Below are 115343 nucleotides of genomic sequence, written 5' to 3' on the forward strand. Positions count from 1 at the left end.
GGCCGGGATGGAGGAGCGCGGAGGGGCTGGAGCGGGGAGTGAGGGGTGGGGGCATTCGTCGGTTGGGTTGGTGGTCGCCGTTCCTCGGGGTTTGGAGTGGCGAGGTGGGGGTGCGCCGTGCGGGCGGGGGGAGTCGTCAGTCGGCGCGGTGGCCGCCGCGGGCAATCCGCGGTCACCCTCCGGCGTCGATCGAGCACTCCTCCCGTTCCGGCAGCCCGTCCGGCGTTTGAGGACGAGGCCCCTCAGGGCCGAAGCGGGGTCTGGGGCGGCAGCCCGGGCGGGGCGTTTACCCTGGGGGCAGGACGGCAGGGGGCCCGCGGGCGATCACCCGGCCAAGGCGCGGCACGCAACCCGTTTTGACCCGGCCAAGGCGCCGCAGGTATCCTGCATGTTCGTTGTGTATTGGCTTGCTCATTCTCACGGGACGGGCCCTTACACCGGTCCACCGGGCCGATGACCAGCGACCCCACGTACGCGGTATGCGTCGCCGCCGTGCGGTCCAGGCTGTCGTGATCGTTTCGGTGACCTGTTCAGGACCATTCACTCGAAGCGAAGGCTACGAACCGTGCGTACGTACAGCCCCAAGCCCGGCGATGTGACGCGCCAGTGGCACGTCATTGACGCTCAGGACGTCGTCCTGGGCCGTCTCGCCAGCACCGCCGCCTCCATCCTGCGGGGCAAGCACAAGCCGATCTACGCGCCCCACGTCGACACCGGTGACTTCGTCATCATCATCAACGCCGACAAGGTGCACCTGTCCGGCAACAAGCGGACCCAGAAGATGGCGTACCGCCACTCCGGTTACCCGGGTGGTCTGCGCTCCGTCCGTTACGACGAGCTCCTCGACAAGAACCCCGAGAAGGCCATCGAGAAGGCCGTCAAGGGCATGCTCCCCAAGAACACTCTGGGCCGTCAGATGCTCTCGAAGCTGAAGGTCTACAAGGGTGACCAGCACCCGCACGGCGCGCAGCAGCCGCAGCCGTACGAGATCACCCAGGTCGCGCAGTAAGTCCGGCCACCCCCTAAGACTGAAGAGAATCTGAGGAGAATCGTGGCCGAGACCACTGCCGAGCAGCCGCTCGAAGAGCTTGACATCGACAGCTACACCACCGAGTCCGAGGTTCCGGTGGAGGGTGAGTACACCTCCGAGTCCCTCGCCTCGCGCTTCGGTGAGCCCCAGCCCGCCGCCGGCCTGGGTCGTCGTAAGAACGCCATCGCGCGCGTTCGCATTGTGCCGGGCACCGGCAAGTGGAAGATCAACGGGCGTACGCTCGAGGACTACTTCCCCAACAAGGTGCACCAGCAGGAGGTCAACGAGCCGTTCAAGGTTCTTGAGCTCGAAGGTCGCTACGACGTCGTCGCCCGCATCGCCGGTGGCGGTGTCTCCGGTCAGGCCGGTGCGCTCCGTCTCGGTGTCGCCCGTGCGCTGAACGAGGCCGACGTCGACAACAACCGCGGCCCGCTGAAGAAGGCCGGCTTCCTCAAGCGCGACGACCGTGCGGTCGAGCGCAAGAAGGCCGGTCTGAAGAAGGCCCGCAAGGCCCCGCAGTACAGCAAGCGCTAAGCGCAAGCTGCCTCTGCTCGTACTCCGGTACTCCGAACGCCCCGGCGGCACGCACAGTGCCGCCGGGGCGTTCGTTTTATCCACGGGCTCGGGCGTATAACGGCACAAGACGTTCAAAGGCTTGTGTGATCCGATGCCCAGGCATGGAATGCCTGGAGGCGGGAGCCCCCGGCGACACAGCGACACAGTGAGCGCCGGCTCCGCTTTCGGAACTGATGTTTCCTCAGGAGGACAAGTGGGACGACTCTTCGGCACGGACGGCGTGCGCGGCGTCGCCAACGCGGATCTGACGGCCGAGATGGCGCTCGGTCTGTCCGTGGCGGCGGCGCACGTACTGGCCGAGGCGGGCACCTTCGAGGGCCACCGGCCGACGGCGGTGGTCGGGCGGGACCCGCGTGCGTCCGGGGAGTTCCTGGAGGCCGCCGTGGTGGCCGGTCTGGCGAGTGCGGGTGTCGATGTGCTGCGGGTCGGTGTGCTGCCGACGCCCGCCGTCGCCTTTCTCACCGGCTCGCTCGGCGCCGACCTCGGCGTCATGCTCTCCGCCAGCCACAACGCCATGCCCGACAACGGCATCAAGTTCTTCGCCCGCGGTGGCCACAAGCTCGCCGATGAGCTGGAGGACCGTATCGAGGCCGTCTACGACGAGCATCGGCACGGTGAGCCGTGGGAGCGGCCGACCGGTGCGGCCGTCGGGCGTGTGCGGTCGTACGACCAGGGGTTCGACGAATACGTCGGCCACCTCCTCGGCGTACTGCCCAACCGGCTGGACGGGCTGAAGATCGTCCTCGACGAGGCGCACGGCGCCGCGGCGGGCGTCTCGCCCGAGGCCTTCTCGCGGGCCGGGGCCGAGGTCGTCACGATCGGGGCCGAGCCGGACGGGCTCAACATCAACGACGGTTGCGGGTCCACCCATCTGGAGAAGCTGAAGGCCGCCGTCGTCGAGCAGGGTGCCGATCTCGGTATCGCGCACGACGGCGACGCCGACCGTTGCCTCGCCGTGGACCACAGCGGTGCGGAGGTGGACGGGGACCAGATCCTGGCCGTGCTCGCGCTGGCCATGCGTGAGCGGTCCGCGCTGCGGGCCGAGACCGTGGTCGCGACCGTGATGTCCAACCTGGGCTTCAAGCTGGCCATGGAGCGCGAGGGCATCGCGCTGGTGCAGACCGCGGTCGGTGACCGGTATGTGCTGGAGGAGATGAAGGAGCACGGGTACGCCCTGGGCGGCGAGCAGTCCGGGCACGTCATCATCCTCGACCACGCCACGACCGGTGACGGCACACTGACCGGGCTGCTGCTGGCGGCGCGGGTCGCCGAGACCGGCCGTACGCTCAAGGACCTCGCCTCGGTCATGGAGCGGCTGCCGCAGGTGCTGATCAATGTGCCGGACGTCGACAAGTCACGGGTGAAGACGTCGGCGGAGCTGGCGGCGGCGGTCACCGAGGCCGAGCGGGAACTCGGGTCCACGGGGCGGGTGTTGCTGCGGCCGTCGGGGACCGAGCCGTTGGTGCGGGTGATGGTCGAGGCCGCTGACATCGACCAGGCCCGGTCCGTTGCCGGGCGGCTGGCGGATGCCGTGAAGTCGGCGCTGGGTTAGGCCACTGGAGTACGTCACTCGAACGTACGTAACAAAGAGTGCATGCCCGATAACTGATTGTTTCACTTTCGTCGAGGGGGGCTCTGTCCGGCGCCCTGCCTCGACGAAAGAGAGAAGCACTGCATGAAGATCGTGAGCAGCACCCTGAAGCGCGCGGTTGGTCCGGCCCTCGCCGCTGGTCTCGTCGTCACCGCGGCCGCGAGCCCGGCCGCGGCGCAGACCCCCGGTTCCACGGCATTCCGTCTGTTCGGCAGCGTCTACCTCAGCGCGCGTGGCGGTGTGGCGAACCAGGTGACGGCCACCGTCACCACCGCCGGACGTCTGATCCTCACGGACACCACGGGCATCGCCGCGGGATCGGGTTGCAGTCCGACGTCCTCCCCCACCACCGTCGACTGCGGCGTCGTCACCACCAGCACTCGGCTGTCGGTCGGGCTGGGTGACGGGAACGACACTTACAACGGGGGGAGCATCGGGCTCCGTACCCTCGTCGATGCCGGCCCGGGTTTCGACTCCGTGACGACCGGCGGCGGCAACGACACGATCGGCGTGAGCGACGGCGTGCTCGCGGAACCCGTTAACTGCGGCGGAGGCACCGACGTCGTGTTCCGCGACGTCGGTGACAACATCAACGCGAACTGCGAGGTGCGGTACTAGAGACCGCTCACCTTCGCCGTACGCTCGCGCTGCCTGGCCCACAGCCACTTCTGGGCCAGCAGCGTGAGTGTGCCGGCGAGGATGATGCCGAGGAGGTTGAGCAGCAGTTGGCCCGTCGAGAGCCAGGTCTGCTTGGCGTCGTCGTAGATCAGGGCCACGGCCGCGTTGGCGGCCGCCGGGACGGTCGTGACCGAGATGGCGACTCCGACCAGGGCGCCGGACTTGGCGGACGTCAGGGAGAGAGTGCCGGCGGCGCCGGCGAGGACCGCCACGACGAAGGAGAACCAGTCGGGGGCATAGATGAAGCCGGTATTGGGCCGGTCGGCCTCCAGCTTGGCCTCGGTGAACAGGCCGACGGCGTCCATGAAGTAGCTGAAGCCCACCGTTGCCGCCATCGCCACGGCGAAGCCGACCAGGAGGGCGATCAGTGACCGCAGTGCCAGGCGTGGCGCCCGCTGTACAACGGCCGTGCAGATCCCTGCCAGCGGACCGAACTCCGGGCCGACCGCCATCGCACCCACGATCAGGATCGCGTTGTCGAGCACCACACCGCAGGCCGCGATCATGGTGGCGAGCGTGATGAAGGCGAGATAGGTGATGGAGAGGGTGGACTCCTCGTGCGTCGCGTCGGTCAGATGCTCCCAGAGCACCGCGTCCGCAGCCTCGCCGGGAGCATCCGCCTCGGCCTGATCGGCACGTTTGGACAGTGACAGATCGATGTTCTCGACGGCGATCGAGCCGTGCGTGTCGAGGCCCAATTCCTGCAGCTTGCTGAGGAGTTCGTCACCCGCCTCGCGCGCCACGTCGCAGAGCACGACGTCCCCGGCCGGATTGCGGGCGGCGCCCGGCAGCACGACCAGGTGCGTGGTGCCGACCGTCTTCTCGATCAGGCGGACCACGTCGTCCGTCTTGTGGGTTGGCGTGATCAGGCGCAGATGCAGCATGACGGCTTTCTAACAGACGCGCGTTACGGGCCTACAGCTTGCGCAGGCTCAGCCGCTGCACCTTGTGGTCGGGGCCCTTGCGTACGACGAGGGTGGCTCGGCCGCGGGTGGGGGCGATGTTCTCGACCAGGTTGGGCTTGTTGATGGTGCGCCACATCGTGCGGGCGTAGTCGAGGGCCTCCTCCTCGGAGACCTGGGTGTACTTGCGGAAGTAGGAGGAGGGGTTCTGGAAGGCGGTCTCGCGCAGCCGCTTGAAGCGGTTGAGGTACCAGTGCTCGATGTCCTCGGTGCGGGCGTCGACGTACACGCTGAAGTCGAAGTAGTCGGCGAGGCCGACCCGGGTGCGGCCGTCCTTGCCCGGGAGGGCGGGCTGGAGGACGTTCAGGCCCTCGACGATCAGGATGTCGGGGCGGCGGACCGTGAGCTTCTTGTCCGGGACGATGTCGTAGATCAGGTGGGAGTAGACCGGGGCCGTGACCTCGTCCTTGCCGGCCTTGATGTCGGCGACGAAGCGGGTGAGCGCGCGGCGGTCGAACGACTCGGGGAAGCCCTTGCGTGACATCAGGCCCCGGGCCTCCAGCTCCTTGGTGGGCAGGAGGAACCCGTCCGTGGTGACCAGCTCGACGCGTGGGTGCTCGGGCCAGCGGGAGAGCAGGGCCTGCAGGAGACGGGCGACCGTGGACTTGCCCACGGCGACCGAGCCGGCGACCCCTATGACGAACGGGGTGCCGGACTGGGAGCCCTGTTCGCCGAGGAAGGTGTTCAGCGCGCCTCTGAGGCCGTCCGTGGCGCCGACGTAGAGGTTGAGGAGCCGGGAGAGCGGGAGGTAGATGTCGCGGACCTCGTCGAGGTCGATGACGTCACCGAGGCCGCGCAGCTTCTCGACCTCCTCCGCGGTGAGCGGCAGCGGGGTCTTGTCGCGCAGCGCGCTCCACTCGGCGCGGGTGAGGTCGACGTAGGGAGTCGCCTCCGGGCGTTGCCGGTGGGCGCTCCGGGGCATCGAGGAGACCGGAGAGATCACAGTCCATTGTTACGGGAGTACGAACAGGCGGCGGCGTGGGATCGGTCACGCGCCGACGTTTCCGGGAGAAATCCGGGCAAGGCGGGGAATGTCAGTGGCGTGCGTCACAGTTGTGGGGAGGGTGGGCTCAAGCCGGGGTCCACCAACCCCGAGGGGGTCACCCATGACGTATGCGATCGAGGCGGAAGGCCTGGTCAAGCGGTTCAAGGAGACCGAGGCACTGGCAGGGGTCGACCTGGGGGCCCGTAGGGGCTCGGTGCTCGGGCTGCTGGGGCCCAACGGCGCGGGGAAGACGACCGCGGTGCGGATCTTCGCGACGCTGCTCAGGCCGGACGGCGGCCGGGCCCATGTGGCGGGGCGCGATGTGGTCAGGGAGGCCGGGGTCGTACGCGCCATGGTCGGTTTGACCGGGCAGTACGCGGCGGTGGACGAGAACCTGACCGGCACGGAGAACCTGCTGCTCATCGGGCGCCTGCTGGGGCTGCCGCGCCGGGATGCCAAGGCGCGCGCGGCCGAGCTGCTGGAGCGGTTTCAGCTGACGTTCGCGGCCGGGCGGGCCGTGAAGACCTTCTCCGGGGGTATGCGCAGGCGTCTGGACCTCGCGGCCAGCCTGGTGGGCCGGCCCAGCATCCTCTTCCTCGACGAGCCGACGACCGGCCTCGATCCGCACAGCCGCGGTGAACTGTGGGACCTGCTGCGGGGCCTGGTCGCGGACGGGGCGACGGCCCTGCTGACCACGCAGTATCTGAACGAGGCCGATGTGCTCGCCGACGACATCGTGGTGATCGACAAGGGCCGGGTGATCGCCGAGGGTACGCCCGACCAGTTGAAGTCACAGGTCGGCGGGCAGGTGCTGGAGCTGCGGCCGGTGCTGGGGCAGGACCTCGCGCGGGCGCATCTGCTGGTGGCGGGGGCCGCCGGGGCGGAGGCCCGGATCGAGGGCGAGATGATCACCGCGCCGGTGAAGGATCCCGAGCTGATGCCGTCCGTCGTGCGGGCGCTGGACCGTGAGGGGATCGCGGTGGGGGAGCTGGCGCTGCGCCGCTCCTCGCTGGACGAGGTCTTCCTGGCCCTGACCGGCCATCGTGCCGAGCCGGGCTCGCCCGAGGGGAACGGTGGCGCGGCTGTCCGGGAGGAGAGCGATCTGGAGGAGGCGGTGAGCCGGTCATGACCGCCACGACGACGACCGTCACGGCCCCGATCACCAAGTCGGGTCGCGTACGGCCGCTCGACGGGCTGCGGCAGACGTTCACGATGGCGTGGCGGAGCCTGGTAGCCGTCAAGCACAACCCGCTCGAGCTGGTGGACTACAGCATCACGCCCATCATGTTCGTGTTCCTCTTCACGTACGTGCTGGGCGGGCAGATGGCCGGGTCACCGGAGGCGTATCTGAAGTACGCGCTGCCCGGGATCATCGTCCAGAACACCCTGTTCATGACCATGTACACGGCCATGGCGCTCAACACCGACCTCACCAAGGGCGTCTTCGACCGGCTGCGCAGCCTGCCGATAGCCCGCTCCGCCCCGCTCATCGGCCGCATCACCGCGGACCTGGCCAAGCATGTGTGGGCTCTGCTGCTGATGATCGGCCTCGGCCTGCTGCTCGGCTTCCGGGTCACCGGCGGCCTCGACGGTTTCCTGCTCGGAACACTGCTCGTGGTCGTGTTCGCGGCGGCCGTGTCGTGGAGCGCGGTGCTGATCGGGATGCTCGCCGGGGACGCGGAGAAGGTGCAGGCCTTCGCGTTCACGATCATCTTCCCGATCACCTTCACCAGCAGTGCGTTCGTGATGGTGGACACGATGCCGGGGTGGTTGCAGGCGTGGAGTGACGTGAATCCGGTGACGCATCTGTCCGATGCGTTCCGGGGGCTGTTGCTGGGTGGGCCCGTGGCTGAGCCGGTGTTGTGGTCGTTGGTGTGGGCCGCGGGGATCGCGTTGGTGTTCTATCCGTTGGCCATGCGGGCTTATCGGGCGAAGACGTGACTTGGCGCGTGCGCCGGGAATCGCAGCGTGGCACGCCCTCCTTGGTCGTTCCCCTGCGGTGACGGAGCCGCGTCTGTCGGCCCGGCCGGGGCCCGCCTGCTGCGTTGCAGTACGACCGCGCATGTCGACGGGCGGGCGACTTCCGGCCATTTTGTGACGGAGAATGTTCGCCGCCTGCACTCTTTCTTCACATGCCTCACACATGCAACTCCTGGTGTGAGCACGGCGTTTGGGTGTGCCGCGCCGTGCAAGTGAGGTGGCGTACCGCAGTCCGGACCGCGAGGTCGGCCCTTGCCGCGTCCTGCCGGCCTGTGGCTAAGTTGAACGCCGCGCATCCCGAGGGGCCTTGACCATCCCTTCATGATGCGCGCATGTCATTCGGCGGCCGGGGGGACAGTGCCGTCACGGGGAGGAATGGTTCGTCATGCCGCGATGCCGGCTCGTTGTGAACGCCTGCTTTGTCGCTGCTGTCTGCTGCCTCTGCTTCCGCGCCGGGACGGCGGGCTGACCCCCTGCGTATCCCACCGCCCCTTCGGGCGGTCTCCCTCGCCTGCCTTCGCTTGCTCTGAAGGATGCCTCTTTGCGATTCAGACCGGGGTTGTTCAACTCCAGATCACGAATATCCGCGACGTTCAGCTCCGCAGTCACGTCCGTCGCCGCCCTGGCCGTCTTCGGAGGCCTGGCCGTCCAGCCCGGCCAGCTCGGCCGGGACGCGGTACAGCCCGTGGGCGCGACGAGTGACTCGTACGACGGCTTCGACACCAAGGCGGCCGAGCAGCTGCGCGAGGATCAGTGTGTGGCCGCTGGTGCCCTGCGCAAGGGCGGGCCCAACCTGTTCGCCCTCGCGCAGAACGCTCTCGGGCTGCCGCCCGACCAGCTCCACCAGAAGGTCAAGCGGGACCTCTTCGACAACAAGACCCCGTTGCACCAGGCCTACGACGCGGACAGCGCCAGCAGCGACCAGTGGGTCAAGAAGGCCAACGACCAGGAGCGCGCGTGGTCCAGCGCCGTCAGCGGACTGAGCTCCTACCCTGACGAACCACGCGGAGAGAACGAGATCTACGACAAGATCGGCCTGATGCCGTGGCTGTGGCAGTCGTACCACAAGTCGGTCGACTTGATGTTCCCGGCCCCGTACTACGATCCCTCGCCTCCCGCGGACGACAAGACGAAGGCTGCCGCGCTCGCAATCGGCGACCGGCTGTACACCACCGGGGGCACACCGGAGGAGCAGCAGGCGTGGAAGCTGTGGAAGAAGAACTCCGGGAACATCGAGCCCAACGAGCTGTTCGTTCCCCGGCTGTCCGCCGATGACGCCCGCATCTTCCTGTCCTCCGGCGGCTTCCCCCGCACGGCTCCGGCCCCGGACACCCCGGAGTTCCGCATCGCGGTCGAGGACTTGAAGGCGCGCTTCGCGTCATGTGCGTGGGCCGCCCCGATCGACCCGAACCGGGTGCTCGGCAAGGAGGCGGCGCAGGCGTCCGCCGAGTGGCAGCAGGAGATCGCCGCGCAGGCCACCCAGCGGCAGCAGATCCTCGCCGCCAACGTCACCGCCACGAAGGCGTTGCAGGAGGGCACATTCACCCTCGGTCAGGTCCTCGGTCAGTCGTGGCTCGCGGACTACGCCACTCGCTGGCAGGACTACTGGTCCGCCGGTGGGTTGGGCTGGATCGGTGACAGCCACGTCACGATCGAGGTGCCGGGCGCGGCGGGCAGCTGCCTGGACGTCGCCGGCGGCGGCAAGACCAACGGCACGCCGGTGCAGATCTACACCTGCAACGGCGGCGCGGCCCAACAGTGGACGCTCGAGGGCACCGAGGACGACCTGCACCTGCGCAATGTCGGCTCGCAGAAGTGCCTGGACGTGGCCGGGAACGCGTCGGCGAACGGCACGAAGATCCAGATTTATGACTGCTACAAGTCCAAGGGGCAGTCGTGGAAGGGCGACGTCCGTGCCAGCGCGCCCCTGAAGAGCGTGACCACCGGCAAGTGCGTAGACCTGAGCGCGTTCACCAAGAGCACGGACGCGCGGCTGTGGGACTGCAAGAACGCCGGCTCGCAGAAGTTCCGGATCAAGCCGTCCGGTCACCAGGGCACGGACAGCGCCTTGTACCCGGAGAAGCCGGAGTTCGACAAGGCGAAGAAGGTCGTCACCGACGCTCAGGCGGCGGCGAAGAAGCACCTGGCCGCGCTCAGGACACAACTGGAAAGCGCCAAGAAGGCGGCCACGGGGTCCGATACAGCCCAGCAAGCCGCGTACGGTATCGCGGATGCCGCTGGTGCGCCGCGGGGCCGTGGGCTCCTCGTCGGTCAGCAGAAGGCGCAGGTCACCAAGGGGTCCGTGGCGGCGCTGACGGCGATGGTCAAGGCCGCCGAGACAGCCGAGGCCGCGACCAGGGCTTCCGCGGGTGACAGCAAGACGATCGCCCAGCGCGCGCTCGCGCAGGCCGCGCAGTCGAAGGCAGAGTTCCGCAAAGAGGCCGCGCAACAGGCCGAGTTGCAGGCGAAGTCCGCGGCGGATGCGGCCAGGCTGCATCGCGACGATGCCAAGAAGGACAAGGAGACGGCGGAGGCGAAGCTCGCCGTCGCGCTGAAGGCGGAAGCGGACGCGAAGGCGGCTGCCGCCGACGCGCACGCCAAGCGGCTCGCGGCGGAGGCGGAGGAGAAGACGGCCAAGGCGGAGAAGGAGACCGCCGCCGCCAAGCAGGCCGAGGCCAACCAGCACAAGAAGAACGCGCAGGCCGAGGCGGAGAACGCGAAGGACGCCAAGGACAAGGCCGAGGCCGCGGAGGCGACCGCTGTCGCGCGGAAGAATGACGCGGTCAAGTCCCGCGACAAGGCCCGCGACCTGCGGGACGACGCGTGGGACGCAGAGCAGAAGGCGGATGCCTCCCGTGCGAAGGCGGACGCGACGGAGGCGTACGCCCAGGCCCACGAGTCCGACAGCAACGCGAAGGAGTCCAGGGCGGCAGCGGACGCGGCTTCCGCACACGCGGATGACGCCGAGGCAGCTGCCGGCCGCGCCCGGGGCGAGGCGGATGCGGCCACCCAGGCGGCAGCCGAGGCGGACGCCGCGGCCACCCGCGCCGAAGCCGCCGCCAAGCGGGCCCGCTCGAACGCGGACGCCGCCCAGGCCGCCAAGCTGAGGGCCGACGCCGCGGTGAAGACCTCGACCAGCGCCGTGGCCGACGCCATCCAGGCCTCTCAGCACGCCTCCTCCGCGGCCAAGGCGGCCGTCGAGCTGGCGGACGAGGCGGAGAAGGAGGCCAAGACCGCCAAGGGGCACGCCGACGAGGCGAACAAGGAAGCCGCCAAGGCCCTGGCCGCCTCGGCGAAGGCCGCCGGCTTCGCCCACGTCACCGCCCAGGCCGCCGTCGACGCGGGCACCGCCGCCGCCCAGGTCGCCAAGCCGGCCAACGACGCGATCGAGCTCGGCTCGCCGTACGTCGACACCGACTCGGCCGCCGGCCTGGTGGTGCTGACCGGGCAGGCGTCGAAGTCGATCGCCGACCAGCAGCAGGCCGTGGCCGACGCCCACGCCAAGAACGCCCAGGCGGAGGCAGCCGCGGCCAAGAACCTCGCCGACCAGGCGACGGGGGACGCCAAGGCCGCCTATCAGCACGCCGCCAACGCCGCCGGGCATGCGGCGGACGCCCGCGGCTACGCGAAGGAGGCCCTTGGCTACGCGGCCGACGCGGCGAAGGCAGCCTCCAAGGCATCGGCGTCACTGGCCCGCACCGTCGAATACCAGCGCCAGGCCACCGAAGACGCGGCCGCCGCCGACAAGGCAGCCGGCCGCGCTGAAGGCCACGCCAAGGACGCCCGCGCCTCCGCCGACCAGGCCGCCCTCGACGCCGAGGCCGCCCGCGACGCCGCAGCCGCGGCCGAGCAGTCCGCCAAGGACGCACGAGCGGCCGCCGACCGTGCCGACGCCGCCGCCACCGAAGCCGAACAAGCCGCCAAGGACGCACTGAAGTACGCCAAGGAAGCACAGAAGGCAGCCGAGGAAGCGGCACGCAACGCCGCGAACAAGCAGGTCTCGACCGGCGCGGGCACCGGAGTCGGCGGCACGTGGTACGTCGTCGACGAGGACAGCATCGAGATCACCGACGCCAAGCAGCACGACCCCTGCGTCATCGAGATCGGCTTCGAAGGCTGCACCACCACGTTCACGGTCACCTTCAGCGCGGTGGTCGACTTCTTCCTCTGCACCAACCCCGACACAACAGCCGGCGCCAGCGGCTGCCCGTCGGCGGACACGCTGCTCATCGAGAGCAAGCGCATCCCAGGTCTGAAGAAGGACGTCACCCAGTACTTCTCCAAGCTGGAACTCATCCAGCAGACCCTCACCTACAAGATCATCAAGGCGGTCCTGGTCCAGGACTTCGTCGACTGCTGGCACGGCAGCGCCGGCGGCTGCGCCTGGGCCCTGAGCAACTTCATCCCCGGCAAGGCGTTCACGAAGATCACCGAAGCGATCCACGCACTGGACGCCGCTATGAAGACCGGCACCGGCGTCGCCGACGCCTACAAGGCTCTCAAGGCACTCGACCTGGACCCCGCGTCCCTCGCCGTGATCGAGCGCTCGGTGAACGCCTACGAGGACGCGTTCACGGCCTGCACGCGCAACAGTTTCCCAGGCACCACCCCGGTGCTGATGGCGGACGGTTCCTACAGGCCCATCAGCCAGGTAGCGATCGGGGATCTGGTCAAGGCCACGGATCCGGCCTCTGGGGAACTGCGGGCCCGGAGGGTCACCAACACCTTCCAGCACGACACCCAGCGGTTGGTGGATATCACTGTCGCCGACGGCGGCTTGCTGACCAGCACGGCGGGTCACAAGTTCTACGTGATGGACCGCGGGTGGACGGTGGTCTCCGAACTGCGCGTGGGCGACCGGCTGCGCACTCCGGACGGCTCCGTCCGGGCGGTGACGGCCCTCTGGGACCGTTCGGGCCTGGCTCCGCGCGCGGTCCACGACCTCACCGTCGACGACCTTCACACGTTCTTCGTGCGCACCTCGGGTAAGCGGCCCCAGGACGTGCTCGTCCACAACTGCCTGGACCTCAGGCTGCACGAGAACGACCGGGGCGGACACACGATCGCCGACCATGTGGACATCACTCCCAGGAGGGCCGTCGACAAGGCCAGGGACGAACTGAGGCGCAACCCCAACGGCCCGGGGGAAACCTCGGTCTGGACCGACCTCGACACCGCCCAGGCTGCCGTGGACGCGGCCTTCGCCAAGTGGTACGCCGGTCACCGGAGCGAGCTGGAGACATGGATGAAAAGGACTCCGGTCAACTCGGAGAGCCCGCTGCACCTCAAGTCGTTCAAGGTCCAGCTGGACAACCCGGGCTCGCTCGGGACCGTCTACAGCCACACTGGCGCGAGCCGTCCGGCCGGCAACTCGGTTTCCATCACACTGAAGAGGTCCAAACACAAGCCTGGCTACATGGTCTACACGTCGCACCCGGAATGAGAGCCGCATAGCAATGGAGCGCAAGGACATCTGGATCGATTTCGGGTTCAGCGGCCTCACCAAGTGGTTCGGCAGCCCGTGGGCGGGGCAGATGACGCCGCTTGAGATCCTCGTGGCCGCCGCGGACTGGGAGGAGGGCGCGTACGCCCCCACCCTCCTGGAGGACGCCGGCAAGCTGCTGGAGTCGCCGCTGCCCACCAGAGTGATCGACATTCTGTGGTGCGCGGCCGTGGGCAACCAGGAATTCGTTCCAGATGGGCGATGGATCGACGGTCGGGACTGGCTTCGCCAGATCGTGGACGTCTGCAAGGAAAGGATCCGTCGGGACGACCCGCGATTCGATGCTCTCCCTCCAGCGCTCGCGTGCGATCCGGAACTGAGGGAAGCGGTCCTTGCCGAGTTGCGAGCGATCGCACCGGAGCTGGAGCGCGCCACTGCCGGCCACCCCTACCGAAGGGTGCCGGACGTGGTTCCGGCGCTGGAGCGGGTCGTCATCGAGGTTGACCCCGACCTCGGGTTCAGGCTCTTCCTGCGGGTCCTCAAGGCGTACCTGATTCCGATCAGCGAGTCCCAGCACCGGCGGTACCGCGAGCTGGGCGAGAGGTTCGGCTACAACGAGTCGGTCGTCGATGACGGCTCTCTCCAGTTCATGCCGCATGCGGACTGACTGCTGAGCACACCCCCGAGGGCGGTACCCGGACTTCCACGGGTACCGCCCTCGGGTCTGACCGCCGGCCATGACGCCGTGACGACCGTTGCGTCGTCGACGACCGGGACTTCGGAGGTCCCTGAAGCCGCTGGTGGCGGTTCAAGTGGGTTTCGTACCCCAGTGGGAATTTCCGATTTCGGGCACGCTGCGGCCCTTTCGGGCGCCGTTTCGGTCGTAGGCTGCCGCGCATGTGCGGAATCGTGGGATACGTGGGGTCGCAGTCGGGGCTTGAGATTGTCACGGCCGGGCTGAAGAGGCTGGAGTACCGGGGTTACGACTCGGCGGGCGTCGCCGTGCTGGCCGATGGGGGGCTCGCGGCGGCCAAGAAGGCCGGGAAGCTGGGGAACCTAGAGAAGGAGCTGGCCGAGCGGCCGTTGCCGACCGGGACCACGGGGATCGGGCACACACGGTGGGCCACGCATGGGGGGCCCACGGATGCCAACGCTCATCCGCATCTCGACAACGCCGGGCGGGTTGCCGTCGTGCACAACGGGATCATCGAGAACTTCGCCGGGCTGCGGGCCGAGTTGGAGGAGCGGGGGCACGAACTGGCCTCCGAGACCGACACCGAGGTTGTGGCGCATCTGCTTGCCGAGGAGTTCTCGGTCTGTGCCGATCTGGCCGAGGCGATGCGGCTGGTGTGCCGGCGGCTGGAGGGGGCGTTCACGCTCGTCGCGGTGCATGCCGACGAGCCCGATGTGGTCGTCGGTGCGCGTCGGAACTCGCCGCTCGTGGTGGGCGTCGGGGAGGGTGAGGCCTTTCTCGCCTCGGACGTCGCCGCGTTCATCGCCCACACGCGGTCGGCGATCGAGCTGGGGCAGGACCAGGTCGTCGAGCTGCGGCGGGACGGGGTGACCGTCACCGGGTTCGACGGGTCGCCGGCGGATGTGCGGTCGTACCACGTCGACTGGGACGCCTCGGCCGCGGAAAAGGGGGGCTATGACTACTTCATGCTCAAGGAGATCGCCGAGCAGCCCAAGGCGGTCGCCGATACGTTGCTGGGGCGCATCGACGCGGCCGGCTCACTGACGCTGGACGAGGTGCGGATCAGCGCCTCCGCGCTGCGGGAAGTCGACAAGGTCGTCATCGTCGCCTGCGGTACGGCCTTCCACGCCGGGCTCATCGCCAAGTACGCCATCGAGCACTGGACGCGGATCCCCTGCGAGGTGGAGCTGGCCAGTGAGTTCCGGTACCGGGATCCGATCCTCGATCAGCAGACCCTCGTCATCGCCATCTCCCAGTCCGGCGAGACCATGGACACCCTCATGGCGCTACGGCATGCCCGTGAGCAGGGGGCCAGGGTGCTGGCGATCTGCAACACGAACGGCTCCACGATTCCGCGTGAGTCGGATGCGGTGCTGTACACGCATGCCGGGCCGGAGGTTGCGGTCGCTTCGACGAAGGCGTTCCTGACGCAGTTGGTGGCCTGTTATCTCGTGGCGCTCTACCTGGGCCAGGTGCGGGGCACCAAGTGGGGCGACGAGATCGGGGCGGTCATCCGGGATCTGTCGCGGATCTCGTGCGAGGTCGAGCGGGTGCTGGAGACCATGGAGCCGGTGCGGGAGCTGGCACGGTCGCTGGCCTCGAAGAACACGGTGCTGTTCCTGGGGCGGCATGTGGGATATCCGGTCGCCCTCGAGGGCGCGCTCAAGCTGAAGGAACTCGCCTACATGCATGCCGAGGGGTTTGCGGCGGGGGAGTTGAAGCACGGGCCGATCGCATTGATCGAGGACGATCTGCCGGTTGTCGTGGTCGTGCCCTCGCCTCGGGGGCGGTCCGTTCTGCACGACAAGATCGTGTCCAACATCCAGGAGATCCGGGCTCGGGGTGCGCGGACCATCGTCATCGCGGAGGAAGGGGACGAGGCGGTGGTGCCGTATGCGGATCACTTGATCTGGATCCCGGCCACGCCGACCTTGCTGCAGCCGTTGGTGGCCACGGTGCCGCTGCAGGTGTTCGCGTGTGAGCTGGCCACCGCCCGGGGGAACGAGGTGGATCAGCCTCGGAACCTGGCGAAGTCGGTGACGGTGGAGTGAGCTGCGCTGGGGGCCCTGGCGCATGAAAGGGGCGAACGGCTGCGTGCCGTTCGCCCCTCTTGATCAGCTGGTCAGGCGGTCAGCGATCAGATGGGCAGGCAGGTCGCCGGGACCCAGCCCTCCACGCTGGTGCTGTTGGGGCCGCCGTAGTACCACTTGTCGCTCGTCTTGCCGCAGGCCGTGTAGGAGCCGCCCTTGACGGGCTTGCGGTCGCCGAAGCAGACCCCGCCCGGCTTGCCCTTGCCCCAGACGCCGACGGCCGTGGCGCTCGTCTTGGGCTCGCTGCGGAGGTTGACGGATTCTTTGGGCTTGACGTTGACGAGCGAGCTGCTGCAGTCCGGCTTCGTCGCCGCGGCAGCGGTGCCGGCGGTGGCTACGGCGCCGGTGAGGGCCGTACCTATGAGGGCCGCGGTGGTCAGCGCGGTGCCCAGAGCCTTCAACTTCAAAGCTGTGTCCTCCCGTTTCGTGCATAGCGCTCCGCGTGGAAACGCGGATCACTGGTCAGCGGGAAGATTACTGGGGGAGGGGGGCGTGGTGATCGTCGGGGTGCTGAGGGCTTGTATGAAGAGGGTGAAGGCTGCGGTTTGGAAGGTGAGGGTGGCCCTGACAGGGGCCTTTGAGTCGCGGACGGCTATGTGGGAGGCCGAGGTCGCGATTTCAACGCAGTTGTTGCCGTCGCCCTCGCCGGAGTAGGACGACTTGCGCCACTTGTCCATGGGTGCCTCACAGCTCTTTCGTCAGCCGGTGGATGAAGTCGCGCGACCGGTCCGGTTCGAGTGACACAGCTTCTACTTTACGGAAGCGCGTTCGATAGGAGTTGAGCTGGGCCTCGGAATCGAGGAAGACCGAACCGTGAGGCGCGTCGCGCGCGACCGTGTCGAGCTTGGGTACGGGGCCACCCACGTATGTCATCGTGCTTGAGGCTCGGGCGAAGCCGTCCAGGTCGAAGGGGATGACGCGCAAGGTGATGCGGTCCGCGTCGGAAAGCTCTAGGAGTTGGGTGAGTTGAACCCGCGTGGCAGCGCGGTCGCCGACCCTGATTCGTAGTGCGGCCTCGTGGATCACGACCTTGTGGGGGAAGGTGACCTTGCGCTGACGTGCCATTCGGTGGCGGACCCGCAGTTCAAGTTCCTCGGCGGTGAGTTCTGGCAGCCTGGAGGAGAAGACCGCGCGGGCGTAGTCCTCCGTCTGGAGCAGGCCGGGCACATACAGGATCGCTACGTCCTGCTGGAACACGGCGTGGTGGTCCAGCTCCGACAGGTCCAGGAACGGTGTGGGTAGTAGTCCGCGGTACTCCTCCCACCAGCCCTGTGTCCGATCGGTGGCAATCGCCACCAGGGCTTCGATGAACTCATCGTCTGTGCAGGCGTAGTGGGACGCGAGACGGCGCAGCCGCTCCTCGCTCACCCCGGTGAGGCCGGATTCGATGTGGCTGATCTGGACCGAACTCACGCCGAGCAGCGCTGCTGCCTCGCGGGCCTTGAGGCCTGCCGCGTCGCGAAGTCTGCGCAGTTCGACCGCTAGGCGCATCTGACGTGCCGTGGGTTCGCGCCTCAGGACCATCAACTGCTCCTCTTCCAACGCGCCTGCGGGCGCGACTCGTTCGGGGGTCAGATTACGCGATCGGCTTGCTCTGGATGAAATCTTAGGTCTACCGTCGGTGATGCGACGCGCACGCTGCGGAAGTGCACCGCTCCGTCCTGCCATGACGGCCGCGGCAATGACACCGCGCAAATCCCCTCCAAATCAAGGGAGTTCACGCATGCCCGGAACCGAACCCTGGGAGTACACGCTGTACATCCCGAACGACGTCCGAGCCGTCACCGTCTCCCGCCGCACCCTCCGGCTGATCCTCACCATGCACGGCCTGATCCGCCTCGCGGACACCGCCGAGCTTCTCGCGACCGAGCTGGTCGCCAACGCCGTACGCCACACGAAAGGGCCGGCTGCCCTGCGGGTTCGTTGGTCCGCCGGGGTGTTGCGGATCGGGGCGTGGGACGCGGATCCCGAACCGCCGGAGCCGCCGGGGGAGTTGGAGCGACTCGGGGAGGCCGAGGAAGGGCGAGGGCTGGCGCTCGTCAGGGCATGCGCCGACCTCTGGGGTTGGCAGCCCCTGACCAGAGACGGCAACCGGGGCAAGTACGTGTGGTGCGAGCTGACTTCGGCGGCGTGAACGTTTACTCGCTTCTCGAAAGGTTGCGCACATGGTCACATCAGCTCACGAGGGCATGCACCGGATCTTCCAGGAGCGGCCCGACATCCTGGCTCCCGTCTTCGGGGTGCTTGGCGTCCCGTTATCCGAGAAGGCGACCGTGGACGCCGTCACCACGGACGTGACGGAGACCAAGCCGCTGGAACGTCGCGTGGACACCGTGCTGCGCATCGGCCCGTCCGACGGCGAACACTTCCTGCTGGCCGTCGAGGCGCAGTCCGGCAAGGTCGCGGGCAAGGAGTGGAGTTGGGCGTACTACATCGGCTACCTCCAGGCGAAGTACAAGCTGCCCGTGTTGCTTCTCGTCGTCTGTCAGGACAGAGCCACGGCCAAGTGGGCGACCGGTCCTTTCGACTGCGGCACGCGCGGCTGGACGGCTCTTCGGATGTATCCGCTGGTCGCCGGGCCGGACAACCTGCCGGTGATCACCGATGCCCGGACCGTGGCGAAGAGCCTCCCACTGGCCGCGCTCTCCGCCTTGGCGCACGCCCGCAGCCCCGAATGCGGCGCCATACTGGAGGCCATCGGCAGCACCCTTCAGGAACTCCTGGAAACCGGTCCTGACACCGCCAAGTACTTTTTCGACTTCCTCGAAGTCACCCTGGGTAAGTCTCCAGCCGGAGAGAAATGGAAGGCAATCATGTCGACGTTCGTCAGCTACTTCCCCGGCCGCGGAACGGTCCGTGAGACGGCCTACCTGGAAGGCAAGGCCGAAGGCAAGGCCGAAGGCGAGGCCAAGGGGATCCTGTCCGTGCTGGAGGTGCGCGGCATCCCCGTACCGGACAGTGTGCGCGAGCGGATCACGACCTGCACCGATCTCGACCGCATGGACGCATGGCTGGAGCGTTCCCGCACGGTCGAGCGGGCAGAGGATCTGTTCGCCGAGGACCCGGAGGTTCCGGAGACCAGCTCTGAAGAGGCCTGAGCCTTGGCTGATCAGCAAGGGGTGCAGCAGGATGGCTCGCCAGAGCTGTTCAACCTTCTCCGGCTCGCTACCGCCTGCCTCGCGCTGGGCATTTTCCCGGACGAGGTGGACGAGGAGGCTGGTGACTACTTGTCAGGGCTGCACGACCTCAGACGGCAGGGACTTCTCCGCCTTGAGGACCTGACTCAGGTGTACTGCAGAGATCCGGAGCATGTCGCGCGCTGGGCCGCCGGCTTTGCCGCGGGGTATCTCGCGGCGTGGTCCGCAGCGGTACTGCGTGTCCTGGACAGGCGCGATGTCGTCATCGACAACCACGTTCTCCGGGCTCTCGACCTGTGGCCCGACGCGGATCTGCTCACCCGCTTCCTGGACCGGGCCGTCACCCCGGCGCGCAAGTCCGATCCGGTCGTCGGGAAGGCAGGCAGCGGGGCGCCGGGTGGATCGTAGAGTGCCCGGATGAGCATCATCGGGGTCGGTGTCGACAACAGTGACCCCGCGTTCACTGACCCGCCCGCACATCCCGCCAAGCCCCCGGAATCCCCTCCGCCACATCGTGCGCCCCAACCGGCGCCCCATCCGCCGCGAACCTCGCCGACAGGCCGTGCAGATACGCCGCGACGCTCGCCGCGTCCACCGGCGAAAGGCCCGCCGCCAGCAGCGATCCCGCCAACCCTGACAGCACGTCCCCGCTGCCTGCCGTGGCCAGCCACCCGGTTCCCGTCGGATTCACCCGCACGGCGCCCGCGCCACCCGCCTCCGCCACCAGCGTCGTCGACCCCTTCAACAGCACGGTCGCCGCATAGCGCCCCGCCAACTCCCGTACGGCAGCCAGCCGAGCACCCTCGACCTCCTCCCGCGCCACCCCGAGCAGCGCCGCCGCCTCCCCGGCGTGCGGGGTCATCAGGGTCGGTGCCGTGCGGTCACGGACCGACTCGGCGTCCGCCAGCCGCAGGCCGTCCGCGTCGAGCAGTACCGGTACGTCCGTCGCCAGCACCTCCGCCACCGTCGCCGCGTCGTCCCCGGCGCCCGGGCCGACCACCCAGGCCTGCACGCGGCCCGCCTTCTTCGGTCCCCGGTCCGACACCAGCGTCTCGGGGAACCGGGTGATCACCGCGTCCCCGGCCGGGCCGACGTACCGTACGGCCCCCGCCCCACCCCGCAGCGCCCCCGCGACCGCGAGCACGGCGGCGCCCGGGTACCTCGACGAACCCGCCGCGATGCCCACGACCCCTCGCCGGTACTTGTCGGTCTCCGCCGCCGGCAGCGGCAACAGCCGTGCCACGTCCGCGTGTTGCAGAGCCTCCAGCTCGACCGCGTCGTTCGGCAGCGCCAGCCCGATGTCCACCAGCCGCACCACCCCGGCGTACTCCCGCGCCGGATCGATCAGCAGCCCCGGCTTGTGCGTGCCGAAGGTGACGGTCAGGTCGGCGCGCATCGCCGTGCCGCGTACCTCGCCCGTGTCCACGTCGACGCCGCTCGGCAGGTCCACGGCGACCACGGCGGCCCTGGAGCGAGCGGCCGCGTGCGCCAGCGGTGCCGCCTCGGGACGCAGCCCGCCCTTGCCGCCGATGCCGACGATTCCGTCGACCACCAGGTCCGCCCGCTCGATCAACTCCTCGGCCGTGTCGATGCCGACGGCCCGGCCGCCCGTGCGCCGAAGCGCCACCAGCCCTCCCGCGTGCGCCCGCTCGGGCGTCAGCAGCACCGCCGTGACTCCCGCCCCGCGCCTGGCCAGTCTGGCCCCGGCGTACAGGGCGTCGCCGCCGTTGTCGCCGCTGCCGACCAGCAGGACGACCCGGCTGCCGTACACCCGGCCCAGCAGATCCGCGCAGGCGGCGGCGAGTCCGGCCGCCGCCCGCTGCATCAGCGCGCCGTCCGGAAGCCGCGCCATCAGCTCCCGTTCGGCCGCCCTTACCGTCTCCACGCTGTACGCAGTCCGCATGTGACCGAGTCTCCCGTACGGGGCGAACCTCGTCGCATCCATTGACGCTTTGCCGCCCCTTTGTCAAACTCACCGGCCCCCACAGGATGAATCGATTCAGTCGAATTGGGTTCGATGAGATCGCTTCGAGACGAGATCGCTTCGACGGGATCGCCGTGACGGGATCGCCGCGACCACATCGCTTCGACGGGATCGGTTCGATGAGAGGAAGCCCCCATGGGACGCAAAGCCGCCCTCCTCACCGCCGCCTGCGCCACCGCTCTCCTCGCCGCCGCCGGCACCCTCACCGCCCCGACCCCCGCCGTCGCCGCCGCCTGCGGCGAAGGCTCCTACCAGGCCGAAGCCGTGCTCAGCGGCGGCACCTGGACCGCGCGGCGCGGCAACAGCACCGTCTACGCGGGCGGTGACATGCGGGCCGCCGTTCAGGCCGCCGTGAACAGCCTCACCTCCGGGCGTACCGCCAAGGAGCGGGTGGTGGTGCGGGGTTCGGGAGCCATGTCCGCCGGGTCGCGCATCTCCCTGCCCAGCTACACCGTGCTCGACGTCTGCGGCACCATCAACGTCACCGGCAGCGGCTCCGGCGACCAGGCGCCCGTCTACTCCCGCGGCACCCGGGACGTGGAGGTCCAGCACCTGAACCTCACCGGCAGCCCGCTGTACGGCGTCTTCATGCGGAACGTCCAGAACGTCGTTCTCGGGCAGATCGACATGCGGCTCTCGGCGGGGCTGGGCGTGCGGATCGACAACCGCGGGGACACCAGCCAGTGGACGCGGAACGTCCGGATCGACAACGTGTACGTCTCCGGGGCCTCCAGCCACGCCGTGGAGACGTACGGCGTCGACGGCATCACCATCGGGACGGTCACCGCGCGCAATGTCGGCGAGTCGGGGTTGTTGTTCAACCAGACCATCAACGCCACCGTCACCAAGGTCGACGCCGAAAACGCCGGCACGGGCACCGGATACGCCGCGTTCCGTATGGCCAACCGCAACGGGCGCGTGGGCAGTTCCTACCCGACCAACATCCGGGTGGGCGAGGTCATCGCGCGCGGCGGCGGGCGCGGGGTGTTCTGCGTGTCCGAGAGCGGTGGGGCCGTCATCGACCGGGTGACCATCAACAACACCGGCAACAACTCGGTGCTGATCGAGAACTGCTACAACGTCAACCTCGCCGCCCGGAGCGGGACGATCAGTGGTGGCGGTGAGCTTCGGCTCGCGGCCCGGTCCGAGTTCCCGAACAACCGGGACATCACCGTGCAGAACCTGACCGTGACCAACTCGGCCATCAGGGAGAGTCCGTGCGGTGAGAACACCACGTTCCGGAACATCACGCGGGTGAACACCAGCCAGTCCATCTGCTGACGCGGGCCCGCCCGGTGGCGGGGGCTCAGCCCTCCGCCACCACCACCGCCGACGCCACCCCGGCGTCATGGCTCAGCGACACATGCCAGGACCGTACGCCCAGTTCGGCCGCCCGGGCCGCCACCGTCCCCGTGACCCGCAGGCGTGGCCGGCCGCTGTCCTCGACGAAGACCTCCGCGTCCGTCCAGAGCAGGCCCGCCGGTGCGCCCAGCGCCTTCGCGAGGGCCTCCTTGGCCGCGAAGCGGGCCGCGAGCGAGGCGACGCCCCGGCGTTCGCCGCTGGGCAGAAGCAACTCGCTGTCCAGGAACAGCCGTTCGGCCAGTCCGGGGGTGCGCTCCAGTGCCGCCCCGAACCTGTCGATCTCGGCCACGTCGATTCCGACCCCGATGATGCTCATGCCCAGCACCCTATGGGGCCTCGAAAGACGGGTGCTCAAAAGAGTGACCCCGCCGCGCGGCACCCCTCGCACCGCGGGCCCCCACGCTTCCCTGTGCGCATGATGAGCGGACGTATCGCATGTCGGAGCATCGCCTTGGTGCTCGCTGCGGCCACCTTGCTGCCCGTCGGCAGCGCCAAGGCCGACCCGGCGCCCCCGGCTTCCGGACCGCATTTCGACCCGGCGGCCCCGGTTTCCGACCCGCAGGCCGACCTCGCACCCTCGGCTCCCGCAACGCAGGCCGACCCGGTTTCCGACTCGCAAGCCGACCTCGCGCCGGTTTCCGACCCGCAGGCCGACCTCGCCCCGGCTTCCGACCCGCAAGGCGACCTCGCACCTCCGACTCCCGCCCCGCAGGCCGATCCCACGCCCCCGGCCTCCGACCCGCAGGCCGAACTCGTGCCCGGCATCCCCCTGAACCCGTTCGCGCCCGGGCAGACCGACACGCCCGACCAGGCGCTGCCGCCCGAGGTGTACACACCCAGCCCCGAGGAGGACGCCGTCGAGCCGCAGGACGCGGCGGAGGGGGCGTTCGACCCCGTGGAGTACGTCCCTCGTGAGGAGGCCACCGAGGAGGTGGAGTGCAGTGAGCGGACGGGGCCGCACCAGCGGCGGGTCGAGCGGTGGCTGAAGCTGGAGGTGGACGGGGAGCAGTCGGTCGCCGACTGCCGGGCCATCCGCGCCTTCCAGACCAAGCACAGGATCGAGCCCGCCAGCGGGTTCGCCGGGCCTGTGACATGGGCCACCATGCAGCTCGTCTCCGCCCGTAAGAACCCGAACGCCGAGAAGAAGTGCCCGGTGCGGGCGTACCGGGTCGCCTGTGTCGATCTCGACCGGCAGCTGACCTGGGTGCAGAAGGGCAAGGGGGTCGTGTTCGGGCCGGTGCCCATCCGCAGCGGACGGGAGGGGTACGGGACGCGGACCGGGTGGCACGCGATCTACTGGCGGCACAAGAACCACGTGTCGTCGCTCTACAAGAGCCCCATGCCCTACTCCCAGTTCTTCAGCGGCGGCCAGGCCTTCCACGGCGTCTACGGCAACCTCCACACCGCCGTGGGCTCCATGGGCTGCGTCAACATGACCCTGGACGACGCCCGGAGGCTGTGGGGGCTGTTGAAGAACCGCGACCGGGTGTACGTGTGGGGCCACCGGCTGGAGGAGTAGGTCAGGGGTCCGGCGCGGCGGCGTTGTCGGACCCCTCTGAGACACTGGGGGCGCGATGACAGAAACAACAGCCCTGCGAACCGCCCCCCTGCGCGCCCGCGCCGAGATCGATCTGGCCGCCCTGCGGGCCAACGTGCGGACCCTGCGCGCCCTCGCGCCCGGCGCGGCCCTGATGGCCGTCGTGAAGTCGGACGCGTACGGCCACGGGGCGGTGCGGTGCGCCCGCGCGGCCGTCGAGGCGGGCGCCCAGTGGCTGGGTACGGCCACGCCCGAGGAGGCCCTGGTGCTGCGGGCCGCCGGGCTGGACGGCGTACGGATCATGTGCTGGCTGTGGACGCCGGGCGGGCCCTGGCGGGAGGCCATCGAGGCCGATCTCGACGTCTCCGTGAGCGGGATGTGGGCCCTTCGGGAGGTCACCGAGGCCGCCGGACGGGCCGGCGCCGCCGCGCGCGTGCAGCTCAAGGCCGACACCGGGCTCGGGCGGGGCGGCTGCCAGCCGGGTGACGACTGGGCCGAGCTGGTCCGCGAGGCCCTGCGGGCCGAGGCCGACGGGCTGATCCGGATCACCGGGCTGTGGTCCCACTTCGCGTGCGCCGACGAGCCCGGGCATCCCTCCATCGCCGCCCAGCTGGACCGCTTCCGGGAGATGGTGTCGTACGCCGAGGAGCGGGGCGTGCGCCCCGAGGTGCGGCACATCGCCAACTCGCCCGCCACCCTCACCCTCCCGGACAGCCACTTCGACCTGGTGCGCACCGGGATCGCGACCTACGGCATCTCGCCCAGCCCCGAGCTCGGCAGCCCCGCCGACTTCGGGCTGCGGCCGGTGATGACGCTCTCGGCATCCCTGGCGCTGGTCAAGCATGTGCCGGGCGGCCACGGCGTCAGCTACGGGCACCGCTACACCACCCCCGGCGAGACCACCCTCGGCCTCGTCCCCCTCGGCTACGCCGACGGCGTCCCGCGGCACGCCTCCGGCGCCGGGCCCGTGCTGGTCGGCGGCAAGTGGCGGACGGTCGCCGGACGGATCGCCATGGACCAGTTCGTCGTCGACCTGGGCGGGGACGAGCCCGAGCCGGGCGCGGAGGCCGTCCTGTTCGGGCCCGGCGACCGCGGTGAGCCCACCGCCGAGGACTGGGCGCAGGCCGCGGGGACCATCGCGTACGAAATCGTCACCCGGATCGGAACGCGCGTTCCCCGCGTCTATAGGGATGCGTCCATGTGATGCGTTCGCTGTGATGCGGTCAGGTGACGCGGCCCCGTGGTGCTGCCACGCGGTATGTCTACGTGATTGTGGTCCTAGGAATGCGTGCGCGGGCATGCGTCCATAGGAGTGCGTCTATGTGAATGAGGAACGAGACGGGTAACCCGTAGGGCACACCGAACCGAACACCGGCACCATCGATCACCTACGCCACACAGCATCATCCACGTCACACAGGCACCACCCGACCCAGCGAAGAGGAGCGGTACGTGAGCGAGAGCAGCGCGGAGGCCGTCGCGGCCGTCGCCTCCGCCACGGGGGCGGCCGCGAACTGGCGCAGGGCGACCGGTATCGCCGGTGCGGCGATAGGCGTGATCGCGGCGGGCGCCGCGGCCGGCGTCGCCATAGAGCGGATGACGGTGGGCCGCGGCATGCGGCAGAAGGCCCGGCTCGCCCTCGACTCGGCGGGACCGTACGGCTCGCTGCGCGGCACACCCGGCAAGGCGCAGGCCGACGACGGCACGGAGCTGTACTACGAGGTCGACGACATCGACCCCGAGGCCGCCCCCGCCCTCACCCCGCGCCGGCGACGGCTCTTCGGCCGCAAGGCACCGGCCCCCGTCACCGTCGTCTTCAGCCACGGCTACTGCCTCAGCCAGGACTCCTGGCACTTCCAGCGCGCAGCGCTGCGGGGCGTCGTACGCACCGTGCACTGGGACCAGCGCAGCCACGGCCGGTCCGGGCGGGGCGTGGCCCAGACGCAGGACGGCATCCACGTCGACATCGAGCAGCTCGGGCGCGACCTCAAGGCCGTCATCGACGCGGCCGCGCCGGAGGGGCCGCTCGTGCTGGTCGGGCACTCCATGGGCGGGATGACGGTGATGGCGCTGGCCGACCAGTTCCCGGAGCTGATCCGCGACCGGGTCGTCGCCACCGCCTTCGTCGGCACGTCGTCCGGGAATCTCGGCGAGGTCAACTTCGGGCTGCCCGTCGCCGGGGTGAATGCCATTCGGCGGGTGCTGCCGGGCGTACTCAGGGCGCTGGGGCAGCGGGCCGAGCTGGTGGAGAAGGGCCGCCGGGCCACCGCCGACCTGTTCGCGGGGATCATCAAGCGGTACTCGTTCTCGTCCCGGGACGTCGACCCGGCCGTCGCCCGGTTCGCCGAGCGGATGATCGAGGGAACGCCGATCGACGTGGTCGCGGAGTTCTACCCGGCCTTCGCCGACCACGACAAGACCGAGGCGCTCGCCCTCTTCACCGACATGCCGGTGCTCGTCCTGGCCGGGGTGGGCGACCTCGTCACGCCCAGCGAGCACAGCGAGGCGATCGCCGACCTGCTGCCGGAGGCCGAGCTGGTCCTGGTGCCGGACGCCGGGCACCTGGTGATGCTGGAGCATCCGGAAGTGGTCACCGACCGGCTGGCCGACCTGCTCACCCGGGCGGGTGCCGTGCCCGCAGGGGCTACCGTAAGTGGCTATGGAAGCACCAGCAGCACCGCGCAACGCGGGTGACATCGAGCTCACCGTCACTTCTCCCGAACAGATGCGGGAACTGGGCCGCCGCCTCGCCAAGCTGCTGCGCGCGGGCGACCTCCTGATGCTCAGCGGGGAGCTCGGCGCGGGCAAGACGACGCTGACCCGGGGGCTCGGCGAGGGGATGGGGGTGAGGGGCGCGGTCACGTCCCCGACCTTCGTGATCGCCCGTGTGCACCCCTCCCTGGTCGACGGGCCGCCGCTCGTCCATGTCGACGCCTACCGGCTGTCCGGCGGCCTGGACGAGATGGAGGACCTCGACCTCGACGTCTCGCTGCCCGAGTCGGTGATCGTCGTGGAGTGGGGCGAGGGCAAGGTCGAGGAGCTGACCGAGGAGCGGTTGCAGGTCGTGATCCACCGGGCGGTGGGCGATACGACGGACGAGGTGCGGCACGTGACCGTCACCGGGCTCGGGGAGCGCTGGGCCGCGGTGGATCTGAGCGTGCTGTCCGCCTGAACGGGGGCCCTGCGGGGCGGGGGCCGGAGCGGGGTCGGCTCGCATGAACATTCCGACAAGACGTCGGCAAGATATTGCGTTCGTGGTCTTGCCCGTGGTCACATGGTATCCAGTCCGTAGTTAGGTGTACCTAACTACGTCCGCCCCCGGCCCCAGGAGGCGTCCATGCCGGCTTCAGAGAACAAGGTCCAGCAGCGGCCGCAGGTTGTCGCCGGGGTGTCCATGCGTGATCTGCTGGCGGCCGGTGCCGCCGCGAAGGTGATCTCGACGCCTCCGCGTGCTCCTGAGCCGGAGGTGGAGCGGGGGGCTGCTGGGCACGGGCATCGCGAAGCGGCTTAGCTCCGCTGGTGGTGCCGCTGGGTTGTGCCGGGATGGTGTCGTTGTGCGTCTGCGGCGCCGTGGGGGCTGGTCGCGCTCACGCGGCGGAGCCGCATATTCAGTACAGCCCCGCGCCCCTTGCGGCGTTGCCGTGACCGTTGCCCGGTCTGTTCAGGGGATTACTGCCACCAGGCGGCCGATTGTTGCGAACTCCCACATCGCGTTGCCGTCTGCGCGGGACTCGCGGATGCCGCCCGTCTTCGCCGTCGGGGCGGGCACCGGGGTCGCGCCGTCCACGGCGGCGCTGAAGCCGATGGTGATGTCCTCCACCTCGGTGAAGCGGACGACGTGCTCGACGGGGGTGCCGTCGGTGCCGGTGATCGAGTTGGAGCGGGACGTCACCGAGTAGACGCCCGGCGCGGGGTCGACCGTTCCGGGGGAGACGCGGAACGTGCGCTTGACCTTGTCGCCCTCACCGACCAGCCACACTCGCTCGCCGCCCACCGAGTACACGACCCGCACACCCGTACCGGACCCGGCGGGCAGCGCGGTGGGGTCCTTGCGGCCGTCGGGCGTCTGGGCGGTACCCACGTCGGGTGAGTTCGTCGCGTGCGGCCTGCCCAGGCCGTCCGGGACGCTCGCCGCGGCCTGGTAGGCGAGGAAGCCGACGGACGCGAGGGCTGCCAGGGTGAGCCCCGCCACGAATCCGGCGCTGCTGCTTGCCACCGTCGCCCACCTCGGTTGTTCGGTCGTACGTCGCGCTTTCGCTCGACCGTAGCAGTCGCCGGACGCCCGACCGGGGCGGCGCTTCCCGAGCCGCGAGCGCCGTAGGCTGTTTGCGTGCTCTTGCTCGCTCTGGATACCGCCACCCCCGCCGTCACCGTCGCGCTGCACGACGGTACGGACGTCATCGCCTCGTCGAGCCAGGTGGACGCGCGCCGGCACGGCGAGCTGCTGCTGCCGGCCGTCGACCGGGTCCTCGCCGAGGCCGGTGTGAAACTCGACGCCGTCACCGGCATCGTCGTGGGCCTCGGACCCGGCCCCTACACCGGACTGCGCGTCGGTCTGATGACCGCCGACACCTTCGGGCTGGTCCTCGGCGTCCCCGTGCACGGCGTGTGCACGCTGGACGGACTCGCCTACGCCGCCGACATCGAGAAGGGTCCCTTCGTCGTCGCGACCGACGCCCGGCGCAAGGAGGTCTACTGGGCGCGGTACGCCGACTCCCGCACCCGCCTGACCGACCCGGCCGTCGACCGGCCCGCCGACATCGCCGACCAGGTGGCAGGACTGCCCGCCGTCGGCGCGGGCGCGCTGCTGTACCCCGACACCTTCCCCAGCGCCCACGAACCCGAGCACGTGTCGGCGGCCGCCCTCGCGGGTCTGGCCGCCGAGAGGCTCGCGGCGGGCGAGGAACTCCCCGCGCCCCGGCCGCTGTACCTGCGCCGGCCCGACGCCCAGGTCCCCAAGAACTACAAGGTGGTCACCCCCAAGTGACCGAGCCCGTGACCCCTTCCGCCACTCCCTCCGGTCCCGTGCTGCGCGAGATGCGCTGGTGGGACATCGACTCCGTGCTGGAGCTGGAGAAGGACCTGTTCCCCGAGGACGCCTGGTCCCGGGGCATGTTCTGGTCCGAACTGGCCCATGCGCGCGGGCCCGAGGCGACCCGGCGCTATGTCGTCGCCGAGGGGCCCGACCGGGTCGTGGGATACGCCGGCCTCGCGTCCTCAGGGGACCTCGCCGACATCCAGACCATCGCCGTCGCCCGTGACCACTGGGGCACGGGGCTCGGCGGCCGTCTCCTCACCGAACTGCTGCGCGCCGCGAGCGACTTCGAGTGCGCCGAGGTGCTGCTGGAGTGCCGCGTGGACAACGTCCGCGCGCAGAAGCTCTACGAGCGCTACGGCTTCGAGGCGATCGGCTTCCGGCGCGGCTACTACCAGCCGGGGAACATCGACGCGCTGGTGATGCGACTGACCACCAAATCCAACAGCGGCTCCGCCGCGGGTTCACCTTCCGTACAAGGAACCGAGACCAATGACTGACGAACCCCTCGTCCTCGGCATCGAGACGTCCTGCGACGAGACCGGCGTCGGCATCGTCCGCGGCACCACGCTGCTCGCCGACGCCGTCGCCTCCAGCGTCGACGAGCACGCCCGCTTCGGCGGCGTCGTGCCGGAGGTCGCCTCCCGGGCGCACCTGGAGGCGATGGTCCCGACCATCGACCGCGCGCTGAAGGAGGCCGGGGTGAGCGCCCGCGACCTGGACGGCATCGCGGTGACCGCCGGTCCCGGTCTGGCGGGCGCGCTGCTGGTCGGCGTATCGGCGGCGAAGGCGTACGCGTACGCGCTGGGCAAGCCGCTCTACGGCGTCAACCACCTGGCCTCGCACATCTGCGTGGACCAGCTGGAGCACGGCGCGCTGCCGGAGCCGACGATGGCGCTGCTGGTGTCCGGCGGGCACAGCTCGTTGCTGCTGTCCTCCGACATCACCTCCGACGTCCGCCCGATGGGCGCGACGATCGACGACGCGGCGGGCGAGGCCTTCGACAAGATCGCCCGGGTGCTGAACCTCGGCTTCCCCGGCGGTCCGGTCATCGACCGGTACGCGCGCGAGGGCGACCCGGACGCGATCGCGTTCCCGCGCGGTCTGACCGGGCCGCGTGACCCGGCGTACGACTTCTCCTTCTCCGGCCTGAAGACGGCGGTCGCCCGCTGGATCGAGGCCAAGCGGGCGGCGGGCGAGGAGGTTCCGGTGCGCGATGTCGCGGCCTCCTTCCAGGAGGCGGTCGTGGACGTGCTGACCCGCAAGGCCGTCCGCGCCTGCAAGGACGAGGGCGTCGACCACCTGATGATCGGCGGCGGCGTGGCCGCGAACTCCCGGCTGCGGGCACTGGCCCAGGAGCGGTGCGAGGCGGCCGGCATCCGGCTGCGGGTGCCCCGGCCGAAGCTGTGCACGGACAACGGGGCGATGGTGGCGGCACTGGGCGCGGAGATGGTAGCGCGGGGCCGGTCGGCGTCCAGCTGGGACCTGTCGGCGGACTCCTCGTTGCCGGTGACGGATCCTCATGTGCCGGGGAGTTTCGGGGACGAGAGCCAGGGCCACGGGCACGGGCACGGTCACGACCATGTGCACGAGGTCAGCAAGGAGAACCTGTACTCGTGACGGTCGCGCTCATGTGGGAGGCGCGGGCGGTTCCCGGGCGGGGCGAGGAGCTGCTGGCCTGGGCCCGGGCTCAGGAGCTGCCGCGCCGGCCCCTGCGCCGGGAGACCTTCCGGGCGCCCCAGGACCGGGTGCTGGTGATCACGTGGTGGAACGCTCCGTACGATGCCGATCTTCCGGAAGTCCCGGAGCCGACGGCGGAGTTGGTGACCCGGGCGGTGCATCGCTGGCGGTTCGAGTCGGTCGGCGCCGACTGACCGACAGTTCCCACGGCCTGCTCTCGACGTGGCCCCGCCACAGCAGCAGGCCGTTCCCGCGCTCCCAGCGGGCGACCGTCGCGGCCTCGCCCAGCCAGTCAAGTGCCGACATCAGGGGGAACACGGCCACCCACGGCCACCAGAACACGGCCACGGGCAGCGTGGGCACGAAGTACCGGAAGAACAGGCCTCGGCTGAACCAGCTGTCGCGCAGGGAGGCATGGGCAGGCAGCACCGCGCGGGTGTCCTCGACGGAGACCGCCTTCTCGAACCGTCGTACCTCACTGAAGCCCTTGATCCTGGTCATCTTGAGGAGATTCCAGACCACGAGCCAGGCGAGCAGGAGGGCGAAGAACCCCAGCGTGCGGGGTTCCACCGAAGGGAAGCCGCGAACGAGGAACGCCACCGTCACGCTGACGGCAGTGGAGGCGAGCACCGAGAAGGCGGCCCGCAGTTCGTGGTGAAGCAACCTGTCCATGGCTCCCCCGTCGCCTTCGGGCGCGGAGGCTACTCCACCCCCGACACCTCCGTCGCACAGAGGAGCCGCCGGTCGGGGCCGAGGACCCGGACAGGGCCCGTGAGGTTCAGTCGTGCCGTGTGGCGCACGTCCGCGCTGGACGCCGCCAACCGTAGTTCGAGGGCACCCGGCTCAACCACCCGCCGCCCTGAACGGTCGGTGAACGCCGAGAGATCCGTGTGGAACCGGAAGGTCACCCGCGCCGCCTCGCCGGGCGCCAACTCCACGCGCTGATAGCCGATCAGCCGTACGTCCGGGCGGGTCACCGACGCCACCGGGTCGTGCAGGTACAGCTGCACGACCTCCGCGCCCGCGCGGTCGCCCGTGTTGCGGACGGTCACCGCCATGTCGTACGAGCCGTCCGTGCCGATCTCCGCGTCCCCGGCCTCCGCAGCCCCGTCCCCCGTGGCCTCCCACGCGAACGACGTGTACGACCGCCCGTGCCCGAACGCGTACAACGGCGTCGGATCCAGGTTGCTCACCTCCCCCGCCAGCCCCAGCGGCGGCTGGAGGTACGTCCACGGCTGCCCCCCGGGCACCCGCGGCACGCTCACCGGCAGTCGCCCCGACGGGTTGACGCGGCCCGACAGCACTCCCGCGACTGCCGGGCCGCCCTCCTCCCCCGGGAAGAACGCCTGGACGACGGCGGCCAGTCGCCCGTGCCAGCGGCCCAGCGCGTACGGGCGGCCGGTGAGGAGGACCAGGACCACCGGGACGCCGGTCGCCACCAGCCTGTCCAGCAACTCGCCTTGCACTCCCGGTAGTTGGAGGTCCGTCACATCGCAGCCCTCGCCCGACGTGCCCCGCCCGAACAACCCCGCCCGGTCGCCCAGTACCGCCAGGCACACATCCGCCTCCGAGGCCCGTGCCACGGCCTCCTCGAAGCCCGCCGTGTCCGGGTCCGAGACCCCGCAGCCGTCGGCGAACGTCACCTTGGCGTCGGGAAGTTCGGTGCGCAGCGCCTCCAGGACCGTCGGGATCTCGATGCCCATCGGCACCTCGGGGTGGTGCGTGAGGACGTGGGAGGGGAAGGAGTAGCAGCCCAGCATCGCCAGGGCGTCCGCCGCGCGCGGGCCGACGACCGCGATACGGGCGTCGGGGGGCAGCGGCAGGACACCGTCCGGGTTGTCCAGCAGGACCACCGACTCCTCGGCCACCCGGCGGGCCAGGGCGCGGTTCGCGGGGGAGTCCAGGTCGAGGCGCTCCGTGGGCGGCTCCGGGTTCCAGTCCTCGTCCAGGAGGCCCAGCTCGCACTTCTGGAGGAGCACCCGGCGGGCTGCCCGGTCCACCAGCTCCTCCGGGACCTCGCCCGCCCGGACCGCCTCCACCAGCGGTTTCCCGTAGCACTTCACGGTCGGCAGCTCCACGTCGATACCGGCCGCCAGGGCCGCGTGCGCCGCCTGTGCCGGGCTGCCCGCCACGCGGTGCAGGGTCTCAAGGAAGCCGATGCCGAAGTAGTCGGCCACGACCGTCCCCGTGAAACCCCACTGCTCGCGGAGGAGTTCGGTCAGCAGTGCCGGGTCCGCCGAGGCCGGCACGCCGTCCGTCTCGTTGTACGCCGCCATCACCGACCGCGCCCCGCCCTCGCGCAGCGCCATCTCGAACGGAGGGAGGGTGACGTCCGCGAACTCCCGGACGCCCGCCCGTACCGGCGCCAGGTTGCGCGCGCCCGCCGAGGACGCGTACCCGGCGAAGTGCTTGAGCGTCGCGACGACCCCGGCCGACTCCAGGCCCCGGACGTAGGCCGCGCCGATCGTGCCGGTCAGGTACGGGTCCTCGCCGACGGTCTCCTCGACCCGGCCCCAGCGCGGATCGCGTACGACGTCCAGGACCGGCGCGAGGCCCTGGTGCACGCCGACCGCGCGCAGGTCGCGGCCGATGTGCCGGGCCATCTCCTCGATGAGCGGCGGATCGAACGACGCCCCCCAGGCCAGCGGTACCGGGTAGGCGGTGGCCCGCCATGCCGTGAAGCCCGCCAGGCACTCCTCGTGGGCCACCGCCGGGATGCCGAAGCGGCCCGCCTCGGCGATGCGGCGCTGGGCGCGGGCCAGTGCCTGCGCGCCCAGCGCCGGGTCCACGGGGGCGGTGCCGAAGGAGCGGGTGAGCTGGCCGAGGCCGTGGGTGATCAGCTCGGCCCAGTCGTAGTCGACGGTCATGTCGTGCTGGTGCGGGGCGACTCCCTCGGCCCGTGCCTCGCCGTCCGTGGCGGCGCCCACCCACACGCCGTACAGCTGGGCGGTCTTCTCCTCCAGGGTCATCCGGGGGAGGAGGTCGTCGACGCGGGCGGCGGCGGGCAGGGCGGGGTCGCGCCAGGGGGCGGTGGTCATGAAACTCCTGTCGGGGCGATGGCCCACTCGCGAATGTTTCGTTATTCACCTCGAATGTTCCGGGAACTTAGGGGTGGCGAGAAGGGTTCGTCAAGAGGCCGCGCAGGGATACGATCGCCGCCATGACAGCCCGTGAGCCCGTTGAAACCCGGACGACAGATTCGGAAAGCCGGTCGACCGAGTCGGTGAACCGGTCGGCGACGTCGAAACCCCGGACGACCGCGACCGCGGCATCGACGACCGGCCGGTCCGCGCAGACCGCGACGCTCGCCGAGATCGCCCGCGAGGCCGGTGTCTCCGCGCCGACTGTTTCGAAGGTCCTCAACGGCCGTGCCGACGTCGCCCCGGCCACCCGCACCCGTGTCGAGGGACTGCTGCGCGCCCACGGCTACCGGCGCCGCCGCGCCGAGGCCAGCCGCTCCCCCTTGATCGACCTGGTCTTCCACGAGCTGGAGAGCGCGTGGGCGATGGAGGTCATCCGGGGTGTGGAGAACGTCGCCCGGGACGCCGGCCTGAGCGTGGTGCTGAGCGAGAGCGCGGGGCGGCTGACCCCCGGCCGGACCTGGGCCGACCAGGTCGCCGCCCGCCGCCCGCACGGCGTCATCCTCGTGCTGTCCGGCCTGGACGAGTCCCAGCGTGCCCTGCTGACCAGCCGCTCGATCCCCTTCGTGGTGATGGACCCGGCGGGCGACCCGGGCGCCGACGTGCCGTCCATCGGGGCCACCAACTGGCAGGGCGGCCTCGCCGCCACCCGGCACCTGGTCGAGCTGGGGCACCGCAGGATCGGTGCGATCACCGGGCCGTCCCGGATGATGTGCAGCCGCGCCCGCATCGACGGCTACCGCGCGGCCCTGGAAACGGCGGGGCTCCCGGTCGACCAGGACCTGATCCGGCCCGGCGACTTCCATCACGAGACCGGCTACCGGCAGGGCCTGGAACTGCTGCGCCGCCCGGACCGGCCGACCGCCGTCTTCACCGGCAACGACCTCCAGGCGCTCGGGCTGTACGAGGCCGCGCGCGAGCTGGGGCTGCGGATTCCGGAGGACCTGAGCGTGGTCGGCTTCGACGATCTGCCGGTCACCCGCCTGGTGGGACCACCGCTGACGACCGTACGGCAGCCGCTGATGGAGATGGCGGAAGCGGCGGCGAAGCTGGTCCTCGACCTGGCGCGGGAGGAGGGAGCGCCGGCGGCGACTCGGGTGGAGCTGGCGACGAGTCTGGTGGTGCGCAGCAGTACGGGGGAGCCTCCAGCGGTTTAGCAGGAGCGGCCTGTTGCTCTCTTGACGGGTGTTGCGGGGCGTCTCACACTTCACCGAAGCCAATCGGTTGTTCGACCGAAACTTTCGGGGCCCCGCAATGAGATCTCTGGCATCGCCCAGGCCCTCACCATCTCGCACCGAAACCGGCGTAACGCCTCGTACAACGGGACGGTTCCCGACGGCAGTTCGGTGACCTTCGGGGAAGTCTGAGAATTTCCGAAGAAAACCCGGTCTGACGTTCCTGGCCGTAATAATTCGGACTTACGTTCCTCTCTGTGACTGGACGAGACGAGAACGGGGACGACGGCAGACGAACGGGCCGGCGGTCGAGGGCGCTGAAGACCGCCGGCTTCGTCCTGGTGGGCGCGCTGGTGCTGGGCGTGGGGACGGCCGGCTGGGCCTACTGGCAGCTGAACGACAACATCACGAGCGTCGACATCAACAGCGCCCTCGGCGACAACCGCCCACCGAGGGCGATGACGGCACCGCAGTCCTCGGCGTCCGCGTCCCCCCTGCCCACCGGGTCCCTGAACATCCTGGTCCTGGGCTCGGACTCGCGCAGGGGCGAGGAGAACCAGGAACTGGGCGGCGGCAGCAGCACGGGTGCCCGCTCGGACACGGCGATGGTCGTCCACCTCGACGCCGGCCGCACCGAGGCGACGGTCGTCAGCATCCCGCGCGACACCCTCGTCACCCGGCCGTCCTGCCCCCTGTCGTCGGGTGGCTCGACGGAGGTGGCCCACAACGCGATGTTCAACAGCGCGTACGCGATCGGCGGCCCCGTCTGCGCGGTGAAGACGGTCGAGTCGATCACGAACATCCGCATGGACCACTACATCGAGATCGACTTCTCGGGCTTCGCGAAGCTGGTGGACGCGCTGGGCGGTGTCACGGTCACCACGGACGAGGACATCGACGACGAGGACAGCCACCTCCGACTGGAGGCAGGCACGCATCACCTGGACGGGGAGCGGGCACTTGCCCTGGCCCGCACCCGGCACGGTATAGGCGACGGCAGTGACCTCGGCCGCATCGGCCTGCAGCAGAAGCTGGTGAAGGCCCTCCTGGACCAGATCTCCGCCACGTCCCTCCTCACCGACCCGGCCCAGCTCTACCGCGTCGCCGACGCGGTGACGGGCAGCCTCACGACGGACACGGGACTGGACTCGCTGAGCGAGCTGATGAGCCTCGGACAGAGCCTGAGCGGCCTGTCGTCGGACGCCGTGCGGACGGTGACGATGCCGGTGGTGCCGGCGCCTTCGGACCGCAACCGGGTGGTCGCCGAGGAGCCGGAGGCGGGGAGCCTGTGGGAGTCCCTGCGCTGAGAAAAAACCTTCGAAGAAATCCTGAGGGCGTGTCGATCCAGGGGTGTGCTGATCGACGCAAGGGTGAGAGGCCGGGAAGGACCCGGTCACCGACCCTGAGGAGTCACCATGCCGCGCTACCTGTCGCTCGTCCGGATCGACGAGTCCACCGCGCCCGCCGAGGGCCCCAGCCCCGAGCTGATGCAGCGCATGGGGGAGTTGCTGGAGGAGATCACCAAGGCCGGCGTGATGCTCGACAACGCCGGCCTCACCCCGTCGGCGCAGGGCACCCGCGTGCACTGGGACGGGGCGAAGACCTCCGTCACCGACGGGCCCTTCACCGAGTCCAAGGAAGTCATCGGCGGCTACGCGATCATGCAGTGCAAGGACAAGGCCGAGGCGCTGGAGTGGGCCTCGCGGTTCCTGAAGGTCCACGGGGAGGAATGGCAGGTCACCTGTGAGGTGCGGGAGATCGTCGAGGGCTGACCTGCCCTCCTTGGATCCACGGCCGCAGGGGTGTTGCATGGTGGGCTGTGACCTCGCAGCCCACCGACGACCGACGCGGAACCGTGGACACGACGGCGACCGTCGAGACCGTCTTCCGCATCGAGTCCCCCCGCGTCATCGCCGCCGTCACCCGCCTGGTCCGCGACGTCGGCATCGCCGAGGAGCTCGCGCAGGACGCGCTGGTCGCCGCGTTGGAGCAGTGGCCCCGGGACGGCGTCCCAGACAACCCCGGCGCCTGGCTCATGGCCACCGCCAGGCACCGCGCCGTCGACCTGATCCGGCGCCGCGAGAACTACGCCCGCAAGCTCGCGGAGATCGGCCGCGACCTGGAGACGACCGCGCCGCCCGAGGAGCCGTCCGACCCCGAGGACATCGACGACGACCTGCTCCGCCTGGTCTTCACCGCCTGCCACCCGGTCCTGTCGCCGCAGGCCCGGATCGCCCTCACGCTCCGCCTGCTCGGCGGTCTGACGACACCGGAGATCGCCCGGGCGTTCCTGACCCCGGAACCGACGGTCGCCCAGCGCATCGTCCGCGCCAAGCGCACGCTCGCCACGCAGAACATCGCCTTCGAGGTCCCGTACGGCCCCGACCGCGAGGCCCGCCTCGGCTCGGTCCTGGAGGTCATCTACCTGATCTTCAACGAGGGCTACGCCGCCACGGCCGGCGACGACTGGCTGCGCCCGGCCCTGTGCGAGGACGCGCTGCGCCTGGCCCGCGTGCTGTCCGGGCTGATGCCGAAGGAGCCGGAGGTGCACGGCCTGACCGCGCTCCTGGAGTTCCAGGCCTCCCGTACGGCGGCCCGCACCGGCCCGTCCGGGGAACCGGTCCTCCTCAAGGACCAGAACCGCACCCGCTGGAACCGCATGCTCATCGCCCGCGGTATCAGGGCGCTGGCCCGCGCGGACGCCACGGCCACCGGCGCCCTGGGCCCGTACGCCCTCCAGGCGGCCATCGCGGCCTGCCACGCGCACGCGTACCGCTACGAGGAGACGGACTGGAAGACCATCGCCACCCTGTACGGCCTCCTCGCCGCCCGGGCCCCTTCCCCCGTGGTCGAGCTGAACCGCGCGGTCGCCGTCTCGATGGCCGAGGGCCCGGAGCCCGCCCTGCGGATCGTCGACACGATCGCCTCCGAACCCGCCCTCCGCGACTACCACTTGCTGCCGAGTGTGCGCGGCGATCTGCTGCTCCGTCTCGGCCGTACGGCCGATGCGCGGGCGGAGTTCGAGCGGGCGGCGGAGCTGACGCGGAACGAGCGGGAGCGGGAACTGTTGCTGCGCCGGGCGGCGAAGACCTGGTGACTCAGGCCGGCCGGCCCACCAGCATCGTCGGCGCACCCGCCACCCGCGTCAGGAACACCGTCGCCGAATGGGGCCCCTGAGGCCTGACCTTCTTCCGCAGCTCCTCCGGCTCGACGGCCGACCCCCGCTTCTTCACGGTCAGCGTGCCGACCGCCCGCTCACGCAGCAGCGCCTTCAGCTTCTTGACGTTGAAGGGCAGTTGGTCGGTGATCTCGTACGCCGTCGCGTACGGCGTCGGCCGCAGCTCGTCCGCCGTGACGTACGCGATGGTCGCGTCGATCAGCCCGCCGTCCAACTGCCGAGCGACCTCGGCGACCAGGTGCGCGCGGATGACGGCGCCGTCGGGTTCGTACAAGTACCGTCCGACGGGCCGGACTTCAGGGTCGCTGAGCTGCTGGGACAGCAACGAGCGCGGGCCGGGCAACAGCGTTGCCCGCACCGCCCCCGGCTCCGTCCCGAACCACAGCACCGCCTCCTTCACATCACCACCGTCCGAGATCCACTCGGCCTCGGCGTCGTCCGGGATCGCCTCATGGGGAACGCCCGGCGCGATCTTCAGCGCGGCGCGTGGCGCCTTCCGCGCCGCCTCCACGGCCCAGGACAACGGCGGTGAATACGCCTCGGGATCGAAGATCCTCCCGCGGCCACCTCGCCGCGCCGGATCGACGAACACGGCGTCGTAGCCGCCCGTGTCCACCCCGACGACATCCGCCTCCCGCACCTCGACCAGATCCCCGAGCCCCAGCGCCTCGACATTCGCCCGCGCCACCGCCACCGTCACCGGATCCCGGTCCACCGCCAGCACCCGGACCCCCGCCCGCGCGAGCGCGATCGCGTCACCCCCGATCCCGCAGCACAGGTCGGCGACCGAGCCGACCCCCAGCTCCGTCATCCGCCCGGCCCGATACGCCGCGACGCTCGCCCGCGTCGACTGCTCGACCCCGTTCGGCGTGAAGAACATCCGGCCCGCGTCCGCCGCCCCGAACTTCGCCACCGCCCGCTGCCGCAACCGCGCCTGCCCGAGCGCGGCCGACACCAGCTCGGCGGGGTGCTCGCGGCGCAGCCGGGTGGCGACGGCGAGTTCGTCGGCGGGTTCGGTGTCGCGCACGGCGTCGAGGAGGGCGCGGCCCTCGGGGGTGAGGAGGGCGGAGAAGGAGGCGAGGTCGTTCACCGGGTCATTGTCGGCCAGCCGGTGGGCTGTTCGCTCACGCTTGCTCGTCCGCTCCCTGTGGGCCAGTCGGTGGATGGTCCGTCCCCCGGCGGCGGTGTCGGCCCGGCTTCGGGGCGGGTGGCTGCGAGGATCCGGCTCCATGCGAGTAGTAGGACAAAATGACAAAAGTCGCCGCAATGGTGGAGCTGCAGGGTGTGGCCATGTAGCGCGTGGCGGGATCGCTCTCCTCGCCGTCGCCGCCATCGCCGCAGGCTGTGCGCCGCCCGGCGACGGCGGATCCCAGTCCGCACTCCCCTCCCCGAGCCGGCAGCCCCTGGAGGCCCCGCACGCCAAGGGGCCTCAGGCCAAGGAACCCCTGGCCAAGGGGCCGCACGCCAAGGACGCCCCGCCCAAGAAGTTCCGGTCCGCCCAAGCCGCCCGGGTCGCCGCCGCGAAACACTGGCGTCTGGCCGGAGTCCCGCTCACGCCCCCGCCGCCCCCGGCGAGGAAGCCGGCGATCACCACCCGCGCGGGCTTCGAGGTCGACGGGCACGAGGAGCTGGGCCTCCCGCCGGTCTTCACCACCGTCCCCACCAAGCAGAAGGTCGTCTTCCTCACCATCGACGACGGCGCCGAGAAGGACCCGGCCTTCCTGCGGATGATGAGCGACCTGCAGGTGCCGTACACCGCCTTCCTCAGCGACTACCTGATCAAGGAGGACTACGGCTACTTCGAGCGGATGCAGGCGAACGGCGTGGTCCTGAACAACCACACCCTCCACCACCCCTACCTCCCCGCCCTGTCCTACCTCCGCCAGAAGCGCGAGATCTGCGGAATGCAGGAGGTGATCGAGGAGCGCTACGGCAAGCGCCCGCTGCTCTTCCGCCCGCCCTTCGGCAACTACGACAGGAACACCCTGCGCGCCGCCAAGCGCTGCGGCATCCGGTACGTCCCCCTGTGGAACGAGGAGGTCTTCGTCGACCGCTGGGACTACCGAGAGTGGGACCGGAAGATCCGTCCGGGTGACATCGTCCTCACTCACTTCCGGGGCAGGGAGGACTGGAAGGGCACAATGCCCGACATGATCCGCCGATTCCTGAACAAGGTGACGGCCGAGGGGTATGCGGTGGCCCGGCTGGAGGACTACCTGTGAGGTCGGCGCCGGTCCTGGGGGTGCGGGCACTGGCGTCCGTCGTCATGGCGTACGCCCTGCTCGCCGGATGCGCCGAGGCGGCCGGGCCGGTCGCCCCCGACCGAGCCGCACGGCCGAGCGGGACGTCGGCACACGACGCACGGCCGGCGAAGGACCCGACGCCCAGGGCACAGCCGTACCGCCGCTGGGGCCTGACCGCCCCACTGCCCGCGCCCCCGTCCCCGCCCACCCGGCGCCCGGCGTCACGCGCGGGCGGCGCGCTGCCCGTCGTGGACCGCGTCCCCACCCGCGACCAGGTCGTCTTCCTCACCTACGACGACGGCGCCGAGAAGGATCCCCGCTTCGTCGACATGGTCCGTGAACTGCGGCTGCCCGTCAGCATGTTCCTCACGGACAGCGTGGTCGGCCCGGGCTACGGCCACTTCGCGCGGCTGCGCTCGGTGGGCGCGTCGATCCAGAACCACACCCTCGACCACGCCGCCCTGCGCGGACTGCCGTACGCGGGCCAGCGCGCCGAGATCTGCGGCCAGCAGAACAAGCTCCGCGCCCGCTTCGGCATCCGCCCCCAGCTCTTCCGCCCGCCCTACGGCACGTACGACGCCACCACGCTCCGCGCGGCCGCCGACTGCGGCATCGCGGCCGTCGTGCTGTGGCGGGCCGCGATGGAGGGCGACGGCGAGCTGACGTACGCGAAGGGCCCCGATCGGCTGCGCGCCGGCGACATCGTCTCCGTCCCTTCGGGTGAACCGACCGGGCTGAGTTTGAGGGAGCGGACGACGAGGCTGCTGCGGGAGATCCAGGGGCGGGGGCTGACGGTGGGCCGGTTGGAGGACTACGTCTGAGGGAACTTTTCAGCGCTGGTCACGCATCTCAGCCCGTCCGGCGTTTGAGGACGAGGCCCGTTCAGGGCCGAAAGCGGGGGTCTGGGGGCGCAGCCCCCAGGAGGGCCACGGCAACGCCGGTCACCGAAACGCGGCTCAGCCGGCCCAGCGCATTGGCACTCCGCTTGACCGAGTGCTAATCACGGTCATAGTCTCAGGTCTGGCACTCCCCCCTGGAGAGTGCCAACAACGCGACGGGCAGGTCCGGCACCCGCGACGACGGATCGACCTGGTCGCCACCTCAGACAGTTAACCCCGTGAGATCTCCGAAGGGGGAGGTCGGATCGTGACGACCGCCAGCTCCAAGGTTGCCATCAAGCCGCTCGAGGACCGCATCGTGGTCCAGCCGCTGGACGCCGAGCAGACCACGGCTTCTGGCCTGGTCATCCCGGACACCGCGAAGGAGAAGCCCCAGGAGGGCGTCATCCTCGCCGTGGGCCCGGGTCGCTTCGAGAACGGCGAGCGCCTTCCGCTCGACGTGAAGGTCGGCGACATCGTGCTGTACAGCAAGTACGGCGGCACCGAGGTGAAGTACAACGGCGAGGAGTACCTCGTCCTCTCGTCCCGCGACGTGCTCGCGGTCATCGAGAAGTAAGACCACCTCGAGCATTTTGCTTCCAGCTGCGCCCCTGGCCCCCGCGACCACATAAGAAGCCGGGCGCCCGGGGCGCAGTGTCTTTTTGAACCCACAGATTCCGAGAGGGCTCCCGCTGTCATGGCGAAGATCCTGAAGTTCGACGAGGACGCCCGTCGCGCCCTCGAGCGCGGCGTCAACAAGCTGGCCGACACGGTCAAGGTGACGATCGGCCCCAAGGGCCGCAACGTCGTCATCGACAAGAAGTTCGGCGCCCCCACCATCACCAACGACGGTGTCACGATCGCCCGTGAGGTCGAGATCGAGGACCCGTACGAGAACCTCGGCGCGCAGCTGGTGAAGGAGGTGGCGACCAAGACCAACGACATCGCGGGTGACGGTACGACCACCGCCACCGTGCTCGCCCAGGCGCTGGTGCGCGAGGGCCTGAAGAACGTGGCCGCGGGTGCTTCCCCGGCGCTGCTGAAGAAGGGCATCGACGCGGCCGTCGCCGCCGTCTCCGAGGACCTCCTCGCGTCGGCGCGCCCGATCGACGAGAAGTCCGACATCGCCGCCGTGGCCGCGCTGTCCGCCCAGGACCAGCAGGTCGGCGAGCTCATCGCCGAGGCGATGGACAAGGTCGGCAAGGACGGTGTCATCACCGTCGAGGAGTCCAACACCTTCGGTCTGGAGCTGGACTTCACCGAGGGCATGGCCTTCGACAAGGGCTACCTGTCGCCGTACTTCGTGACGGACCAGGAGCGCATGGAGGCCGTCCTGGAGGACCCGTACATCCTCATCAACCAGGGCAAGATCTCCTCCATCCAGGACCTGCTGCCGCTGCTCGAGAAGGTCATCCAGGCCGGTGCCTCCAAGCCGCTGCTGATCATCGCCGAGGACGTCGAGGGCGAGGCCCTGTCGACCCTGGTCGTCAACAAGATCCGCGGCACCTTCAACGCGGTCGCGGTCAAGGCCCCCGGCTTCGGTGACCGCCGCAAGGCGATGCTGCAGGACATGGCGGTCCTCACCGGCGCCACGGTCATCTCCGAGGAGGTCGGCCTCAAGCTCGACCAGGCCGGTCTGGACGTGCTGGGCTCCGCCCGCCGCGTGACGGTCACCAAGGACGACACGACCATCGTCGACGGCGCCGGCAAGTCCGACGACGTCCAGGGCCGCGTCGCCCAGATCAAGGCCGAGATCGAGAACACCGACTCCGACTGGGACCGCGAGAAGCTCCAGGAGCGCCTCGCGAAGCTGGCCGGCGGCGTGTGCGTGATCAAGGTCGGCGCCGCCACCGAGGTGGAGCTGAAGGAGAAGAAGCACCGCCTGGAGGACGCGATCTCCGCGACCCGCGCCGCGGTCGAGGAGGGCATCGTCTCCGGTGGTGGCTCCGCTCTGGTCCACGCCGTGAAGGTCCTCGAGGGCAACCTCGACAAGACCGGCGACGAGGCCACCGGTGTCTCCGTGGTCCGCAAGGCCGCCGTCGAGCCGCTGCGCTGGATCGCCGAGAACGCCGGTCTCGAGGGCTACGTCATCGTCTCCAAGGTGGCCGAGCTGGAGAAGGGCAACGGCTACAACGCCGCGACCGGCGAGTACGGCGACCTGGTCAAGGCCGGCGTCATCGACCCGGTCAAGGTCACCCGCTCCGCCCTGGAGAACGCCGCCTCCATCGCCTCCCTGCTCCTGACGACCGAGACCCTGGTCGTCGAGAAGAAGGAAGAGGAAGAGCCGGCGGCCGCCGGTGGCCACGGCCACGGGCACGCCCACTGAGGCACGCACCACCTGAAGAAGCCCCCCGCTGCTGTCGCAGCGGGGGGCTTCTCCCTTCGCGGGCGATTCACCGGCCTTCCCGCGGCCGGGTCACTGACCGAGTACCCCCAGCTGCTCCAACAGCCCCGCCCGGTCGTAGAGCCAGTGGCTCTCGCAGATCCTGCCGTCCCGGAACCGCTGCCAGGTCATGCCCTGCATGGCCACGTCCTGCCCGGTGGCGGGAATCCCCAGGAACTCACCCTTGTGCCGGGCCACCCACATCCACCGGGTGCACACCTGGTCGTCCTGGGCCATCTGATCGTCGATCCGGAACGTGAAGTCGAAGGCGGCACGCCACCCCGCGTACTGCTCCCGTACCCCGGCGACACCCTGCACGGGCTCCGGATACGACGGATCGTGATCCACGTAGTCGTCGGTGAGGTGCTCCCCGATGCTCTCCGGCGCCATCTTCCCCATGTCCGCGAAGAAGGCGCGCGCCGCCAGGACGTTCAGCTGTTCGTCCCGGACCACGTCGAGATCGGTGAACGTCGGCGTCTCGTCACAGAGCGCGACCATCTCCTGGAAGATCCGATCGGTCTCGGGGAGGTTGGAATTGCGCATCGCGTCCTCGTACGACGGAAACTCCACGATCTCGATGAAGTGCGCCGAGTCGGACCGGTCCTTCCCGATGATGTCGTGCGTCGCCGTCCGCTTCCCCTTGGTCTGCTCGACCCACCTGTCCATCAGCCGGTTCATCTCGTCGAAGCGGCTGGTCCTGCAGTCGATGAGCTGTACGAAGGTCATGACGTCGTCGCCTCCCGGCTTTCCTGGGTGCGGCTGGACAGCACCATTGTGCTCGCGGGAAGGGCGCCGTGCCTGTTGGGGCTCCGGCACGGGAGCACGGCCGGGTCAGGCCGGCGCCGGTGATGCGCTCGGCTCACCGGGAACAGGTGCGCCGCTTCTCGCGTCCCTGGAACTGCCCGGCCGTGACAGCGAGTTGAGGGCCCTCGCTGCCTCTGCGCGGCCGAGTCGCATTCCGCAGCGGCTCACTGCGGCCCGTACTTCCGCCCCGTCTTCGAACTGATCCCGCCGAGCACCCCCCTCGGCGCCATCTTCACCAGCCCCATCAACGCCTTGTACCGAGGATCCGGAATCGACACGGCCTTCCCGCGCGCCAGGTCGTCGAGCGCCGCCGCCACCAGCTTGTCCGCGTCGAGCCACATCCACCCGGGAATGTTGTCCGTCCCCATCCCGGCCCGCTCATGGAACTCGGTCCGCACGAACCCCGGGCACAGCGCCATCAACCGCACCCCGCTCCCGGCCAGGTCACGCGCCGCCCCCTGGGTGAACTGCACCACCCACGCCTTGGACGCGCCGTACGTCCCGCGCGGCAGGAAGGCCGCCACGGAGGCGACGTTCACGACACCGCCCCGGCCCCGCTCCCGCATCGCCTCCGTCGCGGCCGACGTCAGCCGCAGAACCGCCTCGCAGTGCACCTTGAGCATCTTCAGCTCGTCGGCCATGGGGACCTCGAGATAGCGGCCCTTGTTGCCGAAACCGGCGTTGTTGATCAGCAGGTCGACGGGGTTCCGGCGGTCGCCGAGGCGGGCGGCGACGGTCTCGATGCCGGTGTCCTCCGCGAGGTCGGCCGTCAGCACCTCCGCCTCGATGCCGTGCCGGTCGTGCAGCTCGGTCGCCTGCTCCCGCAGCCGCTTGGTGTCCCGGGCCACCAGGACGAGGTCGTGCCCGTCAGCCGCCAGCCGCCGCGCGAAAGCGGCGCCGATGCCCGCGGTCGATCCCGTAATCAATGCCGTTGTCATGGCCCAAGATTAGTGACCCGGACCGGGAGCATCCGTTTTACTGCACAGGCCCCGCCGATCAGTGAAGCCCCGGCGAAGACACCTCGGCCATGAGCACCCGTCACCTCCCCCACGTGACGATCCCTCAGACTCCGTACTTCGCCGCGTACTTCCGAGCCGCCTCCAACGACTCCGGATGCAGTGCGTCCCCCGCCGCCAGCAGCCGCGGCAGCAGCGTCCGCTCCGTCGTGACCGCCCGGAACTGCAGCGCCACCGTCACGTCGTGATCCGGGCGACGGACGATCCGCAGCGCGTCGCCCGCCCGGACCTCACCCGGCTCGATCACCCGCAGATACGCACCTGGCGCCCCCTTGGCCGTGAACCGCTTCACCCACTGCTTCTCACCCACATGGCCCTGGAAGGTGCGACAGGGAATCCGCCCGCTGGTGACCTCCAGCACCACCTCGGAACCGATCCGCCAGCGCTCGCCGATCAGCGCGTTGGAGACGTCCACGCCCTCCGTCGTGAGGTTCTCGCCGAACCCGCCGTTCGCCAGCGGCCGACCCAGCTCACGCTCCCAGTCGTCGAGGTCCTCACGCGCCACCGCGTACACGGCCTGGTCGTCGCCGCCGTGGTGCAGGGTGCTGCACACGGCATCCCCGGCCAGCCCGCTCGCGCCGATCCCCTTCGGCCCGGGCGCCGCCACCCGTACCGGCCCCTCCACGGGCCGCTTGTCTATCCCGGTCAAGCCTTCCGGGTGGTCCGTGTACGGCACGTACTTCCGGCGACCCAGGTTCACAGACAGAAGCTTCATGGCCCGCACGGTAGGCGACCGGTGTCAAAGCGTCCATGCGTTATTCGGCGACATGTCCAAGGCTGGCTTATGCTCGACCTGTGATCGAGGCTCGTCATCTCCGTGTGCTGCGCGCCGTCGCCGCCAGCGGTTCCTTCTCGGCGGCGGGGCGCGAACTGGGCTGCACCCAGCCCGCCGTCAGCCAGCAGATGAAGGCCCTGGAGGCGTCCGTCGGCACGCCCCTGCTGATCCGCAGCGGTCGCGAGATGCGGCTGACCCAGGCCGGCGAGGCGCTGGTGCGGCACGCCGCCGGGATCCTGGCGGGACTCACCGCCGCCGAGGAGGAGGTCGCCGCCATCGCCGGGCTGCGCGCCGGGCGCGTCCGCCTCGTCTCCTTTCCCAGCGGCAGCTCCACCCTCGTCCCGACCGCCCTCGCCGCGCTGCGTGCCGCACACCCGGGCACCCGCGTCTCCCTTGAGGAGGCCGAACCGCCGCAGTCCGTCGAGCTGCTGCGCGAGGGCGACTGCGACGTGGCCCTCGCCTTCCGGTACGAGGGCGCGGCTCAGGAAGACGAGTGGGACGACCTCGTCGTACGCCCGCTGCTGACCGACCGGCTCGTCGCCCTCGTCCCCGAACGTCACCGGCTCGCCCGCACCGCGCCGTCGGGTTCCATCGCCATCGGGGAACTCGCCGCCGAGCCGTGGATCGCCGGATGCCCGCGCTGCCGGGGCCAATTGATCGAGGTGTGCGAGAGCGCCGGCTTCACGCCCCGCATCGACTTCGCCACGGACGACTATCCGGCGGTGGTCGGCCTCGTGGGCGCCGGCCTGGGCGTGGCCGTCCTGCCCCAGCTCGCCGTCGAGTCCGTACGGCCGCGAGGGGCACGCATGGTGACGCTGGAACCGGCGGTGCGGCGGGAGATCGTCGCGCTCACCCTGCCCGACCTGGCACAGGTGCCGGCCGTGGCGGCGACGCTGGAGCAACTGGCGCGGGCCGCCGCGCGATAGCCGGCACCGGAAAGAAGGCCACGCGCGCGTGGCGCGGAGGCGGAAAGAAGGCCGCAGACGCGGGCGAAGAGAAGGGCACGCGTGCGCGTGCCCCGATTGCAGAAACGTTCCTTCAGCTGTTCGGGCCGGTCTCCCCGCTGGTCGTCGACGCCGCGACCAGCCGGTTGCGCGCCCGCCCCATGAGTTCCTCGCGCTCGTCCTCGGTCAAGCCGCCCCAGACGCCGTACGGTTCGCGCACCGCCAGCGCATGCGCCGCGCACTGCGCGCGCACCGGGCACCTCATGCAGACCTCCTTGGCCGAGTTCTCGCGAGCACTCCGAGCCGCACCGCGCTCACCCTCCGGATGAAAGAAGAGCGAGCTGTCCACCCCGCGACAGGCGGCCAGGAGCTGCCAGTCCCACAGGTCCGCGTTCGGTCCGGGAAGGCGGGAGAAATCTGCCATTGCGTGACCCCTTGTAGCCGTTCTTGGCGGATACGGTGTCCACGACCGTACATCTACGATCTAAGGAGATGAAAATATGACTCATTGCGAATCTAGCCCCAAACGCCAAGAAACGGGAAGAAAAAGGGCTGAATGGGGCATGGGTTGTGATGAAACGTTGTGGGTCCGCCCTTCATGTCTGCACCGTGTCCGCCCCCTCACGTAGAGTGCCGAAGACGGCATATGGCCCCGTAACTCTTTCGAGTGACCGTCGTTGAGAGGGCGGAGGCGGTTGAAGTAACAAGCGCTCGGGCAGGCGTCCGAGGGCGTCGACCGCACAGGTGACGATTTCGTACCAGCCTGGAGGCTCAAGGTGACGTGCATCAGCTGCGGAGGGCGGCCATGACATCCGTCCTCGTCTGCGACGACTCCCCGCTTGCCCGAGAGGCGCTCCGCCGCGCGGTCGCGACCGTGCCCGGCGTCGAGCGCGTGACGACGGCGGCCAACGGCGAGGAAGTCCTCCGCCGCTGGGGCGCCGACCGCTCGGACCTGATTCTGATGGACGTACGCATGCCCGGTCTGGGCGGCGTCGAGACCGTGCGGCGGCTGCTGTCCGCCGACCCCGGTGCGCGCATCATCATGCTCACCGTCGCCGAGGACCTGGACGGCGTGGCCCTCGCGGTCGCCGCCGGTGCCCGCGGCTATCTGCACAAGGACGCCTCGCGCGCGGAGTTGCGCGCCACGGTGACGCAGGCGCTGGCCGACCCGACCTGGCGGCTTGCCCCGCGTCGACTGCGCTCCGCCGAGATGGGCGCCGCGCCGACGCTCACGGCGCGTGAGATCCAGGTGCTCGAGGGCATGAGCCACGGCCGTTCCAACGCGGAGATCGGTCGCGAGTTGTTCCTGTCCGAGGACACCGTGAAGACGCACGCCCGGCGCCTGTTCAAGAAGCTCGGCGCTTCGGACCGGGCCCACGCGGTGGCGCTCGGCTTCCGGTGGGGCCTGGTCCGGTAGGTGAGCCTCAGCGGGGGCACGGGGATCCCCGCCCGCCGAGTGGTGGGCGGGGTTGCTTTTCCAAGGGCGGGCCGACGCGTTTACCGCGAGGTGAGCGGGGGTGGCGACGGGGCCCGCCGGGTGCCCGCTGCTCGTTTCGGCGCGGATGCCGCATCCTTGAGGTGTGGAGTCTCTCGGGGACGAGTCGGTCGAGCGGAAGGGGAGGGCGCAGCGGATGAGTGCCGGCGCACCTGCTCATAACGCTTCGGTGCACAACATCGGGCGCGATGCCACGGACCGTACGGCCGCAAGGCACCATGGACCGATGCGCGACGACGAGGCGGCCAAAGCCGCAGGGGCGATCGGTGCACTCGTCCATCGCGCCGTGGACGGGGACGAGCAGGCCACGCACGATCTGCTCGCGCATGTCCACCCCCTGGCGCTGCGCTACTGCCGCACCAGGCTGTCCCGCCTGCCGGGCGACGCCCGGCACTTCGTCGAGGACCTCGCCCAGGAGGTCTGCGTCGCCGTCCTGCTCGCGCTGCCGCGCTACAAGGACACCGGCCGGCCCTTCGAGGCGTTCGTCTTCGCCATCGCCGCGCACAAGGTGGCCGACCTGCAGCGGGCCGCGATGCGGCACCCGGGGTCCACGGCGGTTCCGTCGGACGAGATGCCGGAGCGGCCGGACGACTCCCTCGGCCCGGAGGAGCGGGCGCTGCTGAGCAGCGACGCCGAATGGGCCAAGAAGCTGCTGGCCAACCTGCCCGAGAACCAGCGGGAGCTGTTGCTGCTGAGGATCGCGGTGGGGTTGACCGCGGAGGAGACGGGTCAGATGTTGGGAATGTCACCCGGCGCGGTACGGGTGGCCCAGCACAGGGCGCTGAGCAGGCTGCGAGCGCTGGCCGAGCAGTAGTGCTCCGGCCGTGCTCCCTTGAGTGCGCCCCCAAATGAACAGGCTTCTCCTCGGTTCCGTACGAACATACGAAGCCCGGAGCCATACAGAACCGTGGAATTTGCGAGCCGTGCTTCCCGTTAGCATGGACATCCGCACCGATCAAGGCCATTTGGGGAAGGTGTCATGACTGCCAACGTCGACGGAGTGCCCGGTAAATTCGCGACACTCGGGCTGACCTACGACGACGTGCTGCTGCTGCCGGGCGCATCCGAGGTGCTGCCCAACGCGGTCGACACCTCGTCCCGCATCTCCCGCAACGTCCGGGTCAACATCCCGCTCCTCTCGGCGGCGATGGACAAGGTGACCGAGTCCCGCATGGCGATCGCGATGGCCCGGCTGGGCGGCGTCGGCGTGCTGCACCGCAACCTCTCCGTCGAGGACCAGGTCAACCAGGTCGACCTGGTCAAGCGGTCCGAGTCCGGCATGGTCACGGACCCCATCACGGTGCACCCCGAGGCGACGCTCGCCGAGGCCGACGCCCTGTGCGCCAAGTTCCGGATCAGCGGTGTCCCCGTCACCGACCCGGCCGGCAAGCTGCTCGGCATCGTCACCAACCGCGACATGGCCTTCGAGACCGACCGCTCCCGACAGGTGCGCGAGGTCATGACCCCGATGCCGCTGGTCACGGGCAACGTCGGCATCTCCGGCAGCGACGCCATGGAGCTGCTGCGACGCCACAAGATCGAGAAGCTTCCCCTGGTCGACGAGGCGGGCGTCCTCAAGGGCCTCATCACCGTCAAGGACTTCGTCAAGGCGGAGAAGTACCCGAACGCCGCCAAGGACTCCGAGGGCCGCCTGCTCGTCGGTGCCGCCGTGGGCGCCAGCCCCGAGGCCCTGGAGCGCGCCCAGGCGCTCGCCGAGGCCGGTGTGGACTTCCTGGTCGTCGACACCTCGCACGGTCACAACAGCAATGCCCTCAGCTGGATGGCGAAGATCAAGTCGAGCGTCTCCGTCGACGTGATCGGCGGGAACGTCGCCACGCGCGACGGCGCGCAGGCCCTCATCGACGCCGGTGTCGACGGCATCAAGGTGGGTGTGGGCCCCGGTTCCATCTGTACGACCCGTGTGGTCGCCGGTATCGGCGTCCCGCAGGTCACCGCCATCTACGAGGCCTCCCTCGCCGCCCGCCCGGCCGGCATCCCGCTGATCGGCGACGGCGGCCTGCAGTACTCCGGCGACATCGGCAAGGCGCTCGCCGCCGGCGCCGACACCGTCATGCTGGGCAGCCTGCTCGCGGGCTGCGAGGAGTCGCCGGGCGAGCTGCTCTTCATCAACGGCAAGCAGTTCAAGTCGTACCGCGGCATGGGTTCGCTGGGCGCCATGCAGTCCCGCGGCCAGGCCAGGTCGTACTCGAAGGACCGCTACTTCCAAGGGGAAGTCGCCTCCGACGACAAGCTCGTGCCCGAGGGCGTCGAGGGCCAGGTGCCCTACCGCGGTCCGCTGGCCAACGTCCTTCACCAGCTCGTCGGCGGCCTTCGCCAGACCATGGGCTACGTGGGCGCGGCCACCATCGAGGAGATGGAGTCCAAGGGCCGTTTCGTCCGGATCACCTCGGCGGGCCTGAAGGAGAGCCACCCGCACGACATCCAGATGACGGTCGAGGCGCCGAACTACAGCCGTAAGTAGGCAGCACGCCTGATGGGGCGGTCCCGGGAGCACCGGGGCCGCCCTTGTCGTGCCCGTCGGCGATACTGGAAGACGCTGAAACGCATCAGGGAAAGGCCACAGACGTGACTGAGATCGAGATCGGGCGCGGCAAGCGCGGCCGCCGGGCGTACGCCTTCGACGACATCGCCGTCGTCCCCAGCCGCCGTACGCGGGACCCGAAGGAGGTCTCGATCGCCTGGCAGATCGACGCCTACCGCTTCGAGCTGCCGTTCCTGGCCGCCCCCATGGACTCGGTCGTCTCCCCGGCCACCGCGATCCGCATCGGCGAGCTCGGCGGCCTCGGCGTGCTGAACCTCGAGGGCCTGTGGACGCGGTACGAGGACCCGCAGCCGCTCCTCGACGAGATCGCCGAGCTGCCCACGGAGGCCGCGACGCGCCGCCTCCAGGAGATCTACGCCGCTCCGATCAAGGAGGAGCTGATCGGGCAGCGCATCAAGGAGGTGCGCGACTCGGGCGTGGTCACGGCCGCCGCGCTCTCCCCGCAGCGCACGGCCCAGTTCTCCAAGGCGGTCGTCGACGCGGGCGTGGACATCTTCGTCATCCGCGGCACCACGGTCTCGGCGGAGCACGTCTCGTCCTCGCACGAGCCGCTGAACCTGAAGCAGTTCATCTACGAGCTCGACGTCCCGGTGATCGTCGGCGGCTGCGCCACGTACACGGCGGCCCTGCACCTGATGCGGACGGGTGCCGCGGGCGTGCTCGTCGGCTTCGGCGGCGGCGCCGCGCACACCACGCGCAACGTGCTGGGCATCCGGGTGCCGATGGCGACGGCGGTCGCGGACGTGGCGGCGGCCCGCCGGGACTACATGGACGAGTCGGGCGGCCGGTACGTGCACGTGATCGCGGACGGTGGTGTGGGCTGGTCCGGCGACCTGCCGAAGGCGATCGCCTGCGGTGCGGACGCCGTGATGATGGGCTCCCCGCTCGCGCGTGCCACGGACGCGCCGGGCCGGGGCCACCACTGGGGCATGGAGGCCGTGAACGAGGAGCTGCCGCGCGGCAAGAAGGTGCACCTGGGCACGGTCGGCACCATCGAGGAGGTGCTGACGGGGCCGTCGCACACGCCCGACGGTTCGATGAACTTCTTCGGGGCGCTGCGGCGGGCCATGGCCACGACCGGGTACAGCGAGCTGAAGGAGTTCCAGCGGGTCGAGGTCGCGGTGGCGGATTCGCAGCACCAGCGGTAGCCGGCACGTCCACGGCAGATACGGCAGCGAAGGGCCGGTCACTCCGGGTGGGGTGACCGGCCCTTTTGTGTGCCCAAGTGGGGCTGGGTGGGGGCGTGTTGTGGGGGAGGGGGCGCGTGGTTGCGTTTGGGGCGAATGTGGGCTGAACGGGCGAGGGGAGTCGGTAGTGTCACTGATCGGCGACCCGAGCTCTTCGGGGCGCCCCCTTCCAAGGAGATGTTCCGGACCCCGGCCCTCGGGGCCCGGCCCGAGCTCCAGACGGACCGCCTACCGGGATATGGGCGGCATCGTGGAAGGGGGCGCGCCCATGGGCCGTCACCGCAAGCCCCACCCGCTGGGATCGACTTCGGCTTCGGCTGGTGAAGTTCCGGAGGAGGTGCGTCTTGTGGATTAACAGCTGGTGAGCGGCCGCCCCCAGAGAGCTTAGGGGCGGACACCCGTGAATCAGCTAGGAGCCCGCTGCATCCCACTGCAGTGGGCTCCACCCTTTGGTGGATCAGTGAGCGGCCGCCCCCACAGAGACTGGGGGCGGACACCCGTATTCCGTTCGGAACCTAAGCAGTACTGCATTACCCGCTGCATGGGCTCCACCTGCTCCACACGGTAACGGCGCAGAATCCCCCACGCCACCAACCCCGGCGGCTCACGCACCCCACGCGCCCCCGTTCACAACCGATGCGCCGCCCCCGTAGGCGCCGCCCCCCGCGTGTCCAGCAACAGCTGCGCCTTCACCGACAGCCCCTGCAAGTCATACGTCCGGTGCTGCTGAAGCAGAATCGTCAGGTCGGCCTCCGCAACGGCCTCGTACAGCGCGTCGGCGCGCGGCACCGGCCGGTCCAGGACGCTCCAGGACGGGACGTACGGGTCGTGGAAGCTGATGCAGGCGCCCAGCTCCAGCAGGCGGATCGCGACCTCGTGGGCGGGCGTGGACTGCTGGTCGGCGAGATCGGGCTTGTAGGTGACGCCGAGCAGGAGGATGCGGGCGGCGCGTACGGATTTGCCGTGCTCGTTGAGGAGGGTGGCGGCGCGCTGGACGACGTAACGGGGCATCTGGCTGTTGACCTGTTCGGCCAGTTCGACCATGCGCAGGGTGCGGCCGGCGGGGCCGGTGAGGTCCTGCGGGACGGCGTGGCCGCCGACGCCGGGGCCGGGGCGGAAGGCATGGAAGCCGAACGGTTTGGTCTCCGCGCAGCGGATGACGTCCCAGATGTCGACGCCCAAGTCGTGGCAGAGGACGGCCATTTCGTTGACGAGGGCGATGTTGACGTGCCGGAAGTTGGTCTCGAGGACCTGCACGGTCTCCGCCTCGCGCAGGCCACGCGCGCGTACCACCTTGTCGGTGAGACGGCCGTAGAAGGCGGCGGCCGACTCGGTGCACGCGGGCGTGAGGCCGCCGATCACCTTGGGGGTGTTGGCGGGCGTGAAGTGGCGGTTGCCGGGGTCGACGCGGCTGGGGGAGTAGGCCAGGTGGAAGTCGCGGCCGGCGCGCAGACCCGAGCCCTCCTCGAGGAGCGGACGCAGGACGTTCTCGGTGGTGCCCGGCGGTACGGGCGACTCCAGGATGACGGTGGTGTGCGGGCGCAGCTGTGCGGCCAGGCTGCGGGCGGCCGTCTCCAGCTGGCTCAGGTCGAGGCCGCCGTCCGCGCCCCGCGGGGTCGGCGGGCAGATGACGGCGGTGCGTACCCGGCCGAGCTCGGCGGGGTTGGTGGCGTGCCGGAAGCCCCCCGAGAGCATCCGGCGCAGTTCGGCGGGGCTGAGGGAGACGGCCTCGGACCCGATCCGGTAACCGAGCGTGTGGATGCCGGCGGCGACGGCGGCCTTGGCCAGCGGCAGGCCGTACGGGCCCAGTCCGATGACGGCGAGATCTGCGGGCATGGAGTGGGCCGTCCTTCCCAATAACCGAGGCGGGGCAGGTGCGCAAGCCCTGTGGACAGAACGAGGGGGCGCAATGTCAGACTAGGAGTAAATATGACCGATTTGCGGGATTGAATGATCGCGTTTCCTTGTGTGTTGTCCACAGGCTGGGGGCGAGTGGTGGCTGAAGTCGGGCAAGCCGGTCAGAATTTGGGCAGGGGGGGTACGAACCGGGCTTCGCCCGACGGGTGCGGCCTGACCGACCGATGAGCGGGAGGCAGCGGTGAGGACAGCGACACTGGGGCCGGCGGAGCGCGCCGAGTCACTGGCGGCAATGGCCGAGCGCGAGCTGGACCTACTGGTCGTGGGCGGCGGTGTCGTGGGTGCGGGCACCGCCCTCGACGCGGTGACCCGCGGACTGTCCACCGGCCTGGTCGAGGCCCGTGACTGGGCCTCGGGCACGTCCAGCAGGTCCAGCAAACTGATTCACGGCGGCCTGCGCTATCTGGAAATGCTCGACTTCGCGCTCGTACGGGAGGCGCTGAAGGAGCGCGGGCTGCTGGTGGAGCGGCTGGCTCCGCATCTGGTGAAGCCGGTTCCGTTCCTGTACCCGCTGCAGTACAAGGGCTGGGAGCGCCTGTACGCGGGCTGTGGTGTCCTGCTCTACGACGTCATGTCGATGGCCCGCACCCACGGCCGCGGCCTGCCCCTGCACCGCCACCTGAGCCGCCGTCGCGCCCTGCAGGTCGCCCCCGCCCTGAAGAGGGACGCGCTGGTCGGCGCCCTGCAGTACTACGACGCGCAGATGGACGACGCCCGCTATGTGGCCACCCTCGTCCGTACGGCGGCGGCCTACGGCGCGAATGCGGCGAACCGTGCGCGTGTGACCGGGTTCCTGCGCGAGGGCGAACGCGTCGTCGGCGCCCGGGTGCAGGATGTCGAGGCGGGCGGGGAGTACGAGATCCGCGCCAAGCAGATCGTCAACGCCACCGGTGTGTGGACCGACGACACCCAGTCGATGGTGGGTGAGCGCGGGCAGTTCCATGTCCGTGCGTCCAAAGGCATCCACCTGGTCGTCCCCAAGGACCGCATCCACTCCACGACGGGTCTGATCCTGCGCACCGAGAAGTCCGTGCTGTTCGTCATTCCCTGGGGCCGGCACTGGATCGTCGGCACGACCGACACCGACTGGGACCTCGACAAGGCACACCCGGCCGCGTCCAGCGCCGACATCGACTACCTGCTGGAACACGTGAACTCGGTGCTCGCGGTGCCCCTGACCCGTGACGACGTCGAGGGCGTGTACGCCGGACTGCGGCCCCTGCTCGCGGGCGAGTCGGACGCCACCAGCAAGCTGTCGCGCGAGCACACCGTGGCGCACCCCGTGCCCGGGCTCGTCGTCGTGGCCGGCGGCAAGTACACGACGTACCGGGTGATGGCCAAGGACGCGGTGGACGCGGCCGTACACGGGCTCGACATGCGGGTCGCCGAGTGCGTGACGGAGGACATTCCGCTGCTGGGTGCCGAGGGATACCGGGCGTTGTGGAACGCGCGGGCGCGGATCGCGGCGCGGACAGGGATTCATGTCGTGCGGGTGGAACACCTGTTGAACCGCTACGGGTCGCTGGCCGAGGAGGTGCTCGAACTCATCGCCGCCGATCCCGCGCTGGGCGAGCCGCTGCACTCCGCCGACGACTATCTGCGCGCCGAGATCGTGTACGCCGCCTCGCACGAAGGGGCGCGGCATCTGGACGACGTGCTGACGCGGCGGACGCGCATCTCGATCGAGACATTCGACCGGGGGACCAGGTGCGCCCGCGAGGCGGCCGAGCTGATGGCGCCGGTGCTGGGCTGGGACAAGGACCAGATCGAGCGCGAGGTCGAGCACTACGAGAAGCGGGTGGAGGCCGAGCGGGAGTCGCAGCGGCAGCCGGACGACCTGACGGCGGACGCGGCGCGGTTGGGGGCGCCGGACATCGTGCCCCTGTAGCGCGCCGCCGCGACGGAACGTCACCCGAACGGGTGGCGGATGTTGGGATCTCTGCTCGAACCCCGGCCGTTCTCTCAGGTGCGAGGGCAGAACTCGGCGGCGAGCAGCCGGGGTTCGAGACCGGGATCTGCGATCGCCGTCGTGTTCACCCGGAAGGTCAGGACGCGACGACCGCCGACGGTGGCCGCGGAGCGCACGTAGCTGCCGGAGATGCGCCCGTTGTGCCCCCATACGACGGTGCCGCACGGCAACTTCACGGGAATGAGCCCCATGCCGTACGAGCCATGCGCGGCACGGGTGTCGAGCATCTCGCGCAGCCCGCGCGGGGGCAGCAGTCGGCCGCCGAGCAGTGCGGAGTAGAAGCGGTCGAGGTCGGCGAGCGTGGTCACCAGCTCGCCCGCGGCGCCGGCCACCCTCGGGTCCAGCTCGGTGACGTCGGTCCCGTCGGTGGCGTAGGCGGGGCCGTGTGGGAAGGGGAGAGAGATGCGGGATCCAGGGAAGGAGGTGCCGGTCAGCCCCAGTGGAGCGATGATGCGGCGCTCGGCCTCGGTGGCGTAGGAGCGGCCGGTCACCTGCTCGATGACCAGGCCGAGCAGGACGTAGTTGGTGTTCGAGTAGGAGTATCTGCCGCGTTCGGCAGGGGGGTGGGTGAGTGCGATGCGCACGGCCTGAAGCGGTGTGACGGGGACGGTGCCCCCGGTCTCGGCGGTGAAGTCGTACAGACCGCTGGTGTGGGTCAGCAGGGAACGAAGGGTCAGCGCGCGCCCGTCGTTGCCCGCCCCGCGCACCAGCCCCGGCAGATGCCGCTCCACCGTGTCGGCCAGGGACAGCTGTCCTTCGGCGGCCAGTTGCAGGACGACCGTCGCGATGAAGCTCTTCGTGATGCTGCCGGCGCGGAAGTGGTCGGTGACGGCGATGCCCTGGCCGGCCTGGGCGTAGCGGCTGCCGGTCGCCTCGTGGGCCAGCAGGGCCGCGGCGGGGGCCTTGCCCCGGGTGAGGAGCAGCGGAAGGAGGGTGCTCGACGCCCGTGTCGAGGGCGCCGACGAGGCCATGGGGGCCAGACCGAGCAGTGCGGCGGACACCAGACCGAGGAGGGACAGGGAGACGGAAACGCCCAGTAGCGTCCGAAACAGCGGCGTCGCCGGTCGTGCCATTGCGGGTTCCTTCCCTTGCCGCGGCTCATCATGCCGGGTGGCGGAACGTGCGATTCAGCGGGGCTCGGGTGCGCCGGGGGTGGAAGGTTCGGGCCGTGCGGCGGTGTCGCGGTACGAGAGGCACCCTGGGCGTGGGGCACTTGTCGGGTGAGAGACAATGGAGCCTCTGTCAGGGCGGGTTGTATGAGGGGACGCATGTCGGAGGCGGAGCGGGCGGGGACATCTCGTCAGGACACTCGTCAGGACAACCGCGAGCGTCTCCTCGCGGGGCGGTACCGGCTGGGCGGCGTGCTCGGCCGGGGCGGCATGGGCACGGTGTGGCGTGCCGAGGACGAGACCCTGGGGCGGACGGTCGCCGTCAAGGAGTTGCGGTTCCCGTCGAACATCGACGAGGAGGAGAAGCGGCGGCTGATCACGCGTACGTTGCGTGAGGCAAAGGCGATCGCCCGGATCCGCAACAACAGCGCGGTGACGGTGTTCGACGTCGTCGAGGAGGACGACCGGCCGTGGATCGTGATGGAGCTCGTCGAGGGCAAGTCGCTCGCCGAGGTCATCCGTGAGGACGGCCTCCTGGAGCCCAAGCGGGCGGCCGAGGTCGGCCTGGCCATCCTCGACGTGCTGCGGTCCGCGCACCGCGAGGGCATCCTGCACCGTGACGTGAAGCCGTCGAACGTCCTGCTGGAGTCCGACACCAACCGCGTCGTGCTCACCGACTTCGGCATCGCCCAGGTGGAGGGCGACCCGTCCATCACCTCGACCGGCATGCTCGTCGGCGCGCCCTCCTACATCTCCCCGGAGCGGGCCCGCGGCCACAAGCCGGGCCCGGCGGCCGACCTCTGGTCGCTGGGCGGGCTGTTGTACGCGTCGGTCGAGGGTGTGCCGCCGTACGACAAGGGCTCCGCGATCGCCACGCTCACGGCGGTGATGACCGAGCCGATGGAGGAGCCGAAGAACGCGGGTCCGCTGAGGGACGTCATCTACGGCCTGCTCACCAAGGACCCCGCCAAGCGGCTCGACGACGCCGGTGCGCGGGCGATGCTCAACGCCGTCATCCATGCGCCCGAGCCCAAGGACGAGCCGGAGCCGATGGACGCGACGAAGGTCGTGCCGTTGCCGCCGCAGCCCGATGCGCCGGCCAGGAAGGGGCGTTCGGGTGCGGGCGCCGGGTCCGGGGGCAAGCGGGGCGAGGAGGCCGGGGAGCGGTTGCGCGGGGCGCTGCGGTCCGTGCGGAAGGCCGCGGTGGGCGCGGGGGCGGCCGGGGCGGCTGCGGCTCGTGCCAAGTCCGGGAGTGAGACGGCCGTTCCGGAGACCGGCGCACAGGGTCGCGAGGGCGCGGCCGGTGAGCCGCCCACGGGAGTGGACGGGGTCAAGGCGTGGGCCGGGGCGGGGACCTCGGGCGGGTCGTCCGGTGCCGGGTCCAAGTCGGCTGCCGGTGCTGGTGCCAGTGCCACCGCCCGCTCCGGTGCCGGTGCCGGTGTCGGCGAGCGGGACGGGAAGGCGGCGAACGGGCAGGGTGAGGGGCGGAGTTCGGGCTGGCCCGTGATGACGCCGCCGGATCTGCCGCCGCGGCCCGTGCCCAGGGCGCCGCTGACCGATGTGGTGCCGAAGCGGACGCTGGTGATCATCGCCGTGGTCCTGGCGCTCGGCGTGATCGGTGTGGTGCTGGCCGTCGTCTTCGGTGGTGACGGCGACTCGAAGGCGTCGGCGAGCGGTGGCGGGGCCGCCAAGGCTTCGGCCAGTGCCGGCGCGAAGGCCGACACCAAGGAAGACAAGAACGGCGGTACGCGTACGGACGGTGCCGCGTCCGCGTCTGCGTCCGCGACCACGGGGAAGGGGTCCGGGGCCGAGGCCGGGAGTACGCCGGGCGCGACCGGCGGGAGCGGGGCCGAGGCGGGCTCCGGGAGCGACAGCGCGGTCGCGTCGACCCACAAGGGGAGCCAGGGGTACTCGATCGGGCTGCCCGAGGGATGGAAGTACCAGTCCACGGGGTCGGCGGGGGACCGGTTCACCGGGCCCGACGGGCAGAAGCTCCTCGTCGCCTGGACGACCACGCCGCAGGACGACCCGGTGGCGGACTGGGAGAACCAGGAAGGGTACATGGAGCGCTCCCAGTACAAGAAGATCCGGATAGAGGCAGTGGACTACCGCGGTTGGAACACGGCCGACTGGGAGTTCACCTATGTCGAGGGCGGGACGAAGTACCGGACGATCGACCGGGGGTTCGTCGTGAACGACCAACTCGGATATGCGCTGATGTACACCGCGAAAAGTGCGAACTGGGACAGTGATCTGCGCAAGGACACTTGGCGAACGCTGGCGGATTCGTTCCAGCCGAAGTCGTGAACTGAACGGGTCTCGGTTCGGGGTTGCCACGGCCGGGTTTGAGCCGTGAGATCCGGCAACCCCTCTTTGCGGGTTGCCTCCGGCACGTATCGTGAATGACTGCGGACCGAACGCTTGCAGTCGTGCGCCCGGAATGGGACGCAGGGCGAGCGGGAATGACCAATCGGGCGGCCGGGGGAGGCAACGTGGACGACTATGCGGGTCGGGTGCTCGCCGACCGGTACCGCCTGCCGCTGCCGCCTTCCGACGAGTACGAACTCACCGAGAGCCGGGCCTTCGACACCTACAGCGGGCAGGAAGTCCTCGTCCGGCAGGTGCCGTTGCCGGAGGTCGTCGAGGCGGAGGTGCTCGACGCCGAGGGGCTGCCCGACGGGTTCACCGCACGGGACACGAGGAACCGCGGGGCCGGGCGACGGTCCACGGGGCGTTCGAGCACGCGCCGGCCGAGTGATCCCGCCGTGCGGCGGGCGGTGGAGGCGGCGCAGGCCGCGGCGCGGATCCCCGACCATCCGCGGCTGGACCAGGTCTTCGACGTGTTCGCGGACGGTGGGTCGCTGTGGGTAGTGAGCGAGTTGGTGGCCGCGCGTCCGCTGGCCGCGTTGCTCGCCGAGCAGCCGTTGACGCCGTACCGGGCGGCCGAGGTCGCCTCCGACGTCCTCATGGCGCTGCGGGTGCTGCACGCTCATGGCTGGGTCCACCGGAACATCACCGCGCGCACCGTCCTCGTCTGCGACGACGGCCGGGTGATGCTGACCGGGCTCGCGGTCGGGGCCGCGGAGGAGGCGCTGTGCGGCTATGACCCGGTGCCGGTCGAGGACGGTGACGGCGGGCCCGGGGCCGGGGCGTTCGGTGCTGGTCCGGCGTCGGGCGGCGGGTTCGACGGCGCGGGTGGCCCAGCCGGTTCCGGCCGATTCGCGGGTGACGGCGCGGGCGGCGGTTCCGGTTCCCTGAGCGGGGTCGGCGGGCCCGGTGCCGGTGGCGTGGATCCCGAGGCCGCGCGGCGGGCCGCGATCGAGGCGCGGGCCGCCGGAGGGTTGCCGGTGCCCGGGGCCGATGCGGGCCCACGGCCAGGGGGAGCTGGTGCGGCGCCGCGCGGCACCCTGGAGACCGGCGGGGACATCAGGGCCGCGCGGGCCGGAGCGATCGCCGCGTATCGGGCGGGGGCCCGTGCGGCGGCCCGCGTGCAGGAGTCACAGCAGAACGGACGGCCGGCGCTGCCCGGGGCCCGCTCGGCGCCCGAGGGCGGCCCCGCTGCCCTGGCCAACGGATCGGCGCAGCAGCCGTACCCCTCCGGCAACGCCATCGCCACGCCTCCGGGCCAGATCGCCGACCCGTACGGTGTGCAGGCCACACCCTGGCACGGCGCCGCGCCCCGCAGCGGGGCGGCCGGCGGTGCGCCGACGGACGAGGGCCGTGACCGTACGGCGCTTCCGCCGGCGGGCCCGGGTGGCCGGCCCGGCCTGGGCGGCGTCCCCGGCCTGGGCGGCGTCCCCGCGCAGGGTTCCACTCCCGGAGTCGCGGGTTCCACTCCCGGCGTCGCGGCCTTCACCCCCGAAGCCACGGGCTCCGCCCACACCGCAATGGGCTCCGCCACCCCGGGCATTCCCGCCCCCACCACTCCGGCCCCCCCTTCCGCTCCCGGCGCACCCAAGCCACCCGTCCTCAACTCCGCCCAGTCGCCGGCTCGCTGGGACGACCTCGTCTCCCGCACCCCGACCCACCGCGGCCCCACCACCGCGCTCGCCGCGGAGCGGGCCCGGCAGGCGCGCATGGCTGTCGTCGGGCCGGTGACCGAGCGGTGGGCGCCGGAGCAGGCCGGGCCGGTGCACGAGAACTGGCAGTTGGCCGCGCCCATCGGGCCCGCGACCGACCTGTGGGCGCTCGGGGCGCTGCTCTTCCGGGCCGTGCAGGGACACGCGCCGTATCCGGAGGAGTCGACGGCCGAGCTGGTGCAGCTGGTGTGCGCGGAGCCGCCCGCCTTCGCCGAGGAGTGCGGGCCGCTGCGGCCGGTCGTGGAGTCGTTGCTGCGTCAGGACCCCACCGAGCGGCTCGACTTCGAGGAGCTGAGGGGCTGGCTGCGGTCCCTCGTGCGGTCCGCGCCGGAGCCGGAAGCCGGTGTGCATGTCGTCGCCGTCCCGCCGGCCGACCCGAACCGGCTGCCGATCGTGCGGCGACGGGGCGAGCTGGTGCGCCGGCGACGGGCGGGGCTGCCCGCCCATCACGGGCGGCACAAGCGGGCCAAGCAGGAGGCGCGTTCGCCGCGGCGGCTCGGCCGTACGCTGCTGCTGCTCGTCCTGCTGGGCATGGCCGCGGCGATCGCGTACGCCATGCTGTTCATGCCGAAGGCCGACCAGGGCAACGGCGCCACGGCCGACGCCGATCGCACCGGCGCCGCGGGCCAGGCCGATCCGGCGGCGCCCGAGCAGTCCGCCGAGGCGAGCAGTGAGCCACGGCCCGACCAGACCTCACCGGAATCCGGCAACAGCCCCTCGGAATCGGCCGGTTCCAACGAGACCCAGACCAACGACCCCGAGGTCCCCGACGGTTTCACCCTGCGCGAGGACGCGGCCGGGTTCCAGGTCGCCGTCGCCAACGGGTGGAACCGCACGCCGGAGAACGGGCGTGGGCAGGTCGTGTACTCGCACGGCGACTTCGATCTCATCGTCGTACCCGGACGGGACACCGCGGACGAGTACGGCAGCGACCCGATGGTCTACCAGCGGGAGCACGAGCGGGAGCTGCAGCCGTACCGCGACTCCAGCTGGGCCTCCTCCAGCGGGCTCAAGACGATCCAGGTCGGCGAGCGGGTCATGGCCGAGGGACAGTTCACCTGGACCGACGACCAGGGGCGTGAGCTGTTCGTGCGCAACCTCGCGATCCTGGTCGACGGGCGGTACCACGTGGTGCAGGTACGCGGACCGGAGGCCGAGCGGGACGAGGTGACGCGGCTGTTCGAGCAGGCCTCGGTGACGTACCAGGTCACCGGCTGACTCAGGCCGTGAACCCTGCGTAACGGTTGCTTCCGGGCACCGAAAGCGAGAACCATCACAGTGCGGTCTCCTTGGCACCCCTGTGGTTCCGGTCCCGTCGGCCGGTCCTTAGTCTGACCTTGTCAAGAGCATTGCGGGGCAACGTGAACCAGATGCAGGGCCAGCTCGTTTCGGGGCGCTACCGGCTCGCCGACGCGATCGGCAGCGGCGGTATGGGCCGGGTCTGGCGTGCCCACGACGAGGTGCTGCATCGGGCCGTCGCGATCAAGGAGCTGACCGCCGCGCTCTACGTCTCCGAGAGCGACCAGGAGCGGCTGCTCGCCCGCACCCGCGCCGAGGCGCGCGCCGCCGCGCGCATCAACCACTCCGCCGTGGTCACCGTGCACGACGTGCTGGAGCACGACGGGCGGCCGTGGATCGTGATGGAGCTGGTCGAGGGGCACTCGCTGGCCGACGCGGTCAAGGAGCGCGGGCGGCTCGAACCGGCCGAGGCCGCCCGCATCGGCCTGTGGGTGCTGCGGGCCCTTCGCGCCGCACACTCCGCGGGCGTCCTGCACCGCGACATCAAGCCCGGCAACGTACTGATCTCCGCCGAGGACGGCCGCGTCCTGCTGACCGACTTCGGCATCGCCCAGATCGAGGGCGACACCACCATCACCCGCACCGGCGAGGTCGTCGGCTCGGTCGACTACCTCGCCCCCGAGCGGGTCCGCGGCCATGACCCGGGTCCCGCCTCCGACCTGTGGGCACTCGGCGCGACGCTGTACACGGCGGTGGAGGGCCGCTCGCCGTTCCGCCGCACCTCGCCGCTCGGCACCATGCAGGCGGTGGTCGAGGAGGACGCCGCCGAGCCGCGGCACGCCGGCCCGCTCGGGCCCGTGATCGCCGCCCTGCTGCGCAAGGATCCGGCCACCCGGCCCGGCGCGGCGGAAGCCGAGCAGATGCTGGCCGAGGCGGCGGAGGGGCGCCGCCCGACCGCGGCGCAGGCGTTCGTGCCGACACAGCACACCCGGTACGAACCGGAGACGCAGACCGGACCCGAGTACGCCGGGGCCATGCCGAGCGGTACGACGGTGCACACCGGGCAGGCGACGCCGACGGGCACGCCGTATCCCCCGGCGACCGGTCCGACCACGTTCGGACAGCCGTACGACACGACAGGCGCCCCCGCGAGCGCCGCGCCCGCCCGGCCGTCCAAGCGCCGTCGGCTGCGCACGCTCGCCCTCGTCATCGCGCTCGCCGCGATCGTCGGCGGGGGCACCGCGGTGGTGCTGCAGCAGTGGGGGCCGGGCGGCCTCGGTGCGTCCGATTCGACCAGCACGCCGTCCCCGAGTGCCTCGGCGACGGACGACCAGAGGCCGGAGGGCGGCGTGCCCGCCTCCTGGGTCCGCGTCGACGACCCGCTCGGCTTCAGCCTCTATCTGCCCGGCAAGGACTGGAAGCGGGAGGTGGTCGGCAAGGAGGTCGACGGTCTCCAGCAGGTCGACTACACGCCCGACGGCGGCGTGCACTTCGTCCGCATCGCCGTCGACACCTCGCCCCAGTTCGCGAACGCCTACGACCACCAGCGCGACCTGGAGTATCAGGTGGGCGAGAAGCTGGTCGACTACAAGACGGTGTCCCTGGAGAAGAACCTCTACCGCGACCGCGAGGGCTCCCTGTGGGAGTACACGTGGACCGCGCTGGCCAAGGACCCGCCCTACGTCGCCGGGCCGCGCCGTGCCATCGACCAGGCGTACATCGACCGTGACGGCACGGAGTACGCGATCTACATGTCCTCGCCCGCGTCGGACTGGACGGCCACGCGCGAGCAGTTCACAGCGGTGCTGAAGGGCTGGCAGGCGAGCGGTTCCTGACGTCCTTTGCGGCGTTGCGGCGCCTTTGCGGCTTTGCATAGTTGGCCGATCGGCATCCCGGAGTCGATCAGTCCGGTGCGGCATGATGGGGCGCATGGGGACCGAGGGGGCCAACTTCCGTGTGATCGCGGGGCGCTACCGCCTCGAGGCGAGGCTCGGTCGCGGCGGCATGGGCGTCGTATGGCGGGCGACCGACCAGTTGCTCGGCCGGCAGGTGGCCGTCAAGGAGCTCCCCCTCGACGAGACGCTCACCGCGGCCGACGCCCGGCGCCGGCGCGAGCGCACGTTCCGCGAGGCCCAGGCGGTCGCGCAGCTCAGCCACCCGCACGTCATCGTCGTACACGACGTCGTGGAGGACGGCGAACGTCCGTACATCGTCATGGAGTTGATCGACGGCGACTCCCTCGCCGACCGGATCACGGCGCACGGGCCCGTCGACGCGCCGGAGGCCGCCCGGATCGGGGTGGCCCTGCTGAGCGCGCTGCGCACGGCTCATGCGGCCGGTGTGCTGCACCGTGACATCAAACCGGACAACGTGCTCATCGAGAACGGCACCGACCGTGTCGTCCTCACCGACTTCGGCATCGCCCATGTGCCGGGCGCCAGCACGCTCACCGAGTCCGGGGCCTTCGTCGGCTCGCCGGAGTACACCGCGCCCGAGCGGATGTCCGGGGCCCGGACCGGACCCGCCGCCGATCTGTGGTCGCTGGGCGCATTGCTGTGCGAGGCGTTGAGCGGCGAATCGCCGTTCCGGCGCGACTCGTTGAGCGGCATCGTGCTCGCCGTGGTGTCCGACGAGATCCGTCCGCCCGCGCAGGCGGCGCCCATCCTGCCCGTCGTACAGGGGCTGTTGGAGCGCGATCCGGGGCGGCGGCTGGAAGCGGCCGAGGCCGAGCGGATGCTGCGCGAGTTCCTGGAGACGGGGGTCGCGCCGCGCCGGGGGCTGGTGCCGAAACGGTTCGGCAGGGCGGAGCGGCAGTACTCGAAGCGCAGCGTGCTGGCCACCGTGGTGCTGGTCGCCGCGATGGCGGTGGCGGGGGTGTCGGCGGCGGCGCTGCTGGTCAACGGGGGCGGGGACGGGGGTGTCGTGCCGACGACTTCGGCGCCGGGGACTTCTCCCGGTACGGCCCGCCCTTCTGGCGAGCCCAGCGTCACCGGCACGTCCACCAAACCCGGCGTCACCGGCACACCCAGCACGTCCAGCGCCTCCCCCTCGCCCAGCCGGACCCCGACACCCGTCCCGACGCTCACCCCCACACCCACCAACCCCGTATAAAGCGGAGATAAGTTGCGGCCTGAGTCACGGCTCTGTGACCGGAAAGCGTTCCCGCTGGCTGCCGAAGCGCTTGCCGCGATATGGATGGACGTATGAGCAGCAACGGGGGAGCCCCTTACCGGTCCGACGAGCCGACGAGTTTTGGCCTGCAACCACCGCAGCCGAACCCGTCGGCGCCTGTGCCGCACCCGGACAACCCGTACGCGGCACCCACCCAGGTCGTACCGCAGCAGGGCACGCCCGCCCAGCCCGCCCCGCCGTCCCAGCCCCCGGCTGCACCCCACCCCGCCGCGGCCGCCCAGTCCGCCGCGCCGCCCCGGTCCGCCGAGCCCTCCCAGCCCCCGGCCCCGGACCCCGGCACCGGTCGCCTGATAGCCGGCCGCTACCGGCTGCTCGCCAAGCTCGGGCACGGTGGCATGGGTACCGTCTGGCGGGCCAAGGACGAGACGGTGGACCGCGAGGTCGCCGTCAAGGAGCCCCGCGTACCTGATCACCTTCCCGAACGCGAACGTGCCAACGCCTTCGAGCGGATGCGCCGCGAGGCACGCGCCGCGGCCAGGCTCGATCATCCGGCGGTCGTGAACGTGCATGACGTGGCCGTCGTGGACGAGCGGCCGTGGATCGTGATGGAGCTGGTGCAGGGCCGTTCGCTGGGCAGCGCTCTGCAGGAGGGCACGCTCGGGGCGCGTGAAGCGGCGAGAATCGGCCTCGAGGTGCTCGGCGCGCTGGAGGCCGCCCACGCGGCGGGCATCCTGCACCGCGACGTGAAGCCGGACAACGTCCTCCTCGGCCGCCATGACCGCGTCGTCCTCACCGACTTCGGCATCGCCCAGATCGAGGGCGAGACCAACCTCACCGACACCGGCGGCTTCGTCGGCTCGCCCGAGTACATCGCGCCCGAGCGGGTGCTGGGCCAGCGGCCGGGACCCGCGAGCGACCTGTGGTCCCTGGGCGTCGTCCTGTACGCGGCGACGGAGGGCGTCTCCCCGTTCCGCCGCACCAACACCCCCGCGACCCTCCAGTCGGTCCTCAACGCCGTACCCGCGCCGCCCGCCGCCGCGCAGGGCCCGCTCGCCGAGGCCATCAACGGTCTGCTCCAGAAGGACCCGGCGCGCCGCCCGAACGCCGCGCAGACGCGTGCGCTGCTGGAACAGGCGGCCAACCCGCCGGAGCCGGTCGCCACCCAGGTCGTGCGGATCGCCGAGGACGGCGGCAAGGGCGGTGTCCGGCTCGGCCGCAAGGCGCTGCTCGGGATCGGTGCGGCGGTCGTCGCGGGCGCGGTGGCGGCGTATCTCCTGATCGCGGATCCGTTCGCGGGGCCTCTGCCCGACGGCTGGACGAAACGGGCCCACCCGACGCTGGGCGTGACACTGCAGGTGCCCGCCACCTACCAGGTCGGCAAGCCGGACGCCGACGACACCGACAAGAACTGGGTCACCTACTCCGACTGGAGCGGCGGCATCTTGATCGGCGTAGAACTGAAGAGGAAGTCCGAGGACGCCTCGAACGAGATCAAGAACTCCGCGGCGGCCGAGATGTACGCGGACAACGAGGAGTTCAAGGACCAGGGCAGCTACGACTTGTCCATGCCCGAAGCGCCCCAGACGGACCCGAAGGTGACCCAGTACCAGGGCAGACAGTCGGCCGAGAACACGGTCGTGTACAAAACGACCGACAGCCAGAACCCGCGCCCCCGCGAGCTGAAGATCTTCTACTACAAGAGCACGGCGGGCGACATGTACAAGGTCACGATCAGCTACCCGGGCAAGGGCGACTTCACGGAGCGCGGACGTGAGGTGGCGAGGACCGTGATCGAGAACGTGGACATCGGCAAGCTCTGAACTGGCCAAGTCCCCACCCCGCAAGGTAGTCATGGCACATGACCAACGACGGGGGAGGCTCCGGCCACAAGGGGCGTGTGATCGGCGGGCGTTACCGGCTGGTCGAGCGCATCGGCTCCGGCGGCATGGGCACCGTGTGGCGGGCTCTCGACCAACTGGTGGAGCGCGAAGTCGCCGTCAAGCAGCCGCGGTTGCCCGGCGACCCCGAGGACGCCGCCCATCAGCGGGCGGCCCACCGGCTCCACCGTGAGGCCCGCGCCGCCGCCCGCGTCGACCACCCCGCCGCCGTCTCCATCCACGACGTCGTCGTCGAGGACGGACTGCCCTGGATCGTCATGGAGCTGGTCCGCGGCGAGTCCCTGCACGAGGTCCTCCAGCGTGGCCCGCTCGGGCCCGCCGAGACCGCCCACATCGGCCTGGCCGTCCTCGGCGCCCTGCGCGCCGCGCACGACGTCGGCATCGTGCACCGAGACGTCAAGCCCGCCAACGTCCTGCTCGGCCCTCCCCCGATCGCCAACTCGCTCAAGCGGGGACACCGCCATCGCCGCGTCGTCCTCACCGACTTCGGCATCGCCCACATCCAGGGCGAGGAATCCCTCACCGTCAGCGGCGAGTTCATCGGCTCCCTGGAGTTTATCGCCCCCGAGCGGATGTCCGGCCGGGGTGCCGGACCCGCCTCCGACCTGTGGTCGCTGGGCGTGCTCCTGTACGCCGCCGTGGAGGGCTGGTCGCCCTTTCGCCGTACGACCCTGGAGTCCACGCTCGCCGCGATCATCGCCGCCGATCCGCCCGAGCCGAAACAGGCCGGGCCGCTGGGGCCGTTGATCGTACGGCTGCTGGCGAAGGACCCCGAGCTGCGGCCCGGCGCGGAGGAGGCAGGGGCTGTTCTGGAGGCGGTGTCGGAGGGGTGGCCGGTGCCGGAGCCCGCCGGGGGAGAGGCCGGTGCGGAGCCCCAGGACGCCTCTGGGCTGCGGGAGTTCGCGGAGGACGAGGGGACGGTACGGCTGGGAGGTCCGGCGGCGTCGGTAGTGGCGGGTGAGCCGGGTCCCGAGCCGGACTCCGGACCGCGACCCGATCCCGATCCCGATACTGGCCCCGATTTCGAACCCGAACCGCGACCCGAGTCCGAGCCGACGCCCGACCTCGAGCCCACGCCCGAACCGACCACTGAAGCGCCCCCGGAACCGGCGACCGCCTCGACGGCCGCCCCCTCCCAGCCCAAGCGCCGCCCCTGGCTCCACCCCGTTCCGGTAGCCGTCCTCGGTGTCCTTCTCGTGGCCGGCACCTGGTTCACCACCTCCTCCTTCCTCACCGACAAGGGCGACGACCGCAAGGAGATGGACCCCGACCACACCTCGGCCCCCCTGACCCCGGGGCCGTCCCCGACTCCCACCGGCGGCACCTGGACCGAGCACCACGAGAAGGCCATGAACGCCGTGTTCTCGGTCCCCAAGGACTACAAGGAGTTCGCCCGGCAGGGCACCGCGAGCTACCAGCCCCGCCTCGTGATCTACGCCAAGGACGAGATCCATGTCCGCCTCACCCAGTGGGACAAGGCTCCGGCCTCCCCCAAGGGCCAGGCGGAACAGCACGCGAAGGACTGGAAGCTGTACGGAAAGGCCAGTACCCAGTACACGGACACCAGCCTCCAGGGCTACGACGCCGTCCTCGCCGACACCACCTACGACGACTCGGGCACCCTGATCCGGACCATGGAACTGTTCGTCCTCACCGACGACAGCCGCATGTACGAACTCCGCGTCGACATGCCCAAGGGCACCCCCGAAGAGAAGAAGGGCACCGCGGTCTTCAAGGGCGCCCGTGACCGACTCGAGATCGAGTGACTCGGCACCGATTCTTCGCTGTCTCGGCAACGCCCTGATCAGCGCGTTTGTTGCCAGTGGTCACTGGCGGCATGTGAGCACTCGGTGAATCCGCGTTACCGACGGGTACACAAAGCCCCCGCTCCGGCATACCCTGCGGCTCATGACGGACGCGCAGGCCCCGGCCAAGACCGGCACGAACCCCCTCGCCCCCGCCCCGGAGGGCGCCCGCACCGCTGCCGACGTGGTCACCCCCGAGCTGGTGGCCCAGCTCACCAAGGGCGTGGTCGGTTCCGGCCGTACCGCCAACCACACGCCGTTCACCGGCGAGAAGCTGGCCGACCTGCCCGAATCCACACCCGAGGACGTGCGGAAGGCCTACGAGGCGGCCCGTAAGGCACAGGCCGTCTGGGCCCGGGTTCCGGTGCGGCAGCGCGCCGCCGTCCTGCTCCGTTTCCACGACCTGGTGCTCGAACGCCAGGCCGAGGTTCTCGACCTCATCCAGCTGGAGACCGGCAAGGCGCGCCTGCACGCCCACGAGGAGGTGCAGGCCGTAGCCGTCGCGGCCCGCCACTACGGGCGCAAGGCACCCGCCTACCTCAGGCCGAAGCGGCACACGGGCGCCATGCCCACGCTCACGAAGGTCACCGAACTGCGCCACCCGCGTGGCGTCGTGGGCCAGATCGCCCCGTGGAACTACCCCCTGGAGCTGTCCGTCGGTGACGCGCTCCCGGCGTTCGTCGCGGGCAACGCGGTCGTCATGAAGCCGGACACGGAGACCTGCCTCACCGCCCTCTGGGCCCGTGACCTGCTCATAGAGGCCGGTCTGCCCGCCGACGTCTTCCAGGTGGTGCTCGGCGAGGGCCCGGTCGTCGGCCCCGAGGTCGTCCGGCACGCCGACTACGTCTCCTTCACCGGCTCCACCCGCACCGGCCGCGAGGTCGCCCAGGGCGCCGCCGCCCGTCTGGTCGGCGTCTCCCTCGAACTCGGCGGCAAGAACGCCATGCTGGTCCTTGAGGACGCAGACGTGGAGAAGGCCGCCGCGGGCGCCGTCCGCGCCTGCTTCTCCTCCGCCGGTCAACTGTGCATCTCCATCGAGCGGCTGTACGTCCACGAGTCGATCGCGGACGCCTTCGTCGAGCGTTTCGCCGCCCGGACCAGGTCGATGCGGCTGGGCAAGTCCCTCGCCTACGGCGCCGACATGGGCTCCCTGGTCGGCGAGCGCCAGCTGGAGACGGTGACCCGACACGTGGAGGAGGCCGTCGCCAAGGGCGCGAAACTCGTCGCCGGCGGCACGGCCCGCCCCGACATCGGCCCGTACTTCTTCGAGCCGACCATCCTCGACGGCGTCGAGGCGCCGATGGCCGTCTGCTCCGAGGAGACCTTCGGCCCGGTCGTCTCCATCTACCGCTTCAAGACCGAGGACGAGGCGATCGAGCTCGCCAACTCCACGCCGTACGGCCTCAACTCGTCGGTCTGGACGAAGGACGGCCGCCGCGGCCGCGAGGTCGCCGCCCGTCTGCGCACCGGAACGGTCAACGTCAACGAGGGCTACGCCCCCGCCTATGGCAGCGTCCAGTCGCCCATGGGCGGCATGAAGGACTCCGGCCTCGGCCGACGCCACGGCTCCGAGGGCATCCTCAAGTACACGGAGGCCCAGACGGTCGCCCAGCAGCGGCTGCTGCCGATGGCGCCGTCGCTGGGGATGGACGACGAGAAGTACGCGCAGTTCATGAGCCGGAGTCTGCGGCTGATGAAGGCCCTGCGCTTCAAGTAACAACCCCCTGTTCTCCAATCCCCTGTTCTCAACGAGGAGAGCACGTGCCACAGGACACCTATGACTACGACGTGATCGTCGTCGGATCGGGCTTCGGCGGCTCCGTCACCGCCCTTCGTCTCACCGAGAAGGGCTACCGCGTAGGCGTCCTGGAGGCCGGCCGGCGCTGGACTCGCGAGGCCCTCCCCAAGAACTCCTGGGACCTCAAGAACTACCTCTGGGCCCCCAGGCTCGGCATGTACGGCATCCAGCGCATCCACCTGCTGGGCAACGTCATGGTCCTGGCCGGCGCGGGGGTGGGCGGGGGCTCCCTCAACTACGCCAACACCCTGTACGTACCGCCGAAGGCCTTCTTCGACGACCCGCAGTGGCGTGACATCACCGACTGGCAGGAGGAGTTGAAGCCGTACTACGACCAGGCCCAGCGCATGCTCGGCGTACGGCTCAACCCGACGATGACCCCGTCCGACGTCCACCTGAAGGCGGCGGCCGAGCGGATGGGCGTCGGCGACACCTTCCACATGGCGCCGGTCGGCGTGTTCTTCGGGGACGGCAAGGACGCCGAAGGGAAGGCGAAGGCCAGGCCCGGGCAGGAGGTCGCGGACCCGTACTTCGGCGGGGCGGGCCCGGCGCGCAAGGCGTGCACGGAGTGCGGTGAGTGCATGACGGGTTGCCGGCACGGTGCGAAGAACACCCTGAACGAGAATTACCTCTACCTGGCCGAGAAGGCGGGCGCGGTCGTCCACCCGCTGACGACGGTGGTCTCCGTCACGGACGACTCGCAGGGCGGCTACGCGGTGGCGACGCTGCCGACCGACCGCAGGGGCAGTCGGAAGAAGAGCGGCGAGGGCAGGCTCTTCAAGGCCCGCCGGGTGGTGATCGCGGCGGGCACGTACGGCACCCAGACCCTCCTGCACCGCATGAAGGCGGGCGGTCAACTGCCGTACCTCTCCCCGAAGCTGGGCGAGCTGACCCGCACCAACTCCGAGGCCCTGGTCGGCGCGCAGACCGACAACCGGCGCTACCGCAAGGCGACGGGCGAGCCGAAGGTGGACTTCACGCGCGGGGTCGCCATCACGTCCTCGATCCACCCGGACGAGAACACCCACATCGAGCCGGTCCGCTACGGCAAGGGCTCCAACTCGATGGGCGGCCTGTCGATCCTGCAGGTCCCGTACGCGGAGGGCTCGTCGCGGGTCGCGGCCTGGCTGGCCAACGCGGCCCGCCATCCCCTCCTCGTCCTCCGCTCCCTCTCCAACCGCCGCTGGTCGGAGCGGACCATCATCGGCCTGGTGATGCAGTCGCTGGACAACTCGCTGACGACGTATCTGAAGCCGGACGGCGTCGGCAAGGGCCTGCTCACCGCCCGCCAGGGCCACGGGTCCCCCAACCCCAAGCAGATCAAGGCGGCTTCTCAGGCGGCGTCGGCCATCGCGGCCGACATCAACGGCTTCGCCGGCTCCAACGTCGGCGAGCTGATGGGCACCCCGCTCACCGCCCACTTCCTCGGCGGCTGCCCGATCGGCGACTCGCCCGAGACCGGCGTGCTCGACCCGTACCACCGCCTGTACGGCCACCCCGGCATCTCGGTCGTCGACGGTGCGGCGGTCTCGGCCAACCTGGGCGTCAACCCGTCCCTGACAATCACCGCGCAGGCCGAGCGGGCGATGTCGTTCTGGCCCAACAAGGGCGAGGCCGACCCGCGTCCGGCGCAGGGAGCGGCGTACGAACGCCTGAAACCGGTCGAGCCGAAGTCGCCGGCGGTCCCGGCGGAGGCGTTCGGGGCGTTGAGGCTGCCGTTCCTCGGGATGCCGGCGGTGCCGCCGAAGAAGTAGGCCATGCGGAAGAAGTAGGCCATACGGCCTCACGAAACAACAGAGAAGGACCTGCACCCCCCTCCGAGCGCAGGTCCTTCTCTGTCTTGCGTCAAGCTCTGCTGAGGCTTACGCCTCCGCACCCACCTTGCGGCGCTTCATGGCGAACACGACGCCCGCACCGGCGAGGATGGCGACGCCACCGACGGTCGCGATGATCGGGAGGTTGGAGCTGGAGCCGGTCTCGGCCAGGTTGCCGGTGATCTCCTCGACCTCGCCCTGCGGCTTGTTGCCGTCGATGCCCGGCTTCTCACCGTTCGGCTTGGCGGGGCCGGGGTTGCCCGGGTTGCTGCCCGCGGCGAGGACGGTGAACTCGTAGAACTCACCGTTGCCGTAGCAGGCGGCGTCCTCACCGGCGTAGATCGCCTGGCTCAGCGCGAAAGACGCGCCGGCCGGGGCGGAGGACTTCACACGGACGCGGAGGTCCAGGCTGGCGGAGGAGTTCGCCTCCAGCTTGTCGAGGGAGGCGACGAAGCTACCGGTGAAGACGGTCTTGCCGTCCTCGTCCTTGTAGAAGTCCTGGTAGCTGCTGGTCCACTTGCCGTCTTCCTTGACCTGGATCTCGGCCAGGTCCAGGTACAGCGAGGACTCGTCGTTGACCTCGTCCGCGTACTCGGTGAGCGCCTCGATCCAGACGTTCTCCAGGTCCTTGTCGGAGTTGTTCGTGGCGACGAACTCGAAGTTGTGCCAGCCCGAACCCGCGACGATCTTGCTCGGCAGACCGGAGATCTCGGCCTGGAGGTTGTCGTCGAGGTCGAAGGTCTCGCAGTCCTCGTACGGGTTCCACGACTCGTCGTCGTCGGACGGGGCGCTCTCCGAGGGGGACGGGGAGGCGGAGGTCGTGGGCTCCTCGGTGGGCGTCGGCTCTTCGGTGGCCGGCGTGGTGGCGTCCTCGGTGGGCGTCGGCTCTTCGGTGGCCGGGGTCGTCGCGTCCTCGGTGGGCGTCGGCTCTTCGGTGGCCGGCGTGGTCGCGTCCTCGGTCGGCGTGTCGGTCGGCGCGTCGGTCACCGTCTCGGTGGGCGCAGACGTCGGGTCGTCCGTGGTGGCGAACGCGGTCGGCGCGGACAGCAGCGCGATCGGCGCGATGACAGCCGTCGTGGCTGCGGCGGCCAGGGCGCGGCGAAGCTTCATGAAGACCTCGAAAGTCCGGAGTGCTGCGACATGGCAACACGCGAATGGGAGGGAGGCCTCCGCGTGTGGGGCGCGGGTGTGGCCCTTGGTACGCAGCGTTTGATCGGTGACGGCTGTGAATGGTTGTGCCATCACTGATGGAATTCTTATGTGGTCTGCATCACACCGGCATCGCGTCCGGGACGGCCCTCCTGGGGGCCAGGAGCTGACGTACGCTCAGCCGGCCGACAGCCCGCTGAGAGGAAGCGCACACCGCCGTGACCGACAAGCCGTCCGAGTCCTCGTCCATACCGGACGAGGAATGGGAGAAGTTCGTCCGGGACGCCGAGCGCGACCACGCCGCCGCCCCGAAGGAACCCTCCGCCCGCGCCCGCATGGTCACCGAACGCCTGCGGCAGCAGGACGCCCGCGGGGAACTCCCCGCCGGCTGGCGTACCGGCCCCGCCCGGCAGGAGATGAACGGCCGGGCCGCGCGGCGCCGGAAGGTGTGGAGTGTGCTCGGCGTGCTGCTCGCCGTCGCCGTGGCCGTGATCGCCCTCAAGCCGTCCGCCGCGCTGTCCTGGCTGCCCGGCGGCTCGGGCGCCGACGCGGACGCTCCGTCGGCGTCACCGATGAACGCCGAGACCACCCGGCCCAGCGGGGCGCCCGCCGACGTGGCAGGTCAGCCCACCCGTAAGCGGCCGTTCGCGGGCTCTCCGGCCGAGCGCTGGGCCGGGGGCGCGGACGCCATCGAGGTGCCGAAGGCCAAGTCCGTCAGCGGGGTCTCCGCCGCGCGGATCGAGACGGCGCTGCGGCTCACGAAGCAGTTCCTCGTCGCCTCCAATCTCGACCGCGACGTGCTGTACGGCGCCGAGCCGAAGGAGGCGCTGGCGCTCCTCGACCCGCTGTCGAAGGAGTACGTCGACCGTCTGCGCGCGGGCCTGCGCCGCCCCACCGTCGAGAACGACCCCAAGTGGAAGTTCACGCGCTTCGACCCGGACGAGATCGAGCTCGTCGGCACCGAGGTGAAGGTGCGCGGCCGTATGACGGTCGAACCGGGCGAGGGCAAGGGCGGAAAGGCGCTGATCCGGGCCGACTACACCTTCGTGTACCCGGTGGCGCGGGCCGGCGGCGGCCAGGAGGTCACGCGCACGATCGTCCGCCGCGCCATCGGGGTGGAGGTCGTCGACCCCGTCAGGTACCAGGCGACCGAGCGGCGCATCTGGCTGTTCGACCTCAGCAGCGAAATCGGCAACGACGCCTGCCGACAGGGTGACGGCTTCATCCATCCGAGGTTCCAGGCCGACCTGGCCGCCAGCCCCGAGCCGTCCGGTGACGTGGTGGATCCGTACGACCGGAGCAGAGAGCTGGACGGGGCGGAGGCGGGAACGGAGTGCGGCACGCTCTCGCGCACCTAGCCCCGTCGGGCCGGTCGTGGGTCGTCCGTACGGCATGAGAAGGGCCCCGCGGGCAGTAGCCGCGGGGCCCTTCTTTCGTCAGCACCGACGTCAGGGCAGCGTCGGTGCCTGGGGAGCGGCGCCGGGGGGTTGCGCCGCTGGTCACGGATGGTCTCGACCTCTGGCAATGCAGTTGTCCGGTGGGGCCGGGTCGGCGGAACCCGGCGGTTTCTACGCATCGTGCTGGATGGATCCGGCCGCCGCAACCGCTTGACCCGGTCTTGTACGCCGTCTTGCGTTCCGTGCGTTCTTCCCGCACTTTCCGCCGGCCGGCCCCGGGCGTCCCCGGAGCCGACCTTCCTGGGTGACCGGGCTGCTGTCCCCTGCCGTCCGGTCACTTACCTGGAGCGAGGTCCCACGGCGTACGGCGTGATCCGTGCGCCTCATCGCTCCAGTGAGCCACGCGTGGTTTCTTTCGGGCCCGCCCCTGGCTGGCACGGACACCGGTACCAACGAAGGGGTGGGGGAGGCGTCACGCACCGTACGGGTGAGAGGGGCCCCGAACTCAGATGCGACCGCGGCACAGTTCGAGCAGCGTCATGGCGAGGGACGTGCCCGGCTTGCCCAGCGCCTCGCTGTAGTGGCTGAGAACCTCCATCTCGCGGGACAGGTTCACCCGCCGGCCGCCGGAGGTGATCCGCGCCTCCTGGATGACGGCCGAGACGGCCATGCGTTCCTGGATCAGCCCGATGATCCGGTCGTCCAGGGCGTCGATGCGTTCGCGGGCACCGGTGATCACGTCCGCGGCCTCGGTGGTGCGGGCGCCGGTCACGTCGATGGCGGTCATGCGGGGGCTCCTCGTCGAAGTCGAAGGGGTGGTGCCCCGGAGCGACAGGGCCCGGAAACGACAGGCGCCCCGGACCTTGTCGGCCCGGGGCGCCTGGGAAGTCGCTTGTCAGTTGCTCAAGCAGCACGACCATGGCAGCCGGCGGGCCGGGTGCCATAGGTAAAGAGGAAGGTCGCGTGCGTGAGCATGGGGTCAGTATGCCGGGCCTCGCGGAGGTGTCCAAGACGGTTCGCATCCTGAGACGGGGCTTTCCCCGGAGGTGGTCCCGCGGCTCCCGGTAGAATCGGCCTCACACCCACCTCGCTCACCGCCGGAAGGCAACCCGTGTCATCAGCGAACCCCGCCGCCGCCCCCGACACCGTCCTGGTCGTCGACTTCGGCGCGCAGTACGCCCAGCTCATCGCCCGTCGCGTCCGCGAGGCCCGGGTCTACAGCGAGATCGTGCCGAGCACCATGCCGGTCCAGGAGATGCTCGCCAAGAACCCGGCGGCGATCATCCTCTCCGGCGGCCCCTCGTCCGTGTACGAGGAGGGCGCCCCCCGCCTCGACCGCGCCCTCTTCGAGGCCGGCGTCCCCGTCTTCGGCATGTGCTACGGCTTCCAGCTCATGGCGCAGAGCCTGGGCGGGACGGTCGACAACACCGGAGCGCGCGAGTACGGCCGTACCGATCTCCATGTCTCGAAGTCGTCCTCGACCCTCTTCGAGGGCACCCCGGCCGAGCAGCACGTATGGATGTCGCACGGCGACGCCTGCTCCGCCGCCCCCGAGGGCTTCTCCGTGACGGCCTCCACCGATGTCGTCCCGGTCGCCGCCTTCGAGAACGACGAGAAGAAGCTCTACGGCGTCCAGTACCACCCCGAGGTCATGCACTCCACGCACGGCCAGCAGGTGCTGGAGCACTTCCTGTACCGCGGTGCCGGGCTCACGCCCTCCTGGACCACCGGGAACGTCATCGAGGAGCAGGTCGCGGCCATCCGCGAGCAGGTCGGCGACAGGCGCGCCATCTGCGGGCTGTCCGGCGGCGTGGACTCCGCCGTGGCGGCGGCGCTGGTCCAGAAGGCCATCGGCTCCCAGCTGACCTGCGTGTACGTCGACCACGGCCTGATGCGCAAGGGCGAGACCGAGCAGGTCGAGAAGGACTTCGTGGCCGCGACCGGCGTACAGCTGAAGGTCGTGGACGCGGAGGAGCGGTTCCTGACGGCTCTGAAGGGTGTCTCGGACCCCGAGGAGAAGCGGAAGATCATCGGCCGGGAGTTCATCCGGGTCTTCGAGCAGGCGCAGGCCGAGATCATCGCGGACGAGGGTCCGGCGGTGGAGTTCCTCGTCCAGGGCACCCTGTACCCCGATGTGGTCGAGTCCGGTGGCGGCACCGGCACGGCCAACATCAAGTCCCACCACAACGTCGGCGGCCTGCCGGAGGACCTCGAGTTCAAGCTGATCGAGCCGCTGCGCAAGCTGTTCAAGGACGAGGTGCGGATGGTCGGCCAGGAGCTCGGGCTCCCGGAGGAGATCGTCCAGCGCCAGCCCTTCCCGGGGCCCGGCCTGGGCATCCGGATCGTCGGTGAGGTGACCAAGGAACGGCTCGACCTGCTCCGCGATGCCGACGCCATCGCCCGTGAGGAGCTCACGGCGGCCGGTCTCGACCGTGACATCTGGCAGTGCCCGGTGGTCCTGCTCGCGGACGTCCGAAGCGTCGGTGTGCAGGGCGACGGCCGGACCTACGGCCACCCGATCGTCCTGCGCCCGGTCTCGTCCGAGGACGCGATGACCGCCGACTGGTCGAGGCTGCCGTACGACGTGCTGGCGCGGATCTCGACCCGGATCACCAACGAGGTGCGGGACGTCAACCGGGTCGTGCTCGACGTGACGTCGAAGCCGCCGGGCACCATCGAGTGGGAGTGATCCCGCCGGTCAGGTCCGCTTGAGAGTGCGCACCGGCTCTCCGGGCTTCCAGATCTGGACGACGAGGTACTTGTCGTCCTCGACGTAGGTCCGTACGACCTCCGTCAGCTCGGTGCGGAAGAGGTGGAACGGCTCCGGCGGTTCCACCTCTTGTGTGTACGCCTTCTTGGTCTCGGGGTCCTCGACCTCGACCGCCCGTCCGCTGATCCGCACATCCCCGCCGCCCATTCCGGTGCCCTCCCCCGGGTTCGCCTGGAGCGCGAAACGCGGGTCACGGCGCAGATCGAGTGCCTTGAGCGAGTTCGGCATCATCCCGAGCCAGAGCTCGCCGTTCAGGAAGCGGACCTCCAGGCCCGTGGTGCGCGGGGAGCCGTCCTTGCGGAGGGTGGCGAGGACGTGGTGGGTGAAGGCGCCGAAGCGCTCCTCGGCGCGGCGGGCGAGTTCCGGTTCCGCCTCGGTGAAAGTTGCCCAGTTCGCTGTCATACGGCGAGTGTGGCCGGGATATCCGACATCCGCTGTCTGGATTCCGCGGGCTTGGGGGCGTAGCGAGGGCGCGATCAGGGCGCGATGAGGGCGGGGCGCGATGCGGGCGGGATCTTTACAGAACATCTCTGTTCTCCTGCGCTGACCGACGGTAACTTCCGCCCCGTAAGCAACCCAGTGCTGGAGGACACATGCACGGGACGCCCCTCGGGCCCGTACCGCCCTCGCCGCTGCCGACCGATCAGCTGCAGTTCGCGATGCCGCCGATGCACGAGTCCCTCGAGGACGAGCGCCGGCATCGCAAGGAACGGCTGGCGGGGGCGCTCAGGATCTTCGGGCGGCTGGGGTTCGAGGACGGGGTCTCCGGGCACATCACCGCGCGCGATCCCGAGTTCAGCGACTGCTTCTGGGTGAACCCGTTCGGGATGCCGTTCAAGCACGTCACCGTCAGCGACCTGGTCCTCGCCAACTCCGAGGGGCAGGTGATCGACGGCCGCTACCACGTGAACCAGGCCGCCTTCACTGTGCACTCCCAGGTCCACGCCGCCCGCCCCGACGTCGTCGCGGTCGCCCACTGCCACTCGGTGCACGGGCGCGCGCTCGCGGCGCTGGGCGAGTTGCTGGACCCGATCACCCAGGAGAGCTGCGCCTTCTACGAGGACCACGCGCTCTACGACGCGTACTCGGGGGTCGCCGTCGACGCCGTGGAGGGCCGCCGGATCGCGGCCGCGCTCGGCTCCCGCAAGGCCCTCGTCCTGCGCAACCACGGCCTGCTGACCGTCGGGGACTCGGTGGACGCCGCCGCCTGGTGGTTCCTGTCGATGGAACGGTCCTGCCAGGTGCAGCTGACGGCGAAGGCGGCGGGGCGTCCGGTGCTGATCGAGCATCGGCTGGCGGTGGCCACGTGGGAGCAGTTGGGTGGGGATCTGGTGGCGTGGATCAACTATCAGCCGTTGTGGCAGGACGTCAGCCGCAGTGAGCCCGACTTGTTGAGCTGAGCCGTATCAGAAGCCCCGCAGGACCACCGCCTTCGTCATCGCGAACTCCTCGTCCGTGAGTACGCCGTCCCGGTGAAGTTCCCCCAACTCCCGCAGCCTGCGCAGCAGTACGTCGTGATGGTCGACCGGGGGCGGGACGGTGGACGCCGGCTGCGGGCGGTCGGGACGGTCGGGGCGGTCGGGGCGGTCGCCGTGCTCGATCCCTGTGCGGGTTGAAGGATGGGGCATGCGGGCCGTGACCGCGGTGGCGACCAGGGCGGTGAGCAGGTCGCGGCGGGCGCTGCCCCACAGATCCAGGGCGTACGGGTCCTTCTCCGGCGGCAGTTTGGAGAACAGCGTCTCGCGGGTCACGAAGCGCAGGAAGCCGTCCTCGTAGCCGGAGTTGGGCAGCCACTCGATCTGGACGAGGTCACCCACGTCGATGATCCGCGGGCCGGTCGCCCGTTTGACCCGGTCGGAGGTGTCGGACCAGTCGATCCGCACCTGGGTGCCGTCGAAGGAGACCGTGCCGTCGGAGGAACGGACGGAGACCGGGACGGGTGGGCCGGGAAGGAGATAGGTCTTGGTCGGTTCCTTGGGGATCTGGTCCAGGAGCAGAGCGTGGCGGATCTCCTCGGCGACGTACTCGGCGACCCCGGCACGGTCAACGTCCACCGTCAGCCGGTACGGATCCGCCGTGTCCGGCAGCCTGCCGCCGGTCGCTTGGAGCAGCGGGTCCGCGCCCTCGCGCAGCCGCATCCGCAGCCGTCCGCGCTTGCGTTCGGGTTCGAAGACGATGCTCGCCACGGCCTCGAGCGGGACGGTGATCTCACCGTACGTCTGCCGGAACAGCGGCACGGAGCGGTGGAGTCCCGGCGTGATCCGGACCGTCGTGCCGTCGAAGGCCCAGGTCCCGTCGCGCTGGATGATCTCGGCCATAGGGAAATTCTCGCAGCCGGGTCAACACGGAGGCCCGGTCCTCACTCGCGCCTACCGGACCTGCCGGGAGTGGGGTGGGGGGTGTAGGGCACAATTCGCTGTCGTCGCAAGGGAGTTGTCGGGGTGCGGGTGCCGGTCGGGGGGGTTGCCGGAAGGCTGGGGTGGCCCGGCTTGGTGGCCGGTATCTGAGACGGGCTGCCGATGGTGGGGCCGTGAGGCTATAAGGCCATGAGGTGATGAGGCCATGAGGTCATAAGCCATGAGGTCATAAGCCATGACGGGTTACTGGTCATCCGGGTCAGTGGTCGTGAGGCCACTGGGTCGCGAGGTTGTGGGGAAGGCAGGCGTCGGGCGTGGCGGTGCGGGAGGCTGGGCAGGGCGGCTCGGCAGCGGGCGTGCACGGGGGTGGCTGCACCTGTGGGGACTGTCCGCACGGGGCGCGTGCGGGGCATCGGCGGGCGGTCGCCGAGTTTCTGCTGAAGCGGGACGAGTTCGCCGCGGGGCAGGGGCTGCCGGCTGCCGTGGCCCATTCGGCCTCGGCTTCCCGGCAGTGGGTCTCCGCGGAGTTGACGCAGTCCGCGGAACTGGTCGCCGAGCGGGGGCGGGCCGAGGGGGAGGCGTGGCTGGCGCGGCTGTGGCTTCGTACGGCGACGGTGGTCTGGGCGCTGGTCGTCGTGCTGCTGCTCGTGCAGGCGTTCACGGCGATCGGCGCGGGGTGGACGTCGGCGCGTACGGCCGGGCTGCTGGCGGCGCTGCTGACGGCCGGGGCGCTCACCGCGGCGTCGTGGTTCCACCGGGCGCGGGGTGGCGCGCTGGCGCCGGTCATCGGTGAGGACAACCGGCTCTCCACGTCGCGTGCGGTGGCCGGGGCGTGGGTGCTGTTCGTGGTGTACGCCGTGCTCGTGCTGGTGGGGCGGCTCGCGGGGGCGTCCGGGCACCGGGAGCGCGATGCGCTGATCGCCGGGCTCGAACTCGGGCGGGGCGCGGGTGCGGTGACCGTGCTCGCCGTGGTGTGTGCGATCGCGGTGCTGGTGCGGCGGGTGGTCGGGGTGCGGGTGCTCGGGCAGCGGCTGCAGAAGGTGCGGGCGGACCGGCCTCGGGCGGCGGATCTGCTGACGGATGACGCGGGGCGGGGGACGTTCGCGGACATCCAGTACGTCGTGATCGGCGGGGTCGCGTTGCTGTTCGCGGCGGTGCGGTTGGCTCGGCGGCCCGATCAGTTGCCGGATCTGCCGTGGGGGCTGGCGGTGGTGGTGCTGGTGTCTGCGGCGACGTATCTCGCCGGGAAGTATGCGGAGGGGGGTCGGCCGGTGATTCTGTCGGTGGTGCGGGCCCGGGAGGCCGGGGATCTTGACGCGCCGATCCGTACGGGGGACGACATCGAGATCCGGGGGGCCGGGTTTGTGCCGCCCGGGGCGCAGGGGGCGGATCGGCTGGCGCGGATGGTGGTGCGGATCGGGGCGGTGCATGTGCATGTGCCGTTGGTGCCGGTGGCCGGGGGGTTCAGCAATCCGACGGATGCGGTGCTGACGGTGCCGGTGCCTGCGGATGTGGAGCCGGGGCGGGTGGAGGTGCAGGTGGTTACTGTGGCGGGGGTGGAGACGAATCGGTATGTGGTTGATGTGACTGACTGACGGGGGTGGGGGTGGGGGTGCGCGTTGATGCCTGCGGCGCCTGTGCGGGTTTGGTGGGGGTGCGTGTAGCGGCTGCGGTCGTGTTGTGGGTCGGGGCCGGGCCGGGGGGTGTCCGTCCTCGGACCGGCGGCTGGACTTAGGCCGGGAGGGGCTGCGTGTTGACGCCGGCCACTGTGGGCGGACACCCCCCGGCCCGTCCCCTTCCCGCCGTACGCGACTGCAGGCCCGTGGGGGTACACGCCCTCCCAGGCCCGCCTAGCTGCGGGCAGTCGTGCCGCTGGGGCGGCACGGGTGGGCGCAGCGGCACTCCGCCAGCGCCGGGCCGCGCGATCCACCCCCGCCCAGCCACAGCGCCGGTCGGCATCGATTGTTTCCGACTGTGCCCGGTGTCGACGCGGGGTTTCCTCCAGGTGGAGGGCGTCGGAAAATCGGGGCGGTACTGGAATGAGCGGCGCAGTCGCTGCGTACGTATCGTTCCTCGAGGGGTCACGGCACGGCGGGCGAGAGGCGGCTACGGGCGATGACTCACGGTATGCACACGGACACGCACTCCCCTTATCTCGACGGCGGCCGGGACTGGCGGGACACCGCCAGCCGTTACGCATTCCTCCCTCTCCGCGTCTTCCTCGGCGTCACCTTCATCTACGCCGGCTTGGACAAACTCACCGACAGCGCCTTCCTGAAGGACTCCGGTTCGGGGTCGATCGGCGACATGATGCGTGCCGTTCGTGACTCCGCGGCCATCCCGGACTTGGTCGACCTGGCACTGGAGAGCCCCGTCGGCTTCGGCCGTGCGATCGCCGTCGGCGAGCTGGCCGTCGGCATCGGCACGCTCATCGGGCTGCTCGCCCGCCTGGCGGCACTCGGCGGCGCGCTCATCTCGCTGAGCCTGTGGTTGACGGTGAGCTGGGCTGCCGATCCGTACTACTACGGCAATGACCTGGCCTATCTGATGGCCTGGCTGCCCCTCGTGCTCGCGGGCGCCCCCATGTTCTCCGTGGACGCCGCACTGCGCACGCGGCGACGGCAGCGGGCGGGACGCTACCGGTAGCCTCCCGGCCCCAACCGCGCGGCCGTTGGAGAGCCGTTGGTCGGTCAGGGGTCAGTAGGGTGCCTTCGGTTGGGGATCCGGGGGTGTCGTGGTGGTTCCCTGGTGTGATCGGCGGCGTCTGCGTATGCCTCGGGTCGTCGCCGCCGCTACGCCCGCCAGGCACAGGCCGCCCACGACCAGTGGGATCACCACGAACCAGGGCGTCTCCCAGGCGCCGCCCGCGTCGCCGGCGTAGATGATGCCCGCGAGGGTCAGGAAGGCGCCGGCGACCAGCCTGCCGGGCTGGAACTCATGACGTAGCACGGCTCACCTCCGCCTGTCCCACGCCGACGCTGAGGTCGAGGTCGAGCGTGCCCCTTGCCTTGGTGCCTGTGGGCGGTGTCAGGGTCAGCTCCTTGTGCTTGCCCGGTGCCACGTCCACGTCCCGTTCGTCGTCGCCCGGCAACTGGATGTCTCCCACTCCTACGTCGATGCTCGCCTTGACGGTCACGTCCTTGGGGACGATCACCTTCAGCTCGCCCACGCCCACATCGGCTCTGGTGGTCACGGTCTGGCCCTCGGCGAACTTCACCCCGGTCAGGTCCAGGGTGCCGACGCCGGTGCCCAGGTCGTACTGCGGCTGGACGTCGGCCACTGCCGCCGGCCGCCAGTTCCTTTCGATCCAGTGGGTGCTGATGTCCTTGGGCAGTGCCGCCGAGGCGGCCAGCAGGCCCGCCGTGATGATCGCCAGGAATATGGAGCCCGCTCCGGTGCGGCCCAGGAACGCGCTCACGGCTATGCCCAGGCCGAGGACGAGCAGCGCGCAGGACAGGCCGGTCTGCAGGCTGGTGCCGAGGGCGTGGTCCTCCCAGGTCGCGCTCATGCCCAGGGCACCGGCGAGCAGGGCGAACAGGAACACCCAGCCGCCGATCCAGCGAGGGCCGCGCTGCTTCGGTGGACGAGGACTCCGGGCGCGCATGTCCTCGCGGCTGTTCCACCTGGTGCCGAGGCCGATGTTCACGGCCGCCGCGATGTCGCGGTCGCGGGAGTCGCGAGGGCCCCAGAGGTAACCGGTGCCGCCCTCGTGGGTGCCGTCCTTGACGATGGGGTCGCGCCACCAGGAGCCGTAGGCGGCGGGGACCGGTGGTGCCTGGGCCTCCGGTGGGGCGTCGGCGACGGCCTGGGCCGCGAGCAGGTCGGGGTCGGGGGCGCCGCGGTTCCGGGACCAGTAGCCGGCGCCCGCCAGGAGGATCGAGAGGACTACGGCGAAGGCGAGCACGCTGCCGTTGGTCAGGAGCGTCAGGAACACGCCGCAGCCGACGAGTGCGAACAGCACGGCCGTCAGTGCCTGGCCGTCCACTCGGCCCGTCAGAAGTTTGCGGACCTCGTTCTCGTCCTCGTCGTCGTACGGGACGAAGAGCCAGGCGAAGCCGTAGAAGATGAGGCCGATGCCGCCGGTCGCGGAGAGCACGGCGAGGGTGATCCGGAAGATCACCGGGTCCATGTCGCACTGCCGCCCGAGCCCGGCGCACACGCCGGCCAGCATCTTGTGCCGCCGGTCGCGCCGGAACCTGTGCGGCGGGGCGAGTACGCCCGCTTCGGCGGACGCCTCTGTTTCCGCGCCCGCGTGTGCGCGCGGTTCCTCACCCGCGGCGCTCGCGGGCGCCGGGCCGGACGGAGTGCCCGCGGGGGGCACGGGGTCCGGCTCGGGCACGGGGTCCGCGGCGTGCTGGTGATCAGTCATGTGTCCATGGTGACGGGCGGGTCGGCTCGACGGGAGTCGGAATGACCCTGGTCGGACCCTGATATCGGCCCTGAGGCAGGGGCGGGGGAAGCGTTCGAGGCGGCCGGCTCCGAAGATCAGGGGAGTCTCGGGGGTCGACCCTGATGCCCCGGTGGGCCGGGCGTGTGAACATCGATGGCATGCCGGAAGCCGCAGCAGCGCCACTCGTCGAACCGCGGCCGCCGCGCAAGCTCTACCGCAGCAGCGACGGACGCTGGCTCGGGGGCGTGGCGCGGGGGCTCGCCGGGCATCTCGGGCTGCCCGTCATCTGGGTGCGGCTCGTGTTCGTCGGCCTGTTCATGGCGGACGGCCTGGGCGCGCTTCTGTATGCCGCGTTCTGGTTCTTCGTGCCGCTCGGCGTCGGCGGTGTCGACGCGCAGCGGCCATCTCCTTTCGCCACCGAGACCGCCGCCGACGGCCGCCGCAGACTCGTCGCCCGCAAGCCGGACAAGGGGCAGATCGTCGCGCTGCTCCTCATGGTCGTCGTGGCGATGGTCTTCGTCGGCAGCGTCGACCTGGGCAACGGCGCCAAGGCCTACCTCCTGCCCGCCGTGCTCGTCGGCGCGGGCGTCGCCCTGGTCTGGCGTCAGGCGGACAACGCACGCCGGGCGCGCTGGATGGAGGTCGGGCGGCGTCGGCGCAACCTCACTCTGCTGCGCGCCGCGGGCGGCGTCGTACTGGTCACCGCAGGCGTCTCCGGCATCTTCGTCCTGCAGGGCTCCGCCGCCCACCTCGGCTCCGTCCTGCAGGCGGCCCTGGCGGTCCTCGTCGGCATAACGCTCCTCGCGGGGCCGTATCTGGTCCGGATGACCCAGGACCTCTCCGAGGAGCGCCTGATGCGCATCCGCGCCCAGGAGCGCGCCGAGGTCGCCGCGCACGTCCATGACTCGGTGCTGCACACGCTGACCCTGATCCAGCGCAACGCGGAGAACGCGAACGAGGTCCGCCGCCTCGCCCGCGCCCAGGAGCGCGACCTGCGCACCTGGCTCTACAAACCCGAGGGCACCGGCAAGGACGAGGCCGACGAACCCACCAACCTCGCCGATGCTGTCCGGCGCAACGCCGCCGAGATCGAGGACAAGCACGGCGTCCCCATAGAGGTCGTGGTCGTCGGCGACTGCCCGCTCGACGAGAAGCTCGGCGCCCAGATGCAGGCCGCGCGCGAGGCGATGGTGAACGCCGCGAAGTACGGTGGCGAGGGCGGCGCCGTGCAGGTCTACGCCGAGGTGGAGGGGAAGACCGTCTTCGTGTCCGTCCGGGACCGCGGTCCGGGCTTCGACCTCGATTCGATACCCGCCGACCGCATGGGCGTTAGAGAATCGATCATCGGCCGCATGGAGCGCAACGGCGGTACGGCCCGGCTCCGGGCGGTACCCGGCGGCGGTACGGAGGTCGAGCTGGAGATGGAGAGGGCGGAGAAGACGTCATGAGCGACCCGACCGAGGCCAACGAGCCCGTGGAGTCGACCGGCGGCAGCGGGGGCGAGCGGCACGTGCGCGTGGTCCTCGTCGACGACCACCGCATGTTCCGTACGGGAGTCCAGGCCGAGATCGGCCGGACCGAGCAGACCGGCGTCGAGGTCGTGGGCGAGGCCGCGGACGTCGACCAGGCGGTCACGGTCATCACCGCGACCCGGCCCGAGGTCGTCCTCCTCGACGTGCACCTCCCGGGTGGCGGCGGCGTCGAAGTCCTGCGCCGCTGCGCCTCGTTGATGGCGGACGCCGAGCAGCCCGTCCGCTTCCTGGCGCTCTCCGTCTCGGACGCGGCGGAGGATGTGATCGGGGTGATCCGCGGCGGTGCGCGGGGGTACGTGACCAAGACCATCACCGGCACCGATCTGGTCGACTCCATCTTCCGCGTCCAGGACGGCGACGCGGTGTTCTCGCCGCGCCTGGCCGGGTTCGTCCTGGACGCGTTCGCGTCGACCGACGCGCCGCCGGTCGACGAGGACCTCGACCGACTCACCCAGCGCGAGCGGGAAGTGCTGCGGCTGATCGCCCGTGGCTACGCGTACAAGGAGATCGCCAAGCAGCTCTACATCTCCGTCAAGACGGTCGAGTCCCATGTCTCCGCGGTCCTGAGGAAGCTCCAGTTGTCCAACCGGCACGAGCTGACGCGGTGGGCCACGGCACGGCGCCTGGTCTAGCCATGAGGGATGGGGCCTGCGGTCCCGGCTCGCTCGTTCACACCACCCGCGTCGCCCCCGCGAACGGCATCTCGTCGAGCGGGGCGACCCGGACCGGTGCCGACGGGTTCGGGGCGTGGATCATCTGGCCGTTGCCGATGTAGAGGCCCACGTGGCTGATGCCGGAGTAGAAGAACACCAGGTCGCCCGGGAGCAGTTCGGAGCGGGAGACGCGGCGGCCCGCGTCGATCTGGGCGTAGGTGGTGCGAGGCAGGGAGAGGCCGGCCGAGCGGTAGGCGGCCTGGGTGAGGCCGGAGCAGTCGAAGGCGTCCGGGCCGGTCGCGCCCCAGACATAAGGGCTGCCGAGCTTGGAGTAGGCGTATGAAATGGCGGCCGCCGCACGGGAGTTGGGAGCCTGCGCGGCAGTGGAACCGGGGGTCGTGAGCGCGTCGCGGGTGCCCGCCGAGGAGCGTGCGGCGCGGTCACCGCTGCCCTGGAGCCGGGCGCGCTCCTCGGCGGTCAGCCGGGCGAGCAGGCTCCTGGCCGCGTCCAGTTTGCCGGTGATCGTGTTCTTGTGCCGTCGCAGTTCGGCCTGGCGGGACTGCAGCGAGGTCAGTTCGACGCGGGCGGCGCCGCGCAGCTGCTCGATCTCCCGTAGCTGATCGCGGACGCCGGCGACGGAGGCCGCCTGCCGGTTGCCGGCGCGTTCGGCGAACTCCGCTGCATCGAGGTAGCGGTCGGGGTCGTTCGAGAGCGCGAGCTGCAGGGCGGGGTCGATGCCGCCGTCGCGGTAGTGTGCCGCGGCCATCGAACCCAGGGTCTCCCGCGCGGAGTTGAGCTGCTCGGTCCTGCGTGCGGCCTCGTCCTGCAGCGTCCTGATCCGCCGCTGGGCCGCGTCAGCCTTCTCCTTGGCGCCGTTGTACTGCTCGGTGGCGACCTCGGCCTCCTGGTACAGCTTGTCCACCTTCGCCTTGACCTGCGCCGGCGTCAGCTGCGGCTCGGCGTGTCCGGTCCCGTCGAAGCCGGTCGCGCTCGCCGCGCCCGCCAGCGCGATCGTCCATGCCGTGCGGGCCGTGTTGCCGGGGACCGAGCGCTGACGGGGCTTTCGGTGCGCTGCCACGTGGACTGCACGTCCTTTCGTACGACCGCCTCGTCCTGTCACGTCCGCCGGGCGGCGGACCTATGGCCGACCGGGAGAGCGGCGGACGTACGAGCGCCTGGGGGAGCGGACGTACGGCCGCACCGGCCGGTTACGCGCCCGGCGACGGCCCACACAGGGGGAGCGGGCCGCCGCCGGACCTTTCTCGGCGGTGGTGTCGGCTGCCGCCCCTGGCCCGGGCGGCGGTGGGGAGCCGGTCACCTGGTGGAGGACGCTAAACCTCGGTGTGACGGGTCGGTAACGCTTTGTGCGGAAGTGCCGGGAGCGGACCGGGTGATGACCGTAAGTGAGCGTGATCCCGGGACACGGGCGTCTGGTCCACGCGGGGTGATGACCGATGTGGCGGTTTCGGGGTTCGCGGGGGCGGCGGGCTGCTATGGGCCGCATATATGCAAGATCGGAAGGAGGGCGCGGAGGGTGGCGGGTGGAAGGGCGGAGGGGTGGGTTGTCGGAGGGGCGGGGGCGAGCTTGGATGGGGTGGTGTCGGGTGGGCGGTCGATGGTGATTAGGCTCCGGCTCCATGGACGTACTCATCCATCTCTTCGTCGGCCTGCACATCATCGGCATCGCCGCGTTGCTCGGGGGTTTCCTCACCCAGATGAAGGCGATGGGCCAGGGCACCGCCCGGTTCGTCCCCGGCATGCTGCACGGTGCGCTGACCATGCTGGTCACCGGCGTGATCCTCGTGGGGCTCAACCAGGCGGACGATCAGTCCGTCAACAACATCAAGATCGGCGTGAAGCTGGCGCTGCTGGTCGTGATCCTCGGGCTCGTGTATGTGAAGCGGGACGAGGAGAAGGTGGACAAGAGCCTGTTCGGCGTGGTGGGACTGCTGACCACGGCGAACGTCTTCATCGCCGTGTTGTGGACGTGACCTCCCCGGACGACGGGCGGCTGTAGGCCACAACCGCGCCGGCGGTGACCACCGACCAGGCCGCCACCGCGATCCACAGCAGGGCCTCGCCGGGGGTCTCGAGCCACGGCACGTCGAGGGCGGAGGCGACGGAGAGGGTCGCCGCCGCCGTCATGCCCATCGGGAACACGGTTGCCCAGCGGCGTACGTCGTGGTGCGGCCGAGGCCATGCGATCTCGGCGACGGCCAGGACGGCGTACCAGGCCAGGTCGAGTACCAGGACAGCGGCGGTCACGGCGCGGAGGACGCCGCTGTCGTCGTCGTTCCAGAGGTACAGGTCGGCGCCGTCGGCGGCGATGAGCCTCGATCCGGCGAGTGCGGAGATGGCGAGGGCGCCGCCCGCCACCCAGTGGTCGCCGGCGCCGTGGGCCACTTCGCGCAGGTCGAAGCGGGGCAGGGCGACGGCGTAGAGCAGCAGGCCGAGCCAGAAGAGCGCGAGTGCCGTGTGGGCGAGCCAGGCCGAGGTCTCGGTCGCGGCGAGTGTCGCGGCCAGGACGGCGAGGCCCTGGGTGGCCACGCAGCCGAGGAACACCGCGCCGGGCATGCGGCGGTGCCAGTGGCGTACGACGGCGATGAGGAGGCCTGGCCAGAGGACGGCCGCCAGGGCGAGGAGGGCCTTGGCGAGGGTCTCTCAGTCGAGCGTGGTGAAACGGGTGCCCAGGACCGTCGTCGCGGCGATGGCGGTCAGTGCGGCCGGGGTGGCTGCCTCCTTCGTCCACCTGGTGCGGTCCCACAGGAGCCGTGCGACGAAGTCGCCGGCGAGCGCCAGCCAGGCCGCGCCGGCCAGGGTGAGGGCGATGCGTGACAGGGTCTCGTGGTTCGTCTGGTGCAGGGCCACCGAGAGGATGCCGGTTGCCATGACGGCTGCGCCGGCTGTGGGGGGACGTTGCGACCACCAGGTGCGGAGGGGGGATGCGGGGTTGGTTGCGGTGGTCGGGGCGGTGGTGGCGGGCATGGCGCCGATGCTAGGGAGCGGGGTGGGGGGGTTGGTGGGGCACGCGCGCGTGGGGGCGAAATACGCGCGGGTGCGGGGTGCCTGCGGCGGTTGGGCGGGGGTGCCTGCGGCGGCCCGTCGCTGTCCTCTGGGGGTGCGCGTAGCGCCTGCGGTCGGTGGGTGGGTCGGGGCCGCGCCGGGGGGTGTCCGTCCTCGGACCGGCGGCTGGGGTCGGGCGGGAGGTGCCGTTTCTTGACGCCGGCCACTGCGGGCGGACACCCCCCGACACGTCCCCTTCCCGCCGTACGCGGGTGCGGCTCCGTGGGGCCCAGGCGATAGTCCGCGTGCGCGCGCCTGTACGGACGACGGGCACGCGCACGCGTGCGTCAGGCCGGGCGGACCACGCTGTGGATCGACGACTCTCCGTCGTAGTAGATCGACTCCTCGCGGACGTACGCGCCGGGCTTCGGGGCGTGGATCATCATGCCGTTGCCGATGTAGATGCCCACGTGGGTGACATCGTCGTAGAAGAAGATCAGGTCGCCGGGGCGGGCGTTGGCGAGGGAGACCGTGGTGCCCGCGTTGACCTGGTCGTAGGTGACGCGGGGGATGTCCACGCCGGCGGCCTTCCAGGCGGCCTGGGTGAGGCCGGAGCAGTCGTAGGAGTCGGGGCCGGTGGCGCCCCAGACGTACGGCTTGCCTACCTGGGAGCGGGCGAAGGCCAGGGCCTTCTCGGCCTTGGTGGCGTATGACGAGTCCGTGGAGGATGAGTCCGAGGCGCTGGAGTCGGCCGGCGGCTCGGTGGTCTCCTGCTGCTGGGCGGCCTCCTGGCGCCGGCGCTCGGCCTCTGCCTCGGCTTGCTGGCGGGCCAGCTCCGCAGCCTTGCGTGCGGCCTCTTCCTGCTTGCGCTTCTCGATCGCGGCGAGGCGCGCCTTCTCCTCCGCCGTCAGCTTGGAGAGGAGTTCGCGTGCGTCGGACAGTTTCGTCTGGACGGTGCTCTTGGCGGTCTGCAGGTCGTTCTGCGACTCGGTGAGCGTCTCGAGGCTCTGGGTGGCCTCCTGGCGCTTCTTCATCGTCGCGGACTGCTGCGTGAAGTAGTCGTCGACCGCCTGTTTCTGACGGCCGGTCAGGCGGTCCATCAGCTGGGTCTGGTCGAAGTAGTCCTGCGGGGTGTCCGCCAGGAGGAACGTCGCCGTGTCGGGGGCGGCGGCCCCGGTGCGGTACTGGGCGGCCGCGAAGGAACCCAGTTCCTCGCGCGCCTCGTTGAGCTCCTGGGTGCGCTGGGCGACGTCGTCGAGGAGGGTGTCGACACGCTTGCGCTGCTTCGCGGTCTTCTCCTTGGCCGCGTTGTACTTCTCCGTCGCCGACTCCGCCTGGCGGTAGAGGTCGTCGACCTTCTTCTCGACCTCTTCGAGGCTCGGCTTGTCGTCCGTCGAGGGGCTCGCGTTGGCCGTCTGGGACAGCAGGGCCACGGATGTGAGGGCCGCCGTGGCGAGGGCGGGTGTCCGTATGCCTGCTACGCGCGTACCCGCGGGACGCGACTTGCGGTGCGACGCCAAGGGAGGCGACTCCTTCCGTGCTCCGCCTACCGGGTTAGCTGTCGGGTTCGGGCGGGTGGTTCGGAAGGGTTGCCCTACGGCCGTTCCCGGGAGGGAAGTCGGGCCGATTCACCCCAGAAGTCGGTGGGTCCCCGGCTCCGGCTGCGCGATGGCGTACCGGACTCGGCGGAGGCCGCGCGGCCCGGCGACGTTCGCCGGTGGGGGTCGTGCGGCCTGTCCGGCACGGTAGCCAACTCGTGTGGCCCCTGTGAAGGTTGATGTTCGATATGCCCGATACATTTTCGTGACCTTGTCGTTGTTTGCCGCCAGCGGTGGTTGATTGGGGGGTCGGTGGGGTGACTTGGGGTTGTTTGGGCCGAGGGGAGTCGTATGTCTGTCTTCGGTCGCGGATTGTGACGGCCGGGTCATGGAGGGTGAGAGGGGGGAGGGCGGGCTGTGCGGGGAGCTCGCCGGGTCTCGAAACGGGCGATGTTCTCGGGGCGGCGGCGGGCTGTCAGTGGGGCGCCCTAGACTCGGAGAGCGATGAGCAGCCTCTTTGACGACAGCTTCCTGGCGGACCTCCAGGCCCCGCGGGCCCACGAGGGAGAACCCCCGCCTCCGCCCGAGGACGATCACGCTCCGGAGCCGGTTCCGGACGATCTGTTCGGCGGGAAGTTCGACGTGCCTCCGGACCGGGACGGGTACTACCGCGACGGCGCCCCCCGCCCGGCCATCGACGCGGCCGCACTGCTGGAGGGGCTGAACGAGAACCAGCGGGCGGCCGTCGTCCACTCGGACACCCCGCTGCTCATCGTGGCCGGCGCCGGCTCCGGCAAGACGCGTGTGCTCACCCACCGCATCGCCCACCTGCTGGCCGAGCGGAATGTGCATCCGGGGCAGATCCTCGCGATCACCTTCACCAACAAGGCCGCGGGCGAGATGAAGGAGCGCGTCGAGCAGCTCGTCGGCCCGCGCGCGAACGCGATGTGGGTGATGACCTTCCACAGCGCGTGCGTGCGCATCCTGCGGCGGGAGAGCAAGAAGCTCGGGTTCACGTCCTCCTTCTCGATCTACGACGCCGCCGACTCCAAGCGGCTGATGGCGCTCGTCTGCCGGGATCTCGATCTCGATCCCAAGCGGTTCCCGCCCAAGTCCTTCAGTGCCAAGATCAGCAACCTGAAGAACGAGCTGATCGACGAGGAGGACTTCGCGGCGCAGGCGAGTGACGGCTTCGAGAAGACCCTCGCCCAGGCGTACGCCCTGTACCAGTCGCGGTTGCGGGAGGCCAACGCCCTCGACTTCGACGACCTGATCATGACGACGGTCAATCTGCTGCGCGCCTTCCCGGACGTCGCCGAGCACTACCGCCGCCGCTTCCGGCATGTCCTCGTCGACGAGTACCAGGACACCAACCACGCCCAGTACGCGCTCGTGCGCGAGCTTGTCGGCACCCGCGAGCACCCCGTTGACGTGCCGCCCAGCGAGTACGACATCCCGCCCGCCGAGCTGTGTGTCGTGGGTGACGCCGACCAGTCGATCTACGCCTTCCGGGGCGCCACCATTCGTAACATCCTCCAGTTCGAGGAGGACTACCCGGACGCGACGACCATCCTGCTGGAGCAGAACTACCGCTCCACCCAGACGATCCTCTCCGCCGCCAACGCGGTCATCGAGCGCAACGAGTCCCGCCGCCCCAAGAACCTGTGGACCAACGCGGGCGCGGGCGCCCGTATCACCGGCTATGTCGCGGACACCGAGCACGACGAGGCGCAGTTCGTCGCCGACGAGATAGACCGACTGACGGACGCGGGCGAGGCGAAGGCCGGTGATGTCGCGGTCTTCTACCGGACGAACGCCCAGTCCCGTGTCTTCGAGGAAGTGTTCATCCGCGTCGGGCTGCCCTACAAGGTCGTCGGCGGGGTTCGGTTCTACGAGCGCAAGGAGGTCCGGGACGTCCTGGCCTACCTGCGGGTTCTCGCCAACCCGGAGGACTCGGTGCCGCTGCGCCGGATTCTGAACGTGCCCAAGCGGGGCATCGGTGACCGCGCCGAGGCGATGATCGACGCCCTCGCCCAGCGGGAGAAGATCAGCTTCCCGCAGGCGCTGCGCCGCGTCGACGAGGCGTACGGCATGGCCGCGCGGTCGACCAACGCCGTCAAGCGGTTCAACACGCTGATGGAGGAGCTCCGTACGATCGTCGAGTCCGGCGCGGGACCGGCGACCGTCCTGGAGGCGGTGCTCGAACGCACCGGCTATCTCGCCGAGTTGCAGGCTTCCACGGACCCCCAGGACGAGACCCGTATCGAGAACCTTCAGGAACTCGCGGCCGTGGCCCTGGAGTTCGAGCAGGAGTCGGGTGAGGGCGAGGCCTCCGGCGGGCTCGCGGACTTCCTGGAGCGGGTCGCGCTCGTCGCCGACTCCGACCAGATCCCCGACGAGGAGGAGGACGGCTCCGGCGTCATCACCCTGATGACCCTGCACACCGCCAAGGGCCTTGAGTTCCCGGTCGTCTTCCTCACCGGCATGGAGGACGGCGTCTTCCCGCACATGCGTGCCCTCGGCCAGACGAAGGAGCTGGAGGAGGAGCGGCGGCTCGCGTACGTCGGCATCACGCGCGCGCGTGAGCGGCTGTATCTGACGCGCTCGTCGATGCGGAGCGCGTGGGGGCAGCCGTCGTACAACCCGCCCTCCCGCTTCCTGGAGGAGATCCCGGCGGCACACGTGGACTGGAAGCGGACGGGGGCGACCGCGTCCGTGTCCTCCGGTCCCGCGGCAGGCGTGGCGGCCTCGCTGTCCTCGTCCCGCTCGCGCTCGTCGGCGTCCGGCGCGTCCGGCTTCGCCACACGGCGGACCTCGGAGAAGCCGGTCGTCCAGCTCGCGGTCGGGGACCGGGTCACGCATGACCAGTTCGGACTCGGCACCGTGATGGCGGTCAAGGGCACGGGCGCGAACGCCGAGGCGACGATCGACTTCGGGGACACCAAGCCGAAGCGGCTGCTGCTGCGGTATGCGCCGGTGGAGAAGCTCTAGCTTGCCCAAGCGGTGAACCCCCGCTGGAACGGCGGGGGTTCAGCGGGTGCGTTATGTGCGCTGCCTTACGTCGGGTCCAGGCCGTGGCTGCGCAGCCAGGAGAGCGGGTCTATCGGCGAACCACCGGCCGGGCGGACCTCGAAGTGCAGGTGCGGGCCGGTCGAGTTGCCGGAGTTGCCGGAGTACGCGATGGGGTCGCCGGCCTTCACCGTCGTACCGGAGGCGACACGGTAGCTGGAGAGGTGGCAGTACCACGTCTCCGTGCCGTCCTTCGCGGTCACGATCATCATGTTGCCGTAGGCGCTGTTCCACTGTGTGCGGACGGTGCCGTCGGTCGCGGCCATCACCGTCGTGCCGTACGACACGGGGAAGTCGATGCCGGTGTGCACGGACATCCAGTTGATGCCGGACTGGCCGAAGTAGGCGCTGAGGCCGTGGTTGGCGACCGGAATCGCGAACTTCGGGCGCAGCCGCTCCTTGCGGGCCGCCTCCTCGGCGGCCCTCTTCTTCTCGGCCGCCTGCTGGGCCTTGAGGTCGATGCGCTCCTGCGTACGGCTGGCCCGGTCGGCGAAGTCGTCGGCGCCGGCGGAGAGGCTCTCGAGCTGGGTGTCCAGCTTGTTGTTCGCGGTGGACGGCTTCACGGCGGTCGCGTCGGACGCGGTCGTCGACGTGTCCTTGTCGTCGGTCAGGCTGCCGACGGAGGCGGCGGCGATACCCGCCACGCCCATCACGCACGCCGAGGGCACGGCGACCGTCAGCAGCGCGGAGCGCTTGGGGGGCGTACGGCGGCGGGAGCGGGACCCGCTGCGGGAGGCGGCGCGCGGGGAGGGGACCGGGGCGCCCTCCTCCTGGTCATCGAGGAGCGGGGCCGCGTCGGGGAGTTCACCGGAGGCGGTCAGCTCGACGCCGTCCTGGGCGGAGCCGTCATAGCCGGTCGGGTGGTCGTATGCCGTGGGGTCGTCGTACGCCGTGGGGACGCCGTGCTCGATCTGCTCGAAGTGGGCGGTCGCCTGCTGATCGAAGGATTCTGCTGGCTGCTCGTACTCGTCGGCCGCCTGTGTGGCGCCGCCGTCGGAGTTCCACTGGGTGGCGTCGTACGTGCCCGTGTCGAAGGTCTGCGTACCCCATTCCCACTGCTGGCCCTGGTCGGCCTGCGCGCCGGACTGGTCGGGCTGGAGCCAGGCGCTCGCATCCCATTGGCCGGAGGTGTCGTGACCGGTGGCCTGGTGCGGGACGAAGGGAAGCTGCTGGTGGCCGGTCGTCCAGGCGGTGGTGTCGTACGCGCCGGAGTCGTAGGTGGCGTGGTGCTGAGCCGCGTACGCGTCGTAGTTCAGGGTGTGCTGGCTGCCCGTGGACCACTGCGTGGCGTCGTACGTGCCCGTGCTCTCGCCGGGGAGACTGCCGAACAGGGGGTCCGCGTCGAAGGTCGCGGTGTGGCCGCCGGCGTCGAATCCGGTGGCGTCGTACGCACCGTACGTGGTGGAGTCACCGTAGTGGGCTTCCTGGGCGCCGTACGACGCGTACTGCGCCGAGGCGGCATCGGAAGCCGGAGCCGGGGAGGTCATGGTCCCCGACGGGTGACGATCGTTCACCAACTTCTCTCTCGCCTCGACAACAGGGGCTGCCAGAGCAGTGCGGCGACTGTACCCGGCGGTATGCGGGCGCGACAATCTTCGGCAGGTTTCGCGCGCGCAGGAAACGGGCATTCGGCCGTGTTTTGGCGGACTGCGGGCGCGAGTTTGGCCTTGTGTTCGAAGATTGTTCGATGTCGCTCGGCTGTCCCGAGGCTGTGCGGCGTGTGTGATTCAGGTGTTGAAGTGGATGCCGGGGGAGCCGTTGAGGGGTGTCGGTCACGCCACCGTCAGGCCGCCGGCCCGGGTGGCCTCGGCTCCTGTTCCGGCCGAGTCGAGGGCCTGCCGTATTCCGGTCGCCACGGCGGGGTGTACCGGCAGGGCGAGATGGCCGATGCCGCTCACGCGGACGTTCTGCGCCATCAGGTCCGGGTGGTCGATGCAGGCCGTCTCCAGCGGGACCATCAGGTGATCGAGGTCGCTCCAGAAGCTCACGAAGTGCGTACGGCAACCGGGCGCGGGGCGGGCCAGTTCATCGAGGAGCGGTGAGCCGGGACGCATCTGACGCACTATGGGGTGCGCGTTGGCCAGCGGGACGACGCTGGTGCCGGAGTGCGGTGTGCCGAGCGTGACCAGCGCGCGGACCCTGATGTCGCCGCCGAGGCACTGCACGTAGTAACGCGCTATGAGCCCGCCGAGGCTGTGCCCGACGATGTCGACCTGGCGGCTGCCGGTGCGCTCGCAGATCTCCTCTATATGCCGGCCGAGCAGTTCGGCGGCGGTGCGGATGTCGCAGGTCAGCGGGGAGTAGTTGAGCGACTCGACCTGGTGCCTGCCGTGCTGGGCCAGGTTGCGGCGCAGCAGGACGAAGACCGAGCGGTTGTCTATGAAGCCGTGCAGCAGGACGACCGGCGGGTTCGTCTCCGTCGGCAGTGGGGTGGTTCCCCGGGGGTCCGGGGAGCCCTGTGCGGGGAGTGCGGGGGTGGTCCGGCGCTCCTGGGTGATTCCGGACGGGTACAGGAGCAGGTGACCGGCGAGGATCGCGAGCTCCAGGGCGGTCGCCTTCAGTAGGGCCAGGGAGAGGCCGGCGAGACTGCTCGGAAGCAGGCGCCGACAGAGCGGAAGAAAGGGGAGTGCTGCCCCGGTGACCTTCATGGCCGACCTCCTTGCGGCACGCAGGAGGACGGCTCCGGCCCCCGTGTGCCCTCGTGGGAAGTCGCGGCGGAGGTGGCCGGCGGCGTGTGCGGAGGACGCATGGGGCAAGCGAGGCGCGTGACGTGGGTCGGCCCGGTGGGCCATGGTGCGCCGATGACCTGACGAGGCTCCCTGCCGGTGTGGCGACGAGGCTCCCCGCTGTCGTGCCTTACCTGCCCTACGTGCCCTTCGTGCCACCGTCGATACGCCGCACCACCATGTCGCGCGGCCCTGCGGCGCGGTGGTGCGGCGACCTCGTTGCGGCTCCCGTTGCGCTTGGTCCCGCTGCGACGCTTGTGCCGCGTTCTGCGGCCCGTGTGCCGCAGATATGTGGAACGGTGCGCGGCGAACGTGTCCCACCGTGTGATTTCCCCCTCGGTCTGCACCGCGAAACTGCCGGTTGCGGGATGCTGGAGATAACGTTCGTTCACTTCCCCGGGCGGTGTGGCCCGGGCGTCCGTGTCGTCGTGGCACGTCCGGTGCGGTGAGCGACGGAAAAGTGCGATACGCGCACCATGTATGACATGTACGTCGTGTGCGGCATAACTCATACATGAGCGGTACTTGTCGGTACGGATGGATGTAGTCGCTTCATGGAGGCAGTGATGGTTGTGGCAGCCGGTCCGATCCGCGTGGTGGTGGCCAAGCCGGGACTCGACGGCCACGATCGGGGGGCCAAGGTGATCGCGCGGGCGCTGCGCGACGCCGGCATGGAGGTCATCTACACCGGGCTCCACCAGACACCCGAGCAGATCGTCGACACAGCGATCCAGGAGGACGCCGACGCGATCGGCCTGTCCATCCTCTCCGGCGCCCACAACACGCTCTTCGCCGCGGTGATCGATCTCCTCAAGGAGCGGGACGCGGAGGACATCCTCGTGTTCGGCGGCGGGATCATCCCCGAGGCGGACATTGCCCCGCTGAAGGAGAAGGGCGTCGCGGAGATCTTCACACCCGGGGCGACGACGCAGTCGATCGTGGACTGGGTGCGGGCCAATGTGCGGCAGCCGGCTGCCTCCGGCGGTTGAGCCCATTTCCGGTGCGGGTGGGTGGGGGCGACCGGTCCTGAGGGCTGCCGCCCCCAGACTCCCGCTTCGGCCCTGAACCGGCCTCGCCCTCAAACCCCGGACGGGCTGTCCTGGTCCAGTTCCTCGATCATTGCCGCCCGCAACCGCAACGTCGTCACCAACCGCTGGAACGCCTCCGCCCAGTACCCTCCGGCCCCCGGCGACGCATCCTCCGGTTCGTCCGGCACCGCCAGCAGGCCGTCGAGGCGGCTCGCCTCGGCCGGGTCGAGGCAGCGCTCGGCCAGGCCCATCACTCCACTGAAGCTCCATGGATAACTCCCCGCGTCCCGCGCGATGTTGAGCGCGTCGACCACCGCTCGCCCGAGCGGCGGCGCCCACGGCACCGCGCACACCCCGAGCAGCTGAAACGCCTCCGACAGACCGTGCGTGGCGATGAATCCGGCGACCCACTCAGCCCGTTCCGCGGCGCCCAGCGTGCCGAGCAGCTTCGCCCGCTCGGCCAGGGACACCGCACCCGGACCGCCCGCCTCGGGGGCCGAGGGCGACCCCAGGAGAGCCCGCGCCCACTCGGCGTCCCGCTGCCGTACCGCCGCCCGGCACCACGCGGCGTGCAGCTCGCCCTGCCAGTCGTCGGTCACCGGCAGCGCCACGATCTCCTCCGGTGTACGACCACCCAGCCTCCCCGGCCAGGTGCTGAGCGGTGTCGCCTCCACCAACTGCCCGAACCACCATGACCGTTCGCCTCGCCCCGCCGGAGCGTTGGCCACGACCCCGTCGCGCTCCATGCCCGCATCGCACTGGTGCGGTGCCTCGACACCGATCGTCGGCGCCTGCTGCGTGTGGTCCAGCGCGACGCAGGCCTCGGCGCGTGCCGCCATCCGCGCGGCGAGTGCCGAGCCCGGTAGGGCGGAGAGCAACTCCGCCGCCGTCGCCCGGACATTGCGGCTCCGATCGGCCAGCGCCTGCTCCAGGAACGGCTCGTCCTGCGGGCCCAGCCCGGTCCGCAGCGAGTCGAGGAACATCAGCCGGTCCTCGGCCCGCTCCGTCGCCCAGGTCGTGGCCAGCAGCTCGCGCGCGGCGACGGGCTCGCGCGCCCGTATCGCGGAGAGCAGGGCGACCCGCTCGGCGAACAATCCCTCCTGCCACAGCTGTTGGACCTCGCCGGCGTCCTCGAGATGCGGCAGCGCCGCGCCACCGCCGGGTGTCGCGCGCAGGGCGAAGCGCCAGTCCGGGTTCAGCCTGGCGAGCCACACCGCCCGCGGGCCGGCGAAGGTCAGCGCCGCCGGCCGCAGATCCGTACGCCCCCGCGCCGCGTCCAGAAGCGCGGGCAGCGCCTGAGAGGGTGGTGCGTAACCACGGTCGTTCGCCGTCGCGAGCCACTGCGGCAGTAGCTCCATCAGGTCAGGTGCCGTGCCTCTACGGCCCCCGCCGGCCGTGCCCGGACGGTCGGCCAGCAGCATCGCCAGCCTGCGCGCCGCCGCCGAGGGCAGCGCGGGACGCGGATCCTCGGGAGCCGGCTGCGGTCGCGGTGCCGCACGCGTCGGGCGCAGCCCGGCTCGCCGCCGTACGGTCTCCATGGCCGCCGCGTCCAGCAGCGCCACCGGCGCCTCCCGGCCCGGCGCGCAGCCCGGCGGCGTACGCCGGTCCGTGCCGAGCAGAGCCGCCGTGACGAGCTCCTCCCAGGCGCCCGGCGCGGGCGAATCCACGGGAACGGAGGGGCTGTTCATCAGGTTCCTTCCTCTCTGCCTTCGTGCTGGGTGCCGTGGAGTGGGGGTGGGCCGAATCGCGTCGGGTGGTCGGTGTGCCGGGTGGTGGGGCGTCCGGTCGGGGCGGCGAGCTGCTCGTGGCCAGTCGCACGGTCGCCGAACCGCGCACGGCCCGGCGCTTGGCGAATGGGAAGCAGAGGCAGGTGGTCCTGCCCACGGTTACCGCGAGGCGTGCCGCTCAGCACAGCTGTACCGCCTCGCCCGCGCCGTCCGGCCAGGCCGTCAGCGGGGTGAAGCCGCGGTGGCCGCACTCGCCGAACACCTTGACCGGGGCTCCGCCCGACAGCGCGACCAGGCGCCACAGGCCGGGGCGGGCACGGGCGGCCGGAGTGAGCGGCAGAGCCGAGTCCGCGTCGGCGTCCGCCAGTTGCCACGAGTTGCCGTCCGGGGTCGGTACGACCCGGTCAAGAGTCACCGGTACCGAGTCCAGCCACGGGTCGTCACGCAGCGCCTCGCCATAGCGGGCGGTCGCCTCGGCCGTCGTCACACCCGGTGGCCGTATCGCCGCCGGAGCGGGCGGTGCGAACTGCTCACCCAGGGCGGCCCGCAGCTGCCCGGCGCCCGGATACGCCGACACCTCCGCCTCCAGGGCCAGCCCCACCGGCAGCGCCAGCTCCGGGGCGCGGCCGGCGGCGCCGTAGGAGAGGAGCAGGGCGGTACGGCCGGAGTCGGCGCCGTGCAGCCATATCCGGCGCGTCGTCAGTTTCACGTCCGCCGTGTCGTACTGGGCGAGGACCAGCCAGCGGTCCCGCACCGGCGGCCCGTCCGCCGACGCGGGGAGGCCGATGCGGGAGCGGACCGTGTCCGCCAAACCGTTGGGCAGCCGCTCGCGGCCCAGCCAGCCCTGGTCGAGGAGGTGGAGGAGAGCGCACTCCTCCAGCAGACGTACCGGCCAGCCCGGGCCGGACGCCGGGATCGCCCCCAGTTCCCGAACCCGCGCGGCCAGTCCGGGGGCCTGGGCGTCGACCATGCGGGCCGCCGTCTCCTCCCACAGCCCGTACCCCGCCTGCTCCGCTCCGGCCAGGCCGCCGCGGAGCAGGTCCGCCAGGCGCTGCTCCAGCTCCGTCGCGCCCGCGGTGACCCGCATCGCCCGACGCTCCGCTCTGCGCCGCGCCGCCTCCGGATCACCGGACCCGGAGGAGGAACCGGACGCGTCCGCTGTCCGCTTCTCCTCCGTGCGCTGCCTTCTCCCCTTTATCCACTGCTCCGCCCAGTCCGGCGGCGATCCGGGCGGCACGGCGCCATCGCCTTCCGCCCAGAGCAGCAGCAGCCCGAGCGCGTGCTTGCACGGGAACTTCCGGCTCGGGCAACTGCACTTGTACGCGGGCCCGGAGGCGTCCGCGATGTCGATGACCGTCTGATACGGCTTGCTGCCACTGCCCTTGCACAGTCCCCACACCGTCCCCTCGTCGGCACTCCCCGCCTCGGACCACGGCCCCGCCGCGCCGAGTTTGCTTCCCGCCTTGCGTGACGCGACGTCAGGCGCCAGTGCCAGCACCTGGTCCGCGGTCCAGCGCACCCCCTGCTGAGTCATGCCATCGAAGGTAGATCCCACCACTGACAATCGGTCCGGACGAAGGCGTCACCGGCCGTCGTGCGAGCGCGTTTGCGCAGGTGGGAACGCATTGTCAGTGGCGTGGTGCAACGTGGATGCCAGATCCGAAACCGGCTGAACCAGCCGAGCTGGAGGGGGACTTCGCCATGCCTGTGTCCGTAGCACCGATGTCAGAACCGACGTCCGTCGAAGCGGGGGAGACGGAACCGACCGAGGCGTTGCGTCCGCATGCCGAGGACGCCTTCGCTCATGAACTCGCCGCGCTGGCCGCGCAGGACGACCGTCCGCGCCCGGCCCGCTGGAAACTGTCGCCGTGGGCCGTGGCCACATATCTGCTCGGCGGCACTCTGCCGGACGGCACGGTGATCACACCGAAGTACGTCGGCCCGCGTCGCATCGTCGAGGTCGCCGTCACCACGCTCGCCACCGACCGCGCCCTGCTCCTGCTCGGCGTGCCCGGCACCGCGAAAACGTGGGTGTCCGAGCACCTGGCCGCGGCGGTCAGTGGCGACTCGACGCTGCTGGTGCAGGGGACTGCGGGCACGCCGGAGGAGGCGATCCGGTACGGCTGGAACTACGCGCAACTGCTCGCCCACGGGCCGAGCCGGGACGCCCTCGTGCCCAGCCCGGTCATGCGGGCCATGGCGGAGGGGATGACGGCCCGCGTCGAGGAGCTGACCCGCATTCCGGCCGACGTGCAGGACACGCTGATCACGATCCTGTCGGAGAAGACGCTCCCGATACCGGAGCTGGGGCAGGAGGTGCAGGCGGTACGCGGCTTCAACCTCATCGCCACCGCCAACGACCGCGACCGTGGCGTCAACGACCTCTCCAGCGCCCTGCGCCGCCGCTTCAACACGGTCGTGCTGCCGCTGCCGGAGAGCGTCGAGGCCGAGGTGGACATCGTCTCCCGCCGCGTCGACCAGATCGGCCGCTCCCTCGACCTGCCGGTCGTGCCCGACGGCATCGACGAGATCCGCCGCGTCGTCACGGTCTTCCGTGAGCTGCGCGACGGGGTGACGTCCGACGGCCGCACGAAGCTGAAGTCGCCGAGCGGGACGCTGTCGACGGCCGAGGCGATCTCCGTCGTCACCAACGGCCTTGCCCTTGCCGCCCACTTCGGCGACGGGGTGCTGCGGTCCGGTGACATCGCCGCGGGCATCCTCGGCGCCGTCGTCCGCGATCCGGCGGCCGACCGGGTCATCTGGCAGGAGTACCTGGAGGCGGTCGTGCGCGAACGGGACGGTTGGACGGACTTCTACCGGGCGTGCCGGGAGGTGAGTGCGTGAACGGCGAGAGCGACGACCTGGGGTGGGGCCGCCCGAGCGGCGGATCGAAGTCGGGTGGCGGTGGCGGGTCAGTGGCCCAGGTGCCACGGGTCGGGTGACAGGGCCGGATGGGGGAGGGGGCCGGGTAGTCGAGGCCGGGGGGTGAGGTCCGGTGGGTGGGCCCTGAGGGGTGGATGGGGCCGAGCGGTGATGGGCCGGTGACGGACGGATGAGGCCAGGGCGGTGAGTTGTGGCGACGCCCTCCTGGTCACGGGCTCGACCAGGAGGGCGTGGTCGGCGGCGCCGTTCGGTGGCTGTGGAGGAGTGGGGGAGCGTGCTGTGAGGGGTGACGGGATGCGTCGGGTGTGGGGCGAGCACGACGGAGCGATCAGCGGCTTCGTCGGGTGGTTGGGACCGAGGGGGACGGAGTGATGGGCATGGACAGGGCCGGGAGCGAGGGCGCGGAGGCGGGTGCCCACCTGGCGGGCGAAGTGCCGGCGGGATGCTCGGACACCTCGGCCGCACCTGTCCCGGCATCGAAGTCGCCGGGGCCGCTACTGCTCGGCGTACGCCATCACGGGCCCGGGTCGGCGCGGGCCGTGCGGGCGGCGTTGGAGGCCGCTCGGCCGCGGGTCGTGCTGATCGAGGGACCGCCCGAGGCGGACGCCCTCATCCCGCTCGCCGCCGACGAGGCCATGCGACCGCCGGTCGCCCTCCTCGCCCACGCCGTGGACGAGCCCGGCCGCTCGGCCTTCTGGCCGTTGGCCGAGTTCTCCCCGGAGTGGGTCGCGATCCGCTGGGCCTCGGAGAAAGGTGTACCGGCCCGCTTCATCGACCTGCCGGCCACGCACACGTTGGCGTGGGGCAAGGACGTGGAGCCGGTGCCTGCCCACAAGGAGGGGAGTGAGCCTGCCGGGGGGAGCGCGGGGGAGCGGGGTGGCGAACCTGGCGGAGGGCCTGGCGGGGAACGGTCTGGTGAGGTTGGCGGGGAACCGGTCGGAGAGCCTGCCCATCACCGGGCCGGCGAGCGCGCCGGAGGGCAGGCCGGCGAGCCCGCCGGGCAGCGGGCCGAGGGGAACGGCCCCGGTGTCGACGTCCGGGTCGACCCGCTCGCCGTGCTCGCCGATGCCGCCGGGTACGACGATCCCGAGCGATGGTGGGAGGACGTCGTCGAGCACCGGGGCATGGGGGACGGGGACGCGTTCGCGCCGTTTCTCGGGCTCGAGGAGGCCATGGGGGCGTTGCGGGAGGCGTACGGAAGCGGCGGGCATGAGCGGGATCTCGTGCGGGAGGCGTACATGCGGCTGCAAGTGCGCGCCGCCCAGCGGGAGTTCGGGGACGACGTGGCCGTGGTGTGCGGGGCGTGGCATGTTCCCGCGCTGCGGCAGAAGAGCACCGTGGGCGCCGACAAGGCACTGCTGAAGGGGCTCCCCAAGGTCAAGGCGGACATGACCTGGGTGCCGTGGACGTATCGCCGGTTGGCTCGGGTCAGCGGGTACGGGGCGGGGATCGACTCGCCGGGGTGGTACGGGCACCTCTTCGGCGCGCCGGACCGGCCGGTCGAGCGGTGGATGACCAAGGTGGCCGGGTTGCTGCGGGACGAGGATCGGATCGTGTCCTCGGCGCATGTCATCGAAGCGGTACGACTGGCCGAGACGCTCGCGGCGATGCGCGGGCGCCCGTTGCCGGGCCTCAGCGAGACGACCGACGCGGTGCGGGCGGTGATGTGCGACGGCTCGGACGTGCCGTTGGCGCTGGTGCATGACCGGCTCGTCGTGGGGGACGTGCTGGGGGAGGTGCCGCGGTCTGCGCCGGCGGTGCCGTTGCAGCGGGACCTCGACCGGATCCAGCGTCGGCTGCGGCTCAAACCGGAGGCGGCGGAGCGGGAGTTGGAGCTCGACCTGCGCAAGGAGAACGACGCCGAGCGCAGCAGGCTGCTGCACCGGCTGCGGCTGCTCGGCGTGGAGTGGGGTGAGCCGGCCGCGTCGCGGGGCAGCACGGGGACGTTCCGGGAGACGTGGCGGCTGCGGTGGGAGCCCGAGCTGGCCGTGCGGGTCGCGGAGGCCGGGGTGTGGGGGACCACCGTGTTCGCCGCGGCGACCGCCAAAGCGGAGGCGGACGCCGTCGCCGCGCAGGGCCTCGTCGACGTCACCGCACTCGCCGAGCGCTGCCTGCTGGCCGAACTGCCGGACGCGCTGCCGGTGGTGATGCGGATCCTCGCCGACCGGGCCGCTCTGGACGCCGATGTCGGCCATCTCGCCCAGGCCATGCCCGCACTGGTCCGCTCCCTGAGGTACGGGGACGTGCGGGGCACCGACACCGGCGCGCTGGCGGAGGTCGCCGCGGGTCTCGCCGAGCGCGTCTTCGTCGGCCTGCCCCCGGCCTGCGCCGCCCTGGACGCGGACGCGGCCGAGGAGATGCGGCGCCATGTGGACGCGGTGCACGGAGCGGTCGGGCTCCTGAGCGACGTGGTCGGTTCGGGGGAGGGCACGCGGGGCGCGGCAGCCGGATCGGGGCGGAGGACCGAAGGCATTGCTTCGGGCCAGGGTGCTGCAACAGAGCACGGCGGCGGAGGCGAGGGGACCGCGGCAGGGCATGGCGGCGGAGGCGAGGAAACTGCGGCAGGGCACGGCGCCCAGAGCAGCCAGCCGCGCGCCCTCGGTCACGGGGACCTGCGCAGCCGTTGGCATGGGGTGCTCCGGGTGCTGTCCCTGCGGGACACCGTGCCCGGCGTCATCCGAGGGCGGGGCGTGCGGTTGCTGCTGGACGACGGGGAGTTGGCGCAGGACGAGGCGGCGCGGCTGATGGGGCTGGCGTTGTCGCCGGGGACGCCGCCGGCGGACGCGGCCGCGTGGATCGAGGGGTTCGTCGGTGGGGGTTCCGGCGGCGGGATGCTGCTGGTGCACGACGAGCGGCTGCTCGGGTTGGTCGACGCGTGGCTGACGGGGGTGCCGGCGGACGCGTTCACGGACGTGCTGCCGCTGCTGAGGCGGACCTTCTCGGCGTATGAGCCGGGGGTGCGGCGGACGTTGGGGGAACTGGTCCGGCGTGGGCCGGGGCAGCGGGGGAGCGCGGGGGTCGGCGGCCCCGGCATACCGGGCTTCGCCGCCGAACTCGATGTCGAGCGGGCGGATGCCGTGGTGCCGGTGGTGCGGTTGCTGCTGGGGCTCGGGCGAACGGGGCAGGGCATCGAGGGCGGCCTTGGGGACGACAGCCCAGGCAACGACGGGCATGGCAACGACGGGCATGGCAACGACGGGCATGGCAACAACAGGCACGGCAACAGCAGCCCTGGTGACAACCGCCTTGGCGAGAACGACCTTGTGGGGGTGACGGGATGACGACCGACGCAGTGAGGGAGCCGAGGGCGCGGGCCGGAGCGAGGGAGCCGTCCGCGCAGCGCACGGGGTGTCGGCGCAAGGCCGGCCCCAGGACGACGACCGTCCCGGTGATCCCCTTGTGGGAGCGGCCCCGTGAGGGAGCGTGCCGATGACGAGCATGAGGAGCATGACGGGCGAGGCGATGGACCCGGCGCGGGAGCGACTGCGGCGGTGGCGGATGGTGCTGGGTGGGGACGACGCCGACGGCACCGGGTGCGCGCTCTCCGGGCGGGACGCCGCGATGGACGGGGCGCTGGCCGCGCTCTACGGCAAGGGGGACAAGGCGCAGGCGGGGAAGGACCGTTCGGCGGGGCTCGGGGCGTCGGCGCCGTCCGTGGCGCGGTGGCTCGGGGACATCCGGAGGTACTTCCCGTCGTCCGTCGTACAGGTCATGCAGCGGGACGCCATCGACCGGCTCGGGCTGTCCACGCTGCTCCTGGAGCCGGAGATGCTGGAGGCGGTGGTGGCGGACGTGCACCTGGTGGGCACGCTGCTCTCGCTCAACAGGGCGATGCCGGAGACCACCAAGGAGACGGCACGGGCCGTCGTGCGCAAGGTCGTCGAGGACCTGGAGAAGCGGCTCGCCACCCGTACCCGGGCCACGCTCACCGGTGCTCTGGACCGCAGTGCCCGTATCAACCGGCCACGCCACCACGACATCGACTGGAACCGCACGATCGCGGCCAACCTCAAGCACTACCTCCCCGAGTACCGGACGGTCGTGCCGGAGCGGCTCATCGGGTACGGGCGGGCGTCGCAGTCCGTGAAGAAGGAGGTCATCCTCTGCATCGACCAGTCCGGGTCGATGGCGGCGTCGGTGGTGTACGCGTCGGTGTTCGGGGCGGTGCTCGCGTCGATGCGGTCCATCAGCACACGGCTGGTCGTCTTCGACACCTCCGTCGTCGACCTCACCGACCAGCTCGACGATCCGGTCGACGTCCTGTTCGGCACACAGCTCGGCGGCGGCACGGACATCAACCAGGCGCTCGCGTACTGCCAGTCGCAGATCACGCGGCCCGCGGAGACGGTGGTGGTGCTGATCAGCGACCTGTACGAGGGAGGCATACGGAACGAGATGCTCAAGCGGGTCGCGGCGATGAAGGCGTCGGGCGTGCAGTTCGTGGCCCTGCTGGCGCTGTCGGACGAGGGGGCACCCGCCTACGACCGGGAACACGCGGCCGCGCTCGCGGCGCTGGGCGCACCGGCCTTCGCCTGCACGCCCGACCTGTTCCCGGAGGTGATGGCGGCGGCCATCGAGAAGCGGCCGATTCCGGTGCCGGACGCCGTGTGACGCCGGCGCCGGACGACGCGCTGAATCCCATGCAGGACGTCGTGTGAGGCGGGAAACGAGGAAGGTAACGGCGAGGATTTGCAGGTGATTTGTCGACCTGGTGACGACCGACTTGGGCCAGCAAAACGGACATGAGTACCCATCGGTAGCGGGGGGCTTGCGCGACCTCCGGAGGGGCGTGCGAGGATCGACGCGCCTTTTCAGCGGTGCGCCGCGCCCCGCTGCCCCATACCGCGTCGCCGCCGACTCCACGCTCGTCACGTGTACTTCATTCCGCCGCACGGGAGGAACCACCCCGTTTTGACCTGGTCAGCCGTTCTGCCTTTCGCCGCTCTGCGTGTTGTGCGCAGGGTGGCCGGGAGGCGTGCGCTCCAGGCGGCGTTGCTGGTGGGCGGGCTGTTCGCGCTCGGGCTCCTCTGCGGGGAGCGGGCGTATGCGGCTGACGTGGTGTCGGCGGGGACGAGCACATCGACGTCCACGGTTTCGGCGCCCTCCGCCCCCGCCGGGGCTGTGCCTTCGGCGCCGGAGGGCGACGAGGTCGGGACGGTGACGAGGAGCACGGTCGAGCTGTTGGCGGGCGAACCGGCCAGGACTGATGCGCAGGCCCCGGCGACGACACTCCCCGCCTCCCCGGCAACTCCCCAGCACTCAGGCCCTGCCGCCCCGGCCCCGCACCCCGCCGACGGCACCGACGAGAACGACGGCTCCCACGGCACAGACGCCCCCGGCATCGACGCCACCCCCGGCACCGACGCCCCCCACAGCACCGACGACGAACTCGTCCGCCCCGTGACCGACCACCTCGTCCAGGGCGTAGCCGATCGTGTCGTAGAGCCGGTGGGGAAGGTCGTCGAGTCGGTGACCGACGGGTTGGCCGAGGCGGTGCCGCCGTCGGCGTCGCTGCCCTCGTTGCCGGTGCTGCCGACGTTGCCGGAGTCGCCGGACTGGCCGAGCCTGCCGGGGTTCGAGGTGCCCGGCATGCCCGGCTTCCCTGGGCTTCCCGGCCTGCCCAGCGTCCCCGCTGTCCCCGGCCAGACCCTGCCCGCGCCCGTCACCACGACGCCGCAGCCGGGATCGCCGGCGCCCGCCTCGGGTGACCGACGTGACGAGAAGGGCCGTACCGGAGGAACCGCCGCCCCCGTCACCCACGGTCCGTGGGCCGGCTCCGGTGCCGTAGTGCCCAACGCCTCAACCGCCCCCGGCGACGCGCACCGCACAGCGTCCTCCGGCTACACACCCGTCCACCAGGCGCCGGCCGATCACCCGGGCGGTGTGGGCGGCAGCCGTTCGGCGGGCGACAACAACACGCCTCGGCACGGGGACGCGCACGCCGTCTCGCTGAGCCAGCGGCCGCCGTTGCGGCTGGTGCCCGGCGCCGCCGCCCGTGCCGACGCGGACGAGATCCGGGACAGGCACGGGGACATACCGGTTTCCCCCGCGTAGGACAGCAGGCCGACCCACCCCGCCGTAGACCTGCCGCGCGGGGGCGGAAACAGGTCTGCCCGCCCGTCCGGAGCCCAGTTCACGGATGTCCCCCTGACATCCCCCGGACGGAAGCCGCCGGAGCCGTACCCGGTCCCGCTGGTCCCCGACTCCCCGGACCGCGACCGAACCGGCACCGGAATGTCCCCAACCGTCCGAAGCCCCGGAGCTCGCGGAGTTCTTTCCGACTCCGTTTCTCCGGTGGCCTTCGGAGCCCCAAGATCTAGGGATCCGACGCACGCATGAACAAGAACATCCGCCGTTCGATCGTCATAGCCGCCGGTGTCACCGGCGCCTGGGCGCTCGGCTCGACCGCCGCCAGCGCGGACGAGCTGCCCGCCTCCACCCTCTCCGTACCGGACACCACCACCGACGCGACCGACGCGGCCGACAGCGCCGACGCCACCGGCCTGCTCGGCGGGGTGACCGACACCGTCAACGGCGTCGTCTCCGACGTGACGGACACCGTCTCCGGCGTCACCGACGGCGTCGGCGGCTCGGCCGGCAACACGGCCGGCACGGTCACCGACACGGCCACGACGACGCCTGCGAGCGCTGCCGATCAGGCCCGCCGTTACGTCGACGCCAAGGTCGACGTCCCGACCGCCGGCACCGCCTCCAAGGCCACCAAGGTCAAGGGCGCCGCGCAGGCCATTCACGGCGCCAAGACCGCCCGCGCGGACAAGGCGGGGCAGGCCGCGGCGCAGGCCGAAGCCCGCGTCTCCGCAGGTGTCGCCGGCATCGACGACGCACGCCACGACGCCCCGCAGCTCCCGGACACCCCGGGCGCCCCCGGCGCCATCGACTACCTCTTCGGCCCCCTCTCCGCCTTCGCCCCCGAGCTGGAGAAGGCGCTCGCGGCCGCGCAGACGAAGCTGCAGGGCACGCAGGCGGCGGCCCGTGCGCAGGCGCAGGGCGTCGAGGGCGTCGTACGGACGAAGGCGCAGTACGCCGTCGCGGGCGCGGGCCGCACCGGAGCGGGTGCGCAGGACGTGGCCCAGGCCGCCGTCACCCACGCCAAGGGCGAGGCGGCGGACGCGACGGCCATCGCCACCAGCCGGGCCACCGCGGCCAAGTCGGCCGCCGAGGCCTCCGTCTCCGCCGTCCCCGGCCATGTCACCGGCACGGTCGGCGGTGTCCAGCAGCGGGTGGTCGGCACGGTCAGCACGATCCCCGGCACGGTCACCCCGGTCGTCGCGCAGACCGCGGACGCGGTCGTCCCGCCGCTCGCCACCGAGGCCGTGAACGGCGTGCAGCCGGTCGCCGGGCGCGCCGTCGACGGTGTCGTCCCGGCCGCCCAGCACGCCGTCGCCGGTGTCGCACCCGCCGCCACGCACGCCGTGGCCGGGGTGACCCCGGTCGCCGGTCAGGCGGTCGACAGCGTCCAGTCGGTGGCCGGCGGCGCGGTGAACGGCGTGCGGCCGGTCGTCGGCCAGGCGGTGGGCGGCGTCGTGCCGGTCGCGCAGGGCGCGGTGGCCGGGGTCGGCACGACCGCCGGGCACACGGTCGACGCCGCGACCGCGTTGGCGTACGGCGTCGTCGCCGACGTCCAGTCCCTGGGAGGCCAGGCCGTCGCGGGTGTGCGGCCGGTCGCGGCCGGTGCCGTCCAGGGGGTCCAGCCGGTCGCCGGCGGGGTCGTCCAGGACGTGCCGCCGGTGGCTCACGGCGCGGTCGGCGATGTCCAGTACGTCGCCCACGGCACCGTCGCCGACGTCCAGCCCATCGCCTACGGCGCGGTCGCCGACGTGCAGCCGGTCGTGCAGGGCGTCGCCGCGGACGTACCCCCGTACGCCACCGGTCTGACCGGCCACGTCACCGGGGACGCCACCGGCACCGTCCTGCCGCCCGTCGCCGGCACCGCCGTGCACGGCGTCGTGCCCGTCGCCGGACAGGCCGGCGGGGACGCGGGTGCGCTGGCGTACGGCGTGGCCGGCGATGTCCAGCCCTTCGCGGGCGGTGTCGTCGGTGAGGTCGACCCGTTCGTGTACGGGGTGGCCGGGCAGGCCGTCCCCTTCGCCGAGGGTGTCGCCGCTCACGCGCAGCCGTTCGCGTACGGCGTCACCGGCGCCGTGCAGCCCGTCGTGGACCAGGTCGTGGACACCGTCAGCCCGGTCGTGCAGGGCGTCGGCGGCAGCGCCACGACGCTGGCGTACGGCGTGGCCGGCGATGTCCAGCCCTTCGCGGGCGGTGTCGTCGGTGAGGTCGACCCGTTCGCCCACGGTGTCGCCGGGCAAGTCGCGCCCTTCGCCGGGGACCTGACCGGCACGGTCCAGGACTCGGCCGGTCCGCTGGCGGGCAACGCCGTCAGCGGCGTGCAGGGCGTCGGCCAGTCGGTCACGCCGGGTTACGCGCAGGACCTGTACCACCAGGCCCCGTACGGCATCTGACCGTACGGCCCTCGACGTCGTACGACGGCCCCCGGCGAGGCCACGTACGACACCACCCGCCGCCATGGCGGGCGCGACCGCGGAGGCACGCACCATCCGCATCCGAGAGCCGCGCCCGCCGTGGCGACCGACCGACTCCGCGGGGCAGACGGCCCCGGACGGCCGAAAACCGTCGGCCGTTCCGACCGGAATCCCGCGGAAGGGCCGGGTGATCCCCATTGGGGTGGGGATCACCTGCCCAGAGCCCACAGGGGCGGCCCATTCGTGCCCCTTCGGGCTGTTCAGGGGACCTCACCGGGTCAACCCCAGCCCGGTGAGGTCCTTTCCCCGTGTGTTCCCGTCTGCTCACAGTCGGCACGCCGTGCCAGAGATCTTTGCTGATCGCGGCATCATGTGACAGGTATCACCGCTCAGGTGTGACCCTCGATTTAGGGGCCCTCCGCAAGCAGCGATAACCTGCGAGACGGACATGCCGCGCGCTCGGACACCGTGTGCGCCTCCCTTGTGACAGCGGACGTCACGTTGCCCTTCGCGGCACGCCCACGCATCCAACGAACCGCGAGATCACTGATAGGGACGGAAGCGCGTGGACCTGTTCGAGTACCAGGCGAGGGACCTCTTCGCCAAGCACGATGTACCGGTGCTGGCCGGTGAAGTCATCGACACGCCTGAGGCGGCCCGCGCAGCCACTGAGCGCCTCGGTGGCAAGTCCGTCGTCAAGGCACAGGTGAAGGTCGGCGGCCGTGGCAAGGCCGGCGGCGTCAAGCTCGCCGCGACCGCGGACGAGGCCGTCGCCCGGGCGACCGACATCCTCGGCATGGACATCAAGGGCCACACGGTCCACAAGGTCATGATCGCCGAGACGGCCCCGGAGATCCTGGAGGAGTACTACGTCTCCTTCCTCCTCGACCGTGCCAACCGCACCTTCCTCTCCATCGCCTCCGTCGAGGGCGGCATGGAGATCGAGGAGGTGGCGGCCACCCGCCCGGAGGCCGTCGCCAAGATCGCGATCGACGCCATCGACGGCGTGGACGAGGCCAAGGCCCGCGAGATCGTCGAGGCCGCCAAGTTCCCGGCCGAGGTCGCGGACAAGGTCGTCAACGTCCTGATCACGCTGTGGGACACCTTCATCAAGTCGGACGCCCTCCTCGTCGAGGTCAACCCGCTCGCGAAGGTCGCCTCCGGTGACGTCATCGCCCTCGACGGCAAGGTGTCGCTCGACGACAACGCCGAGTTCCGTCACGACTGGGACGAGCTGCACGACAAGGCCGCGGCCAACCCGCTCGAGGCCGCCGCCAAGGAGAAGAACCTCAACTACGTCAAGCTCGACGGTGAGGTCGGCATCATCGGCAACGGCGCGGGTCTCGTCATGAGCACCCTGGACGTCGTCGCGTACGCCGGTGAGAACCACGGCAACGTCAAGCCGGCCAACTTCCTGGACATCGGCGGTGGCGCCTCCGCCCAGGTCATGGCCAACGGTCTGGAGATCATCCTCGGCGACCCGGACGTCAAGTCCGTCTTCGTCAACGTCTTCGGTGGCATCACCGCCTGTGACGAGGTCGCCAACGGCATCGTCCAGGCCCTGAAGCTCCTCGAGGACCGTGGCGAGGAGGTCACCAAGCCCCTCGTCGTCCGTCTCGACGGCAACAACGCCGAGCTCGGCCGGCAGATCCTCACCGACGCCAACCACCCGCTGGTGCAGCGCGTCGACACCATGGACGGCGCGGCCGACAAGGCCGCCGAGCTGGCCCACGCCGCAAAGTAAGCACTCAGGACGAGGACACAACACACCATGGCTATCTGGCTCGACAAGGACAGCAAGGTCATCGTCCAGGGCATGACCGGTGCCACGGGCATGAAGCACACCAAGCTCATGCTGGGCGACGGCACCAACGTCGTGGGCGGCGTCAACCCGCGCAAGGCCGGTCAGAAGGTCGACTTCGACGGCACCGAGGTACCCGTTTTCGGCACCGTGAAGGAGGCCATCGAGGCCACCGGCGCCAACGTCTCCGTCATCTTCGTGCCGGAGAAGTTCACCAAGGACGCGGTCGTCGAGGCCATCGACGCCGAGATCCCGCTGGCCGTCGTGATCACCGAGGGCATCGCCGTGCACGACTCGGCGTCGTTCTGGGCGTACGCCGGCAAGAAGGGCAACAAGACCCGGATCATCGGCCCGAACTGCCCCGGCATCATCACCCCGGGTCAGTCGAACGTCGGCATCATCCCGGGCGACATCACCAAGCCGGGCCGTATCGGCCTGGTGTCGAAGTCCGGCACGCTGACGTACCAGATGATGTACGAGCTGCGTGAGATCGGCTTCTCGACCGCCGTCGGCATCGGTGGCGACCCGATCATCGGCACCACGCACATCGACGCGCTCGCCGCGTTCGAGGCCGACCCCGAGACCGACCTGATCGTCATGATCGGTGAGATCGGTGGCGACGCCGAGGAGCGGGCCGCGGACTTCATCGCGAAGAACGTGACCAAGCCGGTCGTCGGCTACGTCGCGGGCTTCACCGCGCCCGAGGGCAAGACCATGGGCCACGCCGGCGCCATCGTCTCCGGTTCGTCGGGCACCGCCCAGGCGAAGAAGGAGGCCCTGGAGGCCGCGGGCGTCAAGGTCGGCAAGACGCCGACCGAGACGGCGAAGCTGGCTCGCGAGATTCTGGGTGGCTGAAGGTCGTAGTCACGGCGCTTAGCTGAGCGTTGGTGGGCCCGTTCCCTGCGTGGGGGCGGGCCCACCCTCGTTTCGTGACTGCAGCTGACCTGGGGGCGCGGGGAACTGCGCGACCGGCCACGACGGGCCCGCAGCCGGGCACGGCCGTAGCCGCCACGGCGAGGTGCCGCAGCGCTCACCTCATCTGCGGTACCAGCCGCTCCGGCCCGCTCTGCGCCTCCGACCTCAACTTGGCCCGCAGTTTCACCTCCCTCTCCGACAACGGCCCCGGCGCCACCTTCGGCGGTACGCCGAGCACCGTCTGCCCCGGGGGCACCGGTGGCTCGTACTGGGTCGGAGCCGTTCGCAGCGTGAGCGCCGTCGTGCCGATCAGGGCCACCGTGAACGCGATGGCCGCGCGGGTCCAGAAGCGGGCCCGGCCTTCGCTGATCTCGCGTACCACCGCCGGCTTGGCCGCGCGCAAGCGCTCCGCGGAGGCCAGTTCGGCCAGGCGACGGTGGAGTTCGGCCGGGTCGGACAGGGGCGGGAGGCGGTCGGCGATCGCGGCGCGGGCGTGCAGGAGGCGTCGCGCGGTCGCCGGAGTGCTCGCCTCCGACTCCGCCGCCGTTTCGGGCAGGTCGAGGCCGACACCGTCGTACAGCAGAAGCGTGCGGCGCTGT

91 protein-coding genes, 1 pseudogene and 1 riboswitch (1 of these 93 running past the window's edge) are annotated in these 115343 nt (G+C 70.9%); of the genes and pseudogenes, 61 read left to right on the plus strand and 31 right to left on the minus strand.

Going from position 1 to position 115343, the window contains the following annotated elements; translation table 11 throughout:
* Positions 1-565 precede the first annotated feature (565 nt).
* The 4 genes from rplM to IF78_RS0127855 all read left to right on the plus strand — a co-directional run bounded on the left by rplM (position 566) and on the right by IF78_RS0127855 (position 3815).
* Positions 566-1009 carry a 50S ribosomal protein L13 gene (gene rplM / locus IF78_RS0127840; RefSeq protein ID WP_030046395.1) on the plus strand — a complete coding sequence of 148 codons (444 nt, stop codon included), beginning with the start codon at positions 566-568 and terminating at the stop codon, positions 1007-1009.
* 42 nt (positions 1010-1051) lie between these two features.
* Positions 1052-1564, plus strand: coding sequence for a 30S ribosomal protein S9 (rpsI, locus tag IF78_RS0127845; protein WP_019754544.1), 513 nt, complete (start codon positions 1052-1054; stop codon positions 1562-1564).
* A 235-nt stretch (positions 1565-1799) separates the two neighbouring features.
* Positions 1800-3158, plus strand: a complete 1359-nt coding sequence (gene glmM / locus IF78_RS0127850) for a phosphoglucosamine mutase (protein ID WP_031477465.1) — start codon at positions 1800-1802, stop codon at positions 3156-3158.
* Positions 3159-3281: 123 nt separating this feature from the next.
* Complete coding sequence (locus tag IF78_RS0127855; RefSeq protein WP_031477466.1) at positions 3282-3815, plus strand: hypothetical protein; 534 nt, start codon at positions 3282-3284, stop codon at positions 3813-3815.
* Here IF78_RS0127855 and IF78_RS0127860 read toward each other — a convergent pair.
* Positions 3812-4759 (minus strand): DUF389 domain-containing protein, encoded by a 948-nt coding sequence (locus IF78_RS0127860; RefSeq protein ID WP_031477467.1) that lies wholly within the window; start codon positions 4757-4759, stop codon positions 3812-3814. The genes IF78_RS0127855 and IF78_RS0127860 overlap by 4 nt on opposite strands.
* Before the next feature lie 31 nt (positions 4760-4790).
* The gene (gene coaA, locus IF78_RS0127865) at positions 4791-5759 is read right to left on the minus strand and encodes a type I pantothenate kinase (protein ID WP_051828234.1); all 969 of its coding nucleotides are present in this window, start codon (positions 5757-5759) and stop codon (positions 4791-4793) included.
* A 184-nt stretch (positions 5760-5943) separates the two neighbouring features.
* On the opposite strand from coaA, the gene IF78_RS0127870 reads away from it, so the two are divergent.
* From IF78_RS0127870 to glmS, 5 genes are all read left to right on the plus strand, one after another.
* Positions 5944-6951 carry a daunorubicin resistance protein DrrA family ABC transporter ATP-binding protein gene (locus tag IF78_RS0127870; RefSeq protein WP_031477469.1) on the plus strand — a complete coding sequence of 336 codons (1008 nt, stop codon included), beginning with the start codon at positions 5944-5946 and terminating at the stop codon, positions 6949-6951.
* Positions 6948-7763: an ABC transporter permease gene (locus IF78_RS0127875; RefSeq protein WP_031477470.1), complete on the plus strand. Its 816-nt coding sequence runs from the start codon at positions 6948-6950 to the stop codon at positions 7761-7763. The genes IF78_RS0127870 and IF78_RS0127875 overlap by 4 nt, the downstream gene beginning before the upstream one ends.
* Before the next feature lie 580 nt (positions 7764-8343).
* A complete protein-coding gene (locus IF78_RS0127880; protein ID WP_234439735.1) occupies positions 8344-13245 on the plus strand; it encodes a ricin-type beta-trefoil lectin domain protein in 4902 nt (1633 codons plus the stop codon).
* 13 nt (positions 13246-13258) lie between these two features.
* Positions 13259-13912: a hypothetical protein gene (locus IF78_RS0127885; RefSeq protein ID WP_031477472.1), complete on the plus strand. Its 654-nt coding sequence runs from the start codon at positions 13259-13261 to the stop codon at positions 13910-13912.
* A gap of 230 nt (positions 13913-14142) precedes the next feature.
* Positions 14143-15990 carry a glutamine--fructose-6-phosphate transaminase (isomerizing) gene (glmS, locus tag IF78_RS0127890; RefSeq protein WP_031477473.1) on the plus strand — a complete coding sequence of 616 codons (1848 nt, stop codon included), beginning with the start codon at positions 14143-14145 and terminating at the stop codon, positions 15988-15990.
* Positions 15991-16076: 86 nt separating this feature from the next.
* On the opposite strand, the gene IF78_RS0127895 is transcribed toward glmS, so the two are convergent.
* From IF78_RS0127895 to IF78_RS0127905, 3 genes are read right to left on the minus strand one after another with little or no spacing between them, the layout of a single operon-like run.
* Complete coding sequence (locus IF78_RS0127895) at positions 16077-16436, minus strand: hypothetical protein (protein WP_031477474.1); 360 nt, start codon at positions 16434-16436, stop codon at positions 16077-16079.
* A 48-nt stretch (positions 16437-16484) separates the two neighbouring features.
* A complete protein-coding gene (locus IF78_RS46535; protein WP_078662614.1) occupies positions 16485-16706 on the minus strand; it encodes a DUF397 domain-containing protein in 222 nt (73 codons plus the stop codon).
* A 7-nt stretch (positions 16707-16713) separates the two neighbouring features.
* Positions 16714-17553: a helix-turn-helix domain-containing protein gene (locus IF78_RS0127905; protein ID WP_031477475.1), complete on the minus strand. Its 840-nt coding sequence runs from the start codon at positions 17551-17553 to the stop codon at positions 16714-16716.
* A gap of 199 nt (positions 17554-17752) precedes the next feature.
* Between IF78_RS0127905 and IF78_RS0127910 the strand changes: the two genes are divergently transcribed.
* From IF78_RS0127910 to IF78_RS0127920, 3 genes are read left to right on the plus strand one after another with little or no spacing between them, the layout of a single operon-like run.
* Entirely contained in the window at positions 17753-18163 is a 411-nt protein-coding gene (locus tag IF78_RS0127910) for an ATP-binding protein (RefSeq protein ID WP_031477476.1), read from the plus strand.
* Positions 18164-18194: 31 nt separating this feature from the next.
* Entirely contained in the window at positions 18195-19127 is a 933-nt protein-coding gene (locus IF78_RS0127915; protein ID WP_031477477.1) for a hypothetical protein, read from the plus strand.
* Positions 19128-19130: 3 nt separating this feature from the next.
* Entirely contained in the window at positions 19131-19574 is a 444-nt protein-coding gene (locus IF78_RS0127920) for a hypothetical protein (RefSeq protein WP_158751522.1), read from the plus strand.
* Between the two features lie 52 nt (positions 19575-19626).
* On the opposite strand, the gene IF78_RS0127925 is transcribed toward IF78_RS0127920, so the two are convergent.
* Entirely contained in the window at positions 19627-21069 is a 1443-nt protein-coding gene (locus IF78_RS0127925; RefSeq protein WP_031477479.1) for a bifunctional ADP-dependent NAD(P)H-hydrate dehydratase/NAD(P)H-hydrate epimerase, read from the minus strand.
* Between the two features lie 216 nt (positions 21070-21285).
* Between IF78_RS0127925 and IF78_RS0127930 the strand changes: the two genes are divergently transcribed.
* Positions 21286-22431, plus strand: coding sequence for a hypothetical protein (locus IF78_RS0127930; RefSeq protein ID WP_031477480.1), 1146 nt, complete (start codon positions 21286-21288; stop codon positions 22429-22431).
* Positions 22432-22456: 25 nt separating this feature from the next.
* Here IF78_RS0127930 and IF78_RS0127935 read toward each other — a convergent pair whose 3' ends face one another.
* Entirely contained in the window at positions 22457-22828 is a 372-nt protein-coding gene (locus IF78_RS0127935; RefSeq protein WP_031477481.1) for a holo-ACP synthase, read from the minus strand.
* A gap of 138 nt (positions 22829-22966) precedes the next feature.
* Here IF78_RS0127935 and IF78_RS46540 point away from each other — a divergent pair, with 138 nt between their 5' ends.
* From IF78_RS46540 to IF78_RS48970, 5 genes are all read left to right on the plus strand, one after another.
* A complete protein-coding gene (locus IF78_RS46540; RefSeq protein WP_031477482.1) occupies positions 22967-24031 on the plus strand; it encodes a L,D-transpeptidase family protein in 1065 nt (354 codons plus the stop codon).
* A gap of 55 nt (positions 24032-24086) precedes the next feature.
* On the plus strand, positions 24087-25253 hold the full coding sequence (gene alr, locus IF78_RS0127945) for an alanine racemase (protein WP_031477483.1): 1167 nt from the start codon (positions 24087-24089) through the stop codon (positions 25251-25253).
* A 248-nt stretch (positions 25254-25501) separates the two neighbouring features.
* Positions 25502-26743 (plus strand): alpha/beta fold hydrolase, encoded by a 1242-nt coding sequence (locus IF78_RS0127950; protein WP_031477484.1) that lies wholly within the window; start codon positions 25502-25504, stop codon positions 26741-26743.
* Complete coding sequence (tsaE, locus tag IF78_RS0127955; protein ID WP_031477485.1) at positions 26709-27221, plus strand: tRNA (adenosine(37)-N6)-threonylcarbamoyltransferase complex ATPase subunit type 1 TsaE; 513 nt, start codon at positions 26709-26711, stop codon at positions 27219-27221. The genes IF78_RS0127950 and tsaE overlap by 35 nt, the downstream gene beginning before the upstream one ends.
* Positions 27222-27386: 165 nt before the next feature.
* Complete coding sequence (locus IF78_RS48970) at positions 27387-27560, plus strand: hypothetical protein (RefSeq protein ID WP_167348335.1); 174 nt, start codon at positions 27387-27389, stop codon at positions 27558-27560.
* 150 nt (positions 27561-27710) lie between these two features.
* On the opposite strand, the gene IF78_RS0127960 is transcribed toward IF78_RS48970, so the two are convergent.
* Complete coding sequence (locus IF78_RS0127960) at positions 27711-28265, minus strand: hypothetical protein (protein ID WP_031477486.1); 555 nt, start codon at positions 28263-28265, stop codon at positions 27711-27713.
* Positions 28266-28379: 114 nt separating this feature from the next.
* Here IF78_RS0127960 and tsaB point away from each other — a divergent pair, with 114 nt between their 5' ends.
* From tsaB to IF78_RS49835, 4 genes are read left to right on the plus strand one after another with little or no spacing between them, the layout of a single operon-like run.
* Positions 28380-29036 carry a tRNA (adenosine(37)-N6)-threonylcarbamoyltransferase complex dimerization subunit type 1 TsaB gene (gene tsaB, locus IF78_RS0127965; RefSeq protein ID WP_031477487.1) on the plus strand — a complete coding sequence of 219 codons (657 nt, stop codon included), beginning with the start codon at positions 28380-28382 and terminating at the stop codon, positions 29034-29036.
* Positions 29037-29086: 50 nt separating this feature from the next.
* Complete coding sequence (rimI, locus tag IF78_RS0127970; RefSeq protein ID WP_031477488.1) at positions 29087-29584, plus strand: ribosomal protein S18-alanine N-acetyltransferase; 498 nt, start codon at positions 29087-29089, stop codon at positions 29582-29584.
* Complete coding sequence (tsaD, locus tag IF78_RS0127975) at positions 29577-30704, plus strand: tRNA (adenosine(37)-N6)-threonylcarbamoyltransferase complex transferase subunit TsaD (RefSeq protein ID WP_031477489.1); 1128 nt, start codon at positions 29577-29579, stop codon at positions 30702-30704. Before rimI ends, tsaD begins: the two co-directional genes overlap by 8 nt.
* Positions 30701-30958, plus strand: coding sequence for a hypothetical protein (locus IF78_RS49835; protein ID WP_078662616.1), 258 nt, complete (start codon positions 30701-30703; stop codon positions 30956-30958). The genes tsaD and IF78_RS49835 overlap by 4 nt, the downstream gene beginning before the upstream one ends.
* On the opposite strand, the gene IF78_RS48570 is transcribed toward IF78_RS49835, so the two are convergent.
* Positions 30843-31436, minus strand: a complete 594-nt coding sequence (locus IF78_RS48570; protein ID WP_031477490.1) for a hypothetical protein — start codon at positions 31434-31436, stop codon at positions 30843-30845. The two genes, IF78_RS49835 and IF78_RS48570, sit on opposite strands and share 116 nt — an antisense overlap.
* 29 nt (positions 31437-31465) lie before the next feature.
* Positions 31466-33802: a beta-xylosidase/alpha-l-arabinosidase gene (locus IF78_RS0127985; protein ID WP_031477491.1), complete on the minus strand. Its 2337-nt coding sequence runs from the start codon at positions 33800-33802 to the stop codon at positions 31466-31468.
* A 122-nt stretch (positions 33803-33924) separates the two neighbouring features.
* On the opposite strand from IF78_RS0127985, the gene IF78_RS0127990 reads away from it, so the two are divergent.
* The 4 genes from IF78_RS0127990 to IF78_RS0128005 all read left to right on the plus strand — a co-directional run bounded on the left by IF78_RS0127990 (position 33925) and on the right by IF78_RS0128005 (position 38176).
* Positions 33925-35061: a LacI family DNA-binding transcriptional regulator gene (locus IF78_RS0127990; protein ID WP_031477492.1), complete on the plus strand. Its 1137-nt coding sequence runs from the start codon at positions 33925-33927 to the stop codon at positions 35059-35061.
* Between the two features lie 275 nt (positions 35062-35336).
* Positions 35337-36386: an LCP family protein gene (locus IF78_RS0127995; RefSeq protein ID WP_031477493.1), complete on the plus strand. Its 1050-nt coding sequence runs from the start codon at positions 35337-35339 to the stop codon at positions 36384-36386.
* Positions 36387-36494: 108 nt separating this feature from the next.
* Entirely contained in the window at positions 36495-36851 is a 357-nt protein-coding gene (locus IF78_RS0128000) for a YciI family protein (protein ID WP_031477494.1), read from the plus strand.
* A gap of 47 nt (positions 36852-36898) precedes the next feature.
* Positions 36899-38176 (plus strand): RNA polymerase sigma factor, encoded by a 1278-nt coding sequence (locus tag IF78_RS0128005; RefSeq protein WP_031477495.1) that lies wholly within the window; start codon positions 36899-36901, stop codon positions 38174-38176.
* A gap of 1 nt (position 38177) precedes the next feature.
* Here IF78_RS0128005 and IF78_RS0128010 read toward each other — a convergent pair whose 3' ends face one another.
* Complete coding sequence (locus tag IF78_RS0128010) at positions 38178-39347, minus strand: class I SAM-dependent methyltransferase (protein WP_031477496.1); 1170 nt, start codon at positions 39345-39347, stop codon at positions 38178-38180.
* Between the two features lie 139 nt (positions 39348-39486).
* Between IF78_RS0128010 and IF78_RS0128015 the strand changes: the two genes are divergently transcribed.
* The 4 genes from IF78_RS0128015 to groL all read left to right on the plus strand — a co-directional run bounded on the left by IF78_RS0128015 (position 39487) and on the right by groL (position 43704).
* Entirely contained in the window at positions 39487-40479 is a 993-nt protein-coding gene (locus IF78_RS0128015; protein WP_078662618.1) for a polysaccharide deacetylase family protein, read from the plus strand.
* Positions 40480-40523: 44 nt separating this feature from the next.
* Complete coding sequence (locus IF78_RS0128020) at positions 40524-41321, plus strand: polysaccharide deacetylase family protein (RefSeq protein ID WP_031477498.1); 798 nt, start codon at positions 40524-40526, stop codon at positions 41319-41321.
* A 325-nt stretch (positions 41322-41646) separates the two neighbouring features.
* Positions 41647-41955: a co-chaperone GroES gene (gene groES, locus IF78_RS0128025; protein ID WP_031477499.1), complete on the plus strand. Its 309-nt coding sequence runs from the start codon at positions 41647-41649 to the stop codon at positions 41953-41955.
* Between the two features lie 120 nt (positions 41956-42075).
* Positions 42076-43704, plus strand: a complete 1629-nt coding sequence (groL, locus tag IF78_RS0128030; RefSeq protein WP_031477500.1) for a chaperonin GroEL — start codon at positions 42076-42078, stop codon at positions 43702-43704.
* Between the two features lie 90 nt (positions 43705-43794).
* Here the strand turns inward: groL and IF78_RS0128035 are convergent, their stop codons facing one another.
* The 3 genes from IF78_RS0128035 to IF78_RS0128045 all read right to left on the minus strand — a co-directional run bounded on the left by IF78_RS0128035 (position 43795) and on the right by IF78_RS0128045 (position 46296).
* Complete coding sequence (locus tag IF78_RS0128035) at positions 43795-44487, minus strand: ester cyclase (RefSeq protein WP_031477501.1); 693 nt, start codon at positions 44485-44487, stop codon at positions 43795-43797.
* 242 nt (positions 44488-44729) lie between these two features.
* Positions 44730-45503, minus strand: a complete 774-nt coding sequence (locus IF78_RS0128040; protein WP_031477502.1) for an SDR family NAD(P)-dependent oxidoreductase — start codon at positions 45501-45503, stop codon at positions 44730-44732.
* 124 nt (positions 45504-45627) lie between these two features.
* Entirely contained in the window at positions 45628-46296 is a 669-nt protein-coding gene (locus IF78_RS0128045) for an MOSC domain-containing protein (RefSeq protein WP_031477503.1), read from the minus strand.
* Positions 46297-46376: 80 nt separating this feature from the next.
* Here IF78_RS0128045 and IF78_RS0128050 point away from each other — a divergent pair, with 80 nt between their 5' ends.
* The gene (locus IF78_RS0128050) at positions 46377-47282 is read left to right on the plus strand and encodes a LysR family transcriptional regulator (protein WP_031477504.1); all 906 of its coding nucleotides are present in this window, start codon (positions 46377-46379) and stop codon (positions 47280-47282) included.
* Between the two features lie 112 nt (positions 47283-47394).
* Here the strand turns inward: IF78_RS0128050 and IF78_RS0128055 are convergent, their stop codons facing one another.
* The gene (locus IF78_RS0128055) at positions 47395-47724 is read right to left on the minus strand and encodes a WhiB family transcriptional regulator (protein WP_031477505.1); all 330 of its coding nucleotides are present in this window, start codon (positions 47722-47724) and stop codon (positions 47395-47397) included.
* A 381-nt stretch (positions 47725-48105) separates the two neighbouring features.
* Between IF78_RS0128055 and IF78_RS0128060 the strand changes: the two genes are divergently transcribed.
* From IF78_RS0128060 to IF78_RS0128075, 4 genes are all read left to right on the plus strand, one after another.
* Positions 48106-48717: a response regulator transcription factor gene (locus IF78_RS0128060; RefSeq protein WP_003948568.1), complete on the plus strand. Its 612-nt coding sequence runs from the start codon at positions 48106-48108 to the stop codon at positions 48715-48717.
* A 304-nt stretch (positions 48718-49021) separates the two neighbouring features.
* Positions 49022-49609, plus strand: coding sequence for a sigma-70 family RNA polymerase sigma factor (locus tag IF78_RS0128065; RefSeq protein ID WP_030946246.1), 588 nt, complete (start codon positions 49022-49024; stop codon positions 49607-49609).
* Between the two features lie 165 nt (positions 49610-49774).
* On the plus strand, positions 49775-51277 hold the full coding sequence (guaB, locus tag IF78_RS0128070; RefSeq protein ID WP_031477506.1) for an IMP dehydrogenase: 1503 nt from the start codon (positions 49775-49777) through the stop codon (positions 51275-51277).
* 104 nt (positions 51278-51381) lie between these two features.
* A complete protein-coding gene (locus IF78_RS0128075) occupies positions 51382-52506 on the plus strand; it encodes a GuaB3 family IMP dehydrogenase-related protein (RefSeq protein WP_031477507.1) in 1125 nt (374 codons plus the stop codon).
* A 666-nt stretch (positions 52507-53172) separates the two neighbouring features.
* Here IF78_RS0128075 and IF78_RS0128080 read toward each other — a convergent pair.
* Positions 53173-54381 carry a nucleotide sugar dehydrogenase gene (locus IF78_RS0128080; protein WP_031477508.1) on the minus strand — a complete coding sequence of 403 codons (1209 nt, stop codon included), beginning with the start codon at positions 54379-54381 and terminating at the stop codon, positions 53173-53175.
* 262 nt (positions 54382-54643) lie between these two features.
* On the opposite strand from IF78_RS0128080, the gene IF78_RS0128085 reads away from it, so the two are divergent.
* On the plus strand, positions 54644-56350 hold the full coding sequence (locus IF78_RS0128085) for a glycerol-3-phosphate dehydrogenase/oxidase (RefSeq protein ID WP_031477509.1): 1707 nt from the start codon (positions 54644-54646) through the stop codon (positions 56348-56350).
* Between the two features lie 74 nt (positions 56351-56424).
* Here the strand turns inward: IF78_RS0128085 and IF78_RS0128090 are convergent, their stop codons facing one another.
* Complete coding sequence (locus IF78_RS0128090) at positions 56425-57504, minus strand: serine hydrolase domain-containing protein (protein WP_031477510.1); 1080 nt, start codon at positions 57502-57504, stop codon at positions 56425-56427.
* Between the two features lie 195 nt (positions 57505-57699).
* Here IF78_RS0128090 and IF78_RS0128095 point away from each other — a divergent pair, with 195 nt between their 5' ends.
* The 8 genes from IF78_RS0128095 to IF78_RS0128130 all read left to right on the plus strand — a co-directional run bounded on the left by IF78_RS0128095 (position 57700) and on the right by IF78_RS0128130 (position 73245).
* Positions 57700-59847: a serine/threonine-protein kinase gene (locus IF78_RS0128095; protein ID WP_031477511.1), complete on the plus strand. Its 2148-nt coding sequence runs from the start codon at positions 57700-57702 to the stop codon at positions 59845-59847.
* Between the two features lie 155 nt (positions 59848-60002).
* Positions 60003-62837 carry a protein kinase gene (locus IF78_RS0128100; RefSeq protein ID WP_031477512.1) on the plus strand — a complete coding sequence of 945 codons (2835 nt, stop codon included), beginning with the start codon at positions 60003-60005 and terminating at the stop codon, positions 62835-62837.
* A gap of 152 nt (positions 62838-62989) precedes the next feature.
* Positions 62990-64693, plus strand: coding sequence for a serine/threonine-protein kinase (locus IF78_RS0128105; RefSeq protein WP_031477513.1), 1704 nt, complete (start codon positions 62990-62992; stop codon positions 64691-64693).
* A 94-nt stretch (positions 64694-64787) separates the two neighbouring features.
* The gene (locus IF78_RS0128110; protein ID WP_037641422.1) at positions 64788-65969 is read left to right on the plus strand and encodes a serine/threonine-protein kinase; all 1182 of its coding nucleotides are present in this window, start codon (positions 64788-64790) and stop codon (positions 65967-65969) included.
* A 92-nt stretch (positions 65970-66061) separates the two neighbouring features.
* Positions 66062-67810, plus strand: coding sequence for a serine/threonine-protein kinase (locus IF78_RS0128115; RefSeq protein WP_078662619.1), 1749 nt, complete (start codon positions 66062-66064; stop codon positions 67808-67810).
* A gap of 38 nt (positions 67811-67848) precedes the next feature.
* Entirely contained in the window at positions 67849-69654 is a 1806-nt protein-coding gene (locus tag IF78_RS0128120) for a serine/threonine-protein kinase (RefSeq protein WP_031477516.1), read from the plus strand.
* Positions 69655-69796: 142 nt separating this feature from the next.
* Entirely contained in the window at positions 69797-71410 is a 1614-nt protein-coding gene (locus IF78_RS0128125) for a succinic semialdehyde dehydrogenase (RefSeq protein WP_031477517.1), read from the plus strand.
* Between the two features lie 44 nt (positions 71411-71454).
* A complete protein-coding gene (locus IF78_RS0128130) occupies positions 71455-73245 on the plus strand; it encodes a GMC oxidoreductase (protein ID WP_031477518.1) in 1791 nt (596 codons plus the stop codon).
* A 108-nt stretch (positions 73246-73353) separates the two neighbouring features.
* Here the strand turns inward: IF78_RS0128130 and IF78_RS0128135 are convergent, their stop codons facing one another.
* Positions 73354-74415: an LPXTG cell wall anchor domain-containing protein gene (locus IF78_RS0128135; RefSeq protein ID WP_031477519.1), complete on the minus strand. Its 1062-nt coding sequence runs from the start codon at positions 74413-74415 to the stop codon at positions 73354-73356.
* Positions 74416-74672: 257 nt separating this feature from the next.
* Between IF78_RS0128135 and IF78_RS0128140 the strand changes: the two genes are divergently transcribed.
* On the plus strand, positions 74673-75812 hold the full coding sequence (locus IF78_RS0128140) for a hypothetical protein (RefSeq protein WP_031477520.1): 1140 nt from the start codon (positions 74673-74675) through the stop codon (positions 75810-75812).
* A gap of 544 nt (positions 75813-76356) precedes the next feature.
* Here the strand turns inward: IF78_RS0128140 and IF78_RS0128145 are convergent.
* Positions 76357-76638: a chorismate mutase gene (locus IF78_RS0128145; protein ID WP_031477521.1), complete on the minus strand. Its 282-nt coding sequence runs from the start codon at positions 76636-76638 to the stop codon at positions 76357-76359.
* 324 nt (positions 76639-76962) lie between these two features.
* Here IF78_RS0128145 and guaA point away from each other — a divergent pair, with 324 nt between their 5' ends.
* Positions 76963-78540: a glutamine-hydrolyzing GMP synthase gene (gene guaA / locus IF78_RS0128150; protein ID WP_031477522.1), complete on the plus strand. Its 1578-nt coding sequence runs from the start codon at positions 76963-76965 to the stop codon at positions 78538-78540.
* A gap of 9 nt (positions 78541-78549) precedes the next feature.
* Here guaA and IF78_RS0128155 read toward each other — a convergent pair whose 3' ends face one another.
* Entirely contained in the window at positions 78550-79023 is a 474-nt protein-coding gene (locus IF78_RS0128155) for a pyridoxamine 5'-phosphate oxidase family protein (protein ID WP_031477523.1), read from the minus strand.
* A 191-nt stretch (positions 79024-79214) separates the two neighbouring features.
* Here IF78_RS0128155 and IF78_RS0128160 point away from each other — a divergent pair, with 191 nt between their 5' ends.
* Positions 79215-80021, plus strand: coding sequence for a class II aldolase/adducin family protein (locus IF78_RS0128160; RefSeq protein ID WP_031477524.1), 807 nt, complete (start codon positions 79215-79217; stop codon positions 80019-80021).
* Positions 80022-80027: 6 nt separating this feature from the next.
* On the opposite strand, the gene IF78_RS0128165 is transcribed toward IF78_RS0128160, so the two are convergent.
* Positions 80028-80939, minus strand: coding sequence for a DUF4429 domain-containing protein (locus IF78_RS0128165; protein ID WP_031477525.1), 912 nt, complete (start codon positions 80937-80939; stop codon positions 80028-80030).
* A 353-nt stretch (positions 80940-81292) separates the two neighbouring features.
* On the opposite strand from IF78_RS0128165, the gene IF78_RS0128170 reads away from it, so the two are divergent.
* Positions 81293-82573 carry a hypothetical protein gene (locus IF78_RS0128170; RefSeq protein WP_031477526.1) on the plus strand — a complete coding sequence of 427 codons (1281 nt, stop codon included), beginning with the start codon at positions 81293-81295 and terminating at the stop codon, positions 82571-82573.
* 520 nt (positions 82574-83093) lie between these two features.
* Positions 83094-83624 carry a DoxX family protein gene (locus IF78_RS0128175; protein ID WP_031477527.1) on the plus strand — a complete coding sequence of 177 codons (531 nt, stop codon included), beginning with the start codon at positions 83094-83096 and terminating at the stop codon, positions 83622-83624.
* A gap of 51 nt (positions 83625-83675) precedes the next feature.
* Here the strand turns inward: IF78_RS0128175 and IF78_RS0128180 are convergent, their stop codons facing one another.
* On the minus strand, positions 83676-83927 hold the full coding sequence (locus tag IF78_RS0128180; RefSeq protein WP_031477528.1) for a hypothetical protein: 252 nt from the start codon (positions 83925-83927) through the stop codon (positions 83676-83678).
* Positions 83914-85347 carry a PspC domain-containing protein gene (locus IF78_RS0128185; RefSeq protein ID WP_031477529.1) on the minus strand — a complete coding sequence of 478 codons (1434 nt, stop codon included), beginning with the start codon at positions 85345-85347 and terminating at the stop codon, positions 83914-83916. The genes IF78_RS0128180 and IF78_RS0128185 overlap by 14 nt, the downstream gene beginning before the upstream one ends.
* Positions 85348-85490: 143 nt before the next feature.
* Between IF78_RS0128185 and IF78_RS0128190 the strand changes: the two genes are divergently transcribed.
* Positions 85491-86816 (plus strand): ATP-binding protein, encoded by a 1326-nt coding sequence (locus IF78_RS0128190; RefSeq protein ID WP_031477530.1) that lies wholly within the window; start codon positions 85491-85493, stop codon positions 86814-86816.
* Positions 86813-87532, plus strand: coding sequence for a LuxR C-terminal-related transcriptional regulator (locus tag IF78_RS0128195; RefSeq protein WP_031477531.1), 720 nt, complete (start codon positions 86813-86815; stop codon positions 87530-87532). Before IF78_RS0128190 ends, IF78_RS0128195 begins: the two co-directional genes overlap by 4 nt.
* A 37-nt stretch (positions 87533-87569) precedes the next feature.
* Here IF78_RS0128195 and IF78_RS0128200 read toward each other — a convergent pair whose 3' ends face one another.
* Positions 87570-88631, minus strand: coding sequence for a C40 family peptidase (locus tag IF78_RS0128200; RefSeq protein ID WP_031477532.1), 1062 nt, complete (start codon positions 88629-88631; stop codon positions 87570-87572).
* A gap of 559 nt (positions 88632-89190) precedes the next feature.
* Between IF78_RS0128200 and IF78_RS0128205 the strand changes: the two genes are divergently transcribed.
* Positions 89191-89544 (plus strand): hypothetical protein, encoded by a 354-nt coding sequence (locus IF78_RS0128205; protein WP_031477533.1) that lies wholly within the window; start codon positions 89191-89193, stop codon positions 89542-89544.
* On the opposite strand, the pseudogene IF78_RS43960 reads toward IF78_RS0128205, so the two are convergent.
* Both IF78_RS43960 and IF78_RS0128215 read right to left on the minus strand, forming a co-directional pair.
* Positions 89522-90538, minus strand: a pseudogene (locus IF78_RS43960) (tellurite resistance/C4-dicarboxylate transporter family protein). The gene IF78_RS0128205 and the pseudogene IF78_RS43960 overlap by 23 nt on opposite strands.
* Before the next feature lie 365 nt (positions 90539-90903).
* Positions 90904-92076 (minus strand): C40 family peptidase, encoded by a 1173-nt coding sequence (locus IF78_RS0128215; RefSeq protein ID WP_031477534.1) that lies wholly within the window; start codon positions 92074-92076, stop codon positions 90904-90906.
* Positions 92077-92084: 8 nt separating this feature from the next.
* Positions 92085-92254: riboswitch (cyclic di-AMP (ydaO/yuaA leader) on the minus strand.
* A 344-nt stretch (positions 92255-92598) separates the two neighbouring features.
* Here IF78_RS0128215 and pcrA point away from each other — a divergent pair.
* Positions 92599-95085: a DNA helicase PcrA gene (gene pcrA / locus IF78_RS0128220; RefSeq protein ID WP_031477535.1), complete on the plus strand. Its 2487-nt coding sequence runs from the start codon at positions 92599-92601 to the stop codon at positions 95083-95085.
* Positions 95086-95150: 65 nt separating this feature from the next.
* Here the strand turns inward: pcrA and IF78_RS0128225 are convergent, their stop codons facing one another.
* Together IF78_RS0128225 and IF78_RS0128230 are read right to left on the minus strand one after the other, a co-directional pair.
* Entirely contained in the window at positions 95151-96650 is a 1500-nt protein-coding gene (locus IF78_RS0128225) for a M23 family metallopeptidase (protein ID WP_031477536.1), read from the minus strand.
* A 285-nt stretch (positions 96651-96935) separates the two neighbouring features.
* Positions 96936-97811 (minus strand): lipase family alpha/beta hydrolase, encoded by an 876-nt coding sequence (locus IF78_RS0128230; RefSeq protein ID WP_031477537.1) that lies wholly within the window; start codon positions 97809-97811, stop codon positions 96936-96938.
* Between the two features lie 644 nt (positions 97812-98455).
* Between IF78_RS0128230 and icmB the strand changes: the two genes are divergently transcribed.
* Positions 98456-98878, plus strand: coding sequence for a coenzyme B12-dependent isobutyryl CoA mutase small subunit (gene icmB, locus IF78_RS0128235; RefSeq protein ID WP_031477538.1), 423 nt, complete (start codon positions 98456-98458; stop codon positions 98876-98878).
* 89 nt (positions 98879-98967) lie between these two features.
* On the opposite strand, the gene IF78_RS0128240 is transcribed toward icmB, so the two are convergent.
* Positions 98968-100605, minus strand: a complete 1638-nt coding sequence (locus IF78_RS0128240) for a DUF5691 domain-containing protein (protein WP_031477539.1) — start codon at positions 100603-100605, stop codon at positions 98968-98970.
* Positions 100606-100822: 217 nt separating this feature from the next.
* Positions 100823-102178 carry an SWIM zinc finger family protein gene (locus IF78_RS0128245; RefSeq protein ID WP_031477540.1) on the minus strand — a complete coding sequence of 452 codons (1356 nt, stop codon included), beginning with the start codon at positions 102176-102178 and terminating at the stop codon, positions 100823-100825.
* Between the two features lie 167 nt (positions 102179-102345).
* Between IF78_RS0128245 and IF78_RS0128250 the strand changes: the two genes are divergently transcribed.
* The 7 genes from IF78_RS0128250 to sucD all read left to right on the plus strand — a co-directional run bounded on the left by IF78_RS0128250 (position 102346) and on the right by sucD (position 114684).
* Positions 102346-103488 (plus strand): ATP-binding protein, encoded by a 1143-nt coding sequence (locus IF78_RS0128250; RefSeq protein ID WP_031477542.1) that lies wholly within the window; start codon positions 102346-102348, stop codon positions 103486-103488.
* Positions 103489-103904: 416 nt separating this feature from the next.
* Positions 103905-106808, plus strand: coding sequence for a DUF5682 family protein (locus tag IF78_RS0128255; protein ID WP_267882940.1), 2904 nt, complete (start codon positions 103905-103907; stop codon positions 106806-106808).
* A 166-nt stretch (positions 106809-106974) separates the two neighbouring features.
* Complete coding sequence (locus IF78_RS0128260; protein WP_031477546.1) at positions 106975-108138, plus strand: VWA domain-containing protein; 1164 nt, start codon at positions 106975-106977, stop codon at positions 108136-108138.
* A 351-nt stretch (positions 108139-108489) separates the two neighbouring features.
* A complete protein-coding gene (locus IF78_RS0128265; RefSeq protein ID WP_158751524.1) occupies positions 108490-109581 on the plus strand; it encodes a hypothetical protein in 1092 nt (363 codons plus the stop codon).
* A gap of 281 nt (positions 109582-109862) precedes the next feature.
* Positions 109863-112007 (plus strand): hypothetical protein, encoded by a 2145-nt coding sequence (locus IF78_RS0128270; protein WP_037641424.1) that lies wholly within the window; start codon positions 109863-109865, stop codon positions 112005-112007.
* A 586-nt stretch (positions 112008-112593) separates the two neighbouring features.
* A complete protein-coding gene (sucC, locus tag IF78_RS0128275) occupies positions 112594-113772 on the plus strand; it encodes an ADP-forming succinate--CoA ligase subunit beta (RefSeq protein ID WP_031477552.1) in 1179 nt (392 codons plus the stop codon).
* 27 nt (positions 113773-113799) lie between these two features.
* The gene (gene sucD / locus IF78_RS0128280; RefSeq protein ID WP_031477554.1) at positions 113800-114684 is read left to right on the plus strand and encodes a succinate--CoA ligase subunit alpha; all 885 of its coding nucleotides are present in this window, start codon (positions 113800-113802) and stop codon (positions 114682-114684) included.
* 175 nt (positions 114685-114859) lie between these two features.
* Here the strand turns inward: sucD and IF78_RS0128285 are convergent, their stop codons facing one another.
* Positions 114860-115343: the final stretch of a helix-turn-helix domain-containing protein gene (locus IF78_RS0128285; RefSeq protein ID WP_031477556.1), read on the minus strand. 659 nt of this gene lie beyond the right edge of the window; 484 of the gene's 1143 nt are visible here — the last part of the coding sequence; its start codon lies beyond the right edge, outside the window — the gene reads right to left on this strand; its stop codon occupies positions 114860-114862.

The sequence above is a fragment of the Streptomyces bicolor genome (assembly GCF_000719285.1).
GTDB lineage: Bacteria > Actinomycetota > Actinomycetes > Streptomycetales > Streptomycetaceae > Streptomyces > Streptomyces bicolor.

What these genes read in the sequence shown, in the direction of transcription:
- IF78_RS0128165 (WP_031477525.1), bottom strand. Translation starts at nt 80,939, where the DNA reads ATGGCCGAGATCATCCAGCGCGACGGGACCTGGGCCTTCGACGGCACG.
- IF78_RS0128040 (WP_031477502.1), bottom strand. Translation starts at nt 45,503, where the DNA reads ATGACAACGGCATTGATTACGGGATCGACCGCGGGCATCGGCGCCGCT.
- coaA (WP_051828234.1), bottom strand. Translation starts at nt 5,759, where the DNA reads ATGCCCCGGAGCGCCCACCGGCAACGCCCGGAGGCGACTCCCTACGTC.
- pcrA (WP_031477535.1), top strand. Translation starts at nt 92,599, where the DNA reads ATGAGCAGCCTCTTTGACGACAGCTTCCTGGCGGACCTCCAGGCCCCG.
- IF78_RS0128105 (WP_031477513.1), top strand. Translation starts at nt 62,990, where the DNA reads ATGCAGGGCCAGCTCGTTTCGGGGCGCTACCGGCTCGCCGACGCGATC.
- IF78_RS0127915 (WP_031477477.1), top strand. Translation starts at nt 18,195, where the DNA reads ATGGTCACATCAGCTCACGAGGGCATGCACCGGATCTTCCAGGAGCGG.
- IF78_RS0128225 (WP_031477536.1), bottom strand. Translation starts at nt 96,650, where the DNA reads ATGACCTCCCCGGCTCCGGCTTCCGATGCCGCCTCGGCGCAGTACGCG.
- IF78_RS0128245 (WP_031477540.1), bottom strand. Translation starts at nt 102,178, where the DNA reads ATGACTCAGCAGGGGGTGCGCTGGACCGCGGACCAGGTGCTGGCACTG.
- IF78_RS0128145 (WP_031477521.1), bottom strand. Translation starts at nt 76,638, where the DNA reads ATGACCGCCATCGACGTGACCGGCGCCCGCACCACCGAGGCCGCGGAC.
- tsaE (WP_031477485.1), top strand. Translation starts at nt 26,709, where the DNA reads ATGGAAGCACCAGCAGCACCGCGCAACGCGGGTGACATCGAGCTCACC.
- IF78_RS0128035 (WP_031477501.1), bottom strand. Translation starts at nt 44,487, where the DNA reads ATGACCTTCGTACAGCTCATCGACTGCAGGACCAGCCGCTTCGACGAG.
- IF78_RS48570 (WP_031477490.1), bottom strand. Translation starts at nt 31,436, where the DNA reads ATGGACAGGTTGCTTCACCACGAACTGCGGGCCGCCTTCTCGGTGCTC.
- guaB (WP_031477506.1), top strand. Translation starts at nt 49,775, where the DNA reads ATGACTGCCAACGTCGACGGAGTGCCCGGTAAATTCGCGACACTCGGG.
- groL (WP_031477500.1), top strand. Translation starts at nt 42,076, where the DNA reads ATGGCGAAGATCCTGAAGTTCGACGAGGACGCCCGTCGCGCCCTCGAG.
- IF78_RS0127870 (WP_031477469.1), top strand. Translation starts at nt 5,944, where the DNA reads ATGACGTATGCGATCGAGGCGGAAGGCCTGGTCAAGCGGTTCAAGGAG.
- IF78_RS0128115 (WP_078662619.1), top strand. Translation starts at nt 66,062, where the DNA reads ATGAGCAGCAACGGGGGAGCCCCTTACCGGTCCGACGAGCCGACGAGT.
- sucD (WP_031477554.1), top strand. Translation starts at nt 113,800, where the DNA reads ATGGCTATCTGGCTCGACAAGGACAGCAAGGTCATCGTCCAGGGCATG.
- IF78_RS0127885 (WP_031477472.1), top strand. Translation starts at nt 13,259, where the DNA reads ATGGAGCGCAAGGACATCTGGATCGATTTCGGGTTCAGCGGCCTCACC.
- IF78_RS0128160 (WP_031477524.1), top strand. Translation starts at nt 79,215, where the DNA reads ATGCACGGGACGCCCCTCGGGCCCGTACCGCCCTCGCCGCTGCCGACC.
- IF78_RS0128255 (WP_267882940.1), top strand. Translation starts at nt 103,905, where the DNA reads ATGGACAGGGCCGGGAGCGAGGGCGCGGAGGCGGGTGCCCACCTGGCG.
- IF78_RS0128270 (WP_037641424.1), top strand. Translation starts at nt 109,863, where the DNA reads ATGAACAAGAACATCCGCCGTTCGATCGTCATAGCCGCCGGTGTCACC.
- glmS (WP_031477473.1), top strand. Translation starts at nt 14,143, where the DNA reads ATGTGCGGAATCGTGGGATACGTGGGGTCGCAGTCGGGGCTTGAGATT.
- IF78_RS0128090 (WP_031477510.1), bottom strand. Translation starts at nt 57,504, where the DNA reads ATGGCACGACCGGCGACGCCGCTGTTTCGGACGCTACTGGGCGTTTCC.
- IF78_RS0128135 (WP_031477519.1), bottom strand. Translation starts at nt 74,415, where the DNA reads ATGAAGCTTCGCCGCGCCCTGGCCGCCGCAGCCACGACGGCTGTCATC.
- IF78_RS0128240 (WP_031477539.1), bottom strand. Translation starts at nt 100,605, where the DNA reads ATGAACAGCCCCTCCGTTCCCGTGGATTCGCCCGCGCCGGGCGCCTGG.
- IF78_RS0127875 (WP_031477470.1), top strand. Translation starts at nt 6,948, where the DNA reads ATGACCGCCACGACGACGACCGTCACGGCCCCGATCACCAAGTCGGGT.
- IF78_RS0128155 (WP_031477523.1), bottom strand. Translation starts at nt 79,023, where the DNA reads ATGACAGCGAACTGGGCAACTTTCACCGAGGCGGAACCGGAACTCGCC.
- IF78_RS0127855 (WP_031477466.1), top strand. Translation starts at nt 3,282, where the DNA reads ATGAAGATCGTGAGCAGCACCCTGAAGCGCGCGGTTGGTCCGGCCCTC.
- IF78_RS0127990 (WP_031477492.1), top strand. Translation starts at nt 33,925, where the DNA reads ATGACAGCCCGTGAGCCCGTTGAAACCCGGACGACAGATTCGGAAAGC.
- IF78_RS0128230 (WP_031477537.1), bottom strand. Translation starts at nt 97,811, where the DNA reads ATGAAGGTCACCGGGGCAGCACTCCCCTTTCTTCCGCTCTGTCGGCGC.
- IF78_RS0127935 (WP_031477481.1), bottom strand. Translation starts at nt 22,828, where the DNA reads ATGAGCATCATCGGGGTCGGAATCGACGTGGCCGAGATCGACAGGTTC.
- alr (WP_031477483.1), top strand. Translation starts at nt 24,087, where the DNA reads ATGACAGAAACAACAGCCCTGCGAACCGCCCCCCTGCGCGCCCGCGCC.
- IF78_RS0128055 (WP_031477505.1), bottom strand. Translation starts at nt 47,724, where the DNA reads ATGGCAGATTTCTCCCGCCTTCCCGGACCGAACGCGGACCTGTGGGAC.
- IF78_RS0128120 (WP_031477516.1), top strand. Translation starts at nt 67,849, where the DNA reads ATGACCAACGACGGGGGAGGCTCCGGCCACAAGGGGCGTGTGATCGGC.
- IF78_RS0128000 (WP_031477494.1), top strand. Translation starts at nt 36,495, where the DNA reads ATGCCGCGCTACCTGTCGCTCGTCCGGATCGACGAGTCCACCGCGCCC.
- IF78_RS0128100 (WP_031477512.1), top strand. Translation starts at nt 60,003, where the DNA reads ATGACCAATCGGGCGGCCGGGGGAGGCAACGTGGACGACTATGCGGGT.
- IF78_RS0128250 (WP_031477542.1), top strand. Translation starts at nt 102,346, where the DNA reads ATGCCTGTGTCCGTAGCACCGATGTCAGAACCGACGTCCGTCGAAGCG.
- IF78_RS0128095 (WP_031477511.1), top strand. Translation starts at nt 57,700, where the DNA reads ATGTCGGAGGCGGAGCGGGCGGGGACATCTCGTCAGGACACTCGTCAG.
- IF78_RS0127985 (WP_031477491.1), bottom strand. Translation starts at nt 33,802, where the DNA reads ATGACCACCGCCCCCTGGCGCGACCCCGCCCTGCCCGCCGCCGCCCGC.
- IF78_RS0128080 (WP_031477508.1), bottom strand. Translation starts at nt 54,381, where the DNA reads ATGCCCGCAGATCTCGCCGTCATCGGACTGGGCCCGTACGGCCTGCCG.
- IF78_RS0127860 (WP_031477467.1), bottom strand. Translation starts at nt 4,759, where the DNA reads ATGCTGCATCTGCGCCTGATCACGCCAACCCACAAGACGGACGACGTG.
- IF78_RS0127905 (WP_031477475.1), bottom strand. Translation starts at nt 17,553, where the DNA reads ATGGTCCTGAGGCGCGAACCCACGGCACGTCAGATGCGCCTAGCGGTC.
- IF78_RS0128195 (WP_031477531.1), top strand. Translation starts at nt 86,813, where the DNA reads ATGAGCGACCCGACCGAGGCCAACGAGCCCGTGGAGTCGACCGGCGGC.
- IF78_RS0127910 (WP_031477476.1), top strand. Translation starts at nt 17,753, where the DNA reads ATGCCCGGAACCGAACCCTGGGAGTACACGCTGTACATCCCGAACGAC.
- IF78_RS0128205 (WP_031477533.1), top strand. Translation starts at nt 89,191, where the DNA reads ATGGACGTACTCATCCATCTCTTCGTCGGCCTGCACATCATCGGCATC.
- IF78_RS0128020 (WP_031477498.1), top strand. Translation starts at nt 40,524, where the DNA reads ATGGCGTACGCCCTGCTCGCCGGATGCGCCGAGGCGGCCGGGCCGGTC.
- IF78_RS0127930 (WP_031477480.1), top strand. Translation starts at nt 21,286, where the DNA reads ATGGGACGCAAAGCCGCCCTCCTCACCGCCGCCTGCGCCACCGCTCTC.
- IF78_RS0128015 (WP_078662618.1), top strand. Translation starts at nt 39,487, where the DNA reads ATGCGAGTAGTAGGACAAAATGACAAAAGTCGCCGCAATGGTGGAGCT.
- IF78_RS46535 (WP_078662614.1), bottom strand. Translation starts at nt 16,706, where the DNA reads ATGGACAAGTGGCGCAAGTCGTCCTACTCCGGCGAGGGCGACGGCAAC.
- IF78_RS0128190 (WP_031477530.1), top strand. Translation starts at nt 85,491, where the DNA reads ATGCCCCGGTGGGCCGGGCGTGTGAACATCGATGGCATGCCGGAAGCC.
- rimI (WP_031477488.1), top strand. Translation starts at nt 29,087, where the DNA reads ATGCGCTGGTGGGACATCGACTCCGTGCTGGAGCTGGAGAAGGACCTG.
- IF78_RS0128045 (WP_031477503.1), bottom strand. Translation starts at nt 46,296, where the DNA reads ATGAAGCTTCTGTCTGTGAACCTGGGTCGCCGGAAGTACGTGCCGTAC.
- IF78_RS0127925 (WP_031477479.1), bottom strand. Translation starts at nt 21,069, where the DNA reads ATGCGGACTGCGTACAGCGTGGAGACGGTAAGGGCGGCCGAACGGGAG.
- IF78_RS0128175 (WP_031477527.1), top strand. Translation starts at nt 83,094, where the DNA reads ATGACTCACGGTATGCACACGGACACGCACTCCCCTTATCTCGACGGC.
- IF78_RS0128125 (WP_031477517.1), top strand. Translation starts at nt 69,797, where the DNA reads ATGACGGACGCGCAGGCCCCGGCCAAGACCGGCACGAACCCCCTCGCC.
- tsaD (WP_031477489.1), top strand. Translation starts at nt 29,577, where the DNA reads ATGACTGACGAACCCCTCGTCCTCGGCATCGAGACGTCCTGCGACGAG.
- icmB (WP_031477538.1), top strand. Translation starts at nt 98,456, where the DNA reads ATGGTTGTGGCAGCCGGTCCGATCCGCGTGGTGGTGGCCAAGCCGGGA.
- IF78_RS0128260 (WP_031477546.1), top strand. Translation starts at nt 106,975, where the DNA reads ATGACGGGCGAGGCGATGGACCCGGCGCGGGAGCGACTGCGGCGGTGG.
- IF78_RS0128185 (WP_031477529.1), bottom strand. Translation starts at nt 85,347, where the DNA reads ATGACTGATCACCAGCACGCCGCGGACCCCGTGCCCGAGCCGGACCCC.
- IF78_RS0128060 (WP_003948568.1), top strand. Translation starts at nt 48,106, where the DNA reads ATGACATCCGTCCTCGTCTGCGACGACTCCCCGCTTGCCCGAGAGGCG.
- IF78_RS0128110 (WP_037641422.1), top strand. Translation starts at nt 64,788, where the DNA reads ATGGGGACCGAGGGGGCCAACTTCCGTGTGATCGCGGGGCGCTACCGC.
- IF78_RS48970 (WP_167348335.1), top strand. Translation starts at nt 27,387, where the DNA reads ATGCCGGCTTCAGAGAACAAGGTCCAGCAGCGGCCGCAGGTTGTCGCC.
- IF78_RS0128065 (WP_030946246.1), top strand. Translation starts at nt 49,022, where the DNA reads ATGCGCGACGACGAGGCGGCCAAAGCCGCAGGGGCGATCGGTGCACTC.